Genomic DNA, 115,343 nt, shown 5'->3' with positions numbered 1-115,343 from the left:
GCGTCGTGGCCCATGCCGCCTTCGGCAGCCATGCGGAGCTTTTCGCCGCGCCCGAAGCGCAATGCTTCGCAGTCCCCGACGGCGTTCCCATGGATGTCGCGGCGACGGTGCCGGTTACTTTCGGCACCGCGCACGACGCCTTGTTCGAGTTCGGGAAGCTGGCGGCGGGCGAGACCGTGCTGATCCAGGGCGCTGCGGGGGGTGTGGGCATCGCCTGTGTGCAACTTGCCAAGCGTGCGGGTGCTACGGTGATCGGTACCGCCCACGGCGCCGATCGGCTCGAGCGCTTGCGCGGACTGGGGCTCGACCACGGTATCGACTATGCGCGCGAGGATATCGGCGCGCGCACGAAAGAGCTGACCGGCGGACGCGGCGCTGATCTCGTTGTCGACATGGCGGGCGGAAAGGGACTTGCGCAATTGCTCGCCGCGCTGGCCTATCGGGGACGGTTTGCGGCGATCGGCGGGTCGAGCGGCGAATTCCCCGTTTTTACGTTCCGCGATCTACTGGCGAAAAACCTGACCGTGATCGGCGTCTACTTGGCGCTGGAGATAGGACGTCGCGCATCCGAGATGCGATCGCAGCCTACTATTCCGGGATCGCCGCCGGCCAGCTGGTCATGCCGATCGATAGGGTATTCCCGCTGTCACAAGCTGCCGAAGCCCATGCTCACGTCGAGCGAGGGCATCCTTTCGGCCGCGTGTTGCTGCACCCGTGACGGTCATTCACGCACGGTAGATTTGGGAGGGAAGACACGATCATGAAGGCAGCGGTACTTCGGCAGATTGGCCGGCTCGACATCGAAAACCTGGACCTCGATGGTCCGCGCGCGGGCGAGGTGCGGATCAGGGTCCTGGCGAGCGGGCTCTGCCACAGCGACTATCACATCATCCAGGGAGACTTTCCTGCTAGGTTGCCCGCGGTGCTGGGCCACGAGGCCGCGGGCGTGATCGAGGCTATCGGTGCCGATGTGCCAGGGCTCGCGCGCGGCGACTTGGTCGTGAGCTGTGTCTCTGCATTCTGCGGCTATTGCCATGAATGTCAGACCGGCCACACGCAGCGTTGCGAGGATAAACCCGGCAAGCACGACAGGCCGGCAGGATCGCGGATCACCAAGGGTGACGAGGCAATCTACCAGCTCGGCAATCTGGGCGGCTTCGCCGAGGAGATGGTCGTCCATCATCGGGCGGTGGTGAAGATCGCGCCCGACATGCCGGCGGCCGCCGCCGCGCTGCTGGGCTGCGCGGTGCTGACGGGTGTAGGTTCTGTCGTGAACGGGGCGCGTGTCGCGCCTGGTTCGACAGTCGTGGTGATAGGCTGCGGCGGGGTCGGGCTGAATGTCGTGCAGGGCGCTCGCATTGCTGGCGCCGCACGCATCATCGCGGTGGACCTCAGCGCAGCGAAGCTGGCCACGGCACGCTCGTTCGGCGCGACCGATACGGTGATCGGCGGCGATGATGCCGCTGCGCAGATCGTCGAACTGACCGGGGGCGGCGCCGACTATGCCTTCGAGGTCGTCGGTTCGGAGCCGACGGCCCAGTTGGCGCTCGACGCGATCCGCCGTGGCGGCACGGTCGTGCTCGTGGGCATGGCGCGGCTCGACGGCAAACTGTCGCTTCCGATAACCGCGTTCATGATGGCCGAGAAGCGCGTGATCGGTTCCATGATGGGCAGTTCGCCGTTTCAGATTTTGCTGCCTCAGCTCGTCGAGCACTATCGGCACGGCCGACTGATGCTCGATGAGCTCGTTTCGGCGACGATACCGCTGGAGCAGATCAACGAAGGCTATGCCAGGATGGCGCAAGGCGAGGTGACGCGCAGCGTCATCACGTTCTGACGAAGGCACCGGCCTCGGGAACGGCGCTCGAAGGATGTGGCGACTTTCCTCTGCGATCGCAGCTATTCATGAAGTGCCGGAGAGCATCGGGCATTTAGCCGGGAGATAGGTAAAAATGGAAAAGACGGAACGCGAAAGGGGCTGCTGATGTCGAATGCCGAGCTGGTGCGCACTTTTCTGGAGCGTTGGGATCACAGCGATATCGCTGGCGCCTTTGCCTTGATGTCGACCGACATCGTCTACAAGAATACCGGCTACCCCGATGCGGTCGGTCATGAGGCGGTCCGCAAGACCCTGGCGAGACTCATTGACGGCACGACGCCGATGACCTCGGTGATCCATGCCGTGGCGGAAAATACGGACGGTATCGTGATGACCGAGCGCACCGACACGCTTCATCATCCGAATGGTGCGATTTCGTTTCCCGTAATGGGGGCGTTTGACGTTTCGAACGGGCTCATAAGCGGTTGGCGCGATTATTTCGACGCGAGCATCTTCAAGGCTGGCTGACCCGAGGCGAGGCGGCGTCAGCCGTTCGCGATCCGCGCGATGGCCTCCATGGAGGCAGCGTCGGGATTGCCGATGCGCAGCACGGTGAAACCGGCATCGCGCCATGTCTTGAAGCGTTCGGCGATTCTTGGCTCCTTGCCGATCAGCGCGCCCTCGTCGACATACTCGTCGGGCACCGCGGTCAGTGCCTCTTCCTTGCGGCCAGCGAGGAAAAGCTCCTGGATGCGCTCCGCCGCCTCGCCATAGCCGCGTTCGACCATCGCGTCCTTGTGGAAGTTCTTCTGCTGCGCTCCCATGCCGCCGACGTAGAGCGCAATCGTCGCCTTGGCGGAATCGAGCGCGGCGCGCACGTCTTCGGTGACGATGACCCGAACGTTTCCGGCGATCTCCATCGCCTCGATGGTCCGCCCGTCGCCGCGACGGGCCAGGCCTTCCTCCAGCAGCTTCAGCTTGGCGCCGAGGCTGTCCGGCGTCAGGTGCATCGATAGCCAGCCGTCGGCGATCTCGCCAGTCAGGCGTATATTTCCGGGCGTCGAAGTGCCGAGATAGATCGGGATGTCGGGGTTGCCGTGCAGGATCGATTTGAGCGGCTTGCCGAGCCCCGCCGCGCCCGGCCCGGTGTAGGGCAGGCTGATTTCGCTGCCGGCATAGGAGACCGGCCCTTCGCGCCGCCAGATGCGCCGCATGATCTCGACATAGTCGCGCAGCCGGGCCGAAGGTTTGCCCCAAGGCTGACCGTACCAGCCCTCGACGATCTGAGGGCCCGAGACGCCGAGCCCCACCGCAACGCGTCCTTGGCCGGCCAAGGCATCGATCGTCTGGGCGACCATTGCGCAGTTCGCAGGGGTGCGGGCGGCAAGCTGGGCGATGCCGCTGCACAAGCGAATGCGGCTTGTCCGCGCCGCGATGAAGGCGAGCGGGCTGAACACGTCTGAGCCATAGGATTCCGCGGTCCAGATAGAATCGAAGCCCAGCGCCTCGGCGCGCAGGATCGCCTCCATCGGAAGGTCGAGCCGCGCGCCGCTGTAGCCGATGTCCAGTCCCAGTTTCATGGTGTTCCCCTTCCACGTTTCTTCTTCGTCGATGTCTCATCCACGGCAAGACTTCGGTCGCGATATCGTGGGGAGAGTATCGGCCGCTCGTGCTTGGCATCGCGCAGGGGCTCGGTCAGAAATGCGCACCGGGAGATCGATGGCACACGACCTTGAAACCGCGAGGCACCGCCTCGATCCGCTGATCGCCCCGCGCTCGGTGGCGCTTGTCGGTGCTTCGGAGCGCAATCACTTTGCCGGACTTGCCATGCGCGCCTTGCGGGGTGTCGGCTATGCCGGTCCCCTGCATCTCGTAAACCCCAAGGCCGCCGCAGCTTTCGGGCTGGGCGCGGTCGCGCGGTGCTCGGACATCGACGCAGAAGTCGAGGCGGCATATCTCTGCGTTCCGCAGGGAGCAGTGCTCGATGCGGCGCATGATGCGGCGCATGATGCGGCGCATGATGCGATCGATGCGGGCATCCGCAATCTCATTGTGGTCTCGGGAGGGTTTGCCGAGGTCGGCGGCGAGGGCGTCGCCCTGGAAGCGCAGCTGGCGGCCCTGAGCCGTGACCGCGGAGTCCGTATGCTGGGCCCCAATTGCCTGGGCTTCCGAAACAACCTGGCCAGCGTCGCACTCGGCTCCATTCCTTTCATCGAGCAGACGCCCCGACCGACGATCGCCTTGGTTGCCGCCAGCGGGTCGGTCGCGTCTTCGGTGATCAACTACGGGATACAGCAGGGTATCGGCTTCACCCACGTCATCGCGACCGGCAACGAGATGGACGTGACGATCGCAGACCTCATCGATTACCTCACGGAAATTGACGAGGTGCTTGCAATCGCGGTCTTCATCGAAGGCGTGAAGGATCCGGAGCGCTTCATTGCCGCGGCCGAGAAGGCGCGCGCCATGCACAAGCCGATCGTCGCGCTGAAGGTCGGCTCGGCCGCAGCCACAGCGGCCGTGGCGGCGGCGCATACCGGCGCGATGGTGGGGGATGATTGCGTGTTCGATGCCGTCTGCGACCGTCTCGGTATAGTGCGCGTCGACACGATCGAGGGACTGGTCAATACGGCCGCGACGATTGCGGCGACGGGGCCGATCGCGCGACCCGGTGTGACGCTGGTGTCCATGTCCGGAGGCGTCTGCGAAATCGCTTCAGATTACGGTGCGGCCAGGGGCGTCGCTTTCCCGCAGTTCGCCGAGGACACGCGGGCCGAGCTTGCAGGCCAGATCTCGGTGCTCGGGCAGATGCACAACCCGCTCGACCTCACCGGCGCGGCCGTACGCGATGAGCACCTGTGGGCCACGGTGCCCGAAATCATCGCGCGGGATCCGGCGATCGGGCTCACGCTCATTGCCTGGAACGTTCCGCAGGTAGCCGAGCCGAGCATGCCCAACACGCTCGATCTGATCGGCAAGACCGTGCAGAACCTCGCGACGCCCGCACTGATCGTAAACAACGTGGAGCAGCCGGTGAACGAGTATGGCCGCGCCTATCTCGCATCGCACGGCCAGTTGTTCTCGCCCCCGGGGCTCGCGCATGCGCTCGATGCGGTTCGCGGGCTGTGGTGGTGGTCGTCCCGACTGGACCGACCGGCTTTCGCGGTATCCGTGCCGAGCGATATCAAGGCAAGACCGGCCAACGAACGCGAGACGCTGTCGCATCTGTCGGATTACGGGGTGCCGGTTGTCCCCACGCGTGTCGCTCGAAACGCGGACGAGGCCATCGCAGCTGCGCGCGAGATCGGCGGGCCGGTTGCTCTCAAGCTCCTGTCGGGCCAGATCGCCCACAAGAGCGAGGTCGGCGGCGTGGCGCTGAACCTGCTCGGCGACCAGGCCGTGGCTTCGGCCTATAGGGCAATGATGGTCGCGGTGGCCGAGCGCGCGCCCGGCGCCGTCATCGAGGGCGTGCTGGTATCGCCGATGCGGGCGAACGGCATCGAACTTCTCGTGGGCATCGCGCGGGATCCGCAATGGGGGCTCGTCGCGGCGGTCGGCCTCGGTGGCTTCTGGGTGGAAGCGCTGGCCGATACCGCGCTCATGCTATTGCCTGCGACGCGAGAGGACATCGTGACGGCCTTGCGATCCCTGCGCGGTTTCAAAATGCTCGATGGCTATCGTGGACTGCCGGAGGCCGATCTCGAGGCGGTTGCCGATGCTGTCGTGCGCATTGGGGATGCGGCCCTGGCGCTCGGCGACGATCTGGCCGCGCTGGAGGTCAACCCCTTGTTCGTCGCCGGCAGTCACGTCGAGGCGCTCGACGCTCTGGCGGTGTTCGACGGAAACACGCCATGACCGATCCGACCCGCATTCCCGTGATCGTCGGGATCGGCGAGATCAACGACCGGCCGGCGTTGGAGGCCGAGGGTCTCGATTCGGCGGAACTGATGGCTGCGGCGGCACGCGCGGCCGATGCCGACGCGGGTGGCGACTGGCTTGGCCGCTGCGACTGGGTGGCGATCACGCCTCAGATATCGTTCCGCCAGCTCGATGTGCCCTCCTTGCTGCGAGGTGCGCTCGGCATTGCGCCCAAGACCATGTTCGAGGCGCCTTCGGCCGACGGCGATTCACCGGTCCGCCATCTCAACGATGCGGCCAATGCGATCGGATCGGGCGAGGCGGAAATCTGCCTGCTGCTGGGCGGCGAGGCGGTGCGTACCGCTGCGCGGCGGGCGGCAGCGGCCGGCGGCGGCGGCAACCTGTTCCAGGGCTCGCTCAACGCGGCATCCGAACTGCGTCGCCGCTACGGCCTCATCACGCCGAGCGAGATCTATCCGTTCTACGAAAACGCCTGCCGTGCCGCCTGGGGGCAGTCGCTGGCCGAGGGGCAGGCCGAGAGCGGCGAGATATGGTCGCTGATGTCCAAGATCGCAGCCGATGCCGAAGGCGCCTGGCTCAAGCAGCCGCGCAGCGCGGCCGAGATCACCGAATGGAGCGCCGAGAACCGCCCCATCGCCTTTCCCTATTCGAAGCTCACCGTCGCCAATTCCTCGGTCAATCAAGCCGCCGCGCTGATCGTCACCAGTCTTGCCAAGGCATGGGCGGCGGGCTTTGCCGAGGATCGCCTGGTCTTCGTGGGTGCGGGGGCCTCGGCACACGAGAGCGACGAGCCCCTGGCTCGCGCCGAATGGACGGGCACGCCATCGATGGATCTCGTGCTCGACAAGGTCTTGGCTTTGAACGGATTGGCGGCAGACGATCTCGACCATGTCGAGCTCTACTCGTGCTTCCCCTGCGTACCGAAGATGGCGCGGCGGCGTCTCGGGTTTGGCGCAAGTCGGCCGCTCACGGTGCACGGCGGCCTGACCTTCGGTGGCGGGCCGATCGGCAACTACATGATGCATGCTGCCGCGGCGATGGTGCGCGAACTTCGCCGCGGCGGCGAGCATGGGTTGCTCTACGGCAATGGTGGGCACTGCTCGCACAACCATGCGATCGTCCTGTCGCGTCGGCAGCCCGAAGACCTGGTCTTTCCGCAGGACTACCGTTTTCAGGCAGAAGCCGATGCGTACCGTGGGCCGATTCCTTCGCTCGGCGACGATTACGAGGGACCGGTGACGATCGAGACTTATACCGTTTTCTATGATCGTGGCGGCGCCCCCACCCATGGCGTGGTGCTTGCGCTTTCGCCCGTCGGCACGCGTGTCGTCGCGCGAGTTGATGCCGAAGATACCGCTGGGATTGCCTTCCTCACGGATGGCAGGACAGAACCGGTAGGGAGAGCGGCGCGAACCGAAAAGATCGGAGACGTGCTGCATCTGCGTGCTGTCCCGTCGCGGTCGTAAGGCACAATATGGGAGGTGTGCCGCTCAGGCGTCCTCCGGTTCCTTGGGATAAACGCCCAGCGAGCGCCCGAAGCCCGACAAACCGTCAGCACGATGTCGGCGGCCTGAGTTTGCGTCGGGCCGCGCGCGAAGGAATATTGCGAGAAGCGCGCGGGCGCCGCCGTTTGGCGATCCGCCGAGGGAGCTAGGCGATGACCACCGAAAGCAGGGGCGAGATCGTGCCCGTCGTCCTTTTCGAGATGATCGAGCCGCATCTCGCGCTCGTCACCTTGAACCGGCCCGAGAAGCGCAATGCCGTCAATGGCGAGATGGCGGCTGCGCTCGAAGCGGTCGTCAAGCGGACCGAGGACGATCCGCAGGTGCGCGCGGTGATCCTCACCTCGTCGCAGGACAAAGTGTTCTGCGCCGGGGCGGATCTCGCAGCCGTCGCCAGCGGCACGGGGTTGAACATGGAGACCGCGCACGGCGGCTTTGCCGGCTTCGTCTTCGCGGCGCGTACCAAGCCCTGGATCGCCGCCGTGGAAGGCGTGGCCGTGGCCGGCGGCTTCGAAATCTGCCTGGCTTGCGACATGATCGTCGCCTCGCGCAACGCGCGCTTCGGTCTGCCTGAGGTGAAGCGCGGGTTGATGGCCGGCGCAGGCGGCGTGCATCGCCTGCCGGTCCGCATTCCTGCTTCGATCGCGTACGAACTGATCGCCACAGGTGAGCCTATCGACGCCGAGCGGGCCTATGCCACCGGGCTGCTCAACCGCTTGGTCGAACCGGGTGAGGCGCTGGCCGCGGCGCGCGAACTGGCCGGGCGCATCACGCCCAATGCCCCACTGGCGGTGCAGCATTCGTTGGCCGTGGCCCGCGTCGGGACAGCCCTGCCCGATGGTGCCGCGCGTGTGCTCGCGGCCGAGCGCATGGCCATGCTGCGCAAGACCGAGGATTTCCGCGAAGGACCGCGCGCTTTCGTCGAGAAGCGCGATCCGATCTGGACGGGGCGCTGAGCGTGGCACTGCCGAACATCGGGGTTCCGCAGCCGGGCGAGGACGGCACGCACATCAGCTTCTGTCGGCTGTGCGAGGCGCTCTGCGGGCTCAGCGTCGAGGTGAAGGACGGGCGCATCGCGAAGATTGGGCCCGACCGCGAGCATCCGGTCTCCGAGGGCCACATGTGCGTCAAGGGCGCGCGCATGATCGACGTGGTCCACGATCCCGACCGCTTGCTCCATCCGCTGCGTCGCACGGGCGGGCCGGGCGAGTTCGAGCGCGTGTCCTGGGACGAGGCGCTCGACGACATCGCCGCACGCCTTTCGGCGATCGTCGCCGAGCACGGCGGCGAGGCGGTGACCGCCTATCTCGGTAATCCCGCGTCCTTCGCGACGATGCACCCGGCCTATATGAACGGCTTCCTCAAGGCGTTGGGCGCGGACAAGAAGTTCAATTCGATGCATACCGACACGGGGGCAAAGAACCTCGTGCTGGAGCTGACTTACGGCAACCCCTATCGCTACACCTTCCCGGATCTGGAGGACTGCGACTTCCTGATCGTGATCGGCGGCAATCCCGCGGTTTCGCACATGTCGCTGATCTCCGAACCGCGGGCCTTGCAGAAGCTCGATGCCATCGCAGCGCGTGGGGCATCGTCGTTGTCGATCCGCGGCGGACCGAGACCGCGCGGCGTTACGGGCACCTGGCCGTGCGACCGGACAGCGACGTCTGGTTGCTGACCATGCTGCTGCGCACGGTGTTCGAGGAAACGCTGTTCGATGCCGACGCACTCGATGCGCGGGCGCACGGCTGGCGCGAACTGCGCGATGCCGTAGCGGCGGTACCCTTCGCGTTGGCGGCCGAGCGCTGCGGCGTTTCCGAGGAGGCTGCGCGCGATCTCGCCCGCCGTTTCGCCGGGGCGCGGACAGCGGCCTGCTACACCAGGCTGGGGACGGGGCGCGGCTCGTTCTCGACGCTGACCAACCTGATGATCGAAAGCCTTAATATCGTCACCGGGCGGTTGGGGCAGCAGGGCGGCTGGGTGATAGGGCAGGGGCCTATCGAGCTGTTCAAGGTCAATGCGAGTCCCTACGGCACGCGCCGCTCGCGCATCGGCGACCTACCGCTGGTACTGGGTATCACGCCGGGCGGATCGCTGGCCGACGAGATCACGACGCCCGGCCGGGGCCAACTGCGCGCGCTGTTCTGCGATTCGGGTAATCCCGTGCTGTCCTATCCACGCGGCGATCGGCTGGAGGCAGCGCTGGACCAGCTCGACCTCATGGTTTCGTTCGATCTCTACGTGACCGAGACGACGCGCTGGTCGCACTACGTCCTGCCATCGACGACCTTCTTCGAGCGCTCCGATCTCAACGAATTGTGGGGCGCAAATGCCCCGCGGCCCTGGGTGCAGTATTCGCCGCCGGTGATCGAGCCGCAGGGTGAGGCGCGCGGCGAGTACGAGATCTATGCGGCGATCCTACGGCGCATGGGGCTGCCGGGGCCGCTGGCAATGCTGGGCAGCGCGGCGAACCCCGATCCGGGGCCGATCGAAGCCGCCGACGCACTGTTGCGTAACGGTCCCTGGGGCGGCGAAGGTGGGCTCAGCGTGGCGAAGCTCGCGGACGAGCATCGGCATGGCCTGCGCTACATGGACCGCGTCGATGCCGAGGCGACGATCGATCTGATCCACTACGAAGACCATAAGGCGCGGCTGTGGGGTGAGGTTCACGAGGCCGAATTCGCTCGTCTGGTCGCAGCGCGCGAGCCTCGTGGCGAGTTGCGCCTGTTCGGCCGGCGTCGGCTGCAGTCGCTCAACAGCTGGATGCACAACAGCGAGCGCCTGACGCGCGGAGACCTGTTCAGCCTGCAGGTGCATCCCCACGACGCGCAGCGCTTCGGCGTTGCCGACGGCCAGTCCGTGAAAGTGACGAGCGCGAGCAATGCATTGGTGGTCGTCGCCGAGGTCACCGACGAGGTGATGCCGGGATCTGTCTGCTATCCGCACGGCTGGGGCCATCGCGGCGGCGGCTGGCAACGAGCCAACGCCATCGGCGGCGCCAACATCAACCTCCTGGCGTCGGACGATCCTGCCGATTGGGAGCAGGTTTCGGGCATGTGCCTGCTGGACGGAATTCCCGTGCGTCTGGAGCCCGCCTAGCCCCAGTGCCCGATGGCGTGCGGATGGTTCCAGCATTCGGCCAGCCGCCCATCGCGCACGCGGAAAACCTCGATCCCGGCCATCTTGGGGACCTTCTCCGAGCTCGTGTCCATGTTCCAGACAAGGACGACGTGATCCGCATCGGCGACGACGAACTGGTTCTCGAAATGTGGAGCATTGGTCGCGACCGTCTGGCGCACTCGCTCAACCTGCTGGTCGTGCGACAGCTCCATCCGCTTGCCCGCTTCGTGTCGGATCATCGGGTCGGCACATATCTGGCGGATCAGTTCCGCGTTGCCCTTGTTCCAGACCTCTTCGGTGTAAAGCCTCGCAAGATCGTTCGGGCTATGGGTCATGCGAATTGCTCCTTTTCGCCGACAGATGTCAGCCGCTTTAGCGACAGCTATTTTCTGCGACACGATTGGGCGCGAATATCACCCGGACGAAGCCAGCCCCGACAATCATAAGCTAGGCGGCGCGGTAGGTAGCTCCATCCGGGTTGAAAATTATAAGTTGCATTGTAAATTACAATCAAGGACTCCCAAAAAGATGGGTCCAGGGATCGAGGGAAGCGATGGGAAAGGCCTCTTCGGCAAAGCGTTGTGACCTCCCGATACCCTTCGGCTGGTTTGCGGTCGCCTGTTCGGTCGAGCTTCAACCCGGCCAGGTCCTGCCGCGTGAATTCTGCGAGACCGAATTCGTGCTCTGGCGGGGGCAGGATGGCGCGGTGCGCGCGATAGATGCCTATTGCCCGCACCTGGGGGCGCACCTCGGCTATGACAGCGCGGTCGTCGGCAACGATCTGCGCTGCCCGTTCCATCACTGGCAATATGCGGGGGACGGACGGGTCACGACGATTCCCTATTCGCCCAAGGTGCCACCCAAGCTGGCCCGCGCCAGCGACCGCGCCTGGCCGGTCTACGAAGACATGGGCATGATCTTCGTCTGGTGGCATCCGCGCAAGGCCGCGCCGCTATGGGACCTTTCGCCGGTTACCGAGATCGCCGACGACGGTTGGGTACCCGATGAGTACCGCGACTGGGTGGTCGACATCCCTGTGCAGGAGCTGACCGAGAACGGCGCCGACATCGCCCATTTCGCCGCGCTCCATGGCACGAAGAGCCCGCCCGTGCCCGAACTGAAGATCGACGGCTACACGCGCTACAGTTCGGTTTCCACCAGGATGCCGACGCCGCGCGGAGAAATCGACGGCAAGATCACCGTCCGCGCGCCGGGACCGGGCGTCTCGTTCACGCGATTTCACGGCATCGCCGACATGCTGCTGATGCAGATGCACACGCCGATCGACAGCAGCCATACCCTGCTGCGCCACCAGTATTTCATCCCGCCCGTGCTCGACGATCGCAAGGTCAACGTCACGCGCGCGCTGGTCCGCGAGACCTGGCGCCAGTTGGAGCAGGACATCCGCATCTGGAAGCACAAGAAGTACCTCGTCGATCCGATCCTGGTGAAAGGCGACGGGCCGATCCTGGCCTATCGCGAATTCTTCCAGCGCTATTACGCATGAAGTTCACCGCGGAACTGCCGCTGGGCGTCGTCGAGCCGGCGGGCGAATTCCAGTCGATGGCGGCGGCGGCCGAAATGGCGCAGGCGCTGGAGCGCGCATGGATCGACGCCTGTTTCATCACCGATCATCCCGCGCCCGACTCCGCCTGGCTGCGCGGCGGTTTCGGGCACGACGCGCTCGATCCCTTCGCCGGCCTTGCCTTCGTCGCCGCCGCGAGCAGCCGGCTGATGCTGCATACCAACATCGTCGTGCTCGGCTATCGCAGCCCGCTGGTGACGGCCAAGGCCGCGGCGACGGTGCAGGTGCTTTCGGGCGGGCGGCTGATCCTGGGCGTCGGCGTCGGCTATCAGAAGACCGAGTTCGAGGCGCTGGGCGTCGATTTTCGTCGCCGCGGCGCGCTGACTGATCAGGCACTGACACTGATCCGGCAGGCATGGGCGGGCGAGCAGGTGCCGCCGGGCAACGAGCCGCGCCCCGTGCCGAATCCACCGCCGCCGATCTGGGTCGGCGGATCGAGTGATAAAGCGCTCGACCGCGCGGCGCGCTGGGGCGACGGCTGGTGCCCGTTCTATGCGACGCCGGGCATGAGCGCGATCAACGCTCAAAGCGGAGTCCAGTCGGACCAGCATCTGCGCGAGTTGATCGTCCGGCTGCAGGAAAGGCGCGCGGCGCTGGGGAAGGACGGGCCTTTCGACATCGTCCTCGGCCCGAGGATGCGCGTGAAGGCGCCGACGCCCGAAACCGCCGAGCGCTTCCTGGCGGCGCTGGACGGGCTGAAAGCGGCGGGCGTCACCTGGGCGACGGTCAACTTCGCGCACCCCAGCCGCGCCGCCTATGTCGAACTGGTCCAGTGGTTCGGCGAGCACGTCGCCGCCAGAAGCGTCTGACGGGAGAATTCGGCGATGGGCATGCCCAAGGACTTCGCGGCGATCGATCTGATGGTCGGCATCCCGACCGACGAGCACAACGAGGCGGGCTACAAGGCCGTCGCCGCCATGCAGCGCGACGGCGCCGGCACGGCTACGCCGATGCCCGCGGGCTACATGTTCAAGAACGTGCCCTCGCTGGGCACCGATCCCGCGAGATACGTCGACGCGATCGTGGCCGAGATGGACCGCTTCAACGTCGGCAAGGCAATGATCTCGGTCGCCGAGGCGGACCGCAATCCCGGCGTGGCCGAACGCCATGCCGACCGGTTCTTCCTTTCCACTTCGGTCGTGCCGATCAACGGCATGGAAGAAGTGCGACGCATCCGGAAGCTCAAGCGGGAGCGCGGGATCAAGGCGCTGACCTATTTCCCCTCGGCCTCGATGCCGCAGGTCGCGATCAACGAGCGCGAACTCTATCCGATCTATGCTGCGGCGATCGACCTCGACCTGCCGATCGTCGTCAACGTCGGCGTACCAGGCCCGCGCTTGCCGCTACGCACGCAGAAGGTCGAACTCGTCGACGAGGTCTGCTGGTTCTTTCCCGAGCTCAAGTTCGTCATGCGCCATGGCGGCGAGCCTTGGGAGGATCTGGCGATCAAGCTGATGCTCAAATATCCGAACCTCTATTACTGCACGAGCGCCTTCGCGCCGAAGCATTATCCCAAGGCCATCATCGACTATGCCAACAGCCGCGGCGCCGAAAAGATCATGTATGCCGGGTACTTCCCCTGGGGCCTGTCGCTCGAACGCATCTTCGCCGAGTTGGAGCAGCTTCCATTGAAGGACGAAGTCTGGCCGTTGTTCCTGCGCGACAACGCGGCGCGGGTGTTCGGTCTAACATGAAGTTACGCGCGTCCCATGACGTCGACGTTGCCACGCGCGCGGGCGACGAGATCGGTCACCGCGGTGCCCATCTCGGCCGCATCCCACTTGCGACCGAGGTCCAACTCGGGACCGATCCGCCAGGGCTCGACCACGGCCACGCGGCCGCCCTTGACCTCAAAGACGCGGCCCGAGACGTGGCGCGCTTCCATGCTGGCGAGCCAGGCGACGAGCGGAGCGACGTTTTCGGGCGCATAGGGATCGAAGCCGTCCACGTCGCGCTTCGCGGGATCGATCAGGTGGCCGCTCATATCGGTCGCGGCCGCCGGGGCGAGGGCATTCGCGGTGACGCCATAGCTAGCAAGTTCGTAGGCGGCGTTGATCGTCAGGTTGGCGACACCCGCCTTGGCGGCCGCATAGTTCGATTGCCCGGGATTGCGGAACAGGCCGGCGTTCGACGTGGTGTTGATCACCGCCGCCGCCACGGGCGTACCCTGCTTCGCCATCCCGCGCCAATAGCGGGCGGCTTGCGAAAGCGTGGTGTAGGTGCCCTTGAGGTTCACGCGGACGACCGTGTCCCAGTCGTCCTCGGACAGGTTCACGAACATACGGTCGCGCACGATGCCGGCGTTGTTCACCAACACGTCGAGCCGGCCGAAGCTGACGAGCGCCGTATCGAGCAGCGCGGCGGCGACCGCCATGTCCGAAACGTCGCCGACATGCGCCACCGCGGTGCCACCCTCGGCGCGGATCAGGTCCACGACCTCGTGGGCCGGTCCGGGCGAGCGGTTGTTGACGATCAGGTGCGCGCCGTGACGGGCCATTTCGATAGCTTCGGCGCGGCCGATGCCGCGGCCGCCGCCGGTGATCGCGACGACGCGCCCCTCGCACAGGCGCTGTTTCGATGTCTCGGTCATCCAGGTCCCTCGAAATGCAGTGCCAAAAGTGCAATCTGCATTGTGGTTTGTAAATGCCCGAGGTCTGCGGCAGGCAGCGCACCGCCGATATCGAAGGAACCGCAATGAAGACCAGCACCGCCAGGCGACCGCGGGCAAGTTCGCTGGAGAAGCGCCAACGCATTCTCGACGCCGCGGCCAGGGTGCTCGCACGACAGGGCTATGCCGAAACCACTCTGCACGACGTCGCTGGCGAATGCGGCACCTATGCCGCCAGCCTCTACTACTATTTCCCCTCGCGCGACGATCTCGTGAAAGAGGTGGTTCTCCTCGCCGTCGGGCGGTTCGGGGCGGCCATGGCCGAGGCGGTGGCGGCGCTTCCCGCGCAGGCCACGGCTATCGACCGGCTCAAGGCCGCCGTGCGTGCAATGCTGCTTCTGAGCATAACCAAGGACGACTACGCGGTCGCCTACAACCGGATCTTCGACCAACTACCCGACGCGTTGAACCGCGAGGTCGAGCAGGCGCGCAACGCGGTGCCGATCGGTGTCGCCGAACTGCTGACCGCAGCGATCGAAGCGGGCGAGATCGGCGCGGGCACCGACGCGAAGCTCGCGCGGATACTGATCATCGGCACCACTCACTGGATGTCGAAATGGAGTGCCAGCAAGGACCAGCGCTCGCCGCACAAGATCGCCGAGCAGATGACCGAGATGCTGATGCGCGCGGTTGCATAGAGGGATATCCCGGATGACGCAGAACCTGCCGCTCGCGCATCGCCTGCCCGACACGTCGGTGCCGCTGCTGGACACGACGGTGGGGGAATCCCTGCGATTGACTGCGGCGCGCTTTCCCGAACGACGTGCGCTCGTATGGCCGGCGGGAGAGGGCATCGCCGCGATGACCTACGCCGAACTGCTGGCCCAGGCCGAGCGAACCGCCGCATGGCTGCTCGAACACGCCGTGTCGGGCGATCGCGTGGCCATCTGGTCGTGCAATTCGGTCGAATGGATTCTCGTCGAATATGGCTGCGCGCTGGCGGGGATGACGGTCGCCTCGTGGAACCCGGCCTGGACCGATTTCGAATGCGCCCATGCTCGCGATCTGACCGCGCCAGCGCTGTTGCTTGCCGGCAGCGATACCCGTGGCGTGTCGTTGCAGGAGCGGGGGACGGCGATCATGAGAGCCCATCTCGTTCATCCGCTCGACGATCTGCTCGACCTGGTCGCGAGCGTCGAAGCGGGTGCGCTGCCCGATGTGATGCCTGCCGACCTTTTCCTCATCCAGTTCACCTCGGGCACCACGGGCAAGGCCAAGGGTGCGGCGATGTCGCACCGCACGGCGCTCAATGGCGCCTGGCTGCGCGTCGTTGCCGCCCAGGCTGATGAAAGCGACGTCTGGATCAACCCGGTACCGCTCAACCACATGGGGGGCGCGGTGAGCCTGGTGATCGGCTGCATGACCGTGGGGGCCTGCTATGTCGTGATGACGCGCTTCGATCCCGCGCAGTTCGTCCGTCTGATGGGCCAATGTGGTGCGACGCGGATCGGCGGCGTCCCGACGATGATCTATGCGCTGCTGGAACAGCCGGAGTGGGCCGAGGCGGCGCGCGACTTGCGCGCGGTCGGATCGGGCGGGGCGCAGGTTCCGCGGCCGCTGATCGAGCGGCTGATGCAGGACTACGGTGTCACCGTGCTCGTCGCCTTCGCACAGTCCGAATGCCCGATGATCAGCGCTACGCTGCCGGGCGAAGATCCGCTGCTGGCCGCAGAGACTGTGGGCCGGCCCGTCTCGCATACCGAAGTGAAGATATGCGATCCACAGACCGGCGCGACCTTGCAAGTCGATGAGGTCGGGGAGATCCGGGTACGCGGGCCGGTGGTGATGGACGGCTATTTCCGCATGGCCGAAGCCACCGCGGCGACGATCGACGCCGACGGCTTCCTGCATACCGGCGATCTCGCCTCGCTCGACGCCGAGGGCTATATCCGCATCCACGGCCGCGCGCGCGACGTCATCATCCGCGGCGGCGAAAACATCTATCCGGCCGAAGTCGAGGACTGCCTTCTGACCCATCCCGCTGTTCATGCGGTTGCGGTCGTGGCGGTGCCGGACGAGCGCTGGGGGCAGGTGGTCGGCGCGGCGGTTCAGCTGTGCGAAGGCGCCAGCGCGACGGCGGAACACCTGGAAGCCCATACCGCCGAGCGGATCGCCCATTTCAAGGTCCCGCGGCGTTGGCAATTCGTCGAGAGCTTTCCGCTGACCGCTTCCGGCAAGATCCGCAAGGTGGAAGTCGAGGGTCTGTTTTGAGGTCCCGTCCCCGTCATGCCGAGCACTTGCGCCACAGCCGCCAGACAGAAAATGTGTACGCCTTTCGTCTTCCTACGCGGATACACGAAGAAATGAATAATCGTCAATTCGTGCTCGGCGCCTGCAATGGAGGCGCTGCCCCGTGGCCCGCCGATCGTCGCTTTGGCTAGCTTCAAGCGGGTGAGCTGGAAATCTGTTGCTCATCCGAAATGCGGTGATCGCGCATAGGGAAGCCTGTACTTGTGTTTTTGAGCCAGAAAACGTGTGCGAACGGGGCTGGCAGGATCCCGTTCCTGGGCGCGCGATAGCGCGCCTTTCTTTGCAAGCGGCGATTGCGACCTGGTGCGTGCGGACAGATTTAGCCGAGGACGCGCCCTCCTACCTGATGATGTGTCAAATCCTGGCTTCACCTGGACTGCGGCGGGTGATACCCCGGGCTCGGTGATCAAAAGACGGGATATGTCCATGCCCTCCAACGGCTTTCCCTCCGAGGAAGTGCGCAGCGATTTCTACCCCAAGGCCGACTATCTGGACCGCCGCTTCCACGATCTGGAGAAGGAACAGCTCTGGCCCAAGGCGTGGCAGATCGCCTGCCGCGAAGATGAGATCGCGAACGTGGGCGATTACGTCGTCTACGACATTATCGACGATTCCATCGTGGTGGTCCGCGGCGGCGACGGAGATGTCAGGGCCTTTCACAACTTCTGCCCGCATCGCGGCACCCTGCTGGTCGAGGGGCAGGGGAACGCCAGGCAGTTCGTCTGCTCCTTCCATGGCTGGCGGTTCGGCACCGACGGCCGCAACGTCAAGGTGATCGATCGCCAGGACTGGGGCGATTGCCTGGCCAAGGGCGACGCTGATCTCGTGCCCGTCGCGGTCGGTACCTGGGGCGGCTGGGTGTGGATCAACATGGATCCCGATTGCCAGCCGCTCGATCGCTATCTCGAGCCGATGAAATCGAAGTGCGAACTGTTCGAGTTCGAGAAGCTTCACCCGGCCTGGTACAAGTCGGTGGTGGTAGAGGCGAACTGGAAGACCACGATGGGGGCCTTTACCGAGTTCTACCACGTCCAGACGACGCATGCGCAGATGCTGACCTACACCCAGGACTATTCGACGAGCCGGGCCATGGGCAGGCACGGCTGGATTTCCTACGAAGGCGGAACCGGCTTGCCCGTCGGCCGCAGCCCGCGGTTGCCGGCGAAGGAGGTCGCCGATTTCCGCGAGCACCTGTTCGAATATGCCGAGCAGTTCCGCGACGACTTGCAGGCGATGCAGACCCAGCGTGCGTTCGATGCGACGCAGCGCCTGCGCACCGAGACGACGGCCGAGACCCCGCCCCATGACGTCGTCGCCAAGTGGGGGCAGTTCATTTACGAAGCCGCGATCGAAAGCGGCGCCGGCTGGCCCGATGGGCTGACTCCCGAATACCTCGCCGAAAGCGGTTTCGATTGGCACGTGTTTCCGAACACGGTGTTCCTGCACCCGGCCATCGAGGCCGTGCTGTGGTACCGGTTCCGGCCCTACGGCGACGATCACACGCGCTGCATGATGGATGTCTGGTCGCTCGAACGTTTTGCGCCGGGTGCCGAGCCGAAGGTCGAGCACGAGATCTATCAAGACTGGCGCGAAGGCGATTTCCCGCTGATCTTCCGCCAGGATTTCCTCAACATTCCCAAGGTCCAGAAGGGCATGAAATCGCGCGCCTTCAAGGGCGGTCGGCCAAGTCCGATCCAGGAACGCGCACTGTCGCATTTCCACAAGACGCTGCGCCGCTTCCTCGAGGATCCGCACGCCGACGACGACCTGGGGCCTGAGCCCAAGGTGCCGGCGCCCGCTCCGTCGGACGGTTGAGGCGGCTATGGGTTTCGACGAGACCTTCGACCTTGTGATCGTCGGCAGCGGCTGCGCCTCGGTGACGGCCGCCCTCGCGGTTCAGGCGGCCGGCGGGAGCGCGGTGATCCTCGAGAAGCAGGCGCTGTTCGGCGGCTCGACCGCGTTCTCGGGCGGCATCGCCTGGATTCCGGCCAATCCGCTGCTCGATGACGACAGCGTGGAGGCGGGGCGGACCTACGTCGACGCGATCGTCGGCGCGCCGGACAAGGCATCGCCCGTCGAGAAGCGGGATTCTTTCATCGCGCAGGGGCCAATGGCCGTCCAATTCCTGCTCGATCAGGGCGTCGATCTGATCCGCGTGCCATGGCCCGACTACTACTCGAACGAACCTGGCGGGCACGAGTACGGTCGTACGATCTCGGCCGCGCTGTTCGACCTGCGCGAGCTCGGTGACTGGCAGGACAAGCTCGGATACTTCTACGGCTTTCCGCGGATGCCGGTCGGCTCGTGGGAATTCGTCGACCTGACGCTCGCTAAGACGACCTGGAAGGGCAAGCGCGCGGCGCTCAAGCTCGCCTGGAACATGCTCAAGGACAAGCTCACGGGGGCGCGCACCGTGGGGTCGGGCAATGCCCTGCAAGGGCGCATGCTCAAGGCGGCGCTCGATCATCGCGTGCCGATCCGGCTCGAGCATGAGGTGACCGGGCTCGAAATCGACGCCGGTGCGGTGGTGGGAGTCACGGTCCGGACCGCGCAGGGCGAGCGGCGTATCGGCGCGCGCAAGGGCGTTCTGCTCAACGCCGGTGGCTTCTCGCGCAACGCCGAAATGCGCAAGGCCTTCCAGCCGCAGCCCAACACCGGCGCCTGGACCATGGCCAATCCGGGCGACACCGGCGGACCGATGCAGATGGCGATGGCGCTGGGCGCCGACGTCGATTGCATGGAGGAGGCCTGGTGGACACCCGGATCGCTCCTGCCCGACGGAACCTATGGCGGCTTCCACGTGCCGGGCGAGTCGGGCAAGCCGGGCGTCATCATCGTCGGTCCCGATGGGCGGCGCCTGGGCAACGAGGCCGGCGCCTATATGGAATTCGGCCAACGCATGTACGCAAGCGGCGCCGTACCGGCCTGGGCGATCATCGAGGGGCGGGCACTGACGCGCTATAGCTGGGGGCCGGTCCTGGCCGGCAAATCGCCCGCTCCGTTCGTCGAAAGCGGCTATTTCCTCAGGGCCGACACGCTTGCCGATCTCGCGCGCAAGGCGGGGATCGATCCCGACGGGCTGGTCGGCGAGGTGGCACGTTTCAACGGCTTCGCCGAGCGGGGCGTCGACGAGGACTTCGGCCGCGGCGCGAGCCATCACAACCGCGCGATGGGCGATCCGGGCAACAGGCCCAATCCTACCCTCGGCAAGATCGAGGCAGGGCCGTTCTATGCCGTCGAGATCCTGCCGTTGGACGTCGGCACCTCGGGCGGGCTCGTGACCGACGAGAATGCGCGGGTGCTGCGGGCCGACGGGAGCGCCATTCCCGGCCTCTACGCCGCCGGCAACATCACCGCCCCTGTGGTGGGCCACACCTATCCCGGCGCCGGCGCCAGCATCGGCGGTGGCATCGTCTTCGGCTACGTCGCCGCGTGCCATGCGATGGCGCCTGGTGACCGGCAGGGCGCGGGCTGATCCGGCTGCGCGGGCCTGCGTGGCGACCCGTGGCCATTTCCATTCCCGGTAATGGCCACAGATTGCCGCGACTTTCGAAAATTGGCCGAAACCGTCGCCCCTTGTTGGCTCGCGGGCGGCGGACGTGCGACGCTCGACCCGTTCGTCGCGCTCACCGCCGCGGCGGCGGCCAGCCCTCGGCTGCAGTTGCAGACACACATTCTGGTCCTGGCCTACCGCAATCCCTTTGTCGTCGCTAAGGCGGCGGCCTCACTCGACGCCTTGGCCGGTGGTCTGCTCATCCTCGGGATCGGCACCGGCTATCTGAAGCCAGAATATGCCGCGGTCGGCGTGTCGTTCGAGGATCGCGGCGAGATTACCGACGAATCCATCCATATCCTGCGCCAGGCCTGGACGGGTGAACCGGTGCAGCATGAAGGCCCGCGTTTCACCGCGCGCGACGTCGTAATCCTGCCGCGACCGCCACGGGCGGAGGGCATTCCGATCCGGGGCCGGTGGCAATGCGAACCCGGCGATCCGTCGCGCGGTCGCGCTGTGCGATCGCTGGTCGCCGTTCCCGGTCGCCGGCGTCGTCACCAAGACCGCGCGCACCGACGAACTCTCAACCATCGCCCATCTGCAGGAGAAGATCGCCTATGCGCCGGGCCTATGCCGACGATATCGGCCGGACCAGCCCGCTGACGATCTGCATGGGCCGCCTCGATGGCGGTGCACTGGCACCGCAAGACCCCGCCGGGGTTGCCCAAGCCATCGATGCCTATGGCGAACTGGCAGAGGCTGGCGTCACTTGGACCACCGTGGGCCTCCCGGCGCCCAGCCGCGCCGCATTCGCCGAGAATGTCCAATGGTTCGGCGAAGAGATCGTCGCGAAATTGCCCCCAATAGGGTGAGCGCGTCACGAGGTCAGGCGACGGCTTGCCGGACCTCGCCGATCATACTCATCTTCGCTGGAATCCGGCCCGATCGCGAAAGCTCGGAATGGACGCTCGATCACTCGTCGATCCCGCATCGGGGTTACTTGTCGCCATCCTTCGGATAGTGCGTTGGATAGGGTTCCATTCGAAGGGCGGCTGCACAGCACGATGGCAATGTCCAAGCGCGTCACGAAGGCTCCCCTGCCGGTCGCCGAAGGGGAGCAGCGGGGGCAAAAGCTCGTCAAGAAGGCCATGGCTCTGGGAGCCAAGGGCAACAAGACACGCTCGCTGTTGATGGCAAGCGCCCGGAGGCTGCTCGACGCAAATTCGCCTTTGAGCCTTTCGGCCGCGGCCATCAGCAAGGAAGCGGGCACCTCGCCGCCCACCTTCTATGTCTATTTCGAGAACGTCGAAGACATTCTCTGGGCGCTCTGCGAGGAAATCACCCAGGATGTCTCGCATCTGTTCGATGACGATGCATTCCTCCGCGTGGACGAGCGGCTCGAAGACGATGCGCTCGCCTTCGTTCGCGGCTATTGCGCCATCTGGGCCGAGCATGGCCCGCTCCTGCTCTACCGCAACATGGAAGCCGATCGCGGCAACAAGCGCTTCAACCAACTGGTCCTGCGCATCGCTCTGCCGATACTCGAGGGCATCACCGAGCGGATCGTCGAGGTGGGACTTCAGGGCCAGGCCGTATCGCGCGTCGATGCCAACGCGGAAGCGGTCGTCCTGGTAAGTGCCATCGATCGCATTGCCGCGGCCTTGCATCTGTGGCCTGAGGAGAGCCTCATGCCGGAGGTCTTGCTTCGCGCCGAGGCCCGCGTGTTGACCCGCATGCTGCGTCGCTGACTCGAAGGTCCTAATGCCGGCCGAACTCTGACGCAGGCTGTGGGGGCCACAGTCGCTTTCCCATGATAGGCGATCGGATTGACATGGCCGCGCGGCGGACCTCTAATCGCGGTAGAGCGAGGGGGGAGCGCCATGGATAACGCCTTGCGGCAGTCGGCCATCTGGATGATTCTCATCGCGGCGTTTCTGGACATGATGGCGATGGGCATCGTCATGCCCGTGCTACCTGGCCTGATCGAGGACCTGACCGGTTCGCTCGCTGCCGCGGGCATCTGGACGGGTATCATCGGCAGCCTTTGGGCGCTGATGCAGTTCGTCTGCGCGCCGATGATCGGGAGCCTGTCCGATCGGTTCGGGCGCCGCCCGGTGATCCTGATCTCCACCGCAGGGCTGATGCTCGACTGGGTCCTCATGGCGGTCGCGCCCAACCTCTGGTGGCTCGTGATCGGGCGTGTCATCGGCGGGATCACCTCGGCGAGCGCCACCGCGCTGTTTGCCTATATGGCCGACGTCACAGCGCCCGAGCGTCGTGCCCGCGCCTTCGGACTGATCGGTGCGGCGATCTCGGCGGGCTTCGTGCTCGGTCCGGCCATCGGCGGCATTCTGGGCGAAGTGTCGCCGCGGCTGCCGTTCTGGGCCGCGGCCGGCTTTTCCGGTGCGGCCTTCCTCTATGGGCTGGTCGTTCTGCCTGAATCCTTGCCGCGTGAACGTCGCCGGCCACTGACCTGGCGTTCCGCCAGCCCCGTCGCGGCCTTGCGGATGGTGGGCGGGCGGCGCGAACTCAGCCGGCTCGCGCTCAGCGTATTCCTGCTGACCTTCTCGCACCGCCTGTTCATGACCGTTTTCGTGCTCTTCGCCGGGCATCGGCATGGGCTCTCGACATTGCAGGTCGGCGCACTGCTGGCCTTCTCTAGCGTGCTCGACCTGATCGTGCAGGGAACCGCGGTCGGCCCGGCGACGGCGCGCTTCGGCGATCGCCGCACGACGATCGTTGGGCTCATCGGCGGCATGGTGAGTTTCCTGGCCATGGGCCTCGCGCCGAACGCCGCGCTCTTCGTTGCGGCGATGATCCCGGCCTCGCTGATGGGGCTGGCCGAGCCGACGCTCAAGTCGATGCTGTCGCGCCGCGTGCCCGAGAGTGAGCAGGGCCAGTTGCAGGGAGCGATGCAGAGCCTCGCCAGCGTGGCGGGGATCGTCGGGCCGGTGTTCTTCGGCTGGGTCTATGCCGCGTCGAGTTCCAGCCTGCCGGGGCTCAGCTTCGTGATCGCCGCGGCCATTCTTGCCCTGGCCGCCCTCACGGCCGCGGCGCGAACGCCCGCGACGATCGCTTCGCCGAGTTCGGCGCCAGGGTGAATCGAGCGGGAGCGGTTTACCGGCTCCCGCCGCTCTTCTCGCCCAGCAGCGTCTGGCGCCAGAACAGCAGGCCGGTCCAGAACTGGTAGTCGGCGTTCTCCTTCTTGGCGAAGCCGTGGCCTTCGTTCTGGCCGAGCAGGTGCCAGGCAGGCCGTCCCTTGGCGCGGACGGCCTTGACGATCTGGTCCGCCTCCGAAGCCGGCACGCGCGGATCGTTGCCGCCGGTCACGACCATCAGCGGGATCGTGAGCTTGTCGACGCTGGTGAGCGGGGAGATCGCCGCCAGCTTGGCGCGCTGGGCGGGATCGCGCTCGTCGCCGTATTCGACGCGGCGCAGATCGCGGCGATAGCTCTGCGTGTTCTCCAGGAAGGTCACGAAGTCGGAAATCGCGACCACGCAGTTCGCGCCCTTGAGCCGCGCCCCGTAGCGGATGGCCGAGGCATAGCACATGTAGCCGCCGTAAGAACCGCCGGTCACCGCCATGCGCGCCGGATCGATCGTGGGCGCCTTGCTCAGGCTATCCAGGAAGGCGCCGATGTCCTGCACCGAATCCTCGCGCTTGAACGGTCCGTTGTCGAGACTGACGAAGCGCTTGCCGAAGCCCGTCGAGCCGCGCACGTTCGGGTAGAAAACGGCGATGCCGAGTTCGTTGACCAGATAGTTGTTGCGGCCGAGGAAGCCAGGGCGCGACTGGCCTTCGGGGCCGCCGTGGATGTTGACGATAAGCGGGCGCTTGCCAGGGAACTTCTTCGCGTCGGGACTGTAAAGAAAGCCCGAAACGCGTTCGCCATCGAAGCTCCTCACTTCGACCAGACGCGGTTCGACGTTGACCTGGGGATCGAGGCCGCCGGTCTCGCTCTGGGTCCAGCGGGTGACCGCGAGGCTGGCGGGGTCGACAGAATAGGCGTCCGACGGCGACCGCGACGAGCTGAAGCTGAAACCCACCGTGCCCCAGGGCGCGATCTTCATGTTGCCGAGAGTGCCGAGCGGTAGGCCCGGCACGTCGCGCACCGCCGCGCTGCCGCGGCCGGCCTTGGGGTCGAGCAGACGCAGCTTGCTCGCGCCGGCCTCGTTCACCGAATAGGCGATGAAGCTGCCGTCCTTGGCGATCTCGAAGGTTTCCACATCCCAGCGCTGCTCGGGATTGCGGGCGGTGAAGGCGCCGCCGGGCAAGTCGACGGTGCCGAGGCGCTGGAAGTCCGAGCCCTCGTCGCTCGTGACCCACAGCGTGCCGTCGGGGGCGAACTTGGCTTCGCCATAGGCGATCGTGCGCGTGTGATCGCCGATCGGCGTCAGCTTGCCGCTGGCGAGATCGAGCAGGTGGAGGTTGGACTTTGTGATAGACACATATTCCACCACGACCGCACGCTTCCCGTCCGGCGCAAAATCGGCGATCTGCCAGCCGCCGCCTTTGACCTGCGCGACCATGCGGCTCGACCTGGGATTGCGCGGATCAGCGACATAGAGGTCGCTGTCGGTGCCGTTGCGACGGGTTGAGCTGTAACCGATCTGCTTGCCGTCGTGGCTCCAGGCGCCGAAGGCGTTGCGGCTCTTGCCGTCGGTCAGCAGCGTGAGCCGGCCTTCTTTGAGCGTGTAGAGCTGGAAGAACTCGTCGCCGCCCTTGTCCTTGACCACGAGCAGGGCGTCGCCGGTGGGGGACCATGATCCGCCCACGGGTTCCGCCTCGAAGCTGACCTGGGTGCGGGCACCCATCGGCTGCTTGACCACGTGGAGCTGCGCGGTGTTGGCGAAGCGCGTGCTGATCAGCATTGCGCGGTCGGTGGCGTTCCAGCCGGCGAAACCGGCGGTGCGGAACTCCATGTAGGGCCGCGTCTCGTCGACCACCGCATCGGGTACCGGTGGCGCGCCATCGACGACCAGCGCCGCGGGGCGTTCGGCGTCGGCGAAGGCGGCGGTGCTTGAGAGGAGCAGGGCGGCGAGAAGGGGCAAGCGCATCGGTGTCGATCTCCGGGCAAGGGCTTTGCCCGGCATCCTACATTCGAACGCGCCGGACGCCAGCGGCGACCAGCGTGCAACCGCAATCCCTCGCCGGCAAGAAAAAGCCCCGCCGAAGCGGGGCCAGGTTCAAGATAATCGGTTCGGTCGACCTACTCCGAGATCAGCGGCCGAAGTTCACCCGCAGGCGAACGCCATACATACGCGGCGGAGCCAGCAGCCAGTCGTAGACGCCCAGCGAGTCGAAACCGCCCCCGGCCGTCGAGAAGTAGGTCTTGTTCGTCAGGTTGGTGACGAAACCCGTCAGGTCGATGTTCGAGCCGGCGATGTTCTTCCAGCCGAGGTTGGCATTGACGATGTTCGTCGCGGCGATGCTCAGGTTGCCGTCGACGAGCTGGCTCGAGGTGTAGACGTAGTTCGCGCCGATCGACAGGCGACCTAGGTCGTCGTTCAGCGGCAGGTTGTATTCGGCCGCAAGCGTGAGGCGGTGCTTGGGCGAATAGGTCAGCGGGCTGCCCACCGCGCCGCGCGGCAGGACGCGTTCGAACGGGCTCTGCGGGGCCAGCACCGGCGGGACCAGTTCCTTGATCTTGGTGTCGAGGTAGGTGTAGCCGAGCGTCAGGTTGAGCGCGTCGAAGAGGGTCACGCCCGCGTCGACCTCGGCGCCCTTGATCGTGGACTTGCCGGCATTGATGATCGCCGCGCCGCCGGCGATGCCGCTGCCCTGCTTGGCGACGAGACCGCCGAAGATCTGCTGGTTGCTGAAGTCGTTGTAGAAGCCGGCGAGGTTGAAATAGCCGTTCACCGTACCGCGGAAGGTCAGCTTCGCGCCGAGTTCGTAGGAATCCACCTTTTCCGGATTCCAGGTCTCAAGCCCCGGGTTGGTGAAGTTGACGCCGCCCTGACGATAGCCGCGCGCCCACTTCGCATAGAACAGCGTGTCGGGCGTAGGCTTGAAATCGAGGTCGATCAGCCAGGTCGGCTTGCTCGACTTGTTGACGATCGTCGTGCCGCAGGCCGCGGTGTTGCCGCCGTTCGTCAGCAGGTTGACCGTGGGGTGATTGAAATTGTCGTTGCACGAACGCGCCACCGGAATCGTGCCGGAGCCGGGAATGGTCGCGAAGGTGTAGCGGTTGCTTTCCGAATAGCCGACGATCTTGTCGAAGGTGTAGCGGAAGCCGCCGGTCAGCGCGAGCTGGTCGGTGAACTTGTAGGTCGCCTGGGCGAAGATGCCGTGGTTGTCGAAGGCCAGCTTGGTGCGCGATTCCGAAATGACCGCGCCCGGTGCGGTGAAGGTAGCCGACAGCGGCACCAGCGGCAGGCCGCCCGCGCAGTTCAAGGTGCCGGGATCGACGCAATTGCCGTAAATGCCCGTACGCTGCTGGTTGAAGCCGAGCGGACGGCTGAATTCCAGATAGCCGCCGAGCACGAAGTTGAACTTGCCGTCGGCCGAATTGCCTTGGATTTGCAGTTCCTCGGTCGCCGTCGATTCGGCCGAGGCGTGGAAGCCCGGCTGGGTGGCGAGACGGATGTACTGGAACGGATTGCCGATGAGCTGCGGGAACTGCGCGCGCGTGATCGGCGTGTCGGGGAAGCGGAAGTTGTCGCTGTAGAGCGAGAAGGCGGCGTCCTCGCGGAATTCGCCGTAGCTCATGATGTTCTTAACTGTGAGCGTGTCGCTGGCGCGCCAGGTCGTGGTGTTGATCACCTGCCACTGCTCGAGCAGGATGCGCGGATTGGCGTTGTTGACGTCGACGTCGAACAGGCTGTCGCCGCGCGCGGCTTGGCGATCGATCTGCGCGCAACCGGCCTGGGCGGTCAGATAACGGATGAAGGTCGTCGCGCTGGGCACGAAGTTGCGGTCGCAGGCCGTATAGCGCGTGGCATAGCCGTTGGTATCCGAGCGGCTGTAGGTGCCGATGAAGTAGTTCTCGAGGTCTGGCGTCAGATCGGCGACGATGCTGAGGCGGCCATAGACATAGTCGGTGTCGTTGTAGTTGTCGGGGCCGATGCCCGACTTGTTGTTCATGTAGCCATCGCGCTTGTTGCGGTCGAGCGAGAGGCGGACCTTGAAGGTATCGGCCAGCGGGATGTTGAGCGCCGCCTGGACGCGCTTCTGGTCAAAGTTGCCGTAAGTGCCCTCGACGTAGCCCTCGAGGCGATCGGTCGGCTTCTGCGGAACGAGCAGAACCGCGCCGCCGGTCGTGTTGCGGCCGAACAGCGTGCCCTGAGGTCCCTTCAGCACCTGCACGTTCTGCAGGTCGGTGAACGAGCCGGCGCCAACGGTGTTGCCCGAAGTGGTGCCGCCCTGCGCGCGCACGCCGACGACGTCGGCGAAGTAGACGCCGACGGTTGGCGCGGTCGACTGGTCCTGATTGAAGCCGCGCAACGAGAAGGCTGCCTTTTCCGCGCCGTAGCGGGCGTTGACCGAGAGTGACGGGGTATAGGTCGCCAGGTCGGAGGCGACGGCGATGTTGCGATTGGAGATCTGTTCGGCGTTGTAGACCGTGATCGAGATCGGAACGTCCTGGAGGCGTTCCTCGGTGCGGCGGGCGGTCACGACGATGTCCGTCCCGCTCGCCTCTGCCGAGGCGCTCTGTGCATATGCGGGCGCAGCCGCGAGAATAGCGCCCGAGGCTGCCCCAGCCAGAAGCGCAAACCTGCCGATAAACATCGTGTCCCCCCTTTGGATTGATTGCCTTAGTGGCATTGCATAAGGCGTGGCTAACGCATCCGGGAAATGGATACAATTGGCTCGCAGAGCCGGATTTCACGTATTTTGTGGAGAGTTGCCCGATAGCATCACTCTCGCCTGGGAAGGCGCAATGTCGCGCGAAACACGAAAGGGTGGATGAGCCTCGAGAGGGGGTCTCGGCCATCGCCGCGAGGCTCAAGGGTGCGTGCGGGTGAGGCCGATCAACCAGTCCGAAAAGGCATGCATCGCGTCGGACATGGGGCGCGAGGACAGCCGGGTCAGCCAATAGCTGCCGCGATCGACCGCGAGATCGAAGGGATTAACCAGCAGCCCGCTCTCGCGCTCGCGCCCGAACATCGCCAGCGGCAGCAGCGCGACGCCCATGCCGCGGATCGCCGCCGTGGCCATCAGGTGCGAAGCGTCGAAGACCGGCCCGTTGGCGACCGTGCCTTTGACCTGGGCCTGCTCGAACCAAGCGGCCCAGTCCTGCAGGCGGTAGGACCTCAGCAGGGTGAATCGTGCGAGGTCGCCGGGATGGCGGATTTGGTCGGCCAGGCGCGGGCTGCACATCGGCGTCATCGGAGCGGGCATCAGCCGTTCGGTGGCAACGCCATGCCAGGATCCGTCGCCGAAGCGGATCGCCAGATCCAGGCTCTCGGTCCAGAGGTCTACCGCATTGTTGTTGGTCAGCAGACGGACCTCGATGCCGGGATGGGCGGCCTGGAAATCGGGGAGGCGCTCGATCAGGAAGCTGACCGCGAAAGTGCCGACCGCACCCACCGTCAGAATTTCTCGGACGCCCTGTCCGGCGACGACGGCAAGCGCCGCGCTCATTCGGCCGAGCGCGTCGGAGACGACGGGAGCGAGCACGACGCCTTCGTCGCTCAGCACCAGGCCGCGCGTCGTCCGGCGAAACAGCGCCTTGCCGATATGGGTCTCGAGCATCCTCACCTGCTGGCTGACCGCGGCCTGGGTGACGCAGAGCTCGTCGGCCGCGCGGGTGAAGTTGAGGTGCCGCGCCGCGGCTTCGAAGGCGCGCAGGGTGTTGAGCGAAAGCGCGCGGATATCCATGCTTGTTCCTAGTTTTTCTGGGGGCGGACCGCAGAAACCATCATTTGCCCGAAGCGTCAAACCCACGGAGATTGCTCGCGATATCTTGACCATAGGGAGAAAATTCGATGATCGATCGACGTAGCGCGCTGGTCGGCGCGGCGGCTGCTCTGGTGGCCGGGTGTGGCCAAGCGGCATCGCCCGCCATCGGCAAAGCTGGGGGCAACTTTGCTCGCGAGGTGGCGACGCTGAAGCGGATCGAGCAGACCGCGCGCGGGCGGCTCGGGGCTTTCGTGCTCGATCCGGCCAGTGGCAGCAGCTTCGGCTGGCGCGCGCACGAGCGCTTTGCCCATTGCAGCTCGTTTAAGCTCTCGCTGGCCGCCATGCTGCTCGGCCGAGCCGACAAGGGCGAGGTCGATCTCGACGAGATCCTGCATTGGTCCAAGGCCGACATGCTCTCGACCAGCCCGGTGACGTCCCTGCATATCGCCGACGGACTTCCCGTGGGCGAGCTGGCGCGAGCCACTCTGGTGACCAGCGATAATACCGCGGCGAACGTCCTGCTGCGGCGCTTCGGCGGGCCCGAGGCGGTGACGCGCTTCTGGCGTTCGACGGGTGACACGGTCAGCCGGCTCGATCGCTACGAGCCCGAGCTCAACCTCACGCCGCCTGGTGCCGAACTCGACACGACCACGCCCGCGGCGATGGCTGCAACTCTGGCCAAGCTCGTGCTCGGCGAAGTTCTGGCACCCGGGAGCCGCAACACCTTGCGCGAATGGATGATCGCCGTGGCAACGGGGCGCGATCGCATCCGTGCCGGATTTCCAGTCGATTGGGTCTCGGGCGACAAGACGGGGACGGGCATCAACGAAGCCCGGCACACTTACGTCGATCTCGCCTTCGGCGGGCCGGCTGGCGCTTCGCCGGTCATCGTCACTGCTTATTTCGAGCCCGAGCGGCTGGCCGAGCCGATGGACCCGGCCTCGACCGGTGCCCTGGCCGAAGTCGGACGCCTCGCCGCAGGCTTTGTCGGACGTCGCGGCGGATAGGATGGAGCGGGCGCGATCGTCGCGCGGGCGCATGGCTTCGGCCGTGATCCGATGTTACAGGCGCCGCCCGCGATTCACTGAGGAGCTCCTGACATGCCGGCGACGATCGAACCCACTGCAAGCTTCAAGGACAATCTCGCGCAGCTGCCGTCGATCGAAGGCATCGCGCGGATCCATCTCGTCGACGAGGCGGGCGCGGTTGTCGCCAGCATCGAGAACCAGGCGGGCAAGCAGGGCTCGCTGGCGGTCTACCGGTATCTGAAGGAGCACTTCGCCAGCCTCGATGCCCAGGCGGCCGATCACGGTCTGGCGGTGTTCGCCGAACATACCGCCGATGCGCGCAACCGTCCGGGCGCACATCCGAACGTCGATCGCCTGATCGCCGTCGTCGAGGGCGCGGCGCCGCTGAGCATCGAACTCGTCGCGGCTGACAGCTAAGGACCGCTAGGCGACGGCCTGTCGGCTATCGGACGAGTCATCGCGCAGGCGCTTCCGGAACAGCCGGCGTATAAGCCGATCCTCAAGGATCCGCCCGACGACGTAAAGCACGGCGAAAAGTGCTGCGAAGACATAGGCCGAGATCGGCGAGGGCCCTTCGTCCTTGTCCTTCGTCTTGTCGTCCTTCTTCGGCTTTTCCGGCGCAGGGGCGCCGAGGAACTTGTCTACCGGGTTGAGCTCGCGGATCACGTCCTTCTTTTCGGGCTTCTTCGCTGCCGTCTCCGCCGCCGGCTTGTCTATTTTGCCGACCGCGATCGTCAGTCCGGCGAAGGCGAGGAACAGCAGCGGCGCCAGGAAGCAGAACAGCAGCGCCCGGCTGGTCAGGCGATAGTGCAGCATGCCGCCGGCTTTGCCCTGCTCGATCCACAGGACGCCGCTATCGAAGATCGACATCTTGTCCTGCGCCGCCTGGTCCTTCTTGTCGAAGGTCAGCGCGTCACCCGTCCGATCGCGGCTTGTGCCGCTTTCGTGGAATAGCGGATCCAGTCGGTCGAAGGCATCTTCGCGCGATTGTTCAGGGGGCAGTTCGACACTGCCCCGGATGGTCCAGATCCAGTCGATGAGGCGTCCGTTCACGGAAGGTCCTTGAGCGTGGGCAGCGAACCGGGCGGTCGAAGCGGCGTCCGTTACTCGGCCGGCCATTCCGCGGCGATCGGCCCAGGCATCGCCTGTCCATAGCGATCGCGACCGAACTTCTCCTTCAACGACTTCCAGCCTTCGGTGAAGGGAAAGGTCATCGTCTCGCGGATCGACATCTTGCGGCCGCCTTCCATGCCCAGCAGCTCGGCCTCACCGTCGACGCAGGTGCCGAACATGCGGTCGATGATGATCCAGGTGCTCGAGTAATTGCTGCGGCTGGCCTCGTAGTCCTGCGAGTGGTGGACGCTGTGGTGCTCGGTCGTGTTGAACAGGAATCGCCACCAGCGCGGCGTGTTGAAGCGTACGTTGATGTGTTGATAGGTGCTGACCGCCATGCCGAAGGTGCCGGCGAGCAGCGCAGCGCGCGGCAGGAAGTCGAAGAAACCGCCGATGCCGAGCCCGATCAGGAACAGCTCGATCGGATTGCCGACTGCGCCTTTGTTGATGTTGAGCTGGGTGATGTAATGGTGCGGCGCATGAGTCAGCCACAACGGGTGCCAGTTGTGCATGCCGCGGTGCATCCAGTATTGCCCGAAATCGAAGATGACCGAGATCAGCACGGCCTGGACGAGCAGCGGCAGGGTGGTGAACCAGGCCAGCTTTTCCCAGTCGAACGCGTTCTGAATGCCCTCGATCATCACGCCGTCGCCGATATAGCCCTCTATCAGGCGCAGGATTGTATAGCCGAGCCCGACATAGAACAGATCGATGGCGGCTTCCTTCCAGGTCAGCTGCCAGCTCTTGAAGCGCGGATTGACCCATTCGAGCGCGAGCAGCAGGACCTTGAGGCCGATGCCGATGCCGATCGCGGTGGAGGCCTTGGCAATCGAATTCGGCGCATAGTACCAGAAGGCGACAAGCGCGAAGAGCACCGCGGGCTGGAACCAGGTGAAGACGAACTGCTTGACCGGTCCGCCTTCCACGCGCGGGATGTTTTCCCAGCCGACCGTCACCGGCGACTGTGCGCCGATGATTCTGTTTCCGACGCGAACCCCGTTCATATGCCTTGCCTCGTACCGCTTACCCCCGTGTTCTGCGGCCCATCAGGCGCGACAATCGACCAGGGTGATGCCCGCTCGCGCGGACTTTATCTCGAGCGAGCATCGTAAGAGTGCACTCATCACGCCAGACCTCAATAGGATATATGGGGCATAGATGTGTTCTATGTCCTCGCGATCTGCGCTGTGACGTTAACTATGTTGTCTCTAGGCTTGCATGTCTGAAAGGTTCACTTTCTGCGGTTGAGCGGCACCCCATCGCGCTGTGCCGGCCCGCCCCGCGCGTTTCGCTGGCGCCGAGCTGCTGATTGCATTAATCATCAGCGCTTACGGGGATTCGCTAACGGAACGGGGATGGCGAAATGGGGGCAACCAAGAACTTCGGATCGATCAAGCTGCGCAACAGCGCCTTGGGATCGGTCGCATTGGGAATGCTGGTGGTCGGCGCAGGTGCCGTGCCTATCGAATGGACCGTCGCCCAGCCTTCGCGTCAGGTTGCAACCGCCTTGGTCGCGACGCCCGAGGTTCGGCGGCCCGCTGCTTCTCCGGTCAAATGGGCCAAGCGCGCCGCGCCGTCGAAGCTGACGGCGGCGTCTGAGCGCGAGTTCGCAGCACTTCCGGCCGAAACTGCCGTTGCGGTGGCGCCGGCTGCGCCCGTCTTGGCGGTTGGACCGGTCGCCATGCTGCCGACGTCCGTGCCCGCCGTGTCAAGTGTCGAGGCAGTTGCCCTGGTTGCGCCGTCGCCGATCGCCGCGCCGGTGGCCGCGACGCCAAGGGCAGACACACTTGCGCTGGTCGTGCCGTCGCCGATCGCGGTGCCGGTGGCTGTGACGCCGCGTGCCGAGATGGCTGCGCTGGTCGCGCAACTGCCGATCGCGGCGCCGACGCCGGCTGCGCCGAGCGTCGAGATGGCTGCGCTGGTTGCGCAACTGCCGATCGCAGCGCCGGCTAACGCGACTCCGCGTGCCGAGACGGTCGCTCTGGTCGCGCCGATTGCAGAGCCGATCGCGGAGCCCACGATGCAGACGGTCTCGCCGGCAATGCCGGTCGAAGAGGCTGGGCAGGCGCTGGTTTCGGTTTCCAATGCAAAACCGGTGGCGCCGGTGGCCGCCATGCGGCCGGCCATGTCCGACCTCATCCACGTAGACCAGATCTCGGCGCTCGCGCCGATGGCACCGTCTTCTGCCGCTGGCTTTGCCGTGGCGACGCCTTTCTCGGCTACGCCCAGCGGCATTTCGGAAGCCATCTACATCGAGCAGATCTCGGCGGTTCCGCCGGCTCGGTTTGCGCCTCAGGCCGTCCGCGCAGCGAGCCAGGCCGCCAAGCCTGCTGTGCTGGCACCGGTTACGGTGACGAAGCTCGCGAAGGCCTCGACGCCGTCGCCCTCGGCGAGCGGTGAGCGCTACAAGGTGACCGCCCGTGGGCTCGAGATGAACATGGCGGTCGTGGTCAACGGCACGCCTGGTGGCCGAGTGTCGCTGGTCATCGACTCGAACAACGCGATCTCGATGCGGCTCTCCGACGTGCTCGGTCTCGTTCGCCCGCTGATGGACGACGCGACTTTCGCGCGGCTCAACGCGACCGGTGCGGCGCAAGACTATCTGAGCTTCGCCACGCTGCGCAGCGCTGGGCTCGATCTGCGCTATGACGCTGGTCTCGATCGCCTGTTCCTGGCTGTCGCCGCTCACGACTGATCATTTACGCTTGGGGCGTTTGCTCTATCGAGCGATCGCCCAGCCTTGCCCACTATGCAGGGGCGGGCGATCGCGAATTCGCGCGTGATTGCCCCGATCTAGGTTGGCATCAAGCGATGCCTTTCTGTCCGCTTCAAGCTTGCTGGCTAGGTTTATGCCTCGTTCGGTATGCGGGCATGGCTCGGCAGCGCTTTCGTTGACGTAAACTTTTAATGTCCGGCGATGACCTGGTGGTCATGGCGAATTCGCGGACGGTCGAATATTCGCTTTCGATCTGCCGGAAGAGCGACGCGATCGGGCCGGTCGCCGATCTGGTCTGGCTCTGCGCCGGCCTGCCGATCACTCAGACGTCGATGTGAGCCGGGAGCGGATTTCGGACGAACGCGTCGCCCGGATCCGGCTCCATGTTGCAAGACTTGCGCAGCGTCGTTGCAGACGCCAAGCAGCCGCAATGCACATTGCTCTCTTCGAGCCCGAAATCGCCGGGAACGTCGGCGCGGTTCTGCGCCTGGGTGCCTGCCTGGGTGTGGACGTGGACCTCATCGAGCCGCTGGGCTTCGTCTGGGACGACCGCCGCGTCCGTCGCGCGGCCATGGACTACATCGATCATGTTAAGGTGACCCGGCACGCCGATTTCGGCGTGTTTCAGGCCGCGATGGGATCGCAAAGGCTGGTGCTGTTCACCACCAAGAGCGAGAGTTCGATCTACGATTTCCATTTCGCTCCCGACGACGTCCTCCTTTTCGGCAAGGAAAGTGCAGGCGTGCCCATCGAGGTGGCCGGAGCCTGTGAGGCCCGGGTGCGGATACCGATGCGGCCGCAGGTGCGGTCGATGAACCTCGCCTCGTCGGCGGCGCTCGCGCTGGGCGAGGCCCTGCGTCAGACCGGAACCTTGCCCGGTGGTCTGCGCGCATGACAGGCCCGACCAAGGCCGATCGTCCCGCGCAGTCGCGGCGGAACCGGACCTTCGACGCGACGCATCAGGCCTTGATAGAGGCCTCGGTCGCGCTGATTTCCGAAAAGGGCGTCGAATCGCTTTCCGTGGCCGGGTTGGCGCGTGCCGTGGGCATGAACCGCGCCACGGTCTACTACCACTTCGCCAGCCGCGAAGCGCTGCTCGAGGCCGTGAGCACATGGTCGTCGGAGCAATTGACGAGGGGCTTCGCCAGTTCGGAAAGCCAGCAGGAGCGGATCGACTTCGTCGCACGCTTCGTGCTCGAGAACCCCGATCTGATCAAGCTGTGGATCGAACAGTTCATCGCGCCCGGCGATATCCGCACCCGCTATCCCAAATGGGACGAATTCATCGCCGCCAGCCGGCAGCACGGACCTGGACCAAGCGGCGAAGGTGATGTCGGCGATATCGACGTCGAGGTCTACTGCACCTTCCTGCTCGCCGGGGCGATCATCGGCCCGCGCGTGTTCCAGAGCAGCGTCCGGCCCGATCTCAGCGAAGACGAGGTGATCGAACGCTTCCGCGTCGAACAGCAGCGCATGCTACGCCGCGACGGGCTTTTGCGGAAATAGAAAACTTCCAACACATGTGTTGGAAGTTTTGGACGGGTGAGGTACGAAGGTGGCAGCGATCGCAACGAAAGGATTCGCGCGTGAAGCCTGCCGTCACTCCCTTTCAGCGCATTCCCGACGATGAGCTGTCCTGGCTGGGCACCGATCCGGTACCGGCCAAGCCCTATTACGACCCCGCCTATTTCGAACTCGAACGGCGCGCGGTCTTCCTCAAGAGCTGGATTCATGTCGGCCATGTCTGCGAACTCGCCGAGCCGGGCAGCTTCGTACGCCGCGATCTCGAATTCGCACGCGCCTCTCTGCTGATCGTCCGCGGCCGTGACGGACAGGTGCGGGCCTTCCACAACGTCTGCCCGCATCGCGGAACCCGGCTGGTGGACGAGGCGGCGGGGCGGCAGGCGAAATTCAGCTGCCCTTACCACATGTGGACCTTCGGCACCGACGGCGCGCTGCTATCCGCGCCCGATTTCGAAGCGTTCCGGCTCGACAAGAAGGACTGCGCGCTGCGCGAGGTCGCGCTGCAGGAATGTGGCGGCATGCTGTTCGTGAACTTCGATCCCGACGCCGCTCCGCTGCGGGCGTGGCTCGGCAGCTATGCCGAGCGGCTCGAACAGATGCCCGTCGCCCAGGCGACGACCTTCGCCGAATATACCTACGAGATCGCCGCCAACTGGAAGCTGACCTACGACAACTTCCAGGAGAATTATCACCTGCGCTTCATCCATCCGCGCTCGGGCGGCGCGGGTATCGGCGGCGACAACCAGTTCGGCTATCCCGCCAGCATGGGCTTCGAAGGGCCGCATCGCACGCAGCGCATCTGGGCGAACCCCGAGCCCGATCTCAAGCCGTTCCAGCGTGCCGCCACGATGCGCGGCATTCCGGCGCTGGCCGAGCAGGGTTTGCTCGATCTGCCCTATGGGCGCGACTACCTCGCGTTCTTTCCCAACCTCTTCGTCATCGGCACGCCGACGCAGCCCTTCTCGCATACGGTCTATCCGATCTCGGCGGATCGCTCGCGCGGGGTCGTGCGGGTCTATTGGGTGGGCGAGGATCGCGATGCGAGCCAGCGCTTCGCGCGCGAATATTCGCTTGCGCAGATCCGCGACATCCATTGCGAAGACATCGCTATGATCGAGCGCGGGCAGAGCGGCCTGTCGAGCGGCGCGCTCGATCACATCCATTTCCAGAGCATGGAGGCTCTATGCCGCCACCTGTTCAACGAGGTTGATCGAAGGGTTCAGGAGCAGGCCTGCGAAACGGGGGAAGTGGCGTGACCATCGCGGTTCTTCCCGAAGGCTTCGCGGCGCTCGAGGGCTTCGTCGACCGGTGGGCGCTCGACGGTACCGCCGAGCGCGCCGCGCGTCGCAGCCTGTCCACGGCTGAGGAGCGAGCCACCTTCTTCGGCGCTGCCAGCCCGCTGCTCGATGCCGCGCTCGAGCATCTGGACACGCATGCGCTAGGGGCGTTTTCGCCTGCCGAGCAGCGGCTGATGAACCTGATGCTCTCGCTCGCGCACGTTGCCCTGGCCGTCGAGATCCAGGGGCCCGACGAAACGAAGTCCGCGCCATGGCGCGATCGCATGCGGATCACCCGTTCGACCGCCGACCGAGGAGTGCAGACATGTTCGAACTGACCGGAAAGACCGTCTTCATCACCGGCGGCGGCGGTGGGATCGGCGCGGGCATGGCGCAGGCCTTCGCCGAGCGCGGCGCCCGGATCGTCCTCGCGGATATCGAACGCGATTTCGCCGAACAGGAATCCGCCAGGCTGCCGGCTTCGGCCGAGGCGCGCGCGATCACGCTCGATGTCCGCGATCTCGCCAGCTGGCGGGCGGCGAGCGAGGCGGTCGGCGCGATCGATGTGCTGTGCAACAACGCCGGCATCTCCACCGGCTTCAAGCCACTCGTCGAGCTCTCGCCCGAGACGTTCGAGCGGTTGATGGCGATCAACGTGACCGGAGTCTTCAATGGCATCAAGACCTTCGCGCCGCAGATGATCGCGCGCGGCAGCGGCCATATCGTCAACACCTCGTCGATGAACGGCCTGAGCCCTTTCGCCAGCTTCGCGGCCTATTCGGCGAGCAAGTTCGCCGTGCTCGGGCTGTCCGACGCGGTGCGCGACGAGCTTGCCCCGGCCGGCGTAGGCGTATCGACCTTGTTTCCCGGCCTGACTCGCAGCCGCATGTCCGAGGCCGATGCGAACGGCCTGACGCGCGCGAACATGATGGATCCGATCTGGCTGGGCCGTGCCGTGGTCCGCGCGGTCGAGAACGACGAGCCCTATGTCGTCACGCACCCCGAGTACCGCGATGCGCTGGCGGATCGCCAGTCCCGCATTCTCGCGGCCTTCGGCGAGCCGGCGCAGCCCGGATACCGCACCGGCCCCAGCGCCACGCGCTGAGCCTCAGCTCGCGTTCGACCAAGTCGCCAGAACGATCTCGCGTTCGACCCGATCCTCGCTCGCGAGTGTCAGGGTCCAGTTGCCCTTGACGATCGCGCGGTCGACGAAGAGCGAGCGGAACATCTGCGAGGCCTCGGCCGTGCCGGCCCGGTTGATCGCGACGACGGTGCCTTTGTCGTCGATCAGCGTTGCCGACACGGTGTTCGCCGCCATGAAGGTCAGGCCGAAGTTTCGCGCGTCTTCGACCGGCAGTGGCACCTGAGTCGTCTGACCCGGTGCGAGCCTCACGATCTTGGAGAAATCCGGCCCGGTCGTTTCCTTCGGGTCCTCCACCCCGAGCACCATCAGACGTCGCGGCGCAGGGCCGGGTATGCCCGGCCATGGTGTCAGCGCGGACAGCTTTCCGTTCGACCTCGCGGCCTTCGGTCCGATCGCGAGGCGCGGCTTCACGAAGGACGAGAACGGCGCCGTGCCCGTCATGTCGGTGTGCAGCACCCGCTGCTGAACGTTATCGGCAATCGTCCAGATTGCCGACATCGGCGCGACCACGCCGTCGTTCATGCTGAAAATCCGGCAGACCGGGGGTACGATTGTTCCGGCCAGGACCGAGAACGGTACGCCCTTGCGTTCGGTGGTCACGGCGTTGAATTTTGCCACTGAGCTCGTCTGCAATTCTTGCAGCGCGGTCATCGATCGACCCGTGAGTTCGAGCGCAGCGCTCATCAGATCGGCGCAGGAACTGCCTTGATTGGGCGTGCCGAGCATGACGAGGTGCGCCACCTGCGGCTTGCCATCCGCGTAGGAGGGCATCTCCGCATGGATGTAGCGTCGGCTGATCAGTCCGCCCATCGAGTGGGCTACGATGTCGACGTGCCAGGCATTGCGATCCTTCTGGGCATATTCGACATAGCGGCCGAGTTGGTCGGCGTTCTGGACGATCGTATTGGTCGGACCCAAGGTGCCGGGCTCCTCGCCCGTGCTCATCCGGCCATGTTCGGGTTTCTCGCCGACGGGGAAGGCCTTCCAGTCGTAAGAATGGCTGGTGGTCAGGATGTTCTGCCAAGGCTCCCAGGTCCGCCAGTTCGACCAGAGCCCGTGCACGAGCACGACCGGCTTGGGCGCGACCTTGAGGTTGCGCGTCATGTCGTCGACCTTCTTGCCCGCATCTTCGAGTTCTGCCCTGATCCGCTGGACCAGGCGGGGGCGACCGTCGTCGAACCAGGCGTAGCCCGAGCTATCCCATTGGAAGGTCACCTCGCGCTGCTGGCCCGAGGGTACGAAGACCGAGACCTCCTCGATCGGAGCATCGGGCTTGGCAGCGTCCCACTTGTCGCCCTGGTAGGTCTCGCGGAACTTGACCGTCGCGGCGCGCTCATCGGGGCCATCGTTGGCGACGATCGCTTTGATCCGCACGATGTTGCCATCGATCGTGCCCGTCTGTTCGGTGATCTCTTGCCAAGCTTCCCAGGTCGGGAACCGCATGTCTTCGAACTTGACCTCGACCAGGCGCAACGCGGGTCCACAGCGGCGCAGGTTCCAGCTCAACGTTTCGGTCACGCCATAAGCGCTCTTCGAAAATGAACCTGTCAAGCGATTGGGATCGCCGGGGTTGAGCCGTTCTTCACCGTCGGTCGAGAAGCGTATGGCGTCGATCGTCGTCGGCAGGTCGGCGATGCTCTTGCTTGTCGCTTCCTTCGCCTTGCACTGGCCGCTGAAGCTCGCCGAATCCGATCCCGAGACGGTGCCGTTCACCTCGGGGAGCCGCACGCTGACGGTATAGGTGTCGGCGTCGGTCGTCACGTCGATCCCGGCCTCGAGCCCGCTGCCGCCTGCGCGGGTTTCGCTTTTAGAGACGAAATTGCCCGACATGCCCTGCGACACGCGTTGGTGCGGGCAGATGTCCCGATCGTTGGCGGCGACGGTCTCGGTCGAAACCGAGCTCGCGTTGATATTCGCCAGACCCGTACTGTATTCCGCGTCGGCCGCCGGGCGGACTGCAATCTGCGCGGTATAATTGGCCTTCAGTGACCAATCGGTCGTCTGGGTGCCCTTGCCCGAGAGGCGCGTCACGGTCTTGGAATCGCTGTTGGCCTGGTTGCGCGAATACTGGATCGTGCCCGCCCAGCCGCTCGTGCATTTGGCCGCATTGCCGCGCTGGGCCGCGACCGGTGCGGCGGCGCTCGACAACATCGCTCCGATGGCGAGCGCCGGCAAAGTGCGCAGGATGGTCATCCCTGTTCTCCTGTTGGTGTGAATGTCGGCCCGGCATCTGGTGGGGGTGTGGCACCGGTCGTCAGTAGATCTCGTTCCAGCCCTCGGAGCCGGCGAACTGGTTCGCGTAGCCCCAGCACAACAGGCCCGGCCGCTCGGCCGAGGCATTGCCCCTGGTGAGGCGATAGGTGAGGTGGCGGCAGCGGAAGCCGCTGATGGTCTCCTCGCGCACGATCGTGATCGAGCCATCCGCTTCCGCGCCCTTCCAGCGGTGGACGTGGCCGATCTCCGCCAGCCCGAGCGGATGACGCGATCCGTTGTAGGGCCGCGGAGTTCCGTCTCGCGGGAAGACCGGCCAGCCGTCATAGGCAAAGCCGCCCTCGCAACTCGTACAGCGCACCTTGCCGAAATCCTCGTAGGCCTGCTTGATCGCGGCGAAATTCTCGGGCTTGGCCAACTGGCTCGGGTACTTCGCCGCTGTGGGGGGCGGCGCGGGACGTGCCTTCGGAGCATCGGGTGTCGCCGCTCGTGAAGAATCTTCGGGCGGTGCATCGGCAGCGCCAGCAGCGCTCAGGACACCGTCGGCGAGGCGCCGGAACAGGCCCTGGGCCTGGAGCGGCGCGAAAGCGGTGGAGATCAACGCGGACGCTGTCATCGCAAGCATGAAAGGTCGCATGGGAAACTCCTGGAGCGGAGGTCCGCTGCTGTGCCATCGATGGCACCGTCGCCAGCAGCCGGCGACCAAGCCGGACGCCGAAGAGATGAGCCTTTCCCCGCGGCGAAATTCCCGTTTCATCGCGCCGAAGTCGGCCTTCGTCGCAGCAGTTCAGGCCGGCCGAGCGGTCATCCTGCTTGGTCGCAGGCGCCTGGAGAGCGCTGCTGACCCGTCATAGCTGGACCCTGTTCGCGGCAGTCCGCCGCCAGGAGATCCGTCATGGCCCGTTCCTTCTACCGTCATAGCCTCGGCGCGCTCGGCCTGTTCGGCGCGCTTGTCGGCGCTCAGGTGCATGCCTCCGCCGTTGCGCCGTCGCAGCCGCTCGAAGTGCTGCCTTCGGGTCATCCCGTCGTTGCGGTGAGCATCGACGGCTCGGCGCCACGCCGCTTCGTCATCGATACGGCGGCGAGCAACACCACGATCATGCCGAAGCTAAGGGCCGAAATGCCAGGTCTCGTCGCCAAGCCGTCCGACGATCTGCTCGACGGCGCTTCGGGCCGGATCGCCGTCGAGACCGCGGTGGTGCGCGAGCTTCAGGTCGCCGGTCACAGCTTCCGCTCGCCTGAGCTGATGCTGCTGCCGCCGGGGCCGACCGACCGGCTCGGCGTCGACGGCATTCTCGGCGCCGACATCATCGCCGACTTCGTGGTCGAGATGAATATGCCCGGCCGGACCTGGCGCATGGCCTCGAAGCTCGAGGCCGGCATGCTCGACGGCCTGCCGGCCTCGGTTCCCATCGTTCTCGACAGGCACCGGGCGCCGCGTCTGACCATCCGCATCAACGGTGTCGAGATGCCCGCCGTGCTCGATACCGGCGCGCGCGGGACCGTGGTCAACTGGGCGGCGGCCAAGGCGATCGGATTGAAGCCGGACAGCCCGGGCCTGGTGAAGGCATCGGACATCAAGGGCGCGACCAACCACGCAACGGCGAGCGTCGAGACACCCTTGAGCGCGCTGACGATCGGCGAGGCGAGGATCGAAGGCGGCAAGGCGCGCATCGCCGACCTGTCGGTGTTCAAGGAACTCGGCTTCGAACTCGACCAACCCGCGGTGATCCTGGGGATCGACACTTTCGCCGACCGACGCTTGATCATCGATCATCCCGGCCTGCGGCTGCACGTCTCGCCATCGCTCGCCTCGCCGACCCCGGCCTCGCAATCCTGATCCGAAAGCAAATACGACATGAATACGATCCTGATCCGCGGCACCGCGCTTGGCGCGCTCGCCGTCGCCGCCACGGCCGCCTGGGCTCAACAGACGCCGAGGCCCAAGGTCGAAGCCGACTACTGGCTTTCCGCCGAGACGGTCTCCGGCATGGCCACTGGTCAGCCCGCGGGTGTCGAGAAGAGCCTTATGCTCCAGCTCGGCTCGCAACGCCGCTCCGCCGCACCGAGCGCCGAGCACTTGCCGCCGCAGGCCCTGCGCGCGGGTGAACGCCTCCCGCTCGTTACCCCGAAGGAGGGCGTCCCCAAGGCGGATGGCCGGCCCGATTTCCGACCCGGTCCGCAACAACAGCCCAAGGGCCGTATCGAGCTCTACTGGGGTTGCGGCGAGACGGCACCGGCAGGGCAGCCGTTCGTCGTCGACCTGTCGACGATGCGGCCAGGCGCGGCGTCACCCTTCGGAGCAATCCCGCAGGTGCGAGCGATGGTGCCGCCCTCGACCGGCCGCCACGCGACCTATGGCGAGTGGCTGGGCGGACGCAAAGGCACACGCCTTCCGCGCGAGGCTTCGCTCGTCGGCGATCACCTCGTCCAGGGCAACTATTCGCCCGAGCTGCGCTTCGCCGTCGCTGCGGGGAGCGATTTTCTCGCGCCGCTGAACCCGCGCGATGCCAAGCTCGCATCGGGTGCGGTCAAGGTCTCCTGGCCGGCCCAGGCCCAGGCGCGCGGCTATATCCTGAGCGTCACCGGGGCCCGCGAAGACGGCACCGTCATCATGTGGACGTCGAGCGCGGTGCGCATGCCGGGCATGTCGCTGCCTGACTATATCGAGCAGGGCGACATCGCCCGCCTGGTCCAGCAGCGTATCCTGCTGGCGCCCGAGACGACCGAATGCGCGGTGCCGGCGGCGGTCGCCAAAGCGACGGAATCGGCGATGCTGATGATGACGGCCTATGGTTCGGAAGCCAATTACGGCGCGCCGCGCGAGGCACCCGTGGGCTGGACGGTCAAGTTGCGCACCAAAGCCACGCACATGGGTTTGCTCGGTGCCGACATGGCCGGTTTGATGGACGGCAGCGATGACGACGACACGCCAGGCGCTCAACCCAAAGAGCGGCGCGGCCTGCTCCGCGGGCTCGGCGGCGCGCTAGGCCTGCCGCGTTGAGAGGGCAGGCGATGAAGCATTCCATCCTAAGGCTTGCCATGTTGAGCCTTTTTGCGACCGCGCCGGTGGTGCCCGCGGCCGATGCCGCCACTGTCGACAGCCGTGCGCCTGGGAAGCTGATGCAGCGCTGGGCAGGCACGGCGCCCGATCCGGGGCCGGGACTGCCCGGCTGGTACTCGAAGCGACCCGACATTCACGTCCACCAGCCGCGCAATCTTGCGTCGATCCCGCTCGCCGAAATCGATCTGCTTCGCCGCCGCGCGATGGTCGCCTTCGAGGCGCTGATGCGCCAGCCGTCGCTTCGCGATGTGCGTGGCGCGAGCCTGCAGGCTGACGTCAACATCGCAGTGGTGCCGACGCTCGACGGGGTGCGGCTGGTCGGAGCGATCCTCAGCATCAATGCGAAGAGCGTGATCGAGGGCAAGCCAGGCACGATCGAGCGCGAGGGCCGCTATCTGACGCCGTCGGAGGAGGGCGCGGTGCTGAACGTCCACCTGAATCCCTACGACATCATGGCGCGCCGCCAGGTTCAGGCCGAAGGGGTTGAGCGCGGTGGGTTTCAGGTTCGCACGGGCGCGGCCTACGGCATCTACGTGGCCGACCGGCTGCCCGACTATGATCCGAACGCTGAATATGCCTGGGTACCGCGCCCGCTTGCGCTCGAACTGCAGCACGATCGAAGCTGGTATCAGCCGGTGGCAGCAGGCGAGCATCCGCTACTGGTCCACGTGTCCAGCCATTCGCACGAGAACGAGGACCTTCGCAGCGATCGACTGAGCCCCGATCGCCCCCTCGCGCGTCTCGCGGCGGCGATGTTCATGGTCGACTGGAACGATGTTCGGCGGCGCATGAAGGCCGTCACGTGATCCCTTTCTTTCCTTTCCCATATCAGGAGCTTACGATGATCCACGCGTTTCGCGCTGCCGTCTGCGCCGCGGCGCTGCTCGCTTCTGCCGATGCCGCTCAAGCCCAGGGTTTCCTGAGGGACCTGGTCGAGGGCAAGGTGAGCGAGGCCTTGCGGAGCGGCGGCGGCGATCGCCGGCAGGCGCGTTCGGCCGGCGAAGCCCGGGCGACGCCCGCGCCCGCTACGACCAGGCCCAAGGCCGCGGCGGCCGCGACGTCCAAGCCGATCCGGTTCATCGGCGACATGCGCGCGCCGGCCGAAGTGGAGGCGCAGAAGGCGGCCTACAACAAGTTCGGCGAGGCTTCCTGCAACGATTGCGAGGGCGGGATCGCGCTCGATGGCACTCCCAAGTTTTCTTACGACCAGTTCAGCGGGCAATATGGGGAGCGGGCCAAACGCGCGGGCAGCTGGCCCGTCGGCCACGTGCATCGGTGGCAGGGCAAGGCCTCGGCGGGTACGCTGACCGTGACGTCTGAAGAGCGGGTCGACGGCTTCCGCTGTCGGCGGCTCGAGTACAAGTTGGTCAAAGGATCGTCCTCGGCCAGCCGTGCCAGCCTCATCTGCTGGGGCATGGCAAGCAGCGAGTCGAGCGTGGAGAACTGGCACGAAGTCTATTGAGCGCCTTTTGCCTGAAGCCGATATAAGGCGAGCCATGAACCCAAGATCCGACTTTCGGCAGGCCGCCGCTCTGATCGCGGCGACCTGGATACTGACCTCGTTGTTCCTCGTGATCCCTTTCCAGCTCTCACGCACAGGGGGGGCAGGATGGAACATGATCATCTCTTTGGTGCACCTGTGCATCGTCGGCTCGCTCCTGTCGGCCGGGGTCTACCTGGCGGTGCGAGCCGTGCGAGAAAGGGGGCGGCCCATCCGCTTTGCGGTCGTCGGCGCTGCGGTGGTCGCTGCCGCGCTGCTGCTCGCCATGTCGGAGGCGTTGATATCGCAGATCCTGGATCATTACTTTCCGCATGCCGCCCGGCCGGCGCCCTTTGTCTTTCGCGTCAGCAATGCCTTCGCCGCGCTGGTCTGGGAGTTCGCGCTGCTCGGCACGGCTTTTTCGCTGCTCGACGCCACCAACCTGGCGCGCGAGCGCGAGCGCGAACTCGCCCAGGCCCGCGAAACCGCGAGCAAGGCCGAGGCGGCCGCCAGCGCGGCACGTCTGGCGGCGCTGCGCTATCAACTCAATCCGCATTTCCTGTTCAACACGCTCAACGCGATCTCCTCGCTGATCGTCACGCGCGAATATGGGCCGGCCGACGCGATGCTTGGCAAGCTGTCCGAATTCCTCCGCGCGACGCTGGCTGACAGCGCCGATGCGTTGATCCCGCTCGAGGACGAACTCGCCACGCTCCAGCACTATCTCGAAATCGAGAGCGTGCGCTTCGGTGAGCGGTTGGAAGTGGCCTTTGTTTGCCCGAGCGAGTTGAACGACGCGCTGGTGCCGAGCTTCGTGCTCCAGCCGTTGGTCGAGAACGCGATCAAATACGCCGTGGCGCCTTCGGCCGAGCCGGTGGCGATCTCTATCGAGGCCGCGGTCGACGGCAAGCGTCTGGTGGTTTTCGTCGAGGATGACGGGGCGGGCGGCGAGAGTTCCGCCAAGCCCGGAACGGGTGTAGGCATCGCCAATGTGCGCCAGCGCCTGCACACGCTCTATGGCAACGAGGGGACGCTCGAGACCGCGCAGCGCGAACGCGGCTTCGTCTCGATTCTGCGCATGCCGTTGACGCGGCGCTTCGTGCAGGCGGCGGAGCACGTGGCATGATCGCGCTGCGCGTCCTGCTCGTCGATGACGAGCCGCTGGCACTGCGCCGGCTTGCGACGCTGTTCGAAGACATCGACCAGGTCGAGATCGTCGGCACGGCCGCGACGGGGCATGAGGCCGAAGCGCAGATCGCCGCGCTGCATCCCGATCTGGTGATGCTCGACATATCGATGCCGCAGAAGAGCGGGCTGCGCGTCGCTTCCGATCTTCCGGTCGAGGAACGGCCAGAGATCGTTTTCGTGACCGCCTTCGAGGAATATGCGCCGGACGCTTTCGAGGTCGAGGCGGCGGACTACCTGCTCAAGCCCGTGCGCTTCGATCGGCTGCGCCAGGCGGTCGAGCGCGCACGGAGGCGGCGGGCTCAGCGCGATGCGGCCGAACGCCTGGCGGCGATGCCGCAGGCCGAAGCGCCGACGCGCGAGGAAGCGATCTGGGTCCAGGTTCAGAGCGGCCAGGTTCGCTTGCCGATCGATCAGATCGAATGGATCGAGGCTGCGAAGGATTATGTCCTGCTGCACACCGCGACGCGCAGCTTCATCCACCGCATTTCGATGACCGCGCTCGAGCAGATGCTCGATCCGCAGGATCTGATGCGCGTGCACCGCTCGACCTTCGTCCGGCCCGGGCTCGTCACCGGCGTCCAGCGGCTCGGCAAGGGGCTGATCGCGCTCGAGGTGCGCGACGGTGCGGAAGTGCAGGTCGGCCCCAGCTACGTGAAGTCGGTGCTGGCGCGGCTCGGCCTATAGGGCGGTTACTGGGGGCGGGCGGGAACAGGCGTGATGATGAAGCGGTCGTGGATCTGCGGCTGTCCGGGCTGATCGAGCGTCGCTTTCAGACCAGTCTTCAGTTCGCCGATGGTTTCGACCGGCAGTTCGAGCGGATGCTCATCCGGGTGGGTCGCCGCTTCGTGCGGGTAGTCCTGTCCTGGCTTGTTCGTCATCTCGATATGGGCGCCGAGCACGGCGCGGATCGGATGCCGGGCTGCGAAGGCCGCAAGCCGGTCCACGCTGGCGCGATTGTCCGCTAGGAAATTGACCGGGACGTAGAGGCGGCCTGGGTAGAGCGTATCGCCCGACAGCAGGATCCTGAGCCGCGGATCGTAGACCATGATGGCGGCAGCCTGGTGGCCCGGCGTGGGGATGATGCTGAGCGCGCGTCCGCCGAGCTCGTATCGCACGATCTCGTCGGGCCATTTCGCCACGCCGAAGAAGCTCGCGACCTCGTCGGCCTTGAGCCCCACGACGGTCGTGTTCGGGCGATTGCGGAAGGCTGTGTCGCCAGCGACATGATCGCCGTGGCTGTGGCTGTGCGCGACGATCAGCGGGATGTCGGCGCGGCCGTGTGCCGCCAGCCAGTCGGCCACGAGCCGGTCGACGGCCGGACGGATGCGCCCGTCCTTTGCGCCGGTGTCGAGCAGCAGCGCCCGATCGCGTCCGAACAGCAGGTAGAGGAAAGGCGCCTCGAAGTTGGTCTTGACCGACTGCCGGATGACGAAGGTGTCCCCATCGAGTGGCTGAACCTGGACGCTGGGTTCCTGGGGCTGGGTGCCGTCGATCCAGCGTTCGGGGAACAACCGGGGAAGGGGAGCGGCCTCTACGCTGGCCGTGGCGAGCAGCGCGCCGCAGGCGAGCAGGCCGAGGATGGTCCTGTGGTGCAATGTCATCCTATCCTCATCCGAACGGATCTTGTCGCGGTTTTGCGGGGCCGGCTTGCGACCGGCCCCGCTCCGCACGGGTCAATACTTGTACCGCAGCTCGAGGCCGAAGGTCCGCGGGTTGATGACGGTCTGCTTGTAGTAGCGCAGCCGCACGCCATCGTTGAGGCCGACGCGCGAGCGATCGTTGGCAACCGAGGCGACCGCGTACTTGTCGAAGATGTTGTTGACGAAGAAGCCGATGCTGTACTTTTCGGCCTCATAGGTCAGCGAGGCGCGGTTGAGGACATAGCCGGGCAGCTTGTCGCCGAACGCACGATCCCAGCCGAGCCGTGTCACCACGTCGCCACGATAGGTGGCGGTCCAGTCCGCGATCAGGCTGCCGTTCTCGAAGGGCGCGGTATAGGTCACGCCCAGGCTGCCGCTGTTCTTCGCCGAACCCGGCAGGCGATCGCCGGCCAGCGCATCGAGCTGGATCGGCTTGCTCGGATAGGTGCCCGCAGGCGAATTGACCGCGATGATGCCGGGCACGTCCTCGGTCAGCCTGGCGTTGACGTAGGAATAGGTGCCCTGGATCGACAGGCGATCGATCGGCCGCATGTGGAACGAGGCTTCGAAGCCCTCCGACTGGGCCTTGCCGCCGTTCACGGTAATCCCGACGATGCCGTTCAACGTGGCGGAATCGACCTGGATGCCATCCCACTTGATCTGGAAGACGTTGAAATTGAAAGTCAGCTTGCGATCGAAGAACTGGGTGCGGATGCCGATTTCGGCGTTCTTGGTCGTATCGGGACCATACTGGATCTCGTTCGGCAGGCCGCAGACGTTCTGCTGGGTGGGGTCCAGCGGCAAGATGCACGGCGCGACCGTGTTCGGACCGCCGATGCGATAGCCCTTGCTGTAGGTGGCATAGAGCATGATGTCGGGCGTGACGTTGAACGAGGTGTTGAACTTCCACACCCAGCCGCTCTTCTTCGCGTTGCCGCCGGCCGGCGCGATGTCATAGGGGCTTACCGGCTCGCCGAGCAGCGGCAGCACGGAGGTGCCGCGGATGTCCGAGGTGTAGCCGAAGTAGCGCGCCCCGGCGGTCACCTGCCATTGCGGGATGATGCGGAAGGTGCCTTCGCCGAAGATCGCCTTCTCGGTGATCTTCGATTTCACGAACGAGGCATATTCGACCTCGTCTGGGTTCGGCTGGGTGCCGAATTCGACCCAGGGGTGGTTGGGCACGATCTCGCGATAGTCGCGCTGGCGCTTCTGCTCGTTGTAGAAGCCGCCGAGCACCCAGGAGAACGGGCCGCCATGGCGCGAGACCAGGCGGATTTCCTGGTTGAACTGCCGGCGCTTGTCCGTGCTTTCGTTGTAGCTCGAGAAGGCCGGGAAGGTCTCGTAGCCATAGTCGAGGTCGAGCAGCAGGTCGGTATTGTCGGACTGCGCCTGGTTGCGGACGTTGGTGTAGGCCGTGGTCGCCACCAGATCGACGATGTCGGCGATATTGGCGTTGATCTCCATGCTGCCCAGGTGCGCGCGGCGCGTCACCGGTTCGGCATAGCGACCGGCGCTCTCGTACTTGGTGGTGCCGAGCACGCCGGCGCTGTTGTACTGGCCGCCGCCCGTCGTGGTCCGCTGATAGGCGTAGGTGAAGTTGACCTTCAGGTCTTCGTTGAACTGGACGAGCAGTTGATTGCGCGAGGTGACCGTGCGTTCGAAGTTGAGGTCCTTGCGGCGGTAGAGGTTGGCCGCGTAACCCGCGTCTGTGATCGTGTTCGGGCCGTTCGGCTGCGGCAGCGACACGCCGGGGGTCTGGAGCAGCAGCGGATAGTCGATGAAGCCCGGATCGAAGAAATAGCCCGAGGCCGAGCGAAAGGCGACATGGTCCTTGATGATCGGGATGTTGATCACCCCATCCACGTTGTAACCGTACTGGCGGCTATGATCCTTGCCGAAGACACGTCCGTGGACTTCGGCTTCGATCGCATCGGTGTTGGGGCGGTTGGGGATGTTGCGGATCGCGCCGGCCAAGGTGCCCAGGCCGTAGAGCGTGCCCTGCGGTCCGAGCAGCGTTTCCACGCGCGCGATGTCGAGCAGCTTGAAGTCGTAGTAGAGCGGCACTTCGCCCAGGTACATGCCAAGCGCGTCGTCATAGGAGGCGCCGGTGCTGTCCGTGTCCGACGCGTTGAGGCCGCGCAGCACGATTGTGCCCGAAGAGCCGGGACCCGTGTCCGAAATGGTCATGCCAGGCGTGAAATCGGCGAGATCGCGCACGTCGTCGATCCGCTGGCGTTCGAGCTGCTCCGAGCCGACCGCGCTGATGTTGATCGGCACGTCCTGAATCGAAGTCGCGCGGCGGGTGGCCGTGACGACGATCTCGCTGCCGTCGCCAGCTCCGGTGCTTTCCGGCGCCACGTCCTGGGCAAAGACAGGAGCGGCGCCAACGCCCATGAGCATGGTCGCGCCGAGCAGTGTGTTGCGAAACAGTTTCATAGTCACTCCGACCCCTTGTCGTTGAGCCTTCAAGTGACATCCTTCCCATTGACGCTCTGGCTACGCCGGCGCCTTGTCAGCCGGGTTGCGGCTGATGCATTCGATATTCCTTGGTCCCACCGCTCGTCGCGGCAGGCTTCATTGCGGCGCAGAGGGCTGCGCCGATCGTCATGTTCCGGATGGCCTCAGGATCGGGGCGTGCACCGAAATCGGCTTGAAGCCGGGCAACGGACGGCATGGCGTCCGAAGGAACATTTGTGCAGGCCGTTTTTCGATCGGCTTGACCCTCGCTTTGCGCCGGCCATCGACCGGCAAGACCACCCTTTGTTCGTCGCCTCTCAGGACGACGACGTATACGGTATGGATATTACGTAACGCGTCAAGAGTAATAATTCCGCACTTGCTCAGTATGACGGGCGCTTATGTTGCGACGCACAATTCTGCGATTTTTCAACGGTGAGGGGAGCGGCAGCCTTTGGCTACGTCGCGTGAAAAATCCGTCGCGTCATACGGACGCAGCAATTTGTCCCCGACGATTCGCGAATCACGCTCGCTCGAGCGCTAGGCAGAAGCGCGGCGCCGGCTGCCATCGCTGGCATACCTGGTATTTCTGCGGATGCTTCGTTGAGAGGCGAAAGGCGGCGGGCACCAGGTGGCCGTCGCGACGCCGCAAGACGAGGCTCGGTCATGACCGCATTGCCGCGCCTTTGTGGTATTACCTATTTTCTCATCTGTAATATTTTTTGATGGACAAGCCGAGGCCTCTCGCTGATGCTGCATTGCGAAAGGGGATCGAATCATGGTCGGGTCGTTCATCAAGCTAAGCAAGGTCGCATTGATGGCCGGAGCGCTTCTGGTGGTCTCCTGCTCCCCCGCGAAGCAGGCCGCTTCGGAGCCTCGCACCGAGTTCAGCATCGGCTGGTCGATCTATGCGGGCTGGATGCCCTGGCCCTATGCGCAGCAGGCCGGCATCGTGAAGAAGTGGGCCGACAAGTACGGCATCAAGATCAACGTCGTTCAGGTGAACGACTACGTTGAATCGATCAATCAGTACACCGCGGGCAAGTTCGACGGCGTGGCCGTCACCAACATGGACGCGCTGACCATTCCGGCCGCGGGCGGCAAGGACACCAGCGCGATCATCGTCGGCGACTATTCGAACGGCAACGATGGCATCCTGCTCAAGGGCGCCGACAACCTGGCCGCGATCAAGGGGCGTCAGGCCTACCTGGTCGAGCTCTCGGTCTCGCACTACCTGCTCGCGCGCGGGCTCGAGAAAGCCGGCCTCAAGCCCACCGACGTCCGCACCGTCAACACGTCGGACGCCGATATCGTCGGAGCCTTCGGCAGCCCCGATGCGACCGCGGCGGTCGCCTGGAACCCGCAGCTTTCGGTGATGCGCGGGCAGGCGGGAGCCAAGCAGGTCTTCAGCTCGGCCGAGATCCCCGGTGAGATACTCGACCTGATGGTGGTCGATACCGCCACGCTCAAGGCCAATCCCAACCTCGGCAAGGCGCTCGCCGGCATCTGGTATGAGACGGTCGCGCTGATGCAGCGCCAGGATGCCGAGGGCAAGGCAGCCCGTGCGGCCATGGCCAAGCTCGCGGGCTCCACGCCCGAGAACTTCGACAGCCAGCTGTCGACCACGTTCCTATACGCCGATCCCAAGGCGGCCGTGGCCGCGACCTCTGCGCCGGGGCTCGTGACGACGATGACGCAGGTGCGCGATTTCAGCTTCTCCAAGGGCCTGTTCAAGGGTGCCTCGTCGGCCGATGCGGTCGGCATGGCCTTCCCGGGCGGCAAGACGCTCGGCGATGCGCAGCACGTGACGCTGCGCTTCGACGAGAGCTTCATGAAGCTCGCCGCGGACGGAAAGCTCTGAGCCGGGTTCCGCAAGGTCTAGCGAAAGTTGGTGTGACGACATGCGTTGGGTGAACCGTCAAATCGATCGGAGCGGGCGGATACTGCTTGGATCGCTGCCGATCCTGCTGCTGGTGCTGCTCTACCTGTTCCTCGCGGCGCAGCGGCATGCGGCCAATCCGATGGACAAGATCCTGCCGCTGCCCACGGGCATGGCAGAGGCAATGGCGGCGCTGCTGTTCCAGCCCGACCAGCTGACCGGGCAGCTCGTCTTCTGGGCCGACACCTTGGCAAGCCTGCAGCGGCTCGGCATCGGCCTGGGCATTGCCACGCTCTCGGCGCTGGTGGTCGGGCTGGTCCTGGGCCTCCTGCCACCGATACGCGCCACCTTCGGCCCGCTGGTGACCGGCATTGCCGTGATCCCGCCGATCGCGTTGCTGCCGATCCTGTTCATTGCGCTGGGGCTGGGTGAGACCGCCAAGGTCGCGCTCATCGTCATCGGCATCGCGCCGGTCATGGTGCGCGACATCATGGCCCACGTTTCCGCCCTCCCGCGCGAGCAGATCGTCAAGGCGCAGACTCTGGGGGCGAGTTCCTGGCAGATCATGATCCGGGTGGCTCTGCCCCAGGCCATGCCGCGCCTGTTCCACGCCGTAAAGCTCGCGCTGGGTCCGGCCTGGGTCTTCCTGATCTCGGCCGAGGCGATCGCCTCCGACGTCGGCCTCGGCTACCGCATCTTCCTCGTCCGCCGCTATCTCTCGATGGACGTCATCATCCCCTATGTCGCCTGGATCGCTCTGCTCGCCATCGTGATGGACGTGGCCCTGAGCGTGATGAGCCGGCGAATGTTCCCTTGGGCCCATGGAGCAAGCCATTGAGCGCGCGCCCCGAAACCCTCCTGAGCCTCCGCGACGTCTGGGTCGAGTACGGCGACAAGATCGTCCTCGAGAAGGTCGATCTCGACATCGAGGCCGGTTCCTTCGTGTCGATCATCGGACCCTCGGGCGCCGGCAAGTCCAGCCTGCTGCGCATCGTGCTCGGCCAGGAAGTGCCGACGCGCGGCACGATCCTGCTCGACGGCACGCCGCTGACCCCCGAATGTGGCCCCGATCGCGGCGTCGTGTTCCAGCGTTACTCGGTGTTCCCGCACCTGTCGGTGCTGCGCAACACGGTGTTTGGCCTCGAATGCGAGAAGGCGCCGCTCACCGCACGGCTGTTCGGCAAGGCGCGTCGCGATGCCGAAGCGGAAGCCGCCGAGATGTTGCAGGCCGTCGGCCTGGGCGATTCCCTGCATCTCTTCCCGGCGCAGATGTCGGGCGGCATGCAGCAGCGTCTGGCGATCGCCCAGGCGCTGATCAAGCGGCCGCGCATCCTGCTGCTCGACGAGCCGTTCGGCGCGCTCGATCCCGGCATCCGCGCGGACATGCATGCGCTGATCACCAAGCTTTGGCGCGACTATGCGCTGACCATCATCATGGTCACGCACGACATCCGTGAGGCCTTCACCCTGGGAACGCGCGTGCTGGCGCTCGACAAGCGCCGTCACGATCCCCACGCGCCCCACCGCTTTGGCGCCACCGCGGTCTATGACCTGCCGCTGCGCCGCAACGACGAGCCGGCAGGAGAGACCGCCGTCGCCGCCGAAATCCCGCTTAGCATCGAGGAGACTATTGGACATGGGTAGCGATAGCGCGAGCCTTGCCCGGCTCAGCATGAGCTTGCCGGGCGATCTGTTCCGGCAGCTCGACATGATGGTCGAGGAACGTGGCCTGCCGTCGCGGTCGCAACTGATCGCCGAGCTGATCCGCCACGCCCTGGCCGAGCACGAGGCTTTCACCCGTCCCGACGAGATGCTCGCGGGCACGATCACCATCGTCTACCGCGGCGACCGGGGGCGGGTGCGGCATCAGCTCGCGCAGACCCAGGCCGATTACCTCAAGGAGGTGATCTCCTCGCAGCACGTGTTCCTGGAGGACGATCAGTCGCTCGAGGTGCTGCTCGTCCAGGGTCCGGCCTTGCTGCTCAAGGAGCTGTGCGATGCGCTGCGCCGGGTGCGTGGCGTGCACCAGCTCCAGCTCGTGACGACGACGGCGCTGTTGCCGCCGCTCTACGACAAGGACGCCGAAGACAAGGGGATCGCGGCATGAGCCAGGCTCTCGCAAATCCGTCGGCCGCGCGCGACCACGCCCGCGCCATGGGCGGCACCGTGGTCGAGGCCATGCCGGTGCTGCCGCCTGTCGCGGGTGATCTGCCCGCCGGGGTCCCGGCCGACGACCTGCTGTGGGAAGAGACGATCGCCGCGGGTGGCTATGCCACACGCCGGCTGGCGCGCGGCGACCACCTGCGTCTGATCGACCTCAAGGGCGATGCCTGCGCGTCGCTGCTGATCTTCAACGCCGAAATGCCGACCGAGCGGCTCAACGTGGCCGATACGGTGAAGGTGCAGTGGAACGCCTATCTCGGCGCCGGCAAGCTGCTGCTCTCGGACATGGGCCGGGTGCTGATGAGCCTGATCGCGGACGACGCCGAGACCCACGACACCTTCTGCGGCACGTCCAACGTCGCGACCAATGCCGCCAAGTACGGTAGCGGCGCGAACAGCGGGCCCTATCCCAATGGCCGCGATCGGCTGTTGCTTGGCGCCGCCAAGCACGGTCTGCAACGCCGCGACGTCCACCCCTGCGTCAACCTGTTCAAGGGCGCGAAGATCGAAGCCGATGGCACGATCACGCCACAGGTAGGGCCGTTCGCGCCTGGGCGCAGCCTCGTGCTGCGGGCCGAAATGGACGTGATCGTGGTGATCGCCAACTGCCCGCACGTGCTCGATCCGCGTGAGAGCTGGACCGTGACGCCGCTGCGATCGACCGCCTGGCGCGGGGCGGTCACGCCCGCCGACGATCCGGTCCGAAATGCGACGCCGGAAGGCCTGCGGGCCTTCCAGAACGTCGAAGACTACTTCCGCCGCTAACGAGGAACAGGCCCCACATGAGCGTCGATCCCCATCTTTCCGGCCTTTCCGGTTCCATCGTCCACGACGTGGTCGTCCCCGCACGAGCGCCCTGGCTGCATCAGATCGCGGCCGGCCAAACGCTTCGCATCGTCGATCTCGAAGGCAACCAGGCCGTCGATTTCCTGCTCTACGCCGCTGAGGACGATGCCGAGCGCTACTCCGCGCAGGACACCGTCGCGGCCCAGGGCAACCTGTTCCTGCGCCAGGGAACCGTCCTGCGCTCGAACGAGGGGCGGCCGATGATGACCATCGCCGCGACCTCGGTCGACTATCACGACACGATCGGCGGCGCTTGCTCCTGCGAGTCCAACACCTTGCGTTATGGTCACCACACCAAGGCGCAGCACGCCTGTGTCGAGAACTTCCTCGAAGCCAACCTCCTCGACGGGCGCGGCAAGCGCGACATCGTCTCCAACATCAACTTCTTCATGAACGTACCGGTCGAAGAGGACGGCTCGCTGGGCATCGTCGACGGGATTTCGGCGCCCGGACTGACCGTGGATCTCAAGGCCGAGATGGACGTCGTCGTCGTCGTCTCGAACTGCCCGCAGATCAACAACCCGTGTAACGGGTTCAACCCGACCCCCGTGCGCATGATCGTTTCCGCATGAGCTACGACACCGTCCTCATCGCGAACCGTGGCGCGATCGCCACGCGTATCATCCGCACTTTGCGCCGCATGGGCTTGCGCTCGGTAGCCGTCTTTTCCGAAGCCGACGAGGGCTCGCTTCACGTCTCGGAAGCCGATGAAGCCGTCTGCATCGGCCCGGGCCGAGCGTCCGACAGCTATCTCAACGTCGCCAAGATCCTCGAGGCGGCGCGCGAGACCGGTGCAGGGGCGATTCACCCAGGATACGGCTTCCTTGCAGAGAACGTCGATTTTGCCGAGGCCTGCGCCGAAGCCGGCATCGTCTTCATCGGCCCGACGCCCGACAACATCCGTACCTTCGGCCTCAAGCACAGCGCCCGCGCGCTCGCCGCGGCCCATGGGGTGCCCTTGGCGCCGGGCACCGATCTGCTCACCGATGAGGAACAGGCTGCTGAAGCGGCGAACCGTATCGGCTTCCCCGTGATCCTCAAGGCAACCGCGGGCGGCGGCGGCATCGGCATGCGCGTCTGTGAGGACGAGGCCGCCGTGCGCGAGGGTTTCGCCGCGGTTGCGCGCCAAGGGCAGAGCAATTTCGGCGATGCCGGCATCTTCCTCGAACGCTATATCCGCCGCGCGCGGCACATCGAAGTGCAGATCTTCGGAGACGGCGAGGGGCGGATCATGCCGCTCGGCGAGCGCGATTGCTCGCTCCAGCGCCGCAACCAGAAGGTCGTCGAGGAAGCGCCGGCGCCCTTGCTGCCTACTGCGGTCCGCAGCGAGCTCATCGCCGCGGCGACGCGGCTCGGCCAGGCGGCGAACTACCGCTCGGCCGGTACGGTGGAATTCCTCTATGACGCCGAGCGCGAGGAGTTCTTTTTCCTCGAGATGAACACCCGGCTCCAGGTCGAACATGGCGTGACCGAAGAGGTCATGGGCATCGATCTGGTCGAGTGGATGATCCGCGGCGGCGCCGGCGACTTCGCCTTCCTCGATGGGCCGGCACCCACGCCGCGCGGCCATTCGGTTCAGGTGCGGCTCTACGCCGAAGACCCGGCGTTCGACTATCGGCCGACCTCGGGAACGCTGACCGCGGTTGAGTTCCCCGACGACATCCGCGCCGAGACCTGGGTCATGGCGGGCAATACCGTCAGCCCCTGGTACGACCCGATGCTCGCCAAGCTGATCGTCCACGCGCCCAGCCGGGCCGAAGCGATCACGGCGATGCAGACCGCGCTCGATCGCAGCCGCGTCGACGGCATCGAGACCAACCTGCGCTGGTTGCGCGACGTGGTCCGCACCCCGGAGTTCACCAGCGGTGAGGTCTCGACGCGGGTGCTCGACGGCATTACCTCGAACCCGCGCGCGATCCGCGTTATCAGCGGCGGCACGGCGACGACCGTGCAGGACTGGCCCGGTCGCCAGAAGCTCTGGGCGGTCGGCGTGCCGCCTTCGGGACCGATGGACGACCAGTCGTTCCGCTTGGGCAACCGACTGCTCGGCAACCCAGAAGGCACGGCAGGCCTCGAAGTCACGGTTACCGGCCCGACCATCAGCTTCACCGCGCAGGCGCGCATCTGCCTGATGGGCGCCGATTTCGGCGCGACGCTCGACGGCCGTGCGGTCGCGCGCGGCGCGGCGATCGCGGTCGAGGCTGGGCAGACGCTTGCGCTCGGCCGCGCCGCGGGTGGTGGTCTGCGTGGCTACATCCTGTTTGCCGGCGGGCTCGACATCGCCCCCTATCTCGGCAGTCGCAGCACGTTCGAACTCGGCCAGTTCGGCGGCCATGCTGCCCGCCGGCTGCTTGCCGGTGACACATTGCACCTGGGTGAGCAGGCTACGGGCGCGGCGCTGCCCACGGTCGCCTTGCCCGAGCTCTCGACCGAATGGACGGTACGCGTGCTCTACGGCCCGCACGGCGCCCCCGAATTCTTCACCGATGGCGACATCGACGCGATCGTCGCGGCCGAGTGGCAGGTCCACTACAACTCCAACCGCACTGGCGTGCGCCTGGTAGGGCCCAAGCCGCAATGGGCGCGCAAGGATGGCGGCGAGGCGGGACTTCACCCCTCGAACATCCACGACAATCCCTATGCGATCGGCGCGGTGGATTTCACCGGCGACATGCCGATTATCCTGGGTCCCGACGGGCCATCGCTGGGCGGCTTCGTTTGTCCTTTCGTGGTGATCGCCGCCGATCGCTGGAAGATCGGACAGCTCGCGCCCGGCGACAAGCTGCGCTTCGTGCCGGTCAATGCCGGCGATGCGACCACGGCCGACCGGCTGCAGCGCGAACTGGTCGCGACGGGCCGGGTTCCCGGCGCGGGACCGGCGCGCCCGATCGAGACGTTGTCGCCGATCCTCGCCGAGATCGACGAGCGGCCCGGCTGCCCGCGCACGGTCTATCGCCAGCAGGGCGATCGCAACATCTTGGTCGAATACGGGCCGATCGTGCTCGACATCGAGCTGCGCATCCGCGTCCACGCGCTGATGACCGAGCTCGAGCGGCTGGCCCTGCCGGGCATCGTCGACATCGTTCCGGGCATCCGTTCGCTACAGGTGCACTTCGACGGCGAAACGCTGAACCAGCGTGCGGCCCTGACCGCGCTGATCGCTGCCGAAGAGCGGCTCGGCGATCTCGAGGACTTCACCATCCCCTCGCGCATCGTCCATCTGCCTCTGAGCTGGCGTGATCCGGCGACGCTTGAGACGATCGAGAAGTACATGAGCGGCGTTCGCGCCGATGCGCCTTGGTGCCCCGACAACATCGAGTTCATCCGCCGCGTCAACGGTCTGCCCGATGCGGCGGCGGTGGAGAACCTGATCTTCGAGGCCAACTACCTCGTGCTCGGGCTGGGCGACGTCTATCTCGGCGCGCCGGTGGCCACGCCCGTCGATCCACGCCACCGTCTGGTGACCACCAAATACAATCCGGCGCGCACTTGGACGCCGCCGAATGTGGTCGGCATCGGCGGCGCCTACATGTGCATCTACGGCATGGAGGGACCCGGCGGTTACCAGCTGTTCGGCCGCACCATCCAGGTGTGGAACACGCATCGCCAGACCGACGCCTTCATCGAGGGCAAGCCCTGGCTCCTGCGTTTCTTCGACCAAATCCGGTTCTATCCGGTCAGTGCCGAAGAACTCGTCGAATGGCGGCGCGATTTCCCGACAGGGCGGCGCTCGATCGAGATCGAAGAATCCGAATTCCGCCTGTCTGACTATCGCGCCTACCTGGCCGACAATGCCGAAGCGATCTCTGCCTTCGAGAGCCGGCGCCAGGCCGCGTTCGACGAGGAGCGTGCCGACTGGCAGCGGTCGGGCGAATTCGACCGCGTCACCGGCCTGGCCGAGGTCGACACGCCGCAGGCCAGCGCGATCGAAGTCCCCGACGGTGCTGATGTCGTCGAGGCACCCTTCGGCGGCAGCGTCTGGAAGCTGCTGGTCGCGGCGGGCGACGAAGTGAAGGCGGGCGACACGATCGCGATAATCGAGGCGATGAAAATGGAATGTGAAGTGCACAGCCCGGGCTCGGGCACCGTGGCCGCACTCTATGTGCAGGAGCGGCAGGCATTGCAGCCTGGTTCGCCGATGCTCGCACTGAGGGCCGAGGCATGACCGGGCCAGCGGTAAGCAAGCTCGAACGCCGCAGCGCGACGACCATCGCCGCCGCGGTGAACACCGGCGCTACAAGCGCGGTCGCGGTGATCGAGGAAACCCTCGCGCGCCTGGCGGACTACGATGCGATCCAGCCGCAGGTGTGGATCAGCCGGGCGACCGCCGAGGATCTGCTCGCAGCGGCGCGCGCCGTCGATGCACGGATTGCTGCCGGGGAAGTCCTGCCGCTTGCCGGCGTGCCTTTCGCGGCGAAGGACAACATCGACGTCGCGGGGCTGGACACCACGGCAGCCTGTCCGGCCTTCGCCTATCGCCCGCAGGAGTCGGCCACGGTCATCGAGCGGCTGACCGCGGCGGGCGCGATCTGCGTCGGCAAGACCAATCTCGATCAGTTCGCCACGGGTCTCAACGGCACGCGCAGCCCCTACGGCAGCCCGCGCAACGCCTACAACCTGGCCTATGTCAGCGGCGGCTCGAGCTCGGGTTCGTCGGTCGCCGTGGCAGCGGGTTTGGTGGCCTTTGCGCTGGGAACCGATACCGCTGGTTCGGGCCGTGTTCCGGCGGCTTTCCAGCACCTGATCGGCTTCAAGCCGAGCAAGGGACGCTGGAGCAACCGCGGGCTCGTGCCCGCCTGCCGCACGCTCGACTGCATCACCGTCTTCACCGACGACACCGCCGACGCGCGGCTGGTCGATGGCGTGGTGGCGGGCTTCGACGTGGAGGATCCCTATTCGAAGCCGCTGGCCGACCGGGGGCTGGGGCGCAAGACGATCGGCGTGCCGCGCCGCGACCAGCGCGTCTGGTTCGGCGATGCCGAGTCCGAATTCCTCTACGACAAGGCGCTCGAGATGCTCTCGGGTCTGGCCGATATCGTCGAGATCGATCTCGCGCCGCTGCAGGAAGCCGCGCTGCTGCTCTACGGCGGCCCTTGGGTCGCCGAGCGTACCGCCGCGATGGCGGGCATTCTCGCCGATAACCCGGGCGCTGTCGATCCGACCGTGCGCGAGGTGGTCGAGCCTGGGCTGGGGATGACAGCGGTAGAACTGTTCAACGGCATCTATCGCATGGCCGAGATCAAGCGCCACGCGGACACGCTGTGGGAGGGCATCGATATGTTGGCCTTCCCCACCGTGGGGACGACCTACCGCGTCACCGAACTGAAGGCCGCGCCCGTCGCGCTCAACAGCGCTTTCGGGCTCTATACCAATTTCGTGAACCTGCTCGACATGGCGGCTGTCGCCGTGCCTGCGGGCATTCGCGGAAACGCGACGGGCTTCGGCATCACGCTGATCGGGCCTGCCGATACCGATCGAGCCTTGCTCGACGCGGCCGATGCCTACCTTGCCGTCGCCGATCTTCCGCCACCGCCACCACTCGACCTGGAGGGTAAAATGCAGACCGTGAAACTCGCCGTCGTCGGCGCCCATCTCAAGGACATGCCGCTGCACTGGCAGTTGACTTCGCGCTCGGCCACGTTCGTCGGCGCCTTTGAAACGGCACCGACTTACAAGCTTTACGCAATTGCCGACAGCGTACCGCCCAAGCCCGCACTGGTGCATAGCGAGGACGGCGCGCCGATCGCGCTCGAGGTTTACGAACTGGGCGTCTCCGAATTCGGCAGCTTCGTCGCCGAAGTGCCCGCGCCGCTGGCTATCGGGACCGTTACCCTGGCAGACGGTAGCAGCGTCAAGGGCTTCGTTGCCGAGCCGCGCGCGGTTACTGGCGCCGAAGACATCACCCATCTCGGCGGCTGGCGCGCCTTCATCAACGCGAAGGCCCCGGCATGAAGCGGCTCCACAACCTCGCGCTGGTCCTCGCCGCCGGCATCGCCGCGATCCCTCTCGCCGCCCAAGCAAAGGCTCCGGCGGAGCAGGTCATCCAGGTCCCCGGCTTCGCCGACTTCCTAGCGCCCGATGGCGATACCGTCTGGGCGACCAATCGCGGCCGTATCGAGCGCTGGTCGCGTAGCCAGGGCAAGCTCGCCGAAGTGGCGATCGCCAGGCCTTGCGGCGCGATGGTGATCGCCGACGGCAGCCTCTGGGCGGCCAATTGCGCTGACGGCACGGTCAACCGGATCGACCTCGCGACCGCCAAGCTGGTCGCGACGATTCCTACTGGTCTCGCCAAGCTGACCAAGTCGGAGCACCAGCTCGCCGCGGGCGCCGGCTCGATCTGGGTCGCCAGCGACGCCGCGGGGAAAATCTCGCGGATCGACACCGCCACCAACCAGGTCGTCGCGACGATTACCGTCGATCCCGAGACGTCCTATCTGACCTTCGGTTTCGGCGCCGTCTGGGCGGTCTGCCTGCCCGGACAGACGATCCAGCGGATCGATCCCGCAACCAACAGCGTCACCAAGCGGACCGCGCTGGGCGCGGCACCGGGCTTCCTCGCCGCCGGCGAAGGCGCGGTCTGGGTGCAGGAGCAGGGCGACGGCACGCTCGCGCGCATCGATCCGACGAGCGGCGAGGTCTCGGGCCGGGTCAAGGTCGGCACCGTGCTGAAATATGGAGACGTCGACACCGGTGCCGGCAAGGTCTGGCTGCGGACGACCGAGGATCAGACCTTCGTCGCGATCGATGCGCGGACGCTGGAGATCAAGGCGCGGATCGGAAAGCCAGAAGGCAGCGGTGCACTGCGCTATACGCGGGACGGCCTGTGGACCTCGGCCCACGACGTTCACACGCTTACTTGGTGGCCCAAGCCCCGCAAGATCGCAAAGTAGTTCGTTCCACCCCTGGCCTGCCTCCCTACTGCTGTGGGGAGGCAGGTCCTTTTTCGGGTATTAGCGGCTGTAGGCGACGCGGGCCGCCGCCGGAGCCATCGCCGTGCGCGCTTCGATCTGCGAGCGAACGTCGGCGATCACCGCGGTGCGGCATTCCTGGGCCTTGGCTTCGAGCGAGAGATGCACGCTGGCGAAGCGTTCGCCGCAAACGGCGCGCGCGGCCTGATCGACGCGGATCGCGAGGCGCTGCTGGCCATCGGCGGTCGAAAGATCGAGGCCCTTGAGAGTGAGGGTGGCCGAATCCTGGGCGAAGGGGTTTTCGGTGGTGTTCGCGGACGCCGAGGTCGCGAAAGCAAGAGCGGCGAATGCCGCAAGACCAATCTTCATCGTCATCTCCTGTGCGTAGAACAAGCGCCGCTCTTCGGCGATTGATGCCTACATAAAGCCAGGAGATGAAACTTACAATACAGAAGTCGAAATTGTTCTTTTATTACTTGGGTTGTCTCCGGTTATTACTTCACTCTTATGGTGAGGGCCGCCAGATCGGTGACGTGGCCCAGCAAGCCAATGGGCAAATCGGCTTCCGCCGGGGCTTCTGCCACCGAAACCGTGATGGTTCGGGCGTAAGGAGCGGACCAAGCGCGCACTGCGGCTACGGGTACGCGGACGCGCCAGCGGTTGCTGCCTTCGACCGCAACCGGACGACCGTTGATCCGCACCGGGGCGCCCGAGTCGCCGCGGTAGCCCGAGACGAGCAGGCAGCTTTCGGTGCCGCACGAGACGAGCCGCGTGCTCGGCTCGCTGGCCGCCATCGCGGGCGAGGCGAGGGCCGCGGCGAGCATGGCGCCGATCGGCAGAAGTCGGGAAAGGTCAGTCCAGGGCAATGCCTGCCTCCTCAAAGAAAAGCCTCACGGGCTCCAGAATTTCGGCGTGCTGCTTCCAGCGCGCGACCGAATCGGCGTAGATCGGCCGACGGACCTGCGCGGCGCTCGGCGTCGAGACGGGCGCGGCATTGGCGTGGAAGCTCAGGCAGTCGTCGGACCAGTCGAGATCGCAATGGGCGAGCAGGCGGCTCGTCTGGCCTTCCTGGTCGGCGACGAGATCCTCGTAGCGTAGCTCGAGCACGCGGCCGGGCAGGGTCTCGCGCCAATGCGCCATCAGTCGATCGAAGCGGACGTAATAGGCGGCGATGTCGAGCAGGTCGTAGCTGTAGTCGTAGTAGCGCGAGCTGACCGCGAAGAGGTTGCGGAAGTTGCTGAGCACCGTGTCCATCGGGTGGCGGCGCAGGCAGACCAGCTTGGCCGAGGGCAGGGCCTTGGCGATGAAGCCCGCGTAGAAGAAGTTGCCGGGAAACTTGTCGGTGAAGCGCAGGCCGGGATCGCGGCGATGGTGGCTCGCGCGCTGGAGGAAGTCGCGACCGATTGCGTCCATGTCCGCCTGCGCGGCGGCGGCGACGGTTTCGGGATCGAGCACCACCGGCGTGCGCGTGCCCGCAGCCTTCTTGACCGCGAGCGGCATCGCCTGCAGTTCGCCGGCGCTTTCGACAAGGGGGTGCGACGAGAGGATGCGGTCGACCAGCGTCGTGCCCGTGCGCGGCATGCCGATGACGAAGATCGGGGCCTCGGCGGCGGTTCCCGGCGTGGCCGAGGCGAGCGCGCCGGCCGCTTCGACGGCATCGAACACGACCGCGTCGCGTTCGAAGGTGTAGGGCAGGGCGCGGCGGTGCTCGCCATTCGCCGCGCAGAGCGTGTCGAGCGCTTCGGCCGGGCGGCCCACGTCTTCGAGCTCCTTGGCCAGCGCATAGCCCAGCAGCAGGCGGCCTTGGCCGTCGCGCGTTCTGTCGCGCACGCGGCCCAGCCGCTCGACGTGGTTGCGCTCCGGCGTCTGCTTGCGCAGGCCGGCGAGCAGGTGATGCGCGCGGGCGTTGCCGGGATCGCGCTTCAGCAAGTCTTCGAGCGCAGCGTCGGCTTCGTCGGTGCGCCCGAGGAAGTTCAGGGTCACCGCCTGGTTGTAACGATACTCGGTGTTGTCGGGTTCGATCCGCACGGCTTCGACGAAGTGAGGCAGCGCGGCGGCGTGATCGCCGAGACGCGCGTAGACGCAGCCCATCGTGTCGCGGCTCAGCGCGTCGATGGGCGGCGCTTGCTCGGCATCGCGCAACAGGGCGGCGGCTTCGCCGTCCTGACGGACCAGGGTGAACAGCTTGGCAAGCTGGGCGCGGTATTCGCCCTGCGGGTCGAGCGCCACGGCATCGGCGATGTGCTTGATGCCCTGGCGGATGCGGCCGGCGCTTGATTCGACGATGCCGAGGAGGAAATGCCCCTCCGCATCCTTGGCGTCTTCCGCGATCAGGGTCGTGGCGAAGCGGTGCGTCGCGCCCAGATCGCCGCGCATCAGCGCGCTGCGTGCGGCCTCGATCCGGGCAGAGCGCATGCCTGTCATGCCGCGGCCGCCGGTTCGCTGTGGTCATTGGCGGCCTTGCGCGCCTTGTAGCGATCGATCAGCGGCTGGAAGGGGAACACGGTCTGCTCCCAGATCGACAGGCGCTTGCGGTCGTCCTGGCCGACCAGTGCGCTTTCGCCCTCGCGATAGGTGCCGAACAGGCGATCGAGCAGGATCAGCGAGTTGCCGTAATTGCAGCGCGTGGCTTCGTAGTCGGTCGAATGGTGCAGGCTGTGGTGGCGGATTGTCGTGAAGAAGAACGCATACCAGGCGGGCGGATCGGAGCGCACGTTGGCGTGGGCGAAGGTCGAGATCACGCTCATCGTGCCGAAGGCGGCGAAGAGCGCGGTCTTGTCGAGGTCGAACAGCGCCAGCACGCTCAGGCTGATCAGGAACAGCTCGATCGGGTTGCCGACCGCGCCCTTGGCGGCGTTGAGCTGGGTGATGTGGTGATGCGGCGCGTGAGTCAGCCAGAACGGCGTCCAGTTGTGCATCAGCCGGTGCATCCAGTATTGGCCGAATTCGAACACCACCAAGGCCAGCGCGACCTGGACCAGCCAGGGCAGGGCTGCGGCCCATGCGGTGGTGATGCCGAGCGAAGCCTTGAGCGCGCCGAGCGTATCGCCGGTCGCCGTGTCGCTGAGCCAGGCGATGACCGTCCCGCTGAGCACGACGTAGAACAGGTCGGTGAAGAACTCCTGCCGGTTCATGCGCCAGCCGGCGTGGCGTTCGTGCACCTGCTCGAGCAGCAGCACGATGACCATGATCATCGGGCCCATCAGGATGATGGTGGCTGGATGATCGAGCAGGCCCTTCGGGCCGAAAGCCCAGAAGCACAGCATCAGCGCAATCATCGCCGGAGGGAGCAGATTGAAGACCTTGTCCTTCATGACGGCCCTATTCTTCCGCCGTCGCGCCGAAAGGCGTCGGTCGGCGAGGCGGGGTTCCGGCGATGGCATGGGTGCGGGCGGAGACGCCCTGCAGGATCAGCCGGAGCACTTTCGCGCCGGCTCGGGCGACGATCCCGCGCTTGCTCGCGCGTTGACCCGTTGCGTCCCGATTCCCTTGCATGCCACAGCTCCATTTCGAGCTGTCACACTGCGCTGCAGTGCGTCATGAGGGCAGGCGCTATTTGGCGATGAAAGCCATAGTCTGGGTCTATGACCTATGCTGGGCCCGGATCCGCCGGAGGACTTCGTCCCAGAACAGCTGCGTTGCCGTGTCGCGCGCCGTTTCGGACCGGGCGAGCAGGAAGATGTCGTAGGATGGTTCGAAATCGGCGTGGAGGATCGGCCAGAGCCGGCCCTTCGCCACTTCGCTCTCGGCGGCGAGGATCGGCAGGAAGCCGATGCCGATGCCGTTGACGATCAGGCGGCGCGCCTCGTTGATGTCCTCGGCCAGGCCGCTGATCTTGGTGCCAAGCCGATAGCGCCGGCGCAGATGGGTGATCAGCTCGATCTCGTCATCGCCGGTGAGGACGAAGTCCTGGTCCTTGAGTTCGCCCAGTCGGCTGACGCGGTAACCGAAGTAGGGGCTGCTGCGCGAGCAGTAGAGTTGCTGCCGTTCGACGAGCAGCGGTTCGTACATCAGGCTGCCGCGCACGCTGCTGTCATAGCCGACGCCGATCTCGACCTCGCCCTGTTCGAGCGCATCGAGTACCTGGCGCCAGGGCGAGACACGAATCTCGACATGGATCGCCGGATTGCGGCGATGGAAGCTCGCGATCGCCTCGTCGAACTCGGTCGAGACCAACCCCGACACGATCTGCATGCGGACGATGCCTTCGACGCGCTTCGTCGCCTGGGCGATCTGGTGCGGCATCATCCGCGCCGATTCGAGCATGTCCTCGCACAGCGCCATCATTGCCTTGCCGGCCGCGGTCATCTCGACGCCCGTGGCGTGACGATGGAGCAGCGTCGCTCCGACGTGCTCCTCGAGCCGCTTGAGCGCGGCGCTGATGCTCGGCTGTTGGCGATTGAGCTGCCGCGCCGCCGCGCCGATCCCGCCCGCCCGGACGATGTCGACGAAGGTGCGCATCAGGTTCCAGTCGACCCGGCTCGCAAACTTCTTGTCAATCAGCGGGCCGCGATCGCTCATGTGTCGTGGTTCCTTGGTCGGCCCGATGCGGCGTCGCGGCTAGATCGGCCAAGTCATAGATCAAATCAATGCAAATCATCTTGCTGTCGCATCTACCCCTATGACTCGGCCCGCCTAAGGGTGTAGCGCATGACCCCGCGCCCCGTGCTTCCCCTGGTAGACGTCACTTTGCTGGCCAGCGATCGCCTCGAAGACAGGCTCGCGGTTGCCGCTGCGCTCGATCAGGCCTGCGCGCAGACGGGGTTTCTCTATATCCGGGGCGCGCAGCTCGACGCCGCGCTGTTCCGCCGGCTCCTCGTTCGGGCGGAAGCCTATTTTTCGCTCGATCAGGCTACCAAGATGCGCAGCTACATCGGCGGCTCGGAAAACCATAGCGGCTACGTGCCCGTGGGCGAGGAGCAGTTCGGCGTCGGTACCAGCGACCTCAAGGAAGCTTACGACGTCAACTTCGACTATCTACCTGCAACCGGCCGCCGGCCGCTGCTGGGGCCGAACATCTGGCCCGACATGCCCGGTTTCCGCGAGGACGTGCAGGCTTACTACGACCACGTCACGGGGATCGGACGGCAGTTGTTCCGCGGCTTTGCGCTCGCGCTCGGCCTGGCCGAGAACCATTTCGATGCGTATCTGCAGAACCCGCCGAGCCAGCTTCGCCTGATACACTACCCCTTCGATGCGAGCGCCGAGGATCGCCCGGGCATCGGCGCGCACACCGATTACGAATGCTTCACCCTGCTCTTCGCGACCGCTCCCGGTCTGCAGATCGTCGACAAGAACGGCGACTGGGTCGACGTGCCGTTGATCGAGGACACGATGATCATGAACATCGGCGACATGATGGAGATCCTCTCCAACGGTCGCTACGTTGCGACGCGGCACAGGGTGAAGAAAGTCCCGGAGGAGCGCTATTCCTTCGCTCTGTTCCACGCCTGCGACTATGACTACGTCGTCGCCCCGGCAGTGCGCGGCGAAGTGCCGCGCTATGCGCCGCTCAAGGGCGGCGAGCACCTGTTCAACCAGACGGCGCAGACCTTCGCCTATCTCAAGCGCAAGGTGGCGCGCGGCGAGCTCGTATTGGCCGATGCCGTGCCGCTCGATTCCTTCGGACAACGGGACATGGCGAGAGCATGAAGCTCGCGGACCTGCTCAGAGTTCTACCGCCGATGGGCATCGAGGGGCCGGCCTTTCCAAGCCGGCTGCTCGGTGCGTTCCGGCGCAAGAGCATTACCTTCTGCACTGGCGTGACCGACGATACGACGGTCGTCTACTGGTTTCAGTCGCGGACCTTCACGATCGATCTGCGCCTGCCCGACGCCGCGGCGACCCCGGTGCTCGCGCGTCAGGGCTGGGTCGGGGATACGCTGTGGGACGGCGACAGCCAGGAACTCTCCTGGTCGGTCGCGACCGGATATCAGTTGCACAACCAGTGGCCCGAACCTGCGCGCTTTCATCACATCGGCAATAGTGTCCTCGAGTTCGCGCCCTCGGGAGCCTATGTCGAGGACTGGCGCCAGCAATGCTCGACCGGTCCGCTCCTCGGGCTGCGGCTGCTGGGCATGATCGACAGGAAGACCGGGGAGGAACTGCCGATGGACGGCGGGCTGATCCTGGCCGGCGAGCATCTGGCCTATGCCCAGTCCCGATCTCCGTCTGTCCACCAGGCCTTGCGAAACGCCGCCGATCTCGATCGCGCGCTCGCCGAGGGGCTCGTCACGTCGCGCGAGATCGAGAGCTACGAGGTTTCGGTGGCGATGGGCGGCCGGATCGTCTCGCACAGCACGCAGGTGCAGAAAGTGGGAGAAGAGATCGCGGTCGGCGACTTCGAGCTGCAGCCCGACGGGTCCGTCGTCATGTCGCGGATCGTCGATGGCGACCTGCGAAGTCTGCGTTTCGCGGTCGACCTCCATCTGCCCGAGTTCGCCTTCGAGCGGCAGACGAGCGGAACGCCCGACGCGCTGCGATGGATGGAAGCGGAAAAGGGTCATCTTGCCCGACATACTGCGATCGCGCTGTGAACCGCTTCGTGGTCTTGATGGCCTTCAGCGCGGTTGATCGACGGTCCGGCCAAGGCCTATGGCGCTTGCCATGAACACCGTCTCTCGCGCGACATCGCGCTTCGCCCATCTCCTCATCCTGCCTTTCCTCATGGCGCCGCTACCCGTTTTCGCGGCGGTGCCGCCCGTTGGCGCAGCGACGGTCGACATCATCCCGCTGCCGCTCAATCCGGTGCTGCCCGCCGGACAGCGCCTGTGCACGGCCAAGACCGCGTCGGGGTTGGGCTATACGATGCTGCGTCCGGCCATGGGCGCCAAGCCGGTGGAAGCCGACTTCGCGCTGGTCAATTACATCGGCTACCTCGCCGCGACCGGGGTGGTGTTCGATCAGGGCACGCAGGCGGCCTTTCCGGTCAACGGCGTGATCCCCGGTTTCTCGCAAGGGCTGCAGATGCTGGCCAAGACCGGCATTGCGCGGTTCTGCATCCCCGCGGCAATGGGCTACGGTGCTCAGGTCTCGGGGCCGATCCCGGCGAATTCGGATCTGGTCTTCCAGGTCGAACTGGTCGATTTCAAGACCGCTGCGGAAATCGACGCGATGCGCAAGGCCAGCGGGGCCGAAACCACGCCCGGCAGGCAACAGGAGTAAGGGAAGCGATGTCGTTCACCGTCAACGTCAACGGCGAGGATCGCCGTGTCGATCTGCCCGGCGCCATGCCGCTGCTCTGGGTCCTGCGCGACGAGCTCGGCTTGCTGGGCACCAAGTTCGGTTGCGGCATCGCGCAATGCGGGGCCTGCACGGTGCATGTCGACGGCGCCGCGGTGCGTTCGTGCAGTCTGCCGCTCGATGCCGTCGGTGAGGGCAAGGTCACCACGATCGAGGCGATCGGCAAATCGCCGGTCGGCGCCGCGTTGCAGCAAGCCTGGATCGAACACGACGTGCCGCAGTGCGGCTATTGCCAGTCGGGCCAGATCATGACCGCCTGTGCCGCGCTGACGGACAATCCCAAGCTTGGCCGCACCGGTGCGGTCGAGGCGCTCAACGGCAACATCTGCCGTTGCGGCTGCTACAACCGGATTGGCGACGCCGTGGCTGCCGTCGCGCAGAAATTGCAGGGAGGCGCCCGTGCCAAGGCCTGACGCGACGATCGACCGCCGCTCGTTTCTTCGCGTCGGTGCGCTGGCCGGTGGCGGCCTGGCACTGAACCTCGGCTTTGCCGCCGATCTCTTTGCCGCCGACCTTGCCAAAGGGTCGCCGGCGAGCGCCGGCATGCTCAACGCCTTCGTCTCGATCGCGCCCGACGGGCTGATCACGATCGTCTCGAAGAACCCCGAGATCGGCCAGGGGATCAGCACCTCGCTGCCGATGATCATCGCCGAGGAGCTCGACGCCGATTGGGATCGCGTGGTTATCACCCGCGCCCAGGCTAACCAGGCGCTCTACGGCCCGCAGTTTGCGGGCGGATCGCTGTCGACGCCGACCAACTGGCTGCCGATGCGTCGCGCCGGTGCCACCGCGCGCGACCTGTTGGTCCGCGCCGCCGCGGCGGAATGGAGCGTGCCCGCGACCGAACTGACCACGGCCAAGGGTGTGATCAGCCACGCGACCTCGGGCCGATCGACGACCTATGGCGCGGTCGCTTCGGCCGCCGCGAAACTGACACCGCTGCCGGCCGAGCAGATCAAGCTCAAGGACCCCGCGCGCTTCGGGATCATCGGGAAGCCGCTGCGCCAGGTGGCGACCCCGGGTATCGTCCGCGGCGAGCCGATGTTCGGCCTCGATACGCGCCTGCCGGGCATGCTCTACGCGGTCTATGCGCGGAGCCCGGTCATCGGCGCGAAGCTCAAGCGCGCCGAGCTCGATGCGGTCAAGGCCAAGCCCGGCGTGCGCCACGCCTTCCCGGTCCAGGGCAACGGCAGTCCGACGGAGCTCGTCGATGGCGTCGCGATCCTGGCGACGCACTGGTGGCTGGCGCGCGATGCCAGCGACGCGCTCGTAGCCGAGTGGGACGAGGCGATCGGCGAGGGTCATTCGAGCAAGACCTATGCCGAGAAGGCCGCGCCTTTGCTCAAGGCCCCGCCGGTAAAGGTCGTCCGGCAGGACGGCGACCTGGCGGCGGCGCGCGGCAGCGCGGCCAGGCGGGTCCAGGCCGAATACCACTATCCGTTTCTCCATCACATGCCGATGGAGCCGCAGAACTGCACCGCGCTCTACGAGAACGGCAAGTTCACGCTCTGGGCGCCGACCCAGGCGCCGCAGAACGGCATCGACGGCATCGTCAAGGCGCTCGGCGTCGCCGAGAGCGACATCACCGTGAACATCACACGCATCGGCGGCGGCTTCGGCCGGCGGTTGATCAACGACACGATGGTCCAGGCCGCGGCGATCGCGAAAGGCGTGCCCGGAACGCCGGTCCAGCTCATCGTCACGCGCGAAGACGATACGATGCACGGCTTCTATCGCCCCGGCGGCTGGCACGCCTACGAGGCGCTGCTCGACGGCAAGGGCAAGGTGACCGGCTTCGCCAATCACCTGGTCGGCTTCGGCACGGGCGGCAAGCCGGTCCGCTCGGGCGAGATAAACGCGCAGGAGTTCCCCGCGGGCCTCGTCGACAACCTGCTGATCGGGCAGACCAACATCGAGACGATGATTCCGACCGGACCGATGCGCGCGCCGTTTTCGAACGGCATCTGCTTCGCCAGCCAGTCGTTCCTCGACGAAGTGGCGCTAGCCGGCGGTCGCGACCTGCCGTCCCTGCTGCTTGAACTGCTCGGGGAACCGCGGCTGCTGGCCTCGGCGCGACCCGGACAGCGCGGCCTCGACACCGGCCGCGCGCGCGGCGTGATCGAAAAGGTGCTGGCGACCTCAGGCTGGAAGCAGCGCCCGAAAAGCCGCGGCAAGACCGGGTTCGGCTTCGCCTTCTACTTCTGTCACCAGGGCTATTCGGCGCAGGTTGTCGAGGTGCGCGTCGACAAGGGCCAGATCTCGGTCCCGCGCGTCTGGACCGCGACCGATGTCGGCAGCCACATCATCAACACGTCGGGCGCGCAGCACCAGGTGCGCGGATCGGTGATCGACGGCATCGGCCAGGCCCTGGGCCAGGCGATGACTTTCGAGAACGGCAAGGCGGTCGAGACCAATTTCGACGCGATCCCGATGGCGCGGCATGAGATCACACCAGGCCAGATCGTGGTGGATTTCGTCATCAGCGACAATCCGCCGACAGGGCTGGGCGAGCCGGCGCTGCCGCCGGTGATCCCGGCGCTGACCAACGCGATCTTCGCGGCGACGGGGCAGCGTATCCGCTCGCTGCCGATCCGGCTCGGCGAGACCGCGACTTAGCTCGAGTTCGGCCGGGACGCGTCCGACAGCGACGGCGCGTGTCCCGGTCGAAATCGGTTGGCTCAGATCTGCTTCGAAAGCGTCAGGCGCCAGTTGCGCGGATTGCCGGGTGTGACCCTGTCGATCCCGCCGGTGTCGGGCCAGTAGCGCTTGTCGAACAGGTTCGCGACGGTGAGTTGCAGTCCCCAACCGTCATGCTTGTACGACAGGCCAGCGTCGACCAGCGTATAGCCGGGCAGCCAGAGCAGGACTGAACCGTCGGGCCGGGTCGAATAGATGTCGCCGTTGCGCTTGGAGTTGTAACTGACGCCGAGGTTGGCGCCGAGCCCGGCGAGCGGCCCCGATTGCACCTCGTATTGCGCGAAGGCGCCGATGTTGTGCTTGGGCACGTTCGACAGCGGAGCGCCGACCGTGAAGAAATTGTCCTTCGTCACCTTGGCATCGACATAGGTATAGGCGAGGCTCAGGTCGAAGCCGGGGCGCGGCTGCCAGCGCAGCTCCGCCTCGATCCCGCGCGAGCGCTGTTCGCCGGTGACGACCACGAAATCGAGGTAGACCGGATCGGCCGTCGTCACGTTCTGGCGAATCAGCTGATAGACCGCGAGGCTGCCGCTGAGGCTCAGGCCTTCGGGCGCGAACTTGAGGCCGGCCTCGATGTTCTTGCCGCGCTCTGGAACGACGGGGCCGCCGATGGGATTGCCTGCGCTGTCGAAGCCGGCGACCTGCTGGCTGTAGAGCTGCGGCAGGAACGACTTCGACCAGCTGGCATAGGCGTTCACTCCCGAGACGAGCTTCATGGTGGCGCCGACCCGCGGGCTGAAGGCGTCGTCCTTCTGACCCGAGGAATCTGCCCAGTCGTAGCGCCCGCCGAGCGTCAGGGTGAACAGGTCGCCGAACTTGAGGTGGTCCTGAATGTAGACGCCGGTCTGGTGGCTCTTGCTGGCGCCCGGACTGCCGCTGACCTGGGAGGTGTCGTAGGGAAGGTTGTAGTTCGGATTGACCAGGCTCAGCGGAAAACGCGTGGCATCGAAATCGCCGCCACTGAAATAGGTCTGGCGGTTCTGGCGATAGTCGAGGCCGGCGAGCCACTCGTGTTCGATGCCGCCGGTCTTGAACCTGCCCTTCAGCCGGTTGTCTACCGCGAGGTCCTTGTCGGTCGCGTTGTAGGGACCGTAATAGTAGCGGCCGATCGTGGCGGTCGGCACCTCGTTGAAGTCGGCGTCGTAGGACGGTTGGCCGCTGGCATCGAGGAAGCCCGCGGCGAACATCCAGCGGTCCCAGAATTCCTTGCGCCGCGTATAGCGCAGGGTCTGCGAGAAGCTCAGCGCATCGCTGAAGCGGTGGTCGAAGACATAGCCGATCTGCACGCGATCGCGGTTGTTGACCACGCGCAGGTCACCGGCGTTGTTGATCGAGAAGTCCTCGGGGATCGCGATGACCCCGGGCAGGACGGTGCCGTAGGACGGTACCGGAGAGATAGGGCTGTCGTGGTCGCGCTGATAGCGGCCGAGCACGGTGAGCGTGGTATCGGGCCCGGGGCGCCAAGTGATCGCGGGCGCGGCGAAAATGCGGTTGATCGCCGAATTGCGCACGAAGCTGTCGGCATCGCGGTATGTCAGGTTGATGCGCGCGAGCAGAGTGCCGCTGGCGTTCAGCGGCGCGTTCGCATCGATCGTGCCTTCGACGAGATTCCACGATCCGGTCGAGGCTGTGACCTTGACGAAGGCCTCGTCGCGCGGACGCTTGCTGACCAGGTTGATCAGACCGCCGAGCGGTGCCTGGCCGAACAGCATCGACGAGGGGCCCTTGAGCACTTCGATTTGCTCGACCGCCGACAGCTCCTGGTTGAAGCCGACGCCGGCCTCGTTGACCAGGCCGTCGAGGTAGACGCTGCCATAGGCTGCGTCGAAGCCGCGGATCGTAGAGGCGTCGTAGAAGCCGTAGGTCGTCGAGCGTGACACGCCGGCGACGGTGCGCAACGCCTCGGACAGGCGGGTGACGCCGCGCGCCTCGATGTCCGACGCCGATACGACCGAGATCGCCTGTGGCGTCTCGATTAGCGGAATGTCGGCCTTGCCGGCGACGACTGCCTCGCGCAGCTGGGCGGCCGTGACGACGATGTCCGATCGCGGCGCTGTCTCGTTCTCACCGGTGGTGTCGTCGGCCAGAGCGGGCGATGCCCAGATCGTCGCAAGTGCCAAGGCCGCGATGCTCGTCGCGCGCCGATTGAATGTCGTCATGTCGCCCTCCTCTGAACGGCGGGCGAGGTAACGCTAATGCGAATCCTTATCAAGATTATTTGTAACCGAACGTTGCTCGGCTAGACTGTGATCGGGCCGGCGATGAGCTCGAGGGATATAGCCATTTAGGTATATTGGACGTGCCGATATTGTATTGGCGTGATGCCGAGAAACGGAAGACGCTGGCGGACCCACGTTTCCTCCGCATTCGGACCCCCAGCCATGACCATCGTCGAGAAGAAGTCCTTCTGCCGTATCTGCGGATCGGGGTGCGGTATCGTCGTCACGCTCGACGGCGAGCAGGCGCTCAAGGTCCGCGCTGACGAGGAGCACCCGGTCTCGCGCGGATATACCTGCCCCAAGGGACGGGCCATCGCGACCGACCACCACCGCGACGAGCGCCTCGAACGCCCGATGATCCGGGTCGACGGCGAACTGGTCGCGACCACATGGGACCACCTGCTCGACGATCTCGCCCCCAAGCTCAAGCGCATCATTGCCACGACCGGCCCGGTCGGCGTTGGCACCTTCATCGGCGGCGGCGGCTTCCTAGACGCCAGCGGCTTCTACAGCCTGCTGGCCTTCGGCAAGACGATCGGCACGCCGTCATCCTACAGCGACATGACGATCGATTCGGTGTCGAAGGCGCTGGCGGGCGAGCTGTTCGCGGGGATTTCCGGCCTGGAACCGCGCGCGGACCTTTCGAAGACCAAGATGGTGATCTTCATCGGCACCAACCCGGTTATTTCGCACACCCGCACGATCCAGATGCACGCGCCGACCGCGGCGATGCGTGATATGCGCGCGCACGGCGCCGAGCTGTGGACGATCGATCCGCGCAAGTGCGAGACGGCGATGCGCTCGGACGGCTTCATCCAGCCGCGTCCGGGCCTCGACTATGCGGTGCTGGGTTATGCCATCCGCGAACTGCTGATCGACGGCGCTGACCGCGACTACATTGCCGATCACGCGCAGGGCGCCGACAAGCTGGCCGCGGCGGTCGATCGCTTCACGCTTGACTACACCAGCAAGGTCGCCGGTGTGGAGGCGGAGACGCTGCAAGCCTTCGTTGCGGCAATCCGCAAGGCCGGACGGCTCTCGATCGAGACTGGCACCGGCGTCACCATGCAGCGCGCCGGCAACGTCACCGGTTGGCTTGCCCTGGCTCTGATGGCGGTGACGGGCTCGCTCGATCGCGAGGGCGGTTCCTGGGTCAATCCCGGGCGTATCATGCGCAAGGACAAGGCCGACTTCCCCGCCGCGCCCGAGGACGGCTGGAACCGACCCGGTCCGAAGAGCCGGCCCGAGCTGCGCGGAACCCACGGCGACTTCCCCTGCGCCGCGATCCCCGACGAGATCGCCGCGGGCAACCTGCGCGCGATGATGGTCTGGGGCGGCAACCTCGAAGTCTGCCTGCCCGAGACCGCGCGCTCCTATGCCGCGCTCCAGGACCTCGAAGTCCTGGGGGTGTTCGACGTCCGCGGCAACCGCACGGTCGACATCGCCACCCATGTCATGCCAACCAAGGGCCAGCTCGAACGCGCGGACATGAGCTTCGTTACCGATACCTCGTTCCCTTTGCTGGTCACGCAATATACCCCCGCGCTGATCGCGCCGCTGGGCGATCGCAAGGCTTTCTGGTGGATTCTGGGCGAGCTCGGCAAGCGGATGGAGATCGACTTCTTCCCCGGCTTCGACCACGCGGCGGGCACCGACGACAGCTTCCTCGCCTATGTCCTCGGCCTGTTTGGTCACGATTTCGCGGAGCTTAAGGAAAAGCGCCTGCTCGTCGAGGAGCCGGTGATCGGCTGGGTGCAGAAGTTCGTCGACGAGAAGCTGGGCGGCTGGCGCCTCGCACCGCGGTTGCTGGCCGAGCAACTCGCCGGCCTGGAAACGCGCGAGAGCGCGCACGATGCCGACAAGCTGATTCTGATCCCGCGCCGCCAGAAGTATCACGAGAATTCGAAGCTGATCGACCTGCGCGATCCGCCGCAGGTGATGATGAATTCGGTTGACGCGGTGAAGCGCGGCTTTGCCGAAGGCGCGCTGATCCGCGTCAGCACGGTCAGCGGCAAGGTCGAGCGGCCGCTGAAGATCGACGACACCTTGCGGCCCGGGGTCATCAACATCCCGCACGGCTGGTCCGACGAAATGAACGTCAACAACCTCACCAGCACCACGCGCGAAGTCGATCCGATCACCGGCATGCTGCTGTTCTCGGGGCTGGAGGTTTCGGTCGAGGCGGCCTGAGGCTAGCCCGCCGGGAAAAGGATCGGCGCGTCCTCGGGCTGCCAGGGCTGCAGGCGGAGCATGATCGCGGCGAACAGCTCCGAGGCGAGATGCCGTGCGAGCCAGGCCTGCAGGTGCGGCAGCGGCTGCGCGTCGAACCAGGCCCGGTCAGTCTCGGCGAACTGTCGCACGAAAGGAAAGATCGCCGCGTCGGTCAGCCCGCGAAGGTCGCCGCAGAGGTTGGTCTGTAAGGCGAGCCGGGCTTCGAGTCCGCGCAGCAGTTCAAGCGCGGCCGCCCGGTGCTCCCCCGGCTGCGAGCCGTGGCGCTCGGGATACTTGTAGCGATCGAGGTGGTGCTTGAACGGCCCGTCGTTCATCTCGATCAGGTTGCGATCCTCGCGGTCCAGCCAGCCCTCGGGATCGCGTTGCGCGAGCGCCCAGGCCATGATCTCGCGGCTTTCCTCGACCACGCCGCCCCCGGGCAGCACCAGCACCGGCACCGTCGCCTTGGGTGAGGCCGCGATCAGTTCGGCGGGCTTTTGCGAAAGTTTGACCTCGCGGATCTCGCAGGTCGTGGCGCTCACCAGCAGGGCGAGCCGGGCGCGCATGGCATAAGGGCAGCGCCGGAAGCTGTAGAGGATCGGGTCAATCATCGCCATGTTCGGGCGGCTTGGCGGGCAGCTTGGCGCCGACGTGCGCCGTTCCGCGCCGCTGGGCGAGGCGTTCCTGGCGGTCGCGCTCGGCATAACCGGCGCGCTGGTCGTCGCTGCGTTCGGCATGGCAGGCCGGGCAACTCACCCCAGGCTCGTAGAGCGGATCCATGCGCTCGGCCGCGCTCACTGGTCGGCGGCAGGCATGGCAGAGGTCGTGGGTGCCGGGCGCAAGCCCATGGGTGACGGCAACCCTCTGATCGAACACGAAGCATTCGCCATTCCACAAGCTCTGCTCGGCGGGAACGCTTTCGAGATATTTGAGAATGCCACCGTGCAGGTGGTAGACCTCGTCGAGCCCCTCGGCCTTGAGGAAAGCGGTCGACTTCTCGCAGCGGATGCCGCCCGTGCAGAACATTGCCACCTTGGGCGGCATGCCCTGGCCGAGCAGCCGCTCGCGTTCCGCACGGAACCAGGTCGGGAAGTCGCGGAAGGTCGCGGTCTGCGGATTGATCGCGCCGGCGAAGGTGCCGATCGCTACCTCGTAATCGTTGCGTGTGTCGATGACGATCGTCGCAGGATCACTGATCAGCTCGTTCCAGTCCTGCGGCGAGACGTAATGCCCCGCGCCCGTGAGCGGATCGATCGCGGGTTCGCCCATGGTCACGATCTCGCGCTTCACGCGTACCTTCATGCGGTGGAAGGGCAGAGCCTCGGCGCGCGAATACTTGACCTCGAGCTCGGCGAAGCCGGGCAGGCCGCGGCAATGGGTGACCACGTGCGCGATCGCCTCGTCCGACCCTGCGATGGTGCCGTTGATGCCCTCTCGCGCCAGGATCAGCGTGCCCTTCACGCCCTGCGCGCAACAGAGCTGCGCGAGGTCCCGCTGCACCGCTTCGCAATCGCCCAGCCGCGCGAACTTGTAGAGCGCCGCGACGCAGATCGGGGGAAGGTCGGTCTTGGCCACGAATTCGGATCCAGCGAGTCAGGGATGGGCGATCCGGCCCCCCTAATCGACTTGGGCGCCCGACAACAGCATTGAGCACCAGGTCTTTCGGCCGTCCGTGGAACCCTGCAGCCGCCCGATGTGATTTCCCGGACGGCTGCCGCTTGACCCGCCTGCGCCGTACCCTTAGGTGACGCCACTTGGTCGGGCCCTTAGCTCAGTCGGTAGAGCAACTGACTTTTAATCAGTAGGTCGCTGGTTCGAACCCAGCAGGGCTCACCATGACTTCACGATACTGCCGTGATCCTCGATTTCGAAGGCTAGAACTCGGCAGCGACCGTGAACTGGATCGTGCGCGGAGATAGCGGGCGGAAAAGGCCGTCGGTGGTGACCTGCGGCGAGATGAAGCTCAGTGCGTCCCGGTCGAAGACGTTATCGATGTTGAGGCGCGCGCGCAGGTTCTTGACCGGCCCGATCCCGATGCCGTCGCCGAGGTCCACGTAGGCGTTCCATACCGTGTAGGCCGGCACGCTGAAGGTGTTGGTGAAGTTGGCGAAGCGCTTCGAGATGCGGCGGCCCGAAAAGTTGGCGACGAGCCAGGGCGCCGGTTCTACCGTCACGCCGCCGGCGACGATCCACTTGGCGCTGTCGGGAATGGTCTTGCCAGCGATGGCCGCCACGCCTGGAATGTCGTCCTGGAAGGTGGCGTGGTTGTAGGTGACGTTGGCATTGAAATAGGCGAGGCCATTGAGCAAGCGCGGTTTCCAGGTGCCGGTGAACTCGGCGCCATAGGCTTCGACCGAGCCCACGTTGCGGAAGAAGGTCTCGGTCACGTTGGTCGTGCCCGGCAGGATCCCGGCGATCGACTGGATGCGGTTGCGGAATTTCGTATAGTAGGCCGCTAGCACCGCATAGAACTCGGCCTGGTTGGTGCGCAGGCCGATCTCGAAGTTCTGGGACTTCTCGGGCGCAGGCTGCGGCACGAGCGCAGCCGAGGAATTGAGCGCGACCGCGTAGATGTCGTCCATGCCCTTGGGCAGCGCGTAGTTCTCCGCATAGGAGGCGAAAATCTGGCTGCGGCCGTCGAGCCTGTAGAGCAGGCCGGCCGAGGGGAGGAAGAAGTCCTGATAGGCGGCGGTGTTGAGCTGCGGTCCCCAGCCGGGCAGGTTCACGCCGTTGACCGTGCGTGCATAGTCGTTGAAGTCGCGATAGCCGCGCTGGCGGTAGTCGAGCTTGAGGCCCTTGATGCCGAGGTCGATCACCAGCCGGTCGTCGGCCAGAGTGATCGTGTCCTTGAGGAACAACTGCAGCGCCTCGCGCTTCGAGCGATAGTCGCGGCGCAGATAGACGATCTCGGTCGGGATCACCGCGCCGTCGGGCGCGCCGTTCTGGTTGTTCAGGCGCAGCTGCGTGCGGTGGTACTGGTCGATCTCGCCCCAGAGCCCGGCCTCGAGCCGGTGCACGCCCGCGGTCCAGTTCAGCCGGGAGACGATGCCGTAGCGGTCGCCGCCGACGCCCGATAGCCCGTATTGCAGCCCGCGCGGTGCGGTTACGCGCAGCCCGACTGAAGCCTGGCGCTGATAGATCGGCAGACTGTTTCCATAGGAATCGGGCGAGACGCCGTAACCGTCCTTGTCCTCCCAGTAGACCGTCGTCTCGGCATAGGCCTTGTCGCTGAGCGCGACGTGGAGCGTTCCACCGTAGAGCTGGTCGTTGCGGATGTTGATGGCATTGCCGAAGTAATAGGTGTGGCGCGGATCCGAATAGCGCACCGTCGGCGCCGTCGCGAGCGGCGGATAGTCGGGCACGAAGCCGATATAGCCGCGGTTCCGCCCGGTCTTGCCGCCGGCATCGGGCGTGGCCGAAAGATAGTCGGTGCGCGAGAGCGTGGGGGAATCATAGTCGAAGAAGTCGTTGGACACGAATTTCAGTCGCAGCCAGCTATCACCACCGAGATCGGCCTTGAGCTGGGCTTCCCAATGCTTGCGGTCGATCGTGCCGGCGCCCCGCCACAGGTCGCTCTTGAGCCGCGTGAAACTGACATAGCCCTTGAACGGCCCCACGCGGCCGCTGCTCAACCGTACGAAAGTCCTCCGCAGGTCGTTCTCGCCAAAGGTCTGCGAAACGAAAGCGCCGAGGTCGTTCTGCGGTTCGATCGAGCGGTATTGGACGATCGGACCGAGCGAGGAATACGACGGGAGACCGACGTCGCCGGCGCCGGTCGAGGCTTCCACCACGCCGAGGTTCTCGTTGTCGACATAGCGGAACACCGGGCTTCCCCCGAATGGATCGCTGCGCCCGGTCGGTATGCCATCGACGAGGAAGCCGATTTGGTCGAGGTTGAAGGCGCGAACCTGGACGCTGTTGCCGAATTCATAAAGGCCGAGGCTACCCTCGGTCTGGACGTTGAAGCCGGGCAGGCTTTCGAGCATCTTCAGCCCAGAGATACCCGATGGCGCGGAAAGCAGCGCCTCACGCGTGATCGCGACCGTGTTGGTCACTTTCTCCTCGCCAATCGCTTCCGACGATTGCGAGACGCGGCGGCCGCTGACGATGATGTCATGTGCGGACGAAGGCGCTTCGTCCTCGGCGGCGTCCCGGGCCGCCGCGGGCATTGCCAGCAAGGCGGAGGCGAGCAGCGCAGCGCGCAGCGGCGCGCGATTTCGTGAAGTCATGTGATTTCCCCCTGTTCGATCGATTTACGGCGCGGTGTGGGCAGTGGCCGCTTGCGCGGCGCGAAGCACGCGCAGGAAATTGCCACCCCAGATCGCGGCGATCTGCCGCTCGTCGTAGCCGCGGCGCACGAGTTCGCGGGTGACGTTGGGGGCATCGGCCTCGCTGTCGAAGCCGATCACGCCTGAGCCGTGGTTGAAGTCGGTGCCCACGCCGACGTGCTGCCAGCCGATCCGCCTGGCGATATGGTCGATGTGATCGACATATTCGCCGAGCGTGCCGCGCGACTGGGCCTGCTTGACCGCGTCGTTGAAGGCCTTGCGCTTCGCTTCGTGCAGGGTGTCGATCCCGTCGAGCGGCGCTTTGCTCTCGGCAGTAAGGCCATATTCGTGGCGCACGGCGGCAACCTTGGCCAAGCTCGCGGCATCCTGCTGATGCAGGTAGCTGGCGAAAGGCGGAACCTGGATCACGCCGCCATTGGCCTTGATCGCGTCGAGCTCGGCATCGGACAGGTTGCGTGTGTTGTCGATCAGCGCGCGTGCGGCGGAATGAGTGGCGGCCACGGGTGCGCGTGTGAGCTGCAGTGTCTGGGCCAGCGCAGGGCCCGAAAGCTGCGAAACGTCGATCAGCACGCCAAGGTCGTTGAGCTTGGCAACGGCCGTACGGCCCAATGGCGAGAGACCGCCGTTGACCGAGGCCGGTTCCTTGCCGGGACGCGAGGAATCCGAGAACGCGTTGTGCCCGGCGTGGTTGAACGCGAAGACGCGTACGCCCTCTCGGTAGAGGCGGTCGATCTGCGACAGATCGGCGCCGATCGCGCGCGCGTTCTGGAAGGCGATGATCACGGCCAGACGGTTTTCGCGGTGCAGGCGTTCCACGGCATCGGCAGTGAGCGCCAGCCCGACGCGCTGCGGATTTTCGGCGATGAAGGCCTTGATCAGGCCGAGCTTGCGGTCGGCCTCCTGGCGTGCGGCAGCAATGCCGGCGGCATCGCGCGGGCCGGGGCCGACCGCCACTGCAAGGACGACGGCGTCGAGACCGCCTTGCGCGATCTGCGCGAGGCTCACCTGCTGCGACGGTGTCTTGCCTGCCGCGTCGGGCAGGAGGACGTCGGCATGGCTGTCTAGCTCGAGCACGCGGCGGTGGATTGCGTCGGTATCGACCGGCGTTTCAGCGCCAGCAGCCGAAGCGAGGAGCAATGTCGCAAGCAAATAGGTTGGGCGAAGACGGGACATGATCACTCCGGGCTGTGACGATGTCCGATGATAAAAGCTGTTGCAGCGATATGGGGTTGAAACGCCAAATGAGACGATTGAAAATCGTCATAGGACGGGACTTCTCATGGGCCTGTCATGACCGATAAGTTGGTTCGACTATTGGAATCATCTTTCATGTCTCATCCGGATACCTTGCATTTCGGTGCCTTGGGTCGTCGCGAACTGTTCCGGATGGCTGCCGCCACCGCGGCCGCATCGGCAGCGCTGGCGGACCAGGACCACGTCCGCCGCATGCGCGACATCGTTGTCTCCGAACGGCGGCGGCTGGCATTGCGATCGGCCGGGCTTTCGCACCGTTGAACGACTGGATCCGCATCACGATCGGCACGCCAGCCGAAAACGCGGCGGTGATCCGCGTGCTGGAAACGCTCAAGGCGTGACGATATTGAACCCGGATGTGATCGGCCGCAGGCTGGTCGTCCAGCGCTGCAGCAGGGCAAGGTCGCCCGAGAGTTCGATCTGCTTCGCCGCCAGTAGGTCGGCGATCTTGGCTTCGCCGCCGATCAAGCCGAGCAGTGCGCGGCGCGTCGTGCGGACTTCGGCGGCAGTGGGCGCTTTCGCCGCGTCCCACGCCTCGGCTCGCGGATTGGCGACGATGCCCGACAGCTCGACAGCGATGCTCTCGCGCGTGTCGGTCAGCACGAAACGCAGGATGCGCGGTTCGGCTAGCGCTGTCGTCGGCGCATATCGCGTTGCCAGCGCGTTGAAGAAGTCGAGCGTCGGTATGGCGGCCACGAAGCTGGCGCTCTGGCGAACGGGCAAGGCGCGCGGCGTGGCCTCGCCGCGCAGGCGGGCGGCGGCGACCAGGTAGTAATTGCGCCAGGCGCCCGATTCCGCCTGATAGCCGATCTGCTCGTAGGCATCGGCCAGTGCGCTCTTGGCCGCGGTGTCGGTGGCATCGGCGAAGACCAGGTGGTTGAACAGCGTTGCCGCCCAACGATAGTTGCCCGCATCATAGGCGCGCCGACCCGCCGCAAGCAGCTTCTTCGGCCCGCCAGCCAGAGCCACATAGCCGCGCGATGCTTCTTCGGGCGGCAAAGGATCGTAGTCGGCCGGCACGCCGTCCCACCAGCCGAAATAGCGCTGGTAGACCGCCTTGGCGTTGTGGTTGATCGTGCCGTAATAGCCGCGCGCCGTGGGATAGGGAGCGAGGCCCGGCGCGGCTTCGAGGATGTCGGGCAATTCCTGGATCGTCGCGCCGCCATTGGCTGCGGCCAGGGTGCGGTCGTGGACGAAGCGATAGATGTCGCGGTGGCCGACGAGCTCGCGGCGCAGGTCCTCGCCGCCGAAGGTCGGCCAACCGTGCGAGCCGAGGCGCACCTGCGCCTCGCTGCCCCAGCGCTGCAGCATCTGATCGATCACCTGCGACCAGCGCAGCCCGTCGCGGATCTGCGCGCCGCATGGGGTCAGCAGATTGTGGAAGGTCTTGGTCACGACCTCGGTCGAGTGCAGGGCCTTGTAGCGCGGCACGTAGAATACGTATTCCGCGGGCGCCTCGGTACGCGCGGCATCGGCGAAGATCAGTTCGAGCCCGTCGATCGTGATGCTGGCGCCTTCGGGGCCGATCAGCCGGTTGGGCTGCATGAAGCCCGAAGTGCCCTTGGCGCCGCGCGGACCCAGGCCCGTATCGACATGCCCTTGGGGGCCGACCGAAAGACTGCCTGCGAACATGAACTCGGCGCGCGCGAGCATCGCCGGGCCGGCAAGGACGTTTTCGCTGACGGCCTCCTCGGTGAAGCCGTGCGGAGCGATGATCGGGATTTTGTCGCGCGCTACCGCCTCCGCGTCGATGATCCCGCGCACGCCGCCGAAGTGATCGACGTGGCTGTGGGAGAAAAGGATCGCGCGGATCGGCCAGCCGCCGACCTTTTCGCGGAACAGCGCCCAGCCGGATCGCGCCGCTTCTTCGGTGGTCAGCGGATCGACCACGATCACACCGCTGTCGGTCTTGATGAAGGTCATCACCGCGACATCGTAGCCGCGCAGTTGCCAGATGGCGTCGGGGACGACCTCGAACAGGCCGTGCTGGGCATCGCGGCGGGCCTGCCGCCAGAGTCGCGGATGGACACTGGCCGGCGCGACGGGATCGTTCAGGAAGGCGAAGTCGCGCCGGTCGAGGATCACCTCGCCCGCCGCATTGCGCACGACGCCATCGGGCAGGGTGGCGATCAGGCCGCGGCGCGCGGCGGCGTCCTCGATCGCTTCGCGCGCCTCGTCTTCGGCGGCGGCGGTCAGGGCAGTCTGGTTGGCCGCGCGAGTGACGGTGCTGGCCGGATGGGACTGGGCGTCGACCGGCCCCGTGGCGAGCGCCGTCGCACAGACCAGCAGCGATGCGAACGGCAGTTTGCCCATGGCTCAGCGGGCCAGGAACAGGGCGAACGATCCCGCGATCGCGCTCAGGCCGGCGAGCGCCAGTGTGATCGCCCGCATGCCGATACGCCGCGACAGCGCGCGATAGACGCGCAGCTGCGGCTGATGTGCGGGATCGTCGGTCAGTTCCAGGAATTGCCGATGGCTGACCCGGCGCAGCAGTTCGTCGAGTTCGGCGAACTGATCGGTCGACAGCGGCTTGCCCTGGCACAGCAAGTGCTGCGCACTGTGAAACGGATCCAGAGTCGCAGCGGCCAGATCGGACGAGCCGGCAGCGGTGAACGATACGGAATGAGCCGGCATGATCGAACGCCCCCTGTTACCCGCCCGCGTTAGCGGATAAATCTCTACTCCATCAATAGAGATTATGGGCGGGTTGAGGCGGCGAGGCGCAAAGCATTCTTCGAGCGTCCAAAGCAAAACTTGAGATTGACACTCTTGGGTGCGTTCATAGCTTGGACAGGCTCAGGGTCCGGCCGATCAGGCGACCGCGCACTGGGGACCGGCAACCGCCTGAGCTCGCCGGATCACCTGCCGATGCCCGGACGACAGCGTCAGGCCTCGCCTTCCATGCTTGATGGCTCACCGCCGTCCGCTCGCTTCGGCGTGCGGCTTGGTTGCGCCGCCGGAGAACGACATGATCGACCTTTATTACTGGACCACGCCGAACGGTCACAAGATTACCCTGTTCCTCGAAGAAACGGGCATTCCCTACCGCATCACTCCGGTGGACATCGGCAAGGGCGAGCAGTTTCTGCCCTACTTTCTGTCGATCGCACCCAACAACCGCATACCCGCAATCGTCGACGACGAACCGGCCGACGGCGGCGCGCCGATCTCGGTCTTCGAATCCGGCGCGATCCTCCAATATCTCGCGGAGAAGACCGGCAAGCTGATCCCGTCCGATCCGCGCGGCCGAACCGAAACGCTGCAGTGGCTGTTCTGGCAGATGGGCGGGCTCGGCCCGATGGCGGGGCAGAACAACCATTTCCGCTACGCCGCGCCAGAGCAGATCCCCTATGCGGTGACGCGCTACACCAACGAGACCAACCGGCTATACGGCGTGCTCGACAAGCGGCTCGCCGACCGGCCGTTCCTGGCGGGCGAGGACTATTCGATCGCCGACATCGCGTCCTATCCCTGGGTGGTGCCCTGGGAACGGCAGGGCCAGGTGCTCGGCGATTTCCCCAACCTCCAACGCTGGTTCGAGACGATCCGCGAGCGTCCGGCCACCGAACGGGCCTATGCGCTGGTAGCGCAGGTCAATCCAGGGGCTGGCGCGCCGCAGAGCGAGGAGGCCAAGCGCATCCTGTTCGGTCAGACGGCCGCGGTCGTTCAGGGGAGGACGAACTGATGGGCAGTCTTCCTTATGGTACGGCCCTGATCGTCGGCGCGGGTGCCGGCATCAGCGCTTCGTTCGCACGCGCGCTGGCGGCGAAAGGCGTCAAGGTTGCGCTCGCCGCGCGTGACGTTGCGAAGCTTGCGCTGTTCGCCGAAGAAATCGGCGCCGTGGCACTGCCGGTCGATGCTTCGGACCCCGCGGCGGTCCGGGCGCTGTTCTCGGAAGTCGAATCGCGCATCGGCGTGCCCGAGATCGTCCTATACAATGCCAGCGGCCGGGTTCGCGGCGCTATTGCCGAGCTCGATCCCGAAGCGGTGCGCCGCGCGATCGAGGTGTCGGCCTTCGGGGGCTTCCTCGTCGTCCAGGAGGCCGCCAAACGCCTGCTGCCACGCGGGGCAGGCGCGATCCTGCTGACCGGCGCGACCGCGAGCGTCAAGGGTTTCGCACAGTCCTCGGCCTTCGCCATCGGGAAGTTCGGCCTGCGCGGCCGCGCGCAGAGCGCGGCGCGCGAACTCTCGCCGCAGGGCATCCACGTCGCCCACTTCGTCATCGACGGCGCGGTGCGCAGCGCCACGCGGCCCGATCCCGCGGAAGCGCCCGATTCCACGCTCGATCCCGACGATATCGCCCAAGCCTATCTCAGCGTCCTGACGCAGCCGCGCAGTGCCTGGAGCTGGGAGGTCGAACTGCGTCCCTGGGTGGAGCGCTTCTGATGAGCCGCCAGCTCCATCTCGGCGCGTTCATGCGCCCGATCTCGATCCACACCGGCGCCTGGCGCTATCCGGGCGCGGCGTCGGACGCCAATTTCAATTTCCCGCTGATCCGCCGGCTGGCGCAGCGGCTCGAAGCGGCGAAGTTCGACGCCTTTTTCATGGCCGATCATCTGGCCGTGCTGAACATGCCGATCGACGCCTTGAAGCGAAGCCATACGGTGACCTCGTTCGAGCCGCTGACCTTGCTATCGGCGCTGGCAATGGAGACCGAGAGGATCGGCCTGATCGCCACGGCCTCGACCACCTACGACGAGCCCTACCACATTGCGCGGCGCTTCGCCTCGCTCGACCACCTGAGCCAGGGCCGGGCGGGCTGGAACGTCGTGACCACGGGCAACCCAGAGACCTCGCACAATTTCGGTAGCGAGGTGCACCTCGCCCACGAGACGCGCTATGCTCGGGCGCGCGAATTTCACGAGGTGGTCACCGGGCTCTGGGACAGCTGGGCCGACGATGCTTTCGTCCGCGACGTCGAGAGCGGCGTGTTCTTCGATCCCGACAAGCTCCACGTGCTCGACCACAAGGGCGAGTTCCTATCGGTGCGAGGCCCGCTCAACATTGCGCGGCCTGTCCAGGGCTGGCCGGTGATCGTCCAGGCCGGCGCCTCCGAGCCCGGTCGGCAGCTTGCGGCCGAAACAGCAGAGGTGATCTTCGGATCGGCAGACAATCTCGCGCGGGGCAAGGCCTTCTACGCCGACGTCAAAGGGCGGATGCCGGCGCTGGGCCGCGATCCCGACAGCCTCAAGATCCTGCCTGCAGCCTTCGTCGTGGTGGGCGACAGCGATGAGGAAGCGTGGGGGAAGCGCGCGCATCTCGACAGCCTGGTGCACTACGACAGCGGTATCCGCTCGCTGTCGATCGCGCTCGACTATGACGTGTCGGGTTTCGATCCCGATGGGCCGCTGCCCGAAATTCCCGAAAGCAATGCCAGCCGATCGGGCCGGGACCGCATGGTCGAAGCGGCGAAGGGGAAGACCATTCGGCAGCTTGCCGCCAAGGCGGGGAGCTATGCTGGCCTGTCCTTCGTGGGTACCCCGCAGACGATCGCGGACGGCATGGAGGCCTGGCTCGAGGAGCGGGGTTCGGACGGGTTCAACATCATGTTCCCGTGGCTTCCGGGCGGGCTCGACGACTTCGTCGATCGCGTCGTGCCCGAGCTTCAGCGGCGCAAGCTGTTCCGCACCGAGTACGAGGGCACGACCCTGCGCGACCACCTGGGGTTGAAGCGCCCCGCGAACCAGTTCCTCGCCGAATAGCAAGGCGAAGCAGCACCCCGTCGCCGCGACGGAGTGCTGCTTCGCGTTTCGCTATTTCTGGGTGGTGCGCTCGATCACCGGCGGTTGCCAGTCGCCCTCGAGCGCTGAAGGTGCGGGGCGGTAGATCCGCAAGCTGAGATTGAAAGGTCCACGGGGAACCGGCAGCCAGTTGGCGCGTCGATCTGCGCCAGGATCATCGTTCTGAAGCAGGAGGTCGAGCGAGCCGTCGGGATTGAACGACAAGGCATCGCGATCGCCGACCGCGTAGCGATCGATCGCATTGGGCTCGGTATAGCCTTCGGGCGTATAGGCGGTGAGCGACCAGAACGCGCGTGCTGGCGGCAGTTCGCCCGCCTTGAAACGCACGACATAGCGCTCCTGGCCGCTCAGCGCCTTGCCGTCGCGATCGACGCTGGTGCTCGGATAGATCGAGTCCGTCGGGCGGTTCGCGCCGAGACCCACCAGCGCCACGGCCGCGCGCTGATCGTAGTCCGCGCCATATGTCCCAACCGAAAGCGTGTTGAGCCGCCAGCCGTTGCGCTGCTGACCGTTGCGTCCGGCATAGCGGAGAATGCGCGCCGGCCCTTGGGTCTTGGCATCGGCGAGTGCGGCTTGCGCGGCGGATGACAGGCCGGCGAAGCGGAAGTCGCGCGCGGCACGGAGGCCGATCAGTCCGAGGCGCGCTACCTGGGCCTGGTCGACGAGGTGCGGTGGATTGTCGACCATCAGGCGCAGGGCCGTCTCATAGAACTCTGTCGCGCTCAGGCGGTTGACGAGCGCGACCGGGGGCAGGGTGAGATCGACGGACGCATCGCTCGCCAACGGTGCCGGTTTGGCCGGGTCGAGCGGCGCCAGCGTGAGCGCCTTCTGGATCTCATGGACGACGGGATAGTCGGACACGCCGTTCGTCTGAATGCGGCCTATGATCCAGACGAAGCGGGTCGGCGCATCGACCCGCTCGACGCCAGCCGGCAAGATTCCCTGCCACCCAGGACCGGTGATCGCAAACTTGGCTGTCTTGCCCGCGGGCAGCGTCTCACTGCCGGGTATCGCGAAGGTATCGGTCCAGGCATCGTAAAGCGGCAGCATGTAGTACCGGTTCTTGGTGTCACCGATCGACAATAGGACCGGCCCGTTGCCGAGATCGAGCCAGGCCGAAGAATAGAGCGTATCGAAATTCGGCCGGACCACCGCCTTGAAATCGCCGCGTGGGAAGGCCGGGCTGTGATGAAACGTATTGACGGGGGCCGCCAGGCCCGATCCGCCGCGTTGCAGCGCCTGCCGTCGGGTCACGTCCATGATCACCAGCGGATAGAGAAAGGCATAGGCTTCGCGCGCGATTTCAACTTCTCGCGTTTCGACCGGTTTCGGAGTGGGGCTTGGTGGCGCCGCACCCATGGACAACGACGGGGTGAGAATCAGGGCGCAAGCAGCGGCGAGCGCCGAAAGCCGGGAAGAACGCGGAGTGGACGTCACGGTAACCTCGTGGAAGCTGTCGGAGTGCGGCAGCGGCGATTAGCCTGTGCCGGACGAAGACGCCGGCAAGGATCCAAGAGGCGTATTGCAGGAGCGGCCGCGGGATCATTGCAGGCGACGCTCCCGTGGTCGGGTAGCTGAAGCCGCAAATTGGGCGGGCGAAGCGATCTGGTCAACCACCAAAGTGGACATCGCGGCCTTGCTGGCCCCGCCTTAGGCCTTTGCATGTCAGCCTAGCACGACCTTTCGCACGCCCCCATGCTCCCGAAAGCTCCCCGAGATTCTACGACTGCGCGTCCGCGTATTTTAGCGCGCGGCTGGCAGGGCGGATCCCGAAAAGATAGCGGACGTGAGCGATCGCATCTGAGCTTCCACAATCTGCCTCGGTTCAGGTGTTCAGATCGCTTTCGGACCGCACGACGACACCCATGGCCTCGTGCAACTCGTGGTGAAACGACGCAAGCCGAGCGAGCCTCGCCGCAGCCTCGTCCTTGGCGACGTCTGGGCCGCGTCTCGCGATGAGCTGGGACATCCGCTCCAAAGTCGCGACCTGCGGCCGGAGCGGCGCGCCCGGATCCTCGCCGCATACATAGAGGATACGACGACTGCCGCGACTGGGGACCCCCCTTGCATTGCCGTGGCTTTCCAGGACGCGCGCGGCCGTGTGCGCATGGCTTCGGCTGATCTGCAGGTCGCGGGCGATTTCCTCGAGGCTGACCGGTGCGTTCATGAGCTGGAGATAGCCGTAAAGCCGCGCCGCGTTGGTCGGCATGTTCCACGCGCCGAGCAGGCCAGCGAGGTCGTCGATGAAGCGGGTCTGCTCTGTCGAAAGGTGGCTTGTTGACATTTCCATTATTTACTGGATATTCCGGATTACGTCAAGGTGAGGCCAGCTTAGGCGCTGGTTTCACGAGGATGCAACACCGGCGCCCGGCGACCGGCATAACTTTGAGGAAGCCCATGATCACGCAGACGCAAATCCCGCCCCAAGCCGAAAACGCAACGATCCTGCCCGAGGGGAAGCTCTTCATCGATGGCGTGTTGCGCCGCGCGGAAAGTGGGAAGACCTACGACAATATCGGTCCCTGGACTGGCCGGGTCGTCGGCGTTGCCGCCGACGCCTCGGTCGCCGATGTGGAGGCGGCGATCGCCGCCGCGCGCCGTGCCTTCGACGAAACCGACTGGTCGACCAATCACGAGAAGCGCTTCGCCTTGGTCCAGAAGCTGCATGCGCTATTCGAGGCCAACATCGACAAGCTGGTTGCGATCGCTCGCCACGAAGTCGGGGCGCCACTTGTCGCGGTGAACCGCGCGCAGGTGGCCAACTGCCTGGGGAGCTGGAAGGCGCTGATGGACGTCTATCCGCGCCTGCAGCGCGAGAAGGACTACGGCACACATGATGCCGGCGGGGGCTACGTGTCGCACCGCAAGGCTGTCTATGAGCCGATTGGCGTGGTCGCGGCGATCACGCCGTGGAACTTTCCGCTCTACGTCAACGCGGAGAAAGTCGTCTCGGCGCTGCTTGCGGGCTGCACGGTGATCCTCAAGCCCGCACCCGACACGCCGCTGGCCGGGGTGATTTTCGGAGAGTTGGCCGCCGAGGCTGGCTTTCCCGCGGGCGTACTCAACGTGATCACCGGCTCCGATCCTGCCATGGCCGGCGAGATGCTCGTCACCGATCCGCGCGTCGACCTCGTGACCTTCACGGGCTCGACTCAGATCGGCAAGCACATCATGCGTCAGGGCGCCGAGACGATGAAGCGCATGTTTCTCGAACTGGGCGGAAAGTCGGCTTGCATCGTTCTCGACGATGCCGAGAACTTCGCCCAGGTCGTCGCGCAGTCGATCCTCGTTTTCCACGCTGGCCAGGGCTGCGCGGTGCAGAGCCGTCTGCTCGTCCCGCGCTCACGCTATGACGAAGCCAAAACCATCCTCCAGGCCGCGTACGACGCCCATGCCGAAAAGTGGGGGCACTTCGACGATCCGAACTGCGCGATGGGTCCGGTCGTTTCGAAGAAGCAGATGGAGCGGGTCAAGGCCTATATCGACCTGGGCGTCGAGGAGGGTGCCACCTTGCTCGCGGGCGGCGCGCTCCGTCCGGACAAAGGAGAGGGCTGGTTTGTCGAGCCGACCTGCTTCGTCGACGTCACGAACGACATGCGCATCGCGCAGGAAGAGATCTTCGGCCCGGTCCTGGTCGTCATTCCCTATGACGACGACGACGATGCGATCCGGATCGCGAACGATAGCGTCTATGGCCTTTCGGGCGGTGTCTGGGGTACCCACGACCGCGCGATGCGTGTGGCCAACCGCGTCCGCACCGGTACGATCGGCGTGAACGGCGGTGCACCGATCAACGGCGACCTGCCGTTCGGTGGCTACAAGCACTCGGGCGTTGGGCGAGCTTGGGGCGTCGAGGGGATCGAGGAATATCTCGAAACCAAGATCGTCGCCTGGCGCGAATAGCCGAATTTCACCACTACGACGCTGCGCCGGCGCGGGCTGATCATCCGCACCGGCGCTTTTCGCACTCTATCGCCGCACCATCCCGTGTCACGCGGCGGCTCGAGCGATCGACGCTTGGCTGCCTCCTCGCGGACATGATATGTTCTCGGCGATGGAGATCATTGAACTAGAGCGGTCGATTTCCTTGGCCGCGCCCGGCGACGCAACAGAACTCGATTTCGTAGTGGTCGACGTCGAGACGGCTTGCTCGAGAGTTAGCAGCATTTGCCAGATCGGCATCGTTGGTTTTCGGGATGGAAGAGAGGTCTTCGATTTCGAAACGCTGGTCGATCCGCTCGATCACTTCTCGTCATTCAACACGAGGATCCATGGGATCACGGAAGACCATGTAGCTGGGAAGCCGACCTTTGGAGACGTTCACGCGATCGTGAATCGCCACCTCGGTGGCCGGGTGACCGTCGCGCATTCATACTTCGACAAGGGCGCGCTTGGCGCTGCGTGCCGCGTCCATGGCCGCGACGTGGTCGAGACGACGTGGCTCGATAGCGTGCGGGTGGCCAAGCGGGCGTGGCCCCAACTGTCGAGCCACAAGCTCAATGTCCTGAGCCGGTATCTCGGCATCAAACACAAGCATCACGATGCTCTCAGCGACGCGCGTGCGGCTGGCTACGTCGTGGTCAAGGCCATCGACCATACCGGGATTCCTCTTGCCGACTGGCTCAAGCCTGCCAATCCGCGTGGAGGGAAGGCACCGAAGCCCGCGACGGAGGGGCCACTCAAGGGCCAGCGGATAGCGATCCTCGGTGCTGCACGCGATGGGGCGCTTGGGCATTGGCTTTCCGCTAGGGGCGCCAGGGTGGTCGCATCTGTCGGGACGACTTCGACTATGCTGGTCGTGAGCTCGGATCAGCCATTCGGTCGATACTTTCACGCCAGTGCGCCTTATCGGCGGGCTCTCGAGCTTCAGCAGGCCGGCGGCAGCATCGAGATCGTCTCCGAGGAAGAACTGACGAAAAGGCTCGATCTCGACCCGCGCAGCACGGGCCGATGAGACGGCCGCCTGAGATGGATTAGCACCAACGCAGCCATCTGCCCGCTGCGATTGCCCGATACAGTACGCTCCAAGCCGGAGACCGCGCGGGATCGCACCGTCACCGGCAGAGGCTGTTCAGGTCAGTAGGCCGCCGACAAGGTCAGGAACCACTGGCGCGGGGCGATCGGATAGGCCGAGTAGCTGTTGGTGGCCGAACCGATCGAGAGCGTCGACACGCCCTTCTTGTCGCCGAGGTTGGTGACGTTGAGCGCGAGCTCCACCTTGCGCAGCGGCAGCGTGCCTTCGGGAACCTTCGCGGCGAGACGCAGCGAGGTCAGGAAGTAGGACTTGACGCTGGTGTCGTTGGTGAACGTGGCGAAGCGGCGGCCGACGTAGTCGCCGATCACCTGCGCCTCGAACGGCCCGACGTTGAGCGTCGCTACCGTCTTGTTCATCCACTTCGGCGTGCCCGGGAGCTGCTTGCCGCAGGTTGGCACGATGCCGCCCGTAACGACGAAGCCGCCGATGCAGGTGTCGCTGGCCGCGCCGATGCCCAGCGCGGTCGAGGTGTAGTCGTTCTGGTACTTCGACAGGTTGTACGAGATCGCGTTGTAGAGCGAGAAGGTCCGACCGAAGCGCAAGGTGAAGGCCGCGTCGACGCCATCGGTCTTTACGTTGCCGACGTTGACCAGGGTCGAGGTGCCGCCGGTGATGCCGCTGCCGGCAATGCCGCCGGGGTTGGTCGGGATCGCCAGCAGGCGGTTGTTGAACTCGACGTGGTAGTAGTTGATCTGCGCCTGCAGGCCAATGTCGCCGAAGTTGCGGTTGGTGCGCAAACCGGCCTCGTAGGTCCAGCTCGTCTCGGGCTTGCCCTGGTCGGCGAAGGCGTCGAACGCGGCCTGGCTACCCGTGAACCAGGGACCGCCACCGCCCGCGAGATAGGCCGAATACTGGCGCAGGTTCTTCTGGACGTTGAAATAGACCTGTTCGTGGCCGTTGAAGTCATAGGTCGCGCCGAAGGCCGGCAGGAACCTTTCCTGCGTGTTGATCTTGCCTTGGGGCAGGGCCGTGGTGCCGCCGAGCGAACCCACGCGCGGCTGGATCGGGTAGCGGCCGGTGGCCCACTGGGCGCTGGTCTTGAAGCCGGCCTGGATCAGCAGTTTTTCGGTGGCCTGCCAGGTGTCCTGGATGTGGAGCTGCAGCTGCTCGATCCGCGCCTCGCCCTGGTACTGGGTGAACAACGGTTGCAGCACGCTGAGCGGGCGAATGTAGGGCGTGCTCAGCGAAGGATCAGCCACGGGGACCGCATACCAGCGGCGCCATTGGGTGGTGCTGTTGTATTCGTACCAGCCGCCCAGCGCGATCTTGTGGTTGCCCAGCTCGATGTCGAAGTTCGAAATCAGGCCGCCGCGATCGATGCGGTATTCGGTGGTGCGGGTGATCATGCCCGAGCCGCCCGTCGCGGTCACCAGCGCGGCGCCGGCTGCAGCCGCTTGGGCATCGGTCAGCGCGGTGCAGGCCGCCGGGCGGATGCCGTTGCCGTTGCCGCCGAACCGGCAGTTGGCCGGAAGGCTTGCATAGGCGGGGTCGAGATAGGCCTGGGCCACGGTGATCGACTGGCCGAGCGGACCCGCGACCACGCCGACGCCGTCGTTGTGGTGGATATAGGCGGTGTTCGACCAGGTGACCTTGTCGGACAGGTTCGCGTCGAAGCGGGCATAGCCCAGATTGTCGGTGCGCTGCGCGTCCGAGTAGTAGTTGCGGTAATTGCTGCCCTCGGCCGCCGGCGAATTGCCCAGCGCGGTCATGTAGGTGGTGCGGTAGCCGTTGAAATCGGGGAAGAAGAACGGCTTGGTATAGGGCGTGTAGAGCTGCGCCGGGGTGGCGGTGCCGCCCGCGGAAGGCACGAAGAAGACGGTCGCGTCCTCGTTCGGCTGCTTCATGTCGTTGTAGTCGAAATAGACCGTGATCTTGCCGCCGTCGTCCTCGTGGACGAACTTGGCGTTGGCCTGCCAGCCGCTCTGGATGCCGTTGAAGTCCCAGGCGCGAGCGCGCTGTCGCGCGCCCGAGATATAGGCCGAATTGCCCTGGCCGAATTCACCGGTGTCGATGCGCACGAACGTGCGCGAAGTGCTGTAGCTGCCGATGGTCTGGGCCGCCTGGATGCCCAGTTCACTGAGTGGATCGGAGGAGAAGGTCTCGACCGTGCCGCCGAGGTTGCTGTTCGACGGCGTGGCGAGATCGCCGGCGCCGGTCGCGACGACGACGCGCGCGACATTTTCCGAGATGACAGCGCGCTGCGGCGCGAGGCCGTTGTAGTTGCCGTAGCTCTGGTCACCCAGCGGCAGGCCGTCGAACGTGTAGCCAAGTTGGCTGCGGTCGAACCCGTGGATGTAGGTCTGCGCGTTCTGCTCGTTGTTACCCCAGGGATCGGCGGTGATGTAGAGCACGCCGGGCAGGGTCTGGATCGCCTTGAGCGGCGAAACGCCAGGCAGGATCTTCTGGATTTCGCTTTGCGGGATCGCCGTAGCCGAGCGCGTCGTCTTGGCGCCGGTTACGATGATCGAGCCCAGATCGCCGCTTTCCGCCTCCGCCGCGTCAGCAGCCTCGGCCTCTTCCGCGTGTGCTGCGGCTGCAGCGCATAGCGAAAGCGCGGTACCTGCCAGCATGGCGCAGCGCACGACCTCGGCGGCCGATCGAATAACCCTCATGAATCTCGTTCCTACCCTTGGCTGCGCGCTTGATCGCGCGCTGTCGAGGGGCGGTTAGACACCCAGCATGGCGGTTTGATTTAACAAGGATGACGATAATATTTCAGTGAGATAGCCGAAAGCGCCGGCGCCAAATCCCGGCGCGCCATGGCCGCTCGCAATCTCAGCGCGACGATGGATCGGGCGCGCCGATGCTCAGGCCGTCAAAGGCGGGGAAGCGCGCGGGCGCGGGCCGAGCCTTTCTCGTCCGGCACGCCGCCCAGTTGCTCCTCGTGGATGTTGAGCAGCGAGTCGAGCAGTTCGGCGTCGCTGCTCGACATGACACCAAGGACCTCGGCCTCGTCGCAGCCTTCGGCCGCCAGATAAGCGTGGCCCATGCTCGAATCGATATAGATCGACTCGCCCTCGGCCAGTTCGACCGCGTCGTAGAACTCGGTAACGACGACGACGCGACCGCGCAGCACGTAGATGAATTCCTCGCCGGCGTGGCGCACGAGATCACCGAATTCCTTGAGCGTCTTGGCACGGATCTTGGTGATCGCGGGGATCATCCGCTTCCGGCGCAGCTCGGTGCAGAGATAGTAGTAGTCGTAGTTGGGCGTCTCGACGCGAAGCGCGTGGTCCATGTCGCCCAGGCTGCGGCGCGCGGTCACCTGCGGCACGGTCTCGTCGCCGGGCTCGGCGAACAGCTCCGACATGCGCAGGCCGAGGCGCTGACTGAGCTGGTAGAGCTTGTCATAGGTCAGGGTGAGGCGATCGTGCTCGACCTTCGACAGCGTCGACACGGGGATTCCCGATTTTTCGCTCATCTGCTTGAGCGTCCAGCCCTCGCGGCTGCGCAGCCCGCGAAGCAGGGCGCCGAGCGTAGGAGCGGAGGCGGACATGCACGATTCCTTCGATATTGACTGATTTTCCAATCAGGATAAGATTGTCCTAATCAGAATATGGGTGCCAGTCTATTGGTTCAATCGAGCCAGGGCAACCCGACGGACCATCAGGAGGATCTCCCATGCGACCTTGGCGTGCAGCGCTCTTCGGCGGACTCTTGCTGCTTGGCGGCGCCGTCGCTCTCCAGGGTCAGGCACCCAGCCTGCCGCAGGCGGCCGCGCCACAAGGCGATCTCGCCGCGCCGACGGCCCCGCCGGCAACTGCGGTTCTGACCAAGGCCGACGTCGATACCTGGCTCGACGGCTACATGCCTTTCGCGCTGCGCAGCGGCGATATCCCCGGCGCGGTGGTCACCGTCGTCAAGGACGGCAAGATCCTGACCGCGCGCGGCTTCGGCTATGCCGACGTCGCCAAGCGCAAGCCCGTCGACCCCACGCGTACCTTGTTTCGCCCGGGTTCGGTTTCGAAGCTGATCACCTGGACCGCGGTGATGCAGCAGGTCGAGCAGGGCAAGATCGACCTCGACCGCGACGTCAACGCCTACCTCGACTTCAAGATCCCCGCCGAGCACGGCAAGCCCGTGACCATGCGCCAGCTCATGACGCACACCGGCGGTTTCGAGGAAACGGGCAAGGGCATCATCTATTTCGACAAGAAGTGGGACTTGGCGCTCGGGGACTATCTCAAGCGCGCGGTGCCCAAGCAGATCTTCGTGCCCGGCTCGACCCCCGCCTATTCGAACTGGGGCACGACGCTCGCGGCCTATATCGTCCAGCGCACCTCGGGCGAGGAGTTCGCGACCTATACCGACCGGCACGTCCTGGGTGCGCTTGGAATGCGTCATTCGTCGATGCGCCAGCCGCTGCCCGCGGCGATCGCGACCGACATGTCGGTCGGCTATAAGCCGGGCGGCAAGGTCAACGAAGGCTTCGAGATCGTCGGCCCCTGGCCTGCGGGTTCGCTCTCGGCTTCGGGTACCGACATGGGCCGCTTCATGATCGCGCACCTGCAGCGCGGCGAGATCGACGGCCAGCAGATTCTCCGGCCCGAAACCGCCGACATGATGCACGACAGCCCGCTCGCGAAGGTCGATCCCCTCTCGCTGGTGCCGCCACTCAACCGCATGGAACTGGGCTTCTTCGAGACCAACGTGAACGGCCGCGAAGTCATCGCCCATCTCGGCGATCTCGAGGCCTTCCACACCTCGCTGCACCTGTTCATGAAGGACGGTGTCGGCTTCTACGTCTCGTTCAACAGCGCCGGCAACCAGGGCGCCGCGGGCGACTTGCGCAACGCGCTGTTCATGGATTTCGCCGATCGCTACTTCCCCGACCAGAGCCCGCCCGACGGCCGCGTCGACGCCAAGACCGCCAAGCAGCACGCGCAGATGATGGTCGGCATGTGGGACGCGAGCCGGCGGTGGGAAACCAACTACTTCTCGGTGATCAACCTGCTCGGCCAGTTCAAGGTCGCGGTGAACGAGAAGGGCGAACTGGTGATCCCCGGTCTCAAGGGCGCCAACGATCGTCCGCGCGAATGGGTCGAGATCGCGCCCTTCGTCTGGCGCGACAAGTTCGGCCACGATCGCCTCGCCGCCAAGGTCGAGAACGGCCAGGTCGTGCGCTGGTCGATGGACTTCTTCTCGCCGTTCGAAGTGTTCGATCGCGTGCCGACCAGCCGATCGAGCGCCTGGATCCTGCCTGCGCTCTACGCGAGCTTGGGCGTGCTCGCGCTGACCCTGATCGCCTGGCCCTGGGGTTGGTTCCAGCGCCGCCGCTACAAGGCCGAACTCGGGCTCGAAGGCTCGGCGCTCAAGGCCTATCGCGCCGTCCGCGTGATGGCCGGCGCGACGCTCGCCGTGCTGGGCGGCTGGGTTGCAGCCTTCTCGATGCTGATGCAGAGCCCGAGCGCGCTTGCGGGCGGGCTCGATCCATGGCTGTGGCTGCTGCAGGTGCTCGGCGCCGTGGTCTTCGTCGGCGCGCTGCCGATCGCCGGCTGGAACGCCTGGGCCGCCTGGACGGGCGGGCGCAAGTGGACGGGCAAGCTGTGGAGCGTGCTGCTCGTGCTCGCCGCGCTGATGGTGCTCTACTTCGCGGTGACCTTCGGTCTTCTCGCGATGACGGTCGCCTACTGATGGGCCAGCTCAAGCTTACCGTCGCCACCGAGACCTTGCGGCTGGCGCAGCCGTTCCGGATCGCGGGCCACGTGTTCGAGAGTTCGGACGTGATCGTCGTCACGCTTGACGACGGCACGCACCAGGGGCGCGGCGAGGGTGGCGGCGTCTTCTTCCTAGGCGACGACGTGCCGCATATGCTCGCGGCGGTCGAGGCGGCGCGCGGCGCGATCGAGATCGGCGCGAGCCGCGAGGAACTGCGTGCGATCATGCCGCCAGGCGGCGCGCGCAACGCAGTCGACTGCGCGCTGTGGGAGCTTGAGGCGAACCGCGCCGGCCTGCCTGTCTGGCAACTTGCCGGCCAGGCGACGCCGCGCGCGCTGCGCACGACCTTCACCTTGGGTGCGGACGCGCCCGAGGTCATGGCGCGCGGCGCGACCGGCTATGCCGGCGCCAAGGCGATCAAGATCAAGCTGACCGGCGAACTCGATCTCGACGTGGCGCGTGTCCGGGCGATCCGCGCCGCACGGCCCGATGTCTGGCTGGGCGTCGACGGCAACCAGGGTTTCACGATCGCCGACCTGCCGGCGCTCGTGGAGGCCATGGTCGCCGAGCGCGTCTCGCTGATCGAGCAACCGCTGGCGCGCGGATGCGAGGCCGATCTCGACGGCTTTGTCTCGCCGATCCCGATCGCCGGCGACGAGAGCCTGCTGTCGCTCGCCGATCTCGACGGTGCGGTCGGGCGCTTCCAGGTGGTCAACATCAAGCTCGACAAGTGCGGTGGTCTGACCGAGGGGCTGCTGATGGCCGCGAAGGCGCGCGAACTCGGGCTAGAGGTCATGGTCGGCAACATGGTCGGCACGAGCCTGGCCATGGCGCCCGGCTTCGTGCTCGGCCAGCTCTGCGACGTCGTCGATCTCGACGGGCCCACCTTCCTCGCGCAGGATCGCCAACCGAGCGTGACCTATGCCCAGGGCGATATCTGGGCCGGGCCCGAAGTCTGGGGTTCGGGCGTGCCCGTCGCCGCATGACCGACGAGAAAACCTGGTTCGGCCAGCCGCGCGGGCTGACCGTGCTGTTCCTCACCAACATGTGGGAGCAGTTCTCGTACTACGGCATGCGCGCGCTACTGGTCTATTACATGACCAAGGAGCTGTTGCTCGGGCAGGGCACCTCGTCGTTCATCTACGGTGCCTATACGGCCGGTGCCTATTTCACCCCGATTTTCGGCGGCCTGATCGCCGATCGCCTGCTCGGCAAGCGCCGCGCGATCATGGTCGGCGCGAGCGTGATGTGCGTCGGCCATTTCATGATGACCTTCGAGCCGCTGTTCTACGTGGCGCTGATCACGATCGCGCTGGGCAACGGCCTGTTCCTGCCGAGCCTGCCGAGCCAGGTCGGCGATCTCTACCAGCCGCAGGACCCCCGGCGCGGCTGGGCCTACAACGTCTATTACGTCGGCATCAACATCGGCGGATTCCTGGCGCCGCTGATCTGCGGGACCGTGGGCGAACTCTATGGCTGGCACTACGGCTTCGGCATCGCCGGGATTGGCATGGCCGTGGGCCTCGTCATCTATCTCTCGGGCCAGCGCTACCTGCCGCCCGAGCGGCCGCGGACGATCGATCCGGCCGCCGCGCCGCGGGGGCCGGCCTTTACCCCGCGCATCCTGGCGCTGCTGTTCAGCATCGGTGTCGCGGTGACGCTGTTCCGTTCGGCCTACGAGCAGGTCGGCAATACCGTCGCGCTCTGGGCCGATAGCGGGATCGACCGCGCCGCCGGTGGTTTCACCATTCCGATGACCTGGTTCCAATCGCTGAACCCGCTGTTCGTCATGCTGCTGACGCCGCCGCTGCTGCGCTATTGGCGTGGGCGGGCCGAGGCCGGCCAGGACGCCGCGCCGCTCCGGCGCATGGCCACCGGCGCGCTGATCGTCGCGGCGGCCTACCTGATGCTCGCCGCGATAGCCTGGGCCACCGGCGACGGTCGCGCGAACTGGCTGTGGCTGGCGTTGTTCTTCCTGTTCTTCACCTTCGGTGAACTGTTCATTCTGCCGACGGGGCTTGGGCTCTTCGCACGGCTCGCGCCGCTCAGTCTGGGCGCAACGACGGTGGCGGCCTGGTTCCTGATCACCTTCACCGGCAGCCTCAGCGCCGGGCTGGTCGGGGCGCTGTGGAGCGGGCTCGATCACGCGGCCTTCTTCGTGCTGCTGGCGGTCCTGGCGGTGCTGGCATCACTGCTCCTGCGGCTGCTGAGCGCGCCGACAGAGGCGGTCGAGCACTACAGGCGCATCGACGCTGAAATGGATTGACAGTTTTCTTACAAAGACAATATTGTCCTTATCAGGATAAAAATATCGAAATGGCGTTCCGGGAGGGGGAAGGCCTCTCCGGCCCGCGGCAACGAAGCGATCGCTTCTCGACCCGGAACCGAGCGGACCTGCCTGGCGCCTTACGTCCCCGATGGGACCGATTTTCGGGAGGAATTATAAAATGAGACTATTTCGCAGCACTCTGCTGATTTCCGCTGGAGCCATGGCGATCGCCGCGGTTCCCGCGCACGCGCAATCGTCGATCACGGCCACCATGGACGACAACGACGTGATCGTGGTCACGGCCCAGAAGCGCGAGCAGACGCTGATCGACGTGCCGCAGTCGATCTCGGTCGTATCGAGCGATCTGCTCGAACGCTCGCAGGCCAACAGCTTCCAGGATTTCCTCAGCTACGTGCCGGGCCTGCAGGTCAACCAGTCCACGCCCGGTGCGGGACGCGTCGTGCTACGTGGCCTCAACACCGGCGGCGTGGCCTCGACCGTCGGCGTTTACGTCGACGAGACGCCGTTCGGTTCGTCGACGGCGCTGGCCAATGGCGCGGTCCTTGCCGGTGACTTCGACACTTTCGACATCGCCCGCGTCGAAGTGCTGCGCGGCCCGCAGGGCACGCTCTACGGCGCCAGCACCCTGGGCGGCCTGATCAAGTACGTGACCAACGAGCCCGTGCTCGGGAAGGTCGAGGGTCGCGTGCGCGCCGCCGTCGAGACCACGCGCGGGGGCGAGGCCTCCTATCACGGCAATGCCGTGGCCAACCTGCCGCTGGGCGATACGCTCGCGCTCCGCGCCGCCGGATTCTACCACAAGAACGGCGGCTGGATCGATTCCATCGGCACGAGCGGATCCTCGTACACCACGCCGATCACCTCGGACGTTGCGAGCAACATCAACGATTCCGAGAGCTACGGCGGACGCGTCTCGCTGCTGTTCAAGCCGAGCGAGGCTTTCGACCTCCGCCTGAGTGCCTTCCTCCAGAACATTCGCGTCAATGCGGCCTCTTCGGTGGAAAGCGATCCCAATACGCTTGCGACGCTCTACGGCCGCCAGACCCAGTCGCAGTTCTCGCCCGAGTTCTCCAATGTCGACTACCGGGTCTACAACGCCACGATCAATGCCGATCTCGGCTTCGCGACGCTGACCAGCTCGACCAGCTATGCCACGCAGAAGCAGTCCTTCCGCGACGACGCGACCTTCAACCTGAGCGGCCTCGTGCGCGCGCTGCTCGGCGCGCCGGCCAACGAATTCGTGCTCAACCAGAAGACCAACAACCGCAAGTGGACCCAGGAGGTCCGGCTGTCGTCGCATTCGAACGACACGTTCGAATGGCTGATCGGCGGCTTCTTCAACGACGAGAAGGGGCTGATCCTCCAGGACTACGCCGCCTACACCCCGGGTACGACGACCGCGATCGCCTTTCCCTTCGTGCTGGGCCACGTCGACATCACGTCGAAGTACCGCGAATATGCCGGCTTCGCGAACGGCACGCTGCATCTGGGTGAGCGGTTCGATATCGACTTCGGCGGGCGCTACAGCCACAACACCCAGGTCGCCAGCCAGGCCGCGGCGGGGGTTCTTGCGGGCAACGTTCCGGTCAACTCGAACCTGCGTTCATCGGACAACGTATTCACCTATTCGGTCGCGCCGAAGCTCAAGTTCTCCGATCGCGCGACGGTCTATGCGCGCGTCGCCAAGGGCTATCGTCCGGGCGGCCCGAACGTGATCGCGCCGAACGCACCGGCGGGCACGCCCGCGAGCTTCGATCCCGATACGGCGGTCAGCTACGAAGCGGGCGTGAAGGGTGAGACCGCCGACCGCAGCTTCGCGCTCGACCTCTCGGTGTTTCATATCGACTGGAACAAGATCCAGCTGCTCACCGTCGTCAACGGCTTCGGCGTGAACATCAACGGCTCGAGCGCCAAGAGCGACGGCGCCGAATTCACCGCCACCTTGCGGCCGACCGCCGGCTTCGTCGTCTCGCTCAACGGCGCCTATACCGATGCGCGCCTCACCGGCGATGCGCCGGCCTTGGTCGGCGGTCGCAAGGGCGATCAGCTTCCCTTCACCCCGAAGTACGCGGTCTCGGTGAACCCGAGCTACGACTGGGGCCTAGGCGGCGATACCAAGGCCTTCATCGGCGGTTCGCTGCGCTATCTGTCCAAGCAGAGCGGCGGCTTCGATGCGACCTATCGGACCGCCAACGGCCGGCAGCGCCAGCTTCCGTCCTACGTCACGCTCGACCTGCGTGCTGGCGTGGACTTCGGCCGCTTCTCGATCGAGGCCTATGCCCGCAACCTCACCGATGCCGAGGGCAAGACCTCGACCGGTTCGCTGACCGCGAGCGGCCTGCCGTTGAATCCGGGCGGCGCCCTTTCGACCGGCGTGATCCGGCCGCGCACCTTCGGGCTCTCGCTCAGTGCCCAATACTGAAGCCAGGGCCGGACTGATCGATGGACCCGAAGTCGATGTGCCGGGCAGTGTGATGCTGCCCGGCCCCTATCTCCTCTTCCTTGGCGATACGGTCGAACCGGGTTTCGCCAAGACCGCCTTTGGCCTACGCGACTGGGCGCCCGATCGTTGCGTGGGTGAACTGACGCTTCCGGGCGCGAAAGTCTCGACCGGACTTCCCGAACTGACGCTCGGCGAGGCCTATGCCCAAGGCGCGCGTGCGCTGCTGCTCGGCGTCGCCAGCCCTGGCGGCTTGATCCCGTCGCACTGGCGGCCGACCCTGATCGCGGCGCTCGAGGCCGGGTTAGACATTGTCGCGGGACTCCACGCCAAGCTCAATGCCGATCCCGAGCTGCGAACGCTCGCCGAGGCCAAGGGCCGCCGCCTGGTCGACGTGCGCACGCCGCCCGAGGGTATCCCGGTCGCCACCGGGCAGCCACGCACAGGCCGCCGCCTGCTGACGGTCGGCACCGACTGCGCGCTCGGCAAGAAATATACGGCGCTGGCGATCGCGCGCGGCCTCGCAGCGCGCGGGCTCGACGCGACTTTCCGCGCGACGGGCCAGACCGGCATCATGATCGCGGGCAGCGGCATGCCCATCGACGCGGTCGTCGCGGACTTCGTCGCCGGCGCTGCCGAATTGCTGAGCCCGGCTGCCGATCCCGCGCATATCGACGTGATCGAGGGGCAGGGCTCGTTGTTCCACCCGGCCTATGCCGCGGTCTCGCTGGGCCTGCTCCACGGCAGCCAGCCCGATCTCTTCGTGGTTTGCCACCAGCCGGGCCGCCAGGCTATCCTCGGCCTGCCGGGTTTCGGTATTCCAACGATCGAGGCGGTCATCTTGCAGACAGAAGCGCTGGGGCGCTTGACCAATCCGGCGATCCGCTGCGCGGGCATCAGCCTCAACACGGCGGGCATGACCGCGGCAGAGGCCGCGGCCGAAATCACCGCGATCGCGCAGCAAACCGGGCTGCCCGCCGCCGATCCGATGCGCGGCGGTGCTGAGTTCGAACGCCTGCTCGACGCCTGCGCCGGATGAGTTCGGTGGGGGGAGCACCGGGGCAACGGGAGAGCCGGTTCAAGCGGCTTCTCCTGCCCGGGCTCGCCTTCAAGGCCGTCGTCATCGGCGGCGGCTATGCGACCGGCCGCGAGATCGCCGAGTTCTTTCTCCCAGCCGGCCCTTGGGGCGGCCTGGCTGCCATGGTGCTGGCCACCGCGATCTGGAGCGCGGTCTGCGTCGCCACTTTCCTTTTCGCGCGCGCTACGCAGGCGCACGACTATCGCGCTTTCTTCAAGGGGTTGCTCGGCCGTGGCTGGATCGCCTTCGAGATCGCCTATGGCCTCTTCGTCGTTCTGCTGCTGGCCGTCTTCGGCGCGGCGGCGGGGGAGATCGCCCATCGCACGCTCGGATTGACGCCGATCCTCGGGACGGTCGCGCTGATGATCGGCATTGCCGGCTTTGCCGCTTTCGGCAACGCCTCGGTCGAGCGGCTGTTCGCCTGGGTCTCGGTGCTGCTCTACGGCGTCTATGCGGTGTTCCTGGTGCTCGCGCTGACGAGCTTCGGAGACCGCATCGCCGCGGCTTTCGCGCAGCCCGCGGCCGGCGGCGGCAACTGGCTCGAGGGCGGGCTGACCTATGCCAGCTACAACATCATCGGCGCGATCGTGATCCTGCCGGTGACGCGGCATCTTTCGAGCGATCGCGACGCCGTGGTCGCGGGGCTGATCGCCGGGCCGCTGGCCATGCTGCCCGCGCTGATGTTCTTCACTTGCATGACCGCGTTTCTTCCGGGGATTGCCAGCGAGGCGCTGCCGTCCGATTTCCTGCTCGGCCAACTCGGCCAGCCGCTGTTCCACGGGCTGTTCCAGCTGATGATCTTCGCCGCGCTGCTCGAAAGCGGCACGGGTGCGGTCCATGCGATTAACGAGCGGATCGCTGCAGCCTGGCAGCACCGCCGCGGCGTACCGCCGGCCGTGCCGGTGCGCGCGGCGATCACGCTCGTGCTCCTCGTTCTCTGCATGCTCGTCGCCGATCGGATCGGCCTGATCGCGCTGATCGCCAACGGCTATCGCCTGCTCGCCTACGTGCTCATCGCCCTCTACATCGTGCCGCTGCTGACCCTTGGTCTGTGGCGGCTGCGCGCTGGTCGGCGCTCCCTCGGAGAAACCGCATGAAGTTCGCCTCCGCCCTCGCGGCGATCCCGCTTGTCGTTCTCGCCGCGGCGGCCGCGGCCGAACCACCCAAGGACATCAACGCCCGCATCGAGGCAATCCGCCAGTCGTCGGGAACGCCGGGCATGGCCGTCGCGATCGTCGAGAACGGCAAGGTCGTGCTCGCCAAGGGCTATGGCCAGCGCAAGCTCGGTGCGCCCGAGAAGGTCGATGCCGACACGATTTTCATGATCGGTTCGACCGGCAAGGCGCTGACCGCGGCGGCGCTCGCGACCTTGGTCGATTCCGGCAAGATCGGCTGGGACGACAAGGTCGTCGATCACGTGCCCGACTTCCAGATGTACGATCCCTGGGTCACGCGCGAGATGACGATCCGCGACCTGCTCGTGCATCGCAGCGGCCTCGGGCTCGGCGCCGGCGATCTGCTGACCGTGCCGCGTGGTACGCTGTCGCGCGACGAGGTCGTGCGCCGGTTGCGCTACATCAAGCCGGCGACGAGCTTCCGTAGCGGCTATGCCTACGACAACATCCTCTATGCCGTTGCCGGGCTGGTTATCGAGCGCGTCAGCGGGCAGTCGTGGGAAGACTACATGAAGAGCCACGTCTTCGCGCCTGCGGGAATGCGCGACGCGGCCGCCGACTACCGGACGCAGACGAGCGCGCCGAACCGCGCGCAGCCGCATGGCCGCGTTGGCGCAGTGCGTGGCGACGGGTCGCAGGCGGTGCTCGACGAGCGCGACCAGCTGGGCCGTGCCATGGCGCCGGCGGGGCTGCTGGCGATGAGCGCCAACGACATGGCGCGCTGGCTGCAGATCCAGCTGGCCGGCGGTGCGCTGCCCGAGGGCGGGCGCCTGTTCAGCGCCGCGGCGGGCAAGGAGATGTGGACCCCGGTCACGCAGATCCCGATCTCGCCGGCCCCCGCGCCAATCGCAGGGACGACGCCGACCTTCGACGCCTATGCGCTTGGCTGGGAGGTGCGCGACTATCACGGTACGCGCATCGTCTGGCATGCCGGCGGGCTGCTCGGCTTCACCTCGATCGTCTGCCTGATCCCCGAAAAGAACGTCGGCTTCGCGATCGAGGTCAATGCCGAGGAGAGCGAGCCGCGCCACGGGCTGATGTACGAATTGATCGACCATTACCTCGGCCTGCCGAAGCAGGACTGGCCGACCCGCTTCCACGACTATCGCGCAAAGCGCATCGCCGATGCGGTTGCGGCGATCAAGCAGACGGCGGCCTCGCCGGCGCAGGTCGGTCCCTCGCTGCCCGCGGCGCGCTATGCGGGTACCTACAGCGATCCCTGGTACGGCCGGATCGAGATCGGCTCGGACGCCAAGGGTCTGAAGGTCGATTTCACACCGACCCCGGGCATGAGCGGACGCCTGGTACACTACCAGTACGATACTTTCGTCGCGCAGTTCGACGATCCGGGGATCGAGAAAGCCTATCTGACCTTCCAGCTCGATGCCGACGGCAAGGTCTCGGCCATTTCGGCCAAGCCGGTCTCTCCGATCGCCGATTTCAGCTTCAACTATAAAGACCTGCTGTTCACCCCAGTCGCCGCCCTGACCAAAGGGGCCGGCCAGTGAGCCCGGGCAAAGCGGCACTGGCGCTCGCAGCCGCTCTGGTGTTCGCCGCGCCCGCCGCCGCAAAGGAGGATTACGCCGCGCGCGTCGCTAAGGTCCTGAAGGCGACGCCGCTGATCGATGGGCACAACGACTGGGCCGAGGCCTTGCGCGAGCGTGAGGGGGAGGGCCGCTGGACCATCGACCTGACCGCGGGGCTCGACAAGCGTCCGGTGCCTTACAACACCGACATCGCCCTGCTCCGACGTGGCATGGTTGGCGGCCAGTTCTGGTCGGTCTTCGTTTCGCCGACCCAGCCAGGTCCCGTGCAGGTCAAGGAGACGCTCGAACAGATCGATCTCGTGAAATCGATCGTCCGCCGCTATCCGCGCGACTTCGCGCTCGCGCGTACCGCGGCCGACGTCCGGCGCATCCACAAGAGCGGGCGGATAGCCTCGCTGATCGGCATCGAGGGCGGCGGCCAGATCGACGGCAGCCTCTCGGTCCTGCGCACCTATCGCGATCTCGGCGTGGGCTATCTGACCCTGACCCATGTCCTCACCACCGACTGGGCGGATTCGGCGACCGACAATCCCAAGCACGGCGGCCTCACGCCGTTCGGCGAGGAGGTGGTGCGCGAGCTCAACCGGCTGGGCGTGCTCGTCGATCTCAGCCACGTCAGCGACGAGACGATGCGCGACGCGCTGCGCATCTCCAAGGCGCCGGTGATCTTCTCGCATTCGAGCGCGCGGGCGATCGACGACCATACGCGCAACGTGTCCGACGACACGCTGAAGCTCGTCGCGGCGAACGGCGGCGTGGTCATGGTGAACTTCGCCGAGCTCTACGTGTCCGACGCCTATCGCCGCTGGTCGGCCGACCAGGCGGCCGAAAAGACCCGCCTCAACGCGCCGCCCTATGGCGGACTCTATGTCGGCGAGCCCGACAAGGCCGCCGCCGCTCTGGACGCCTGGAACAAGGCCCATCCCGCGCCGCGCGTGACCCTGGCCGAAGTGGCCGACCACATCGACCATATCGCCAAGGTGGCCGGGCACGACCACGTCGGCCTCGGTGGCGACTATGATGGTGTCGGCAACGCGCTGCCCGAAGGCCTTGGCAGCGTCGCGACCTACCCGGCGCTCCTCGAGGAGCTCATGCGTCGCGGCTGGTCCGACGTCGACCTCTCCAAGCTTGCCGGCGGCAACGTGCTGCGCGTCATGGAGCAGGCCGAGAAGGTGGCTTTCGCAGGCGATGCAGCCGGTCTGTGACGTCGATCCAGCCTAGTCGCAGGTGACCAGCACGTTCGTGATCTCGAAGGTCGAGACGTTCGGTTCCCATTCGATCCGCGGCGACGAGGCGAGCCTGATACCGGGCACGCGCAGCAGCCGGTCCATCAGGAACAAGGTTTCGTTGAACGCCAATGGCGAGCCCGGGCAACGGTGCATGCCGTTGCCGAAGCTCATCATCGGCGCCTGATCGCCGAGCCTTTCCTTGCGCGAGAGATCGATCGCGTGGGGGCAGGCGCCGACCAGCGCGGGATCGTGGTTGGCGTGTCGGATGGACAGGCCATAGCGCGTGCCCGCGGTGAACTCGCCCTTCGCGTTCTCGGGCAGGTTCTCGGGCGCGCGGCGATAGAGCGTCGAGACGATCGGATCGAGCCGCAGAATCTCTTCGAGGATGCCCATCTTGCCTTCGTAGTCGGCGGCGAGGAAAGCGTCCTTGAGATAGTCCTTCTCGAGCATGTGCCAGGCGACCATCGAGATGAATTCGCGCGTGGTCTGCATGCCCGCGCCGCAGAGCATCATGACGTCGGCCAGGATCGCGCGGTCACCGTAGTTCTCCTTCACCAGTGTGGAGATCACGTCATCCTGCGGCGTCTGACGGCGCGCCTTGACCGTGGGCAGCACGTCCTTGCGCCAGAACATCATCGTGTCCCAGATCCGGCGTACCTTCGCATAGCGCAGGCGCCAGCCGGTCATCGTGCGCATCTTGGTGGCGTAAAGGCAGTTTTCGATCCGCTTGGCGGTCTTCTTCATGCCCTCGCGGTCCTTGCCGCGGGTGACGCCGATCAGGTCGCCCACCAGGGTCACGGCCATCTGCCAGGAGACTTCGTCGATGCGCAGTTGCTTGTTCTTCTCGAGATCGGCGACGAGCATGTCGGCCGTCTTGCGCATCAGCGGCTCGAAATGCTCCTTGATGTAGCGCGGCGAGAAGTAGCTCGTGATGTGCTTGCGCCGGTCGCGGTGGGCCTTGCCGTCGAGGAAGATCAGCGGCACTTCCTCGGGCTTCATCCCGACTGCACCGGCATCGAAAACGTCCTGCATCATGTGTGGACTGCGCAGGATGCTTTTGACCCGGTCGCCGTCGTAGACGACCTCGGCCTTCTTCTTGAATATCTTGCCCTGCTCGTAGAGATCTGCCGTTTTCCGGTCGTCCCGATCGTGATCCAGCGGCGGCTGTGCAAGGGTGGCCACGCGTACTCTCCAGTTTGTCGTTATGATATAGCGCTTCTCATAGTTCCGACGGGAAGTCGCGAGCAACCGCTAGCCGCCGGTCTGCCGTTGCGGGCTCTGATGGCTGCCTCGTCATGCAACTTCGCGCGCGCCGACGGTGAGGACCCTCGGACAGGGAGGAAGGCTAGACATTGGTCGGATAAACCGGCGCACGGCATGGACTCTACCCGCCGCTTCGCATAGCCCAAGATCATCGCTGCCGGACGTCCGGGCCGTTACCCGGATAACCCACCGGCAGTTTTGCCTTATTGATTCCCTGATTTATCCTGCCCTGCGGATCGCTCCGCAGGGCACTTTTTTGCGTGGGGCTCACGCACTGCAGAGTGCCGCGGTCGCTGGCGACTTCCGCCGCGTCAGCAGAACCGCGCCCAGGCCGATCGCCGAAGTCGCCGCGCCGGCGAGGGCCATGGTCGGATAGCCGAGATCGAGGGCGATCACGCCGCCGCCGAGCGCTGCGCCCAGCGCGTTGCCGAGATTGAAAGCGCCGATGTTCACCGACGATGCGAGATTGGGCGCATCGGCGGCGGCGGTCATGACGCGAACCTGCAGTGGCGGCACCAGCGCGAAACTCGCCACGCCCCAGAGGAAGATCAGCACCGCGCTCACCCCGGCGTGCGGCATCAGCGCGGCGAAGGCGACCAGCACGAGTGACAGAGAGGCGAGCGTGACGATCAGCGTACGGTCGACCGAGCGGTCGGCGAACTTGCCGCCGAGCCAGTTGCCGATCGTCAGCCCCAGGCCATAGGTCACGAGCATCGCCGTGACGAAACCGAGCGAGGCGTGGGTCACCTCGCGGAGGATCGGGACGATGTAGGTGAACACGGTGAACATCGCGCTCGACCCGACGACGGTCAGCGCCAGGGCGCCGAGGACGGGACCCCGCGCGAGAACGCGCACTTCGGCCATGGCGCTGCCGTGGTCTTCGGCCGGGAGCGCGGGCAGCGTGAGGCGCAACGCGGCTATCGTTGCGAGGCCCAGCGCGGCGATTCCCCAGAACGCGGCGCGCCAGCCCATGTGCTCGCCCGCCCAGGTCGCCAGCGGCAGGCCGACGACATTGGCGATCGTAAGGCCCATGAACATCGCGGCGACCGCGCCGGCCTGCCGCTGCGGCGGCACCAGGCTGGCGGCGACGATCGAGCCGACGCCGAAGAAGGCGCCGTGGTTGAGCGAGGTGATGATCCGCGCGAACAGCAGCATCGCATAGCCGTCCGAGACCGCCGCGAGCACGTTGCCGATCGTGAACACCGCGGCCAGGCCGATCAACAAGGCGCGGCGCGGCACGCGTCCGGTCGTCAGGGTCATCAGCGGCGCGCCGGCCATGACGCCGATCGCATAGGCGCTGATCAGTAGACCGGCTGCGGGGATCGACACGCCGAGATCGTCGGCGATGACGGGCAGCAGGCCCATGGGAGCGAATTCGGTCACGCCGATGCCGAAGGCGCCGACCGAAAGGGCGAGGAGTCCGGGATTGAACTTCATCGTCGCGATCCTTCAGACGAGCGCGGGGTTGAGGCGCGCGAAGCCCTGTTGCTGGCGATAGGGCGAGTGTGGGTAGGGCGGCAGTTCCTGGCTGGCCGCATCGAGCGCGGCGATCTGCTCCGGCGTAAGCGACCACCCGACCGCGCCGAGGTTCTGGCGGAGCTGTTCCTCGTTGCGCGCGCCGATTATCACCGACGACACGGTGGGCCGCTGCAGGAGCCAGTTGATCGCGATCTGCGGCACCTTTCGTCCGGTCTCGGCGGCGACCGCCTCTAGCGCGTCGATCACGCGATAGAGGTATTCGGTCTCGACCGGCGGGGCGAACTGTTCGGTGTCGTGCAGCCGGCTGCCGGAGGGGAGCGGTCGATCGCGTCCGACCTTGCCGGTCAAGCGGCCCCAGCCGAGCGGGCTCCAGACCAACGCGCCGATTCCCTGGTCGACGCCGAGCGGCATGAGATCGGCTTCATAGGCACGGCCGATCAGCGAATAGTAGGCCTGATGCGCGACGAAACGCTGCCAGCCGTTGCGCTCGGCAACCGCCTGGGCCTTCATCAGCTGCCAGCCGGGATAGTTCGACACCCCGGCGTAGCGCAGCTTGCCCGCGGCGATCAGCTGGTCGAGCGTGGCCATCAGCTCCTCGACCGGAGTCGAGGCGTCGAAAGCGTGGAGCTGGAGCAGGTCGATGTGATCGCTGCCCAGCCGGCGCAGCGAGGCCTCGACCGCGCGGATCAGCCGCGCGCGCGAAACGCCCCAGTCCTGTGGGCCGTCACCCAGGGGCAGGCCGGTCTTGGTCGAGATCAGCACCGCGTCGCGCCGGCCCCGGATCGCTTCGCCGAGAATCTGCTCGGACGCGCCGTCCGAATAGACGTCGGCCGTGTCGAACAGCGTCACGCCAGCGTCGAGGCAGATGTCGATCAGGCGGCGAGCCTCGCTCGCGTCGCTCTGGCCCCAGGCGCCGAACAGCGGTCCCGTACCGCCGAAAGTGCCGGTGCCGAAGCTCAGGGCCGGAACGCGCAGTCCCGACGATCCCAATTGCCGATATTCCATGGTTGGACCTTCGATTGCAAATTCGGAGCATAGATGGACTGCACAGCCGTGGCTGAGTAGCGTGAATGCAGGCGAAAGATTTTTGCAGCAGGAGCAAAGATGATCGGAGATTCCAGGCTGGCGGGTGGCGGCGATCGCGCGCGCGCGCTGGAGATCTTTGCCGCCGTGGTCGATCACGGCAGCTTTTCCGCGGCGGGGCGGCTGCTCGGGCTGACGCCTTCGGCGGTGAGCCGCGCGATCGACCGGATCGAGACGCGGCTCGGCGTGCGCCTGCTGCTGCGCTCGACGCGGGCACTGTCGTTGACCGCCGAGGGGCAGGCTTATCTCCTGTCGGCCCGGCGCATCCTCGCCGATCTCGACGATGCCGAGCAGCAGATCGCCGATCAGGGCGCACCGCGCGGCCGGCTGCGGGTGAGCGCCGCGCTTTCGCACGGCCGGCTCTGCATCGTGCCGCTGCTCGGCGAATTCGTTCGGCTCTATCCGCACATCCTCGTCGACATCGCCCTGACGGACACGCTGATCGATGTTGCGGCGGGCCAAGCCGACGTCGCGATCCGCTTCGGGCCTCTCGCGGACAGCACGCTGACCGCGCGCAAGCTCGGCGAGAACCGACGGGTGATAGTGGCTTCTCCCGATTATCTTGCACGACATGGCACACCTCGGTCGCCTGAGGACCTGCTCGCGCACAACTGCCTGAATTTCGATTTCCGTCGCGCGGAGCCCGTCTGGCCCTTCGTGCGTGACGGCGAGGAATTCTGCCTGCCGATGCACGGCAATCTGGAAGCTAACAACGGCGAAACCTTGGGGCAGCTCGCCGCGATCGGCGTCGGCATCGCTCGGGTCGGTGCTTTCAGCGTCGCCCCCGAACTGGCCGACGGGCGCCTCGTGCCCATCCTCGAGCAGTTCAATCCGGGCGACATCGAACTGGTGCACGCGGTCTTCGTCGGTGGCGCCAACACGCCCGCGCGCGTTCGCGCCTTCGTCGATTTCTTGGCCGGGCGCTTGCGGTAGTCCGTGCCTGGAACGCCGAGTCCGCGTTATTTCCCGTCGACTGGCCCCGACGATTGCAAAATCGCGCGAAACACCTATTTAGATGAGGCAATCGTCGCCTGCGACGGACCTTATCGGCCTTGCGCCTTTTCGATCCCTCACACGCACCAAGCTCCGCACACTCCGTGGTGGCGGATCATTTTCTATTGATAGGATCGTTTCATGCCCGTTGGCACCGTCAAATTCTTCAACGCCGACAAGGGCTATGGTTTCATCCAGCCGGACGACGGCACTCCCGATAGCTTCGTGCACATCAGTGCCGTCGAGCGTTCGGGCATGGCTACCCTGACCAAGGATCAGCGCGTGAACTACGAGCTCGAAACCGACCGTCGCGGCAAGGTTGCCGCAGTCAATCTCACTTCGGCGTAACCGCATGGCGAAGGAAGAACTTCTCACTCTCGAGGGCGTGATCGACGAGCTCTTTCCCGACGGACGCTGTGGCGTCATGCTCGAGAACGACCATCGGATCATTGCCTATACCGCGGGCAAGATGCGCAAGTTCCGCATCAAGTCGATCGTCGGCGATCGTGTCCGCGTCGAAATGACACCGTACGATCTTACCAAGGGTCGGATCGTCTTTCGCGAAAAGGTGGCGGGTTCGGGCGGCCCTGGGCGCTTCCGCCGCTAACGCGGGCTTGGCCTCCGGCCTGGCCGGCGGATCCCCGGATACAGGAGTTTCGCATGGCAGAGGCTATCACCTTCTACCGCAACCAGGCCGAAAGCTGCGGTAAGGCTGCCGCCGAGGCCAGCCTGGAAAACGAGCGCGACAAGTTCCTGCAGGCGCAGGCCGCCTGGCAGGCGCTCGCCGACAAGACCGCGATGGTCCAGGCGCAGGCCGCCAAGCGCGAGGCCGAACGCGCGCGGGTGCAGACCGAACAGTAAATCGTGATGGAGCGCGGGCCTCAGGCTTCGCGCTCTACACGTAGTCGCGTTTCTGGGTGAAGCTCTCGAAGGTGTCCTTGTCTTCGAGCTGAATGCCGAAGCTCTTCGTCAGCATCGCCATCGTCACATAGGTGCCTACGAGCGCCACCACTTCCATCAACTGAACCTGCGAATAGGTCTGGGCCAGCGCGTTCCAGGTCGCATCGCCTATGCGCTGCGTCCGCACCAGATCCGCGGCCGCTTGTGCCAGCGTGGCGTCGAAGCCGGAAAGCTCCGTCTTTGTGCCGCTGGCTGCGACGATCGTCGCTGCGTCGAGACCTGCCGTTTGCGAGATCATCGCATGATGGCGGGCTTCGTATTCTTCGTCGCAGAGTGCGAGCGTGCGCATAACCAGAATCTGTCGGTCGTGTGGGGGCAGGTTGGTGCCGGCGATGACCTTGGCGATCAGCGGCATGAACACCGTGTAGAATTCGGGATGATGCACGAGCACAGCCGCGAAGTTCATCGTGCCCCATCCGCCCAGCAATGTCGTTTGCGCCGCGTCGAGCTCGTTGGCGGTCGCGGGCGAAATGCGGGCGGGATAGTCGGGCATGGCGATCCTCTCTGTCTCTGCGCTCGCGAAGCGCGCGAGGCAGACTGGCGCGAAGCCGTGCCGATTGCACGCGGGCGATGCGGCAAGCTTGGATGGTCGCCGCGTCGCGTTCCAATCATTGACGCGGTGAAGCATTTTCCCGGGGAACCGCGGGGCAGGGCGTAAAGCTCGTGGCAAGCGCGGTTAAAGGAATTTCAGAATCGTTTTACGATTTGTTTACTACATCAGTTTACCAAGCACCTGTTCGGTCCATTTTTTGGTTCGGATGTTCGACATTCTCTCTCCTGTCTGCCCCCGGCCCCGGCCGGGGGATCTTGTCCGGAAGACCGAAGGAACTAGCGGTCGGAAGGGTCAGAAGAGGGGCTGGCGGAAAAAATTGCATTAAGGGCTAAAAATTTTGGAATGGTTGGAATTCGCGGAAATCCGGGCCTTTGGGACCAGAAAGACGCTGCTTCGAACCCTCCGAGTTCAGGAATTTTAATCCGTTGGTAACCAAGGGTCTTAATAATACCCCTTAGTAACCGCTCTTGTTGCTGGAGGTCGCTCGAAGGGTCGAGCGGCACCCCCGGGAAACCGGGTGAGTTTTTAGGAACTGATCATGGCTGTTATCAACACTAACATCGCCGCCATGAAGGCGTCGAATGCGTCGACTTCTGCGAATAGAATGCTCGGCAGCGCTATGGAGCGTCTGTCGACGGGTAAGCGCATCAACAGCGCAAAGGACGATGCCGCTGGCCTCGCCATTGCGACGACGATGACTTCCCAGGTGCGCGGCATGAACCAGGCTATCCGTAACGCGAACGATGGTATCGCGTTGGCGCAGACGGCCGATGGCGCGCTCAACGAAGTAACGAATATGCTTCAGCGTATTCGCGAACTCTCGATCCAGTCGAAGTCGGGCACCTACAGCTCGACCGACCGTACGAACCTGCAGGCGGAAGTCTCGCAGCTCACGAGTCAGATCGACGACATTCTGTCCAACACCAAATTCAACGGCGTGACGCTGTTCTCCAAGACGGCGAGCGCCAGCGTCACGATCACGATCCAGGCCGGCGACGCTGCTGCCAGCACGATCGATCTGCGCATCGACGGCGTCGATGGCACGAAGCTCACCAACACGGCGCTCGACGTGTCGGACACTTCGAAGGCTGCGACCACGATCAGCAAC

100 protein-coding genes and 1 tRNA gene (2 of these 101 cut by a window edge) are annotated in these 115,343 nt (G+C 65.8%); 69 read left to right on the top strand and 32 right to left on the bottom strand.

The features are described 5' to 3' along the window. The 3 genes from WG901_RS20715 to WG901_RS20700 all read left to right on the top strand — a co-directional run. A protein-coding gene (locus WG901_RS20715) for a quinone oxidoreductase family protein (RefSeq protein ID WP_465263054.1) crosses the window boundary here: on the top strand, positions 1-764 show its 3' portion. 244 nt of this gene lie to the left of the window's left edge; only the last 764 of its 1,008 coding nucleotides appear in the window; the start codon falls outside the window, past its left edge; the stop codon is at positions 762-764. Beyond that, positions 761-1,837 (top strand): Zn-dependent alcohol dehydrogenase, encoded by a 1,077-nt coding sequence (locus tag WG901_RS20705; RefSeq protein WP_339589025.1) that lies wholly within the window; start codon positions 761-763, stop codon positions 1,835-1,837. Before WG901_RS20715 ends, WG901_RS20705 begins: the two co-directional genes overlap by 4 nt. A 147-nt stretch (positions 1,838-1,984) precedes the next feature. After that, entirely contained in the window at positions 1,985-2,347 is a 363-nt protein-coding gene (locus WG901_RS20700) for a limonene-1,2-epoxide hydrolase family protein (protein ID WP_339589024.1), read from the top strand. Positions 2,348-2,364: 17 nt separating this feature from the next. Here the strand turns inward: WG901_RS20700 and WG901_RS20695 are convergent, their stop codons facing one another. After that, entirely contained in the window at positions 2,365-3,399 is a 1,035-nt protein-coding gene (locus WG901_RS20695) for an LLM class F420-dependent oxidoreductase (RefSeq protein ID WP_339589023.1), read from the bottom strand. Positions 3,400-3,538: 139 nt separating this feature from the next. Between WG901_RS20695 and WG901_RS20690 the strand changes: the two genes are divergently transcribed. From WG901_RS20690 to WG901_RS20670, 5 genes are all read left to right on the top strand, one after another. After that, positions 3,539-5,674, top strand: coding sequence for an acetate--CoA ligase family protein (locus WG901_RS20690; RefSeq protein WP_339589022.1), 2,136 nt, complete (start codon positions 3,539-3,541; stop codon positions 5,672-5,674). Next, on the top strand, positions 5,671-7,164 hold the full coding sequence (locus WG901_RS20685; RefSeq protein WP_339589021.1) for an acetyl-CoA acetyltransferase: 1,494 nt from the start codon (positions 5,671-5,673) through the stop codon (positions 7,162-7,164). The genes WG901_RS20690 and WG901_RS20685 overlap by 4 nt, the downstream gene beginning before the upstream one ends. A gap of 191 nt (positions 7,165-7,355) precedes the next feature. Beyond that, complete coding sequence (locus WG901_RS20680) at positions 7,356-8,156, top strand: enoyl-CoA hydratase-related protein (protein ID WP_339589020.1); 801 nt, start codon at positions 7,356-7,358, stop codon at positions 8,154-8,156. Positions 8,157-8,158: 2 nt separating this feature from the next. Continuing rightward, on the top strand, positions 8,159-8,878 hold the full coding sequence (locus WG901_RS20675; protein WP_339589019.1) for a molybdopterin-dependent oxidoreductase: 720 nt from the start codon (positions 8,159-8,161) through the stop codon (positions 8,876-8,878). After that, positions 8,791-10,299 carry a molybdopterin-containing oxidoreductase family protein gene (locus tag WG901_RS20670; protein ID WP_339589125.1) on the top strand — a complete coding sequence of 503 codons (1,509 nt, stop codon included), beginning with the start codon at positions 8,791-8,793 and terminating at the stop codon, positions 10,297-10,299. Before WG901_RS20675 ends, WG901_RS20670 begins: the two co-directional genes overlap by 88 nt. On the opposite strand, the gene WG901_RS20665 is transcribed toward WG901_RS20670, so the two are convergent. Continuing rightward, positions 10,296-10,655, bottom strand: a complete 360-nt coding sequence (locus WG901_RS20665; protein ID WP_339589018.1) for a nuclear transport factor 2 family protein — start codon at positions 10,653-10,655, stop codon at positions 10,296-10,298. The two genes, WG901_RS20670 and WG901_RS20665, sit on opposite strands and share 4 nt — an antisense overlap. 218 nt (positions 10,656-10,873) lie before the next feature. Here WG901_RS20665 and WG901_RS20660 point away from each other — a divergent pair, with 218 nt between their 5' ends. From WG901_RS20660 to WG901_RS20650, 3 genes are read left to right on the top strand one after another with little or no spacing between them, the layout of a single operon-like run. Continuing rightward, on the top strand, positions 10,874-11,827 hold the full coding sequence (locus tag WG901_RS20660) for a Rieske 2Fe-2S domain-containing protein (protein ID WP_339589017.1): 954 nt from the start codon (positions 10,874-10,876) through the stop codon (positions 11,825-11,827). Continuing rightward, positions 11,824-12,714, top strand: a complete 891-nt coding sequence (locus WG901_RS20655; protein ID WP_339589016.1) for a TIGR03619 family F420-dependent LLM class oxidoreductase — start codon at positions 11,824-11,826, stop codon at positions 12,712-12,714. Before WG901_RS20660 ends, WG901_RS20655 begins: the two co-directional genes overlap by 4 nt. 15 nt (positions 12,715-12,729) lie before the next feature. Then, entirely contained in the window at positions 12,730-13,599 is an 870-nt protein-coding gene (locus WG901_RS20650) for an amidohydrolase family protein (protein WP_339589015.1), read from the top strand. A gap of 2 nt (positions 13,600-13,601) precedes the next feature. On the opposite strand, the gene WG901_RS20645 is transcribed toward WG901_RS20650, so the two are convergent. Further along, on the bottom strand, positions 13,602-14,495 hold the full coding sequence (locus WG901_RS20645) for an SDR family NAD(P)-dependent oxidoreductase (protein WP_339589014.1): 894 nt from the start codon (positions 14,493-14,495) through the stop codon (positions 13,602-13,604). Positions 14,496-14,599: 104 nt separating this feature from the next. Between WG901_RS20645 and WG901_RS20640 the strand changes: the two genes are divergently transcribed. The 8 genes from WG901_RS20640 (at position 14,600) to WG901_RS20605 (ending at position 23,417) form a co-directional block, all read left to right on the top strand. Further along, a complete protein-coding gene (locus WG901_RS20640; RefSeq protein ID WP_339589013.1) occupies positions 14,600-15,211 on the top strand; it encodes a TetR/AcrR family transcriptional regulator in 612 nt (203 codons plus the stop codon). 13 nt (positions 15,212-15,224) lie between these two features. Next, positions 15,225-16,784, top strand: a complete 1,560-nt coding sequence (locus tag WG901_RS20635) for a class I adenylate-forming enzyme family protein (RefSeq protein ID WP_339589012.1) — start codon at positions 15,225-15,227, stop codon at positions 16,782-16,784. Between the two features lie 465 nt (positions 16,785-17,249). Continuing rightward, positions 17,250-18,638: an aromatic ring-hydroxylating oxygenase subunit alpha gene (locus WG901_RS20630; RefSeq protein WP_339589011.1), complete on the top strand. Its 1,389-nt coding sequence runs from the start codon at positions 17,250-17,252 to the stop codon at positions 18,636-18,638. A gap of 7 nt (positions 18,639-18,645) precedes the next feature. Continuing rightward, positions 18,646-20,298 (top strand): FAD-binding protein, encoded by a 1,653-nt coding sequence (locus WG901_RS20625; protein ID WP_339589010.1) that lies wholly within the window; start codon positions 18,646-18,648, stop codon positions 20,296-20,298. 81 nt (positions 20,299-20,379) lie between these two features. Then, positions 20,380-20,979 (top strand): LLM class flavin-dependent oxidoreductase, encoded by a 600-nt coding sequence (locus tag WG901_RS20620; RefSeq protein WP_339589009.1) that lies wholly within the window; start codon positions 20,380-20,382, stop codon positions 20,977-20,979. Continuing rightward, the gene (locus WG901_RS20615) at positions 20,934-21,188 is read left to right on the top strand and encodes a hypothetical protein (protein ID WP_339589008.1); all 255 of its coding nucleotides are present in this window, start codon (positions 20,934-20,936) and stop codon (positions 21,186-21,188) included. Before WG901_RS20620 ends, WG901_RS20615 begins: the two co-directional genes overlap by 46 nt. 192 nt (positions 21,189-21,380) lie before the next feature. Next, complete coding sequence (locus tag WG901_RS20610; RefSeq protein WP_339589007.1) at positions 21,381-22,064, top strand: TetR/AcrR family transcriptional regulator; 684 nt, start codon at positions 21,381-21,383, stop codon at positions 22,062-22,064. Between the two features lie 132 nt (positions 22,065-22,196). Further along, the gene (locus WG901_RS20605; protein WP_339589006.1) at positions 22,197-23,417 is read left to right on the top strand and encodes a TCR/Tet family MFS transporter; all 1,221 of its coding nucleotides are present in this window, start codon (positions 22,197-22,199) and stop codon (positions 23,415-23,417) included. Between the two features lie 16 nt (positions 23,418-23,433). On the opposite strand, the gene WG901_RS20600 is transcribed toward WG901_RS20605, so the two are convergent. The 3 genes from WG901_RS20600 to WG901_RS20590 form a co-directional block, all read right to left on the bottom strand. Continuing rightward, positions 23,434-25,374, bottom strand: a complete 1,941-nt coding sequence (locus WG901_RS20600; protein ID WP_339589005.1) for a S9 family peptidase — start codon at positions 25,372-25,374, stop codon at positions 23,434-23,436. 163 nt (positions 25,375-25,537) lie between these two features. Then, the gene (locus WG901_RS20595) at positions 25,538-27,934 is read right to left on the bottom strand and encodes a TonB-dependent receptor (protein ID WP_339589004.1); all 2,397 of its coding nucleotides are present in this window, start codon (positions 27,932-27,934) and stop codon (positions 25,538-25,540) included. A gap of 330 nt (positions 27,935-28,264) precedes the next feature. Beyond that, entirely contained in the window at positions 28,265-29,140 is an 876-nt protein-coding gene (locus tag WG901_RS20590; protein ID WP_339589003.1) for a LysR family transcriptional regulator, read from the bottom strand. Positions 29,141-29,247: 107 nt separating this feature from the next. Between WG901_RS20590 and bla the strand changes: the two genes are divergently transcribed. Continuing rightward, complete coding sequence (gene bla, locus WG901_RS20585; RefSeq protein WP_339589002.1) at positions 29,248-30,168, top strand: class A beta-lactamase; 921 nt, start codon at positions 29,248-29,250, stop codon at positions 30,166-30,168. A gap of 93 nt (positions 30,169-30,261) precedes the next feature. Continuing rightward, positions 30,262-30,606, top strand: coding sequence for a DUF2322 family protein (locus WG901_RS20580; protein ID WP_339589001.1), 345 nt, complete (start codon positions 30,262-30,264; stop codon positions 30,604-30,606). A gap of 6 nt (positions 30,607-30,612) precedes the next feature. Here WG901_RS20580 and WG901_RS20575 read toward each other — a convergent pair whose 3' ends face one another. Continuing rightward, positions 30,613-31,242, bottom strand: a complete 630-nt coding sequence (locus WG901_RS20575; RefSeq protein WP_339589000.1) for a hypothetical protein — start codon at positions 31,240-31,242, stop codon at positions 30,613-30,615. A 50-nt stretch (positions 31,243-31,292) separates the two neighbouring features. Beyond that, the gene (locus tag WG901_RS20570) at positions 31,293-32,306 is read right to left on the bottom strand and encodes a sterol desaturase family protein (protein ID WP_339588999.1); all 1,014 of its coding nucleotides are present in this window, start codon (positions 32,304-32,306) and stop codon (positions 31,293-31,295) included. Between the two features lie 359 nt (positions 32,307-32,665). Here WG901_RS20570 and WG901_RS20565 point away from each other — a divergent pair, with 359 nt between their 5' ends. The 7 genes from WG901_RS20565 to WG901_RS20535 all read left to right on the top strand — a co-directional run bounded on the left by WG901_RS20565 (position 32,666) and on the right by WG901_RS20535 (position 37,924). Beyond that, positions 32,666-33,997 (top strand): hypothetical protein, encoded by a 1,332-nt coding sequence (locus WG901_RS20565; protein WP_339588998.1) that lies wholly within the window; start codon positions 32,666-32,668, stop codon positions 33,995-33,997. A gap of 212 nt (positions 33,998-34,209) precedes the next feature. After that, complete coding sequence (locus WG901_RS20560) at positions 34,210-34,356, top strand: hypothetical protein (protein WP_339588997.1); 147 nt, start codon at positions 34,210-34,212, stop codon at positions 34,354-34,356. Between the two features lie 92 nt (positions 34,357-34,448). Then, the gene (locus tag WG901_RS20555; protein WP_339588996.1) at positions 34,449-34,913 is read left to right on the top strand and encodes a tRNA (cytidine(34)-2'-O)-methyltransferase; all 465 of its coding nucleotides are present in this window, start codon (positions 34,449-34,451) and stop codon (positions 34,911-34,913) included. Continuing rightward, entirely contained in the window at positions 34,910-35,524 is a 615-nt protein-coding gene (locus WG901_RS20550; protein WP_339588995.1) for a TetR/AcrR family transcriptional regulator, read from the top strand. Before WG901_RS20555 ends, WG901_RS20550 begins: the two co-directional genes overlap by 4 nt. Before the next feature lie 80 nt (positions 35,525-35,604). Beyond that, positions 35,605-36,798, top strand: coding sequence for an aromatic ring-hydroxylating oxygenase subunit alpha (locus tag WG901_RS20545; protein ID WP_339588994.1), 1,194 nt, complete (start codon positions 35,605-35,607; stop codon positions 36,796-36,798). After that, positions 36,795-37,157 carry a hypothetical protein gene (locus tag WG901_RS20540; RefSeq protein WP_339588993.1) on the top strand — a complete coding sequence of 121 codons (363 nt, stop codon included), beginning with the start codon at positions 36,795-36,797 and terminating at the stop codon, positions 37,155-37,157. Before WG901_RS20545 ends, WG901_RS20540 begins: the two co-directional genes overlap by 4 nt. Beyond that, complete coding sequence (locus WG901_RS20535) at positions 37,145-37,924, top strand: SDR family NAD(P)-dependent oxidoreductase (RefSeq protein WP_339588992.1); 780 nt, start codon at positions 37,145-37,147, stop codon at positions 37,922-37,924. Before WG901_RS20540 ends, WG901_RS20535 begins: the two co-directional genes overlap by 13 nt. Positions 37,925-37,927: 3 nt before the next feature. Here the strand turns inward: WG901_RS20535 and WG901_RS20530 are convergent, their stop codons facing one another. Together WG901_RS20530 and WG901_RS20525 are read right to left on the bottom strand one after the other, a co-directional pair. Beyond that, complete coding sequence (locus WG901_RS20530; protein ID WP_339588991.1) at positions 37,928-40,156, bottom strand: esterase/lipase family protein; 2,229 nt, start codon at positions 40,154-40,156, stop codon at positions 37,928-37,930. A 61-nt stretch (positions 40,157-40,217) separates the two neighbouring features. Then, a complete protein-coding gene (locus WG901_RS20525) occupies positions 40,218-40,775 on the bottom strand; it encodes a hypothetical protein (protein ID WP_339588990.1) in 558 nt (185 codons plus the stop codon). 294 nt (positions 40,776-41,069) lie between these two features. Between WG901_RS20525 and WG901_RS20520 the strand changes: the two genes are divergently transcribed. The 6 genes from WG901_RS20520 to WG901_RS20495 all read left to right on the top strand — a co-directional run bounded on the left by WG901_RS20520 (position 41,070) and on the right by WG901_RS20495 (position 46,590). Further along, the gene (locus WG901_RS20520) at positions 41,070-42,014 is read left to right on the top strand and encodes an aspartyl protease family protein (protein ID WP_339588989.1); all 945 of its coding nucleotides are present in this window, start codon (positions 41,070-41,072) and stop codon (positions 42,012-42,014) included. Between the two features lie 18 nt (positions 42,015-42,032). Next, positions 42,033-43,178, top strand: a complete 1,146-nt coding sequence (locus WG901_RS20515; RefSeq protein WP_339588988.1) for a hypothetical protein — start codon at positions 42,033-42,035, stop codon at positions 43,176-43,178. Between the two features lie 11 nt (positions 43,179-43,189). Continuing rightward, positions 43,190-44,044, top strand: coding sequence for a hypothetical protein (locus tag WG901_RS20510; RefSeq protein ID WP_339588987.1), 855 nt, complete (start codon positions 43,190-43,192; stop codon positions 44,042-44,044). A 35-nt stretch (positions 44,045-44,079) separates the two neighbouring features. Next, positions 44,080-44,700, top strand: a complete 621-nt coding sequence (locus WG901_RS20505) for a hypothetical protein (RefSeq protein WP_339588986.1) — start codon at positions 44,080-44,082, stop codon at positions 44,698-44,700. Positions 44,701-44,854: 154 nt separating this feature from the next. Further along, positions 44,855-45,844, top strand: a complete 990-nt coding sequence (locus WG901_RS20500; RefSeq protein WP_339588985.1) for a sensor histidine kinase — start codon at positions 44,855-44,857, stop codon at positions 45,842-45,844. After that, on the top strand, positions 45,841-46,590 hold the full coding sequence (locus tag WG901_RS20495) for a LytR/AlgR family response regulator transcription factor (protein ID WP_339588984.1): 750 nt from the start codon (positions 45,841-45,843) through the stop codon (positions 46,588-46,590). The genes WG901_RS20500 and WG901_RS20495 overlap by 4 nt, the downstream gene beginning before the upstream one ends. A gap of 5 nt (positions 46,591-46,595) precedes the next feature. Here WG901_RS20495 and WG901_RS20490 read toward each other — a convergent pair whose 3' ends face one another. Both WG901_RS20490 and WG901_RS20485 read right to left on the bottom strand, forming a co-directional pair. Further along, positions 46,596-47,507, bottom strand: coding sequence for an MBL fold metallo-hydrolase (locus tag WG901_RS20490; protein ID WP_417603812.1), 912 nt, complete (start codon positions 47,505-47,507; stop codon positions 46,596-46,598). Positions 47,508-47,579: 72 nt separating this feature from the next. Then, on the bottom strand, positions 47,580-49,982 hold the full coding sequence (locus tag WG901_RS20485; protein ID WP_339588983.1) for a TonB-dependent receptor: 2,403 nt from the start codon (positions 49,980-49,982) through the stop codon (positions 47,580-47,582). 799 nt (positions 49,983-50,781) lie between these two features. Here WG901_RS20485 and WG901_RS20480 point away from each other — a divergent pair. The 9 genes from WG901_RS20480 to WG901_RS20440 are packed head-to-tail and all read left to right on the top strand — an operon-like array spanning position 50,782 to position 61,781. After that, the gene (locus WG901_RS20480; RefSeq protein WP_339588982.1) at positions 50,782-51,864 is read left to right on the top strand and encodes a putative urea ABC transporter substrate-binding protein; all 1,083 of its coding nucleotides are present in this window, start codon (positions 50,782-50,784) and stop codon (positions 51,862-51,864) included. Positions 51,865-51,904: 40 nt separating this feature from the next. Further along, positions 51,905-52,720, top strand: coding sequence for an ABC transporter permease (locus tag WG901_RS20475; protein WP_339588981.1), 816 nt, complete (start codon positions 51,905-51,907; stop codon positions 52,718-52,720). Continuing rightward, entirely contained in the window at positions 52,717-53,526 is an 810-nt protein-coding gene (locus WG901_RS20470) for an ATP-binding cassette domain-containing protein (RefSeq protein ID WP_339588980.1), read from the top strand. Before WG901_RS20475 ends, WG901_RS20470 begins: the two co-directional genes overlap by 4 nt. Next, positions 53,519-53,989 (top strand): CopG family ribbon-helix-helix protein, encoded by a 471-nt coding sequence (locus tag WG901_RS20465; protein ID WP_339588979.1) that lies wholly within the window; start codon positions 53,519-53,521, stop codon positions 53,987-53,989. The genes WG901_RS20470 and WG901_RS20465 overlap by 8 nt, the downstream gene beginning before the upstream one ends. Then, positions 53,986-54,810, top strand: coding sequence for an urea amidolyase associated protein UAAP1 (locus tag WG901_RS20460; protein WP_339588978.1), 825 nt, complete (start codon positions 53,986-53,988; stop codon positions 54,808-54,810). The genes WG901_RS20465 and WG901_RS20460 overlap by 4 nt, the downstream gene beginning before the upstream one ends. A gap of 17 nt (positions 54,811-54,827) precedes the next feature. Further along, positions 54,828-55,463 (top strand): urea amidolyase associated protein UAAP2, encoded by a 636-nt coding sequence (locus WG901_RS20455; protein ID WP_339588977.1) that lies wholly within the window; start codon positions 54,828-54,830, stop codon positions 55,461-55,463. Further along, positions 55,460-59,056, top strand: a complete 3,597-nt coding sequence (gene uca / locus WG901_RS20450; RefSeq protein ID WP_339588976.1) for an urea carboxylase — start codon at positions 55,460-55,462, stop codon at positions 59,054-59,056. Before WG901_RS20455 ends, uca begins: the two co-directional genes overlap by 4 nt. Next, positions 59,053-60,843 (top strand): allophanate hydrolase, encoded by a 1,791-nt coding sequence (gene atzF / locus WG901_RS20445; RefSeq protein ID WP_339588975.1) that lies wholly within the window; start codon positions 59,053-59,055, stop codon positions 60,841-60,843. The genes uca and atzF overlap by 4 nt, the downstream gene beginning before the upstream one ends. Next, the gene (locus tag WG901_RS20440; RefSeq protein WP_339588974.1) at positions 60,840-61,781 is read left to right on the top strand and encodes a Vgb family protein; all 942 of its coding nucleotides are present in this window, start codon (positions 60,840-60,842) and stop codon (positions 61,779-61,781) included. Before atzF ends, WG901_RS20440 begins: the two co-directional genes overlap by 4 nt. A gap of 60 nt (positions 61,782-61,841) precedes the next feature. Here WG901_RS20440 and WG901_RS20435 read toward each other — a convergent pair whose 3' ends face one another. The 5 genes from WG901_RS20435 to WG901_RS20415 form a co-directional block, all read right to left on the bottom strand. Beyond that, positions 61,842-62,168, bottom strand: coding sequence for a UrcA family protein (locus WG901_RS20435; protein ID WP_339588973.1), 327 nt, complete (start codon positions 62,166-62,168; stop codon positions 61,842-61,844). A 125-nt stretch (positions 62,169-62,293) separates the two neighbouring features. Then, entirely contained in the window at positions 62,294-62,665 is a 372-nt protein-coding gene (locus WG901_RS20430; RefSeq protein WP_339588972.1) for a hypothetical protein, read from the bottom strand. Then, positions 62,652-64,223, bottom strand: a complete 1,572-nt coding sequence (locus WG901_RS20425) for a tetratricopeptide repeat-containing sulfotransferase family protein (RefSeq protein WP_339588971.1) — start codon at positions 64,221-64,223, stop codon at positions 62,652-62,654. The genes WG901_RS20430 and WG901_RS20425 overlap by 14 nt, the downstream gene beginning before the upstream one ends. Continuing rightward, positions 64,220-65,113: a sterol desaturase family protein gene (locus WG901_RS20420; RefSeq protein WP_339588970.1), complete on the bottom strand. Its 894-nt coding sequence runs from the start codon at positions 65,111-65,113 to the stop codon at positions 64,220-64,222. The genes WG901_RS20425 and WG901_RS20420 overlap by 4 nt, the downstream gene beginning before the upstream one ends. A gap of 268 nt (positions 65,114-65,381) precedes the next feature. Beyond that, the gene (locus WG901_RS20415) at positions 65,382-66,320 is read right to left on the bottom strand and encodes a LysR family transcriptional regulator (protein ID WP_339588969.1); all 939 of its coding nucleotides are present in this window, start codon (positions 66,318-66,320) and stop codon (positions 65,382-65,384) included. 129 nt (positions 66,321-66,449) lie between these two features. On the opposite strand from WG901_RS20415, the gene WG901_RS20410 reads away from it, so the two are divergent. From WG901_RS20410 to WG901_RS20390, 5 genes are all read left to right on the top strand, one after another. Further along, complete coding sequence (locus tag WG901_RS20410; RefSeq protein ID WP_339588968.1) at positions 66,450-67,451, top strand: isopenicillin N synthase family dioxygenase; 1,002 nt, start codon at positions 66,450-66,452, stop codon at positions 67,449-67,451. Then, positions 67,448-68,335, top strand: a complete 888-nt coding sequence (locus WG901_RS20405) for a hypothetical protein (protein WP_339588967.1) — start codon at positions 67,448-67,450, stop codon at positions 68,333-68,335. Before WG901_RS20410 ends, WG901_RS20405 begins: the two co-directional genes overlap by 4 nt. Positions 68,336-68,405: 70 nt before the next feature. Beyond that, positions 68,406-68,963, top strand: coding sequence for an FKBP-type peptidyl-prolyl cis-trans isomerase (locus WG901_RS20400; RefSeq protein ID WP_339588966.1), 558 nt, complete (start codon positions 68,406-68,408; stop codon positions 68,961-68,963). A gap of 8 nt (positions 68,964-68,971) precedes the next feature. After that, positions 68,972-69,454 carry a (2Fe-2S)-binding protein gene (locus WG901_RS20395; RefSeq protein WP_339588965.1) on the top strand — a complete coding sequence of 161 codons (483 nt, stop codon included), beginning with the start codon at positions 68,972-68,974 and terminating at the stop codon, positions 69,452-69,454. Further along, on the top strand, positions 69,441-71,657 hold the full coding sequence (locus tag WG901_RS20390) for a xanthine dehydrogenase family protein molybdopterin-binding subunit (protein ID WP_339588964.1): 2,217 nt from the start codon (positions 69,441-69,443) through the stop codon (positions 71,655-71,657). The genes WG901_RS20395 and WG901_RS20390 overlap by 14 nt, the downstream gene beginning before the upstream one ends. A gap of 62 nt (positions 71,658-71,719) precedes the next feature. On the opposite strand, the gene WG901_RS20385 is transcribed toward WG901_RS20390, so the two are convergent. After that, positions 71,720-73,897 (bottom strand): TonB-dependent siderophore receptor, encoded by a 2,178-nt coding sequence (locus WG901_RS20385; protein WP_339588963.1) that lies wholly within the window; start codon positions 73,895-73,897, stop codon positions 71,720-71,722. A gap of 222 nt (positions 73,898-74,119) precedes the next feature. Between WG901_RS20385 and WG901_RS20380 the strand changes: the two genes are divergently transcribed. After that, positions 74,120-76,147 (top strand): molybdopterin-containing oxidoreductase family protein, encoded by a 2,028-nt coding sequence (locus WG901_RS20380; protein ID WP_339588962.1) that lies wholly within the window; start codon positions 74,120-74,122, stop codon positions 76,145-76,147. Between the two features lie 2 nt (positions 76,148-76,149). On the opposite strand, the gene WG901_RS20375 is transcribed toward WG901_RS20380, so the two are convergent. Then, a complete protein-coding gene (locus tag WG901_RS20375; RefSeq protein WP_417603849.1) occupies positions 76,150-76,779 on the bottom strand; it encodes a glutathione S-transferase in 630 nt (209 codons plus the stop codon). After that, a complete protein-coding gene (gene trhO, locus WG901_RS20370) occupies positions 76,772-77,743 on the bottom strand; it encodes an oxygen-dependent tRNA uridine(34) hydroxylase TrhO (protein WP_339588960.1) in 972 nt (323 codons plus the stop codon). The genes WG901_RS20375 and trhO overlap by 8 nt, the downstream gene beginning before the upstream one ends. A 185-nt stretch (positions 77,744-77,928) precedes the next feature. On the opposite strand from trhO, the gene WG901_RS20365 reads away from it, so the two are divergent. Continuing rightward, positions 77,929-78,004 (top strand) — tRNA-Lys (locus tag WG901_RS20365). A gap of 38 nt (positions 78,005-78,042) precedes the next feature. Here WG901_RS20365 and WG901_RS20360 read toward each other — a convergent pair. Together WG901_RS20360 and WG901_RS20355 are read right to left on the bottom strand one after the other, a co-directional pair. Then, the gene (locus WG901_RS20360) at positions 78,043-80,397 is read right to left on the bottom strand and encodes a TonB-dependent receptor (protein ID WP_339588959.1); all 2,355 of its coding nucleotides are present in this window, start codon (positions 80,395-80,397) and stop codon (positions 78,043-78,045) included. A gap of 24 nt (positions 80,398-80,421) precedes the next feature. Next, positions 80,422-81,630: a dipeptidase gene (locus WG901_RS20355; RefSeq protein WP_339588958.1), complete on the bottom strand. Its 1,209-nt coding sequence runs from the start codon at positions 81,628-81,630 to the stop codon at positions 80,422-80,424. 117 nt (positions 81,631-81,747) lie between these two features. On the opposite strand from WG901_RS20355, the gene WG901_RS20350 reads away from it, so the two are divergent. Next, entirely contained in the window at positions 81,748-81,972 is a 225-nt protein-coding gene (locus tag WG901_RS20350; protein WP_339588957.1) for a hypothetical protein, read from the top strand. 69 nt (positions 81,973-82,041) lie between these two features. On the opposite strand, the gene WG901_RS20345 is transcribed toward WG901_RS20350, so the two are convergent. Continuing rightward, the gene (locus WG901_RS20345) at positions 82,042-84,024 is read right to left on the bottom strand and encodes an alkyl/aryl-sulfatase (RefSeq protein WP_339588956.1); all 1,983 of its coding nucleotides are present in this window, start codon (positions 84,022-84,024) and stop codon (positions 82,042-82,044) included. A gap of 3 nt (positions 84,025-84,027) precedes the next feature. Beyond that, positions 84,028-84,345, bottom strand: coding sequence for a hypothetical protein (locus WG901_RS20340; RefSeq protein WP_339588955.1), 318 nt, complete (start codon positions 84,343-84,345; stop codon positions 84,028-84,030). 334 nt (positions 84,346-84,679) lie between these two features. Here WG901_RS20340 and WG901_RS20335 point away from each other — a divergent pair, with 334 nt between their 5' ends. The 3 genes from WG901_RS20335 to WG901_RS20325 are packed head-to-tail and all read left to right on the top strand — an operon-like array spanning position 84,680 to position 87,413. Next, positions 84,680-85,396, top strand: coding sequence for a glutathione binding-like protein (locus tag WG901_RS20335; RefSeq protein WP_339588954.1), 717 nt, complete (start codon positions 84,680-84,682; stop codon positions 85,394-85,396). Further along, complete coding sequence (locus tag WG901_RS20330) at positions 85,396-86,097, top strand: SDR family NAD(P)-dependent oxidoreductase (RefSeq protein WP_339588953.1); 702 nt, start codon at positions 85,396-85,398, stop codon at positions 86,095-86,097. The genes WG901_RS20335 and WG901_RS20330 overlap by 1 nt, the downstream gene beginning before the upstream one ends. Next, on the top strand, positions 86,097-87,413 hold the full coding sequence (locus tag WG901_RS20325) for an LLM class flavin-dependent oxidoreductase (RefSeq protein ID WP_339588952.1): 1,317 nt from the start codon (positions 86,097-86,099) through the stop codon (positions 87,411-87,413). The genes WG901_RS20330 and WG901_RS20325 overlap by 1 nt, the downstream gene beginning before the upstream one ends. Positions 87,414-87,464: 51 nt before the next feature. Here the strand turns inward: WG901_RS20325 and WG901_RS20320 are convergent, their stop codons facing one another. Together WG901_RS20320 and WG901_RS20315 are read right to left on the bottom strand one after the other, a co-directional pair. After that, positions 87,465-88,811, bottom strand: a complete 1,347-nt coding sequence (locus WG901_RS20320) for a DUF1254 domain-containing protein (RefSeq protein WP_339589123.1) — start codon at positions 88,809-88,811, stop codon at positions 87,465-87,467. 466 nt (positions 88,812-89,277) lie between these two features. Continuing rightward, the gene (locus WG901_RS20315) at positions 89,278-89,736 is read right to left on the bottom strand and encodes a GbsR/MarR family transcriptional regulator (protein WP_339588951.1); all 459 of its coding nucleotides are present in this window, start codon (positions 89,734-89,736) and stop codon (positions 89,278-89,280) included. A 113-nt stretch (positions 89,737-89,849) separates the two neighbouring features. On the opposite strand from WG901_RS20315, the gene WG901_RS20310 reads away from it, so the two are divergent. Then, the gene (locus tag WG901_RS20310) at positions 89,850-91,355 is read left to right on the top strand and encodes an aldehyde dehydrogenase family protein (RefSeq protein WP_339588950.1); all 1,506 of its coding nucleotides are present in this window, start codon (positions 89,850-89,852) and stop codon (positions 91,353-91,355) included. Positions 91,356-91,506: 151 nt separating this feature from the next. Continuing rightward, a complete protein-coding gene (locus WG901_RS20305) occupies positions 91,507-92,406 on the top strand; it encodes a 3'-5' exonuclease (protein ID WP_339588949.1) in 900 nt (299 codons plus the stop codon). Positions 92,407-92,528: 122 nt separating this feature from the next. Here WG901_RS20305 and WG901_RS20300 read toward each other — a convergent pair whose 3' ends face one another. Beyond that, positions 92,529-95,099, bottom strand: a complete 2,571-nt coding sequence (locus tag WG901_RS20300; RefSeq protein ID WP_339588948.1) for a TonB-dependent receptor — start codon at positions 95,097-95,099, stop codon at positions 92,529-92,531. A 203-nt stretch (positions 95,100-95,302) separates the two neighbouring features. Then, positions 95,303-95,983, bottom strand: a complete 681-nt coding sequence (locus WG901_RS20295) for a helix-turn-helix domain-containing protein (RefSeq protein ID WP_339588947.1) — start codon at positions 95,981-95,983, stop codon at positions 95,303-95,305. Positions 95,984-96,108: 125 nt separating this feature from the next. On the opposite strand from WG901_RS20295, the gene WG901_RS20290 reads away from it, so the two are divergent. The 8 genes from WG901_RS20290 to WG901_RS20255 all read left to right on the top strand — a co-directional run bounded on the left by WG901_RS20290 (position 96,109) and on the right by WG901_RS20255 (position 107,880). Continuing rightward, complete coding sequence (locus WG901_RS20290; protein WP_339588946.1) at positions 96,109-98,121, top strand: serine hydrolase domain-containing protein; 2,013 nt, start codon at positions 96,109-96,111, stop codon at positions 98,119-98,121. Beyond that, on the top strand, positions 98,121-99,131 hold the full coding sequence (locus WG901_RS20285) for a dipeptide epimerase (RefSeq protein WP_339588945.1): 1,011 nt from the start codon (positions 98,121-98,123) through the stop codon (positions 99,129-99,131). The genes WG901_RS20290 and WG901_RS20285 overlap by 1 nt, the downstream gene beginning before the upstream one ends. Next, on the top strand, positions 99,128-100,411 hold the full coding sequence (locus WG901_RS20280; RefSeq protein WP_339588944.1) for a peptide MFS transporter: 1,284 nt from the start codon (positions 99,128-99,130) through the stop codon (positions 100,409-100,411). The genes WG901_RS20285 and WG901_RS20280 overlap by 4 nt, the downstream gene beginning before the upstream one ends. Before the next feature lie 181 nt (positions 100,412-100,592). Next, positions 100,593-102,857, top strand: a complete 2,265-nt coding sequence (locus tag WG901_RS20275; RefSeq protein ID WP_339588943.1) for a TonB-dependent receptor — start codon at positions 100,593-100,595, stop codon at positions 102,855-102,857. Positions 102,858-102,909: 52 nt separating this feature from the next. Then, positions 102,910-103,914 (top strand): DUF1611 domain-containing protein, encoded by a 1,005-nt coding sequence (locus WG901_RS20270; protein WP_339589122.1) that lies wholly within the window; start codon positions 102,910-102,912, stop codon positions 103,912-103,914. Positions 103,915-103,919: 5 nt separating this feature from the next. Then, a complete protein-coding gene (locus WG901_RS20265; protein WP_339588942.1) occupies positions 103,920-105,050 on the top strand; it encodes a YkvI family membrane protein in 1,131 nt (376 codons plus the stop codon). After that, positions 105,047-106,636, top strand: a complete 1,590-nt coding sequence (locus tag WG901_RS20260) for a serine hydrolase (RefSeq protein WP_339588941.1) — start codon at positions 105,047-105,049, stop codon at positions 106,634-106,636. The genes WG901_RS20265 and WG901_RS20260 overlap by 4 nt, the downstream gene beginning before the upstream one ends. Then, positions 106,633-107,880 (top strand): dipeptidase, encoded by a 1,248-nt coding sequence (locus WG901_RS20255; protein ID WP_339588940.1) that lies wholly within the window; start codon positions 106,633-106,635, stop codon positions 107,878-107,880. Before WG901_RS20260 ends, WG901_RS20255 begins: the two co-directional genes overlap by 4 nt. A 12-nt stretch (positions 107,881-107,892) precedes the next feature. Here the strand turns inward: WG901_RS20255 and WG901_RS20250 are convergent, their stop codons facing one another. The 3 genes from WG901_RS20250 to WG901_RS20240 all read right to left on the bottom strand — a co-directional run bounded on the left by WG901_RS20250 (position 107,893) and on the right by WG901_RS20240 (position 111,651). Further along, positions 107,893-109,086, bottom strand: a complete 1,194-nt coding sequence (locus WG901_RS20250) for a cytochrome P450 (RefSeq protein ID WP_339588939.1) — start codon at positions 109,084-109,086, stop codon at positions 107,893-107,895. A 348-nt stretch (positions 109,087-109,434) separates the two neighbouring features. Beyond that, entirely contained in the window at positions 109,435-110,604 is a 1,170-nt protein-coding gene (locus WG901_RS20245) for an MFS transporter (RefSeq protein ID WP_339588938.1), read from the bottom strand. 12 nt (positions 110,605-110,616) lie between these two features. Next, positions 110,617-111,651: an aldo/keto reductase gene (locus WG901_RS20240; protein WP_339588937.1), complete on the bottom strand. Its 1,035-nt coding sequence runs from the start codon at positions 111,649-111,651 to the stop codon at positions 110,617-110,619. A 99-nt stretch (positions 111,652-111,750) separates the two neighbouring features. Between WG901_RS20240 and WG901_RS20235 the strand changes: the two genes are divergently transcribed. From WG901_RS20235 to WG901_RS20220, 4 genes are all read left to right on the top strand, one after another. Beyond that, a complete protein-coding gene (locus WG901_RS20235; protein ID WP_339588936.1) occupies positions 111,751-112,662 on the top strand; it encodes a LysR family transcriptional regulator in 912 nt (303 codons plus the stop codon). Positions 112,663-112,863: 201 nt separating this feature from the next. Then, positions 112,864-113,070, top strand: a complete 207-nt coding sequence (locus tag WG901_RS20230) for a cold-shock protein (protein ID WP_339588935.1) — start codon at positions 112,864-112,866, stop codon at positions 113,068-113,070. 4 nt (positions 113,071-113,074) lie between these two features. Beyond that, positions 113,075-113,329: a translation initiation factor IF-1 gene (gene infA, locus WG901_RS20225; protein WP_264446122.1), complete on the top strand. Its 255-nt coding sequence runs from the start codon at positions 113,075-113,077 to the stop codon at positions 113,327-113,329. A 53-nt stretch (positions 113,330-113,382) separates the two neighbouring features. After that, positions 113,383-113,583 (top strand): hypothetical protein, encoded by a 201-nt coding sequence (locus tag WG901_RS20220; RefSeq protein ID WP_339588934.1) that lies wholly within the window; start codon positions 113,383-113,385, stop codon positions 113,581-113,583. 34 nt (positions 113,584-113,617) lie between these two features. Here WG901_RS20220 and WG901_RS20215 read toward each other — a convergent pair whose 3' ends face one another. Next, the gene (locus WG901_RS20215; RefSeq protein ID WP_339588933.1) at positions 113,618-114,175 is read right to left on the bottom strand and encodes a carboxymuconolactone decarboxylase family protein; all 558 of its coding nucleotides are present in this window, start codon (positions 114,173-114,175) and stop codon (positions 113,618-113,620) included. 598 nt (positions 114,176-114,773) lie between these two features. Between WG901_RS20215 and WG901_RS20210 the strand changes: the two genes are divergently transcribed. After that, a protein-coding gene (locus WG901_RS20210) for a flagellin N-terminal helical domain-containing protein (protein ID WP_339588932.1) crosses the window boundary here: on the top strand, positions 114,774-115,343 show its 5' portion. Its footprint extends 255 nt past the window's final position; 570 of the gene's 825 nt are visible here — the first part of the coding sequence; the start codon lies at positions 114,774-114,776; its stop codon lies beyond the right edge, outside the window.

The organism is Novosphingobium anseongense (assembly GCF_037482895.1).
Classification (GTDB): Bacteria; Pseudomonadota; Alphaproteobacteria; order Sphingomonadales; family Sphingomonadaceae; genus Novosphingobium; species Novosphingobium anseongense.
The sequence above is the reverse complement of the archived record's forward strand: the minus strand, read 5'-3'. Positions and strand labels throughout refer to the sequence as shown.

Coding starts and splice junctions, on each gene's coding strand:
- WG901_RS20655 (WP_339589016.1), top strand. CDS start 11,824: ATGAAGTTCACCGCGGAACTGCCGCTGGGCGTCGTCGAGCCGGCGGGC.
- WG901_RS20510 (WP_339588987.1), top strand. CDS start 43,190: ATGAAGCATTCCATCCTAAGGCTTGCCATGTTGAGCCTTTTTGCGACC.
- WG901_RS20290 (WP_339588946.1), top strand. CDS start 96,109: ATGCGACCTTGGCGTGCAGCGCTCTTCGGCGGACTCTTGCTGCTTGGC.
- WG901_RS20310 (WP_339588950.1), top strand. CDS start 89,850: ATGATCACGCAGACGCAAATCCCGCCCCAAGCCGAAAACGCAACGATC.
- WG901_RS20555 (WP_339588996.1), top strand. CDS start 34,449: ATGCACATTGCTCTCTTCGAGCCCGAAATCGCCGGGAACGTCGGCGCG.
- WG901_RS20285 (WP_339588945.1), top strand. CDS start 98,121: ATGGGCCAGCTCAAGCTTACCGTCGCCACCGAGACCTTGCGGCTGGCG.
- WG901_RS20345 (WP_339588956.1), bottom strand. CDS start 84,024: ATGGGCAAACTGCCGTTCGCATCGCTGCTGGTCTGTGCGACGGCGCTC.
- WG901_RS20295 (WP_339588947.1), bottom strand. CDS start 95,983: ATGTCCGCCTCCGCTCCTACGCTCGGCGCCCTGCTTCGCGGGCTGCGC.
- WG901_RS20600 (WP_339589005.1), bottom strand. CDS start 25,374: ATGCGCTTGCCCCTTCTCGCCGCCCTGCTCCTCTCAAGCACCGCCGCC.
- WG901_RS20335 (WP_339588954.1), top strand. CDS start 84,680: ATGATCGACCTTTATTACTGGACCACGCCGAACGGTCACAAGATTACC.
- WG901_RS20315 (WP_339588951.1), bottom strand. CDS start 89,736: ATGTCAACAAGCCACCTTTCGACAGAGCAGACCCGCTTCATCGACGAC.
- WG901_RS20665 (WP_339589018.1), bottom strand. CDS start 10,655: ATGACCCATAGCCCGAACGATCTTGCGAGGCTTTACACCGAAGAGGTC.
- WG901_RS20700 (WP_339589024.1), top strand. CDS start 1,985: ATGTCGAATGCCGAGCTGGTGCGCACTTTTCTGGAGCGTTGGGATCAC.
- WG901_RS20685 (WP_339589021.1), top strand. CDS start 5,671: ATGACCGATCCGACCCGCATTCCCGTGATCGTCGGGATCGGCGAGATC.
- WG901_RS20325 (WP_339588952.1), top strand. CDS start 86,097: ATGAGCCGCCAGCTCCATCTCGGCGCGTTCATGCGCCCGATCTCGATC.
- WG901_RS20695 (WP_339589023.1), bottom strand. CDS start 3,399: ATGAAACTGGGACTGGACATCGGCTACAGCGGCGCGCGGCTCGACCTT.
- WG901_RS20420 (WP_339588970.1), bottom strand. CDS start 65,113: ATGAAGGACAAGGTCTTCAATCTGCTCCCTCCGGCGATGATTGCGCTG.
- WG901_RS20280 (WP_339588944.1), top strand. CDS start 99,128: ATGACCGACGAGAAAACCTGGTTCGGCCAGCCGCGCGGGCTGACCGTG.
- WG901_RS20270 (WP_339589122.1), top strand. CDS start 102,910: ATGCTGCCCGGCCCCTATCTCCTCTTCCTTGGCGATACGGTCGAACCG.
- WG901_RS20660 (WP_339589017.1), top strand. CDS start 10,874: ATGGGAAAGGCCTCTTCGGCAAAGCGTTGTGACCTCCCGATACCCTTC.
- WG901_RS20590 (WP_339589003.1), bottom strand. CDS start 29,140: ATGGATATCCGCGCGCTTTCGCTCAACACCCTGCGCGCCTTCGAAGCC.
- WG901_RS20500 (WP_339588985.1), top strand. CDS start 44,855: ATGATCATCTCTTTGGTGCACCTGTGCATCGTCGGCTCGCTCCTGTCG.
- atzF (WP_339588975.1), top strand. CDS start 59,053: ATGACCGGGCCAGCGGTAAGCAAGCTCGAACGCCGCAGCGCGACGACC.
- WG901_RS20355 (WP_339588958.1), bottom strand. CDS start 81,630: ATGTCCCGTCTTCGCCCAACCTATTTGCTTGCGACATTGCTCCTCGCT.
- WG901_RS20460 (WP_339588978.1), top strand. CDS start 53,986: ATGAGCCAGGCTCTCGCAAATCCGTCGGCCGCGCGCGACCACGCCCGC.
- WG901_RS20400 (WP_339588966.1), top strand. CDS start 68,406: ATGAACACCGTCTCTCGCGCGACATCGCGCTTCGCCCATCTCCTCATC.
- WG901_RS20245 (WP_339588938.1), bottom strand. CDS start 110,604: ATGAAGTTCAATCCCGGACTCCTCGCCCTTTCGGTCGGCGCCTTCGGC.
- WG901_RS20530 (WP_339588991.1), bottom strand. CDS start 40,156: ATGACCATCCTGCGCACTTTGCCGGCGCTCGCCATCGGAGCGATGTTG.
- WG901_RS20220 (WP_339588934.1), top strand. CDS start 113,383: ATGGCAGAGGCTATCACCTTCTACCGCAACCAGGCCGAAAGCTGCGGT.
- WG901_RS20495 (WP_339588984.1), top strand. CDS start 45,841: ATGATCGCGCTGCGCGTCCTGCTCGTCGATGACGAGCCGCTGGCACTG.
- WG901_RS20320 (WP_339589123.1), bottom strand. CDS start 88,811: ATGGGTGCGGCGCCACCAAGCCCCACTCCGAAACCGGTCGAAACGCGA.
- WG901_RS20440 (WP_339588974.1), top strand. CDS start 60,840: ATGAAGCGGCTCCACAACCTCGCGCTGGTCCTCGCCGCCGGCATCGCC.
- WG901_RS20300 (WP_339588948.1), bottom strand. CDS start 95,099: ATGAGGGTTATTCGATCGGCCGCCGAGGTCGTGCGCTGCGCCATGCTG.
- WG901_RS20230 (WP_339588935.1), top strand. CDS start 112,864: ATGCCCGTTGGCACCGTCAAATTCTTCAACGCCGACAAGGGCTATGGT.
- WG901_RS20415 (WP_339588969.1), bottom strand. CDS start 66,320: ATGAGCGATCGCGGCCCGCTGATTGACAAGAAGTTTGCGAGCCGGGTC.
- WG901_RS20260 (WP_339588941.1), top strand. CDS start 105,047: ATGAAGTTCGCCTCCGCCCTCGCGGCGATCCCGCTTGTCGTTCTCGCC.
- WG901_RS20535 (WP_339588992.1), top strand. CDS start 37,145: ATGTTCGAACTGACCGGAAAGACCGTCTTCATCACCGGCGGCGGCGGT.
- uca (WP_339588976.1), top strand. CDS start 55,460: ATGAGCTACGACACCGTCCTCATCGCGAACCGTGGCGCGATCGCCACG.
- WG901_RS20305 (WP_339588949.1), top strand. CDS start 91,507: ATGGAGATCATTGAACTAGAGCGGTCGATTTCCTTGGCCGCGCCCGGC.
- WG901_RS20520 (WP_339588989.1), top strand. CDS start 41,070: ATGGCCCGTTCCTTCTACCGTCATAGCCTCGGCGCGCTCGGCCTGTTC.
- WG901_RS20550 (WP_339588995.1), top strand. CDS start 34,910: ATGACAGGCCCGACCAAGGCCGATCGTCCCGCGCAGTCGCGGCGGAAC.
- WG901_RS20395 (WP_339588965.1), top strand. CDS start 68,972: ATGTCGTTCACCGTCAACGTCAACGGCGAGGATCGCCGTGTCGATCTG.
- WG901_RS20480 (WP_339588982.1), top strand. CDS start 50,782: ATGGTCGGGTCGTTCATCAAGCTAAGCAAGGTCGCATTGATGGCCGGA.
- WG901_RS20625 (WP_339589010.1), top strand. CDS start 18,646: ATGGGTTTCGACGAGACCTTCGACCTTGTGATCGTCGGCAGCGGCTGC.
- WG901_RS20350 (WP_339588957.1), top strand. CDS start 81,748: ATGACCGATAAGTTGGTTCGACTATTGGAATCATCTTTCATGTCTCAT.
- WG901_RS20410 (WP_339588968.1), top strand. CDS start 66,450: ATGACCCCGCGCCCCGTGCTTCCCCTGGTAGACGTCACTTTGCTGGCC.
- WG901_RS20640 (WP_339589013.1), top strand. CDS start 14,600: ATGAAGACCAGCACCGCCAGGCGACCGCGGGCAAGTTCGCTGGAGAAG.
- WG901_RS20360 (WP_339588959.1), bottom strand. CDS start 80,397: ATGACTTCACGAAATCGCGCGCCGCTGCGCGCTGCGCTGCTCGCCTCC.
- WG901_RS20240 (WP_339588937.1), bottom strand. CDS start 111,651: ATGGAATATCGGCAATTGGGATCGTCGGGACTGCGCGTTCCGGCCCTG.
- WG901_RS20215 (WP_339588933.1), bottom strand. CDS start 114,175: ATGCCCGACTATCCCGCCCGCATTTCGCCCGCGACCGCCAACGAGCTC.
- WG901_RS20425 (WP_339588971.1), bottom strand. CDS start 64,223: ATGACAGGCATGCGCTCTGCCCGGATCGAGGCCGCACGCAGCGCGCTG.
- WG901_RS20705 (WP_339589025.1), top strand. CDS start 761: ATGAAGGCAGCGGTACTTCGGCAGATTGGCCGGCTCGACATCGAAAAC.
- WG901_RS20465 (WP_339588979.1), top strand. CDS start 53,519: ATGGGTAGCGATAGCGCGAGCCTTGCCCGGCTCAGCATGAGCTTGCCG.
- WG901_RS20275 (WP_339588943.1), top strand. CDS start 100,593: ATGAGACTATTTCGCAGCACTCTGCTGATTTCCGCTGGAGCCATGGCG.
- WG901_RS20630 (WP_339589011.1), top strand. CDS start 17,250: ATGCCCTCCAACGGCTTTCCCTCCGAGGAAGTGCGCAGCGATTTCTAC.
- infA (WP_264446122.1), top strand. CDS start 113,075: ATGGCGAAGGAAGAACTTCTCACTCTCGAGGGCGTGATCGACGAGCTC.
- WG901_RS20565 (WP_339588998.1), top strand. CDS start 32,666: ATGGGGGCAACCAAGAACTTCGGATCGATCAAGCTGCGCAACAGCGCC.
- WG901_RS20330 (WP_339588953.1), top strand. CDS start 85,396: ATGGGCAGTCTTCCTTATGGTACGGCCCTGATCGTCGGCGCGGGTGCC.
- bla (WP_339589002.1), top strand. CDS start 29,248: ATGATCGATCGACGTAGCGCGCTGGTCGGCGCGGCGGCTGCTCTGGTG.
- WG901_RS20645 (WP_339589014.1), bottom strand. CDS start 14,495: ATGACCGAGACATCGAAACAGCGCCTGTGCGAGGGGCGCGTCGTCGCG.
- WG901_RS20485 (WP_339588983.1), bottom strand. CDS start 49,982: ATGAAACTGTTTCGCAACACACTGCTCGGCGCGACCATGCTCATGGGC.
- WG901_RS20490 (WP_417603812.1), bottom strand. CDS start 47,507: ATGACATTGCACCACAGGACCATCCTCGGCCTGCTCGCCTGCGGCGCG.
- WG901_RS20605 (WP_339589006.1), top strand. CDS start 22,197: ATGGATAACGCCTTGCGGCAGTCGGCCATCTGGATGATTCTCATCGCG.
- WG901_RS20375 (WP_417603849.1), bottom strand. CDS start 76,779: ATGATTGACCCGATCCTCTACAGCTTCCGGCGCTGCCCTTATGCCATG.
- WG901_RS20610 (WP_339589007.1), top strand. CDS start 21,381: ATGGCAATGTCCAAGCGCGTCACGAAGGCTCCCCTGCCGGTCGCCGAA.
- WG901_RS20690 (WP_339589022.1), top strand. CDS start 3,539: ATGGCACACGACCTTGAAACCGCGAGGCACCGCCTCGATCCGCTGATC.
- WG901_RS20435 (WP_339588973.1), bottom strand. CDS start 62,168: ATGAAGATTGGTCTTGCGGCATTCGCCGCTCTTGCTTTCGCGACCTCG.
- WG901_RS20385 (WP_339588963.1), bottom strand. CDS start 73,897: ATGACGACATTCAATCGGCGCGCGACGAGCATCGCGGCCTTGGCACTT.
- WG901_RS20615 (WP_339589008.1), top strand. CDS start 20,934: ATGCGCCGGGCCTATGCCGACGATATCGGCCGGACCAGCCCGCTGACG.
- WG901_RS20380 (WP_339588962.1), top strand. CDS start 74,120: ATGACCATCGTCGAGAAGAAGTCCTTCTGCCGTATCTGCGGATCGGGG.
- WG901_RS20650 (WP_339589015.1), top strand. CDS start 12,730: ATGGGCATGCCCAAGGACTTCGCGGCGATCGATCTGATGGTCGGCATC.
- WG901_RS20635 (WP_339589012.1), top strand. CDS start 15,225: ATGACGCAGAACCTGCCGCTCGCGCATCGCCTGCCCGACACGTCGGTG.
- WG901_RS20580 (WP_339589001.1), top strand. CDS start 30,262: ATGCCGGCGACGATCGAACCCACTGCAAGCTTCAAGGACAATCTCGCG.
- WG901_RS20505 (WP_339588986.1), top strand. CDS start 44,080: ATGATCCACGCGTTTCGCGCTGCCGTCTGCGCCGCGGCGCTGCTCGCT.
- WG901_RS20560 (WP_339588997.1), top strand. CDS start 34,210: ATGTCCGGCGATGACCTGGTGGTCATGGCGAATTCGCGGACGGTCGAA.
- WG901_RS20235 (WP_339588936.1), top strand. CDS start 111,751: ATGATCGGAGATTCCAGGCTGGCGGGTGGCGGCGATCGCGCGCGCGCG.
- WG901_RS20455 (WP_339588977.1), top strand. CDS start 54,828: ATGAGCGTCGATCCCCATCTTTCCGGCCTTTCCGGTTCCATCGTCCAC.
- WG901_RS20405 (WP_339588967.1), top strand. CDS start 67,448: ATGAAGCTCGCGGACCTGCTCAGAGTTCTACCGCCGATGGGCATCGAG.
- WG901_RS20570 (WP_339588999.1), bottom strand. CDS start 32,306: ATGAACGGGGTTCGCGTCGGAAACAGAATCATCGGCGCACAGTCGCCG.
- WG901_RS20680 (WP_339589020.1), top strand. CDS start 7,356: ATGACCACCGAAAGCAGGGGCGAGATCGTGCCCGTCGTCCTTTTCGAG.
- WG901_RS20515 (WP_339588988.1), top strand. CDS start 42,033: ATGAATACGATCCTGATCCGCGGCACCGCGCTTGGCGCGCTCGCCGTC.
- WG901_RS20340 (WP_339588955.1), bottom strand. CDS start 84,345: ATGCCGGCTCATTCCGTATCGTTCACCGCTGCCGGCTCGTCCGATCTG.
- WG901_RS20475 (WP_339588981.1), top strand. CDS start 51,905: ATGCGTTGGGTGAACCGTCAAATCGATCGGAGCGGGCGGATACTGCTT.